The organism is Polynucleobacter meluiroseus (genome assembly GCF_900205755.1).
Lineage (GTDB): Bacteria > Pseudomonadota > Gammaproteobacteria > Burkholderiales > Burkholderiaceae > Polynucleobacter > Polynucleobacter meluiroseus.
This window is the reverse complement of the sequence record NZ_OANS01000002.1, coordinates 115,344-230,686: the sequence shown is the minus strand read 5'-3', so window position 1 is coordinate 230,686 and position 115,343 is coordinate 115,344. Positions and strand designations below refer to the sequence as shown.

The 115,343-nt window shown below is 47.2% G+C and carries 105 protein-coding genes and 1 tRNA gene (2 of these 106 cut by a window edge); 28 read left to right on the top strand and 78 right to left on the bottom strand.

What is annotated here, in order from left to right; translation table 11 throughout:
* From CP950_RS04330 to soxY, 7 genes are all read right to left on the bottom strand, one after another.
* A protein-coding gene (locus CP950_RS04330) for a YeeE/YedE family protein (RefSeq protein WP_096672714.1) crosses the window boundary here: on the bottom strand, positions 1-285 show its beginning. It extends 837 nt beyond the left edge of the window; 285 of the gene's 1,122 nt are visible here — the first part of the coding sequence; it begins with the start codon at positions 283-285; its stop codon lies off the left edge, out of view.
* Between the two features lie 22 nt (positions 286-307).
* On the bottom strand, positions 308-751 hold the full coding sequence (locus tag CP950_RS04325; RefSeq protein ID WP_096672712.1) for a DsrE family protein: 444 nt from the start codon (positions 749-751) through the stop codon (positions 308-310).
* Between the two features lie 27 nt (positions 752-778).
* Entirely contained in the window at positions 779-2,515 is a 1,737-nt protein-coding gene (gene soxB, locus CP950_RS04320; protein WP_096672710.1) for a thiosulfohydrolase SoxB, read from the bottom strand.
* A 6-nt stretch (positions 2,516-2,521) separates the two neighbouring features.
* Entirely contained in the window at positions 2,522-3,145 is a 624-nt protein-coding gene (gene soxX / locus CP950_RS04315) for a sulfur oxidation c-type cytochrome SoxX (protein WP_096672708.1), read from the bottom strand.
* A 2-nt stretch (positions 3,146-3,147) separates the two neighbouring features.
* Positions 3,148-3,876 carry a sulfur oxidation c-type cytochrome SoxA gene (soxA, locus tag CP950_RS04310; protein WP_096673079.1) on the bottom strand — a complete coding sequence of 243 codons (729 nt, stop codon included), beginning with the start codon at positions 3,874-3,876 and terminating at the stop codon, positions 3,148-3,150.
* Positions 3,877-3,978: 102 nt separating this feature from the next.
* Positions 3,979-4,287 carry a thiosulfate oxidation carrier complex protein SoxZ gene (gene soxZ, locus CP950_RS04305; protein WP_096672706.1) on the bottom strand — a complete coding sequence of 103 codons (309 nt, stop codon included), beginning with the start codon at positions 4,285-4,287 and terminating at the stop codon, positions 3,979-3,981.
* A 58-nt stretch (positions 4,288-4,345) separates the two neighbouring features.
* Complete coding sequence (gene soxY / locus CP950_RS04300) at positions 4,346-4,798, bottom strand: thiosulfate oxidation carrier protein SoxY (protein ID WP_096672704.1); 453 nt, start codon at positions 4,796-4,798, stop codon at positions 4,346-4,348.
* A 173-nt stretch (positions 4,799-4,971) separates the two neighbouring features.
* Here soxY and modB point away from each other — a divergent pair, with 173 nt between their 5' ends.
* Together modB and CP950_RS04290 are read left to right on the top strand one after the other, a co-directional pair.
* Positions 4,972-5,625 carry a molybdate ABC transporter permease subunit gene (gene modB, locus CP950_RS04295; protein WP_096672702.1) on the top strand — a complete coding sequence of 218 codons (654 nt, stop codon included), beginning with the start codon at positions 4,972-4,974 and terminating at the stop codon, positions 5,623-5,625.
* Positions 5,626-5,632: 7 nt separating this feature from the next.
* On the top strand, positions 5,633-6,760 hold the full coding sequence (locus CP950_RS04290) for an ABC transporter ATP-binding protein (RefSeq protein WP_096672700.1): 1,128 nt from the start codon (positions 5,633-5,635) through the stop codon (positions 6,758-6,760).
* On the opposite strand, the gene CP950_RS04285 is transcribed toward CP950_RS04290, so the two are convergent.
* The 24 genes from CP950_RS04285 to CP950_RS04170 all read right to left on the bottom strand — a co-directional run bounded on the left by CP950_RS04285 (position 6,757) and on the right by CP950_RS04170 (position 29,248).
* Complete coding sequence (locus tag CP950_RS04285) at positions 6,757-7,377, bottom strand: class I SAM-dependent methyltransferase (RefSeq protein WP_096672698.1); 621 nt, start codon at positions 7,375-7,377, stop codon at positions 6,757-6,759. The genes CP950_RS04290 and CP950_RS04285 overlap by 4 nt on opposite strands.
* A gap of 11 nt (positions 7,378-7,388) precedes the next feature.
* The gene (locus tag CP950_RS04280) at positions 7,389-8,606 is read right to left on the bottom strand and encodes an O-succinylhomoserine sulfhydrylase (RefSeq protein WP_096672696.1); all 1,218 of its coding nucleotides are present in this window, start codon (positions 8,604-8,606) and stop codon (positions 7,389-7,391) included.
* A gap of 41 nt (positions 8,607-8,647) precedes the next feature.
* The gene (gene purF / locus CP950_RS04275) at positions 8,648-10,186 is read right to left on the bottom strand and encodes an amidophosphoribosyltransferase (RefSeq protein ID WP_096672694.1); all 1,539 of its coding nucleotides are present in this window, start codon (positions 10,184-10,186) and stop codon (positions 8,648-8,650) included.
* 4 nt (positions 10,187-10,190) lie between these two features.
* A complete protein-coding gene (locus tag CP950_RS04270) occupies positions 10,191-10,757 on the bottom strand; it encodes a CvpA family protein (protein ID WP_096672692.1) in 567 nt (188 codons plus the stop codon).
* Complete coding sequence (locus CP950_RS04265; protein WP_096672690.1) at positions 10,757-11,557, bottom strand: SPOR domain-containing protein; 801 nt, start codon at positions 11,555-11,557, stop codon at positions 10,757-10,759. Before CP950_RS04265 ends, CP950_RS04270 begins: the two co-directional genes overlap by 1 nt.
* 3 nt (positions 11,558-11,560) lie before the next feature.
* A complete protein-coding gene (gene folC, locus CP950_RS04260; protein WP_096672688.1) occupies positions 11,561-12,886 on the bottom strand; it encodes a bifunctional tetrahydrofolate synthase/dihydrofolate synthase in 1,326 nt (441 codons plus the stop codon).
* Between the two features lie 5 nt (positions 12,887-12,891).
* Positions 12,892-13,779: an acetyl-CoA carboxylase, carboxyltransferase subunit beta gene (accD, locus tag CP950_RS04255; RefSeq protein WP_096672685.1), complete on the bottom strand. Its 888-nt coding sequence runs from the start codon at positions 13,777-13,779 to the stop codon at positions 12,892-12,894.
* A 22-nt stretch (positions 13,780-13,801) separates the two neighbouring features.
* A complete protein-coding gene (gene trpA / locus CP950_RS04250) occupies positions 13,802-14,599 on the bottom strand; it encodes a tryptophan synthase subunit alpha (protein ID WP_096672683.1) in 798 nt (265 codons plus the stop codon).
* 14 nt (positions 14,600-14,613) lie between these two features.
* On the bottom strand, positions 14,614-15,807 hold the full coding sequence (gene trpB, locus CP950_RS04245; RefSeq protein WP_096672681.1) for a tryptophan synthase subunit beta: 1,194 nt from the start codon (positions 15,805-15,807) through the stop codon (positions 14,614-14,616).
* Positions 15,808-15,836: 29 nt separating this feature from the next.
* Positions 15,837-16,511, bottom strand: a complete 675-nt coding sequence (locus tag CP950_RS04240) for a phosphoribosylanthranilate isomerase (protein ID WP_096672679.1) — start codon at positions 16,509-16,511, stop codon at positions 15,837-15,839.
* A gap of 37 nt (positions 16,512-16,548) precedes the next feature.
* Positions 16,549-17,382 (bottom strand): tRNA pseudouridine(38-40) synthase TruA, encoded by an 834-nt coding sequence (gene truA, locus CP950_RS04235; RefSeq protein WP_096672677.1) that lies wholly within the window; start codon positions 17,380-17,382, stop codon positions 16,549-16,551.
* 9 nt (positions 17,383-17,391) lie between these two features.
* Positions 17,392-18,786 carry a FimV/HubP family polar landmark protein gene (locus CP950_RS04230; protein ID WP_096672675.1) on the bottom strand — a complete coding sequence of 465 codons (1,395 nt, stop codon included), beginning with the start codon at positions 18,784-18,786 and terminating at the stop codon, positions 17,392-17,394.
* On the bottom strand, positions 18,786-19,943 hold the full coding sequence (gene asd, locus CP950_RS04225) for an aspartate-semialdehyde dehydrogenase (RefSeq protein WP_096672673.1): 1,158 nt from the start codon (positions 19,941-19,943) through the stop codon (positions 18,786-18,788). The genes CP950_RS04230 and asd overlap by 1 nt, the downstream gene beginning before the upstream one ends.
* A gap of 39 nt (positions 19,944-19,982) precedes the next feature.
* A complete protein-coding gene (leuB, locus tag CP950_RS04220; RefSeq protein ID WP_096672671.1) occupies positions 19,983-21,053 on the bottom strand; it encodes a 3-isopropylmalate dehydrogenase in 1,071 nt (356 codons plus the stop codon).
* Positions 21,054-21,077: 24 nt separating this feature from the next.
* Entirely contained in the window at positions 21,078-21,725 is a 648-nt protein-coding gene (leuD, locus tag CP950_RS04215) for a 3-isopropylmalate dehydratase small subunit (RefSeq protein WP_096672669.1), read from the bottom strand.
* 31 nt (positions 21,726-21,756) lie between these two features.
* Positions 21,757-21,978 (bottom strand): hypothetical protein, encoded by a 222-nt coding sequence (locus tag CP950_RS04210; protein WP_243391915.1) that lies wholly within the window; start codon positions 21,976-21,978, stop codon positions 21,757-21,759.
* Positions 21,979-21,986: 8 nt separating this feature from the next.
* A complete protein-coding gene (gene leuC, locus CP950_RS04205) occupies positions 21,987-23,396 on the bottom strand; it encodes a 3-isopropylmalate dehydratase large subunit (RefSeq protein WP_096672665.1) in 1,410 nt (469 codons plus the stop codon).
* A 15-nt stretch (positions 23,397-23,411) separates the two neighbouring features.
* On the bottom strand, positions 23,412-24,725 hold the full coding sequence (gltA, locus tag CP950_RS04200; RefSeq protein WP_096672663.1) for a citrate synthase: 1,314 nt from the start codon (positions 24,723-24,725) through the stop codon (positions 23,412-23,414).
* A gap of 79 nt (positions 24,726-24,804) precedes the next feature.
* Positions 24,805-25,074: an FAD assembly factor SdhE gene (locus CP950_RS04195; protein ID WP_096672661.1), complete on the bottom strand. Its 270-nt coding sequence runs from the start codon at positions 25,072-25,074 to the stop codon at positions 24,805-24,807.
* Positions 25,071-25,775: a succinate dehydrogenase iron-sulfur subunit gene (locus CP950_RS04190; RefSeq protein WP_096672659.1), complete on the bottom strand. Its 705-nt coding sequence runs from the start codon at positions 25,773-25,775 to the stop codon at positions 25,071-25,073. Before CP950_RS04190 ends, CP950_RS04195 begins: the two co-directional genes overlap by 4 nt.
* Positions 25,776-25,798: 23 nt before the next feature.
* Positions 25,799-27,577 carry a succinate dehydrogenase flavoprotein subunit gene (gene sdhA, locus CP950_RS04185; protein WP_096672657.1) on the bottom strand — a complete coding sequence of 593 codons (1,779 nt, stop codon included), beginning with the start codon at positions 27,575-27,577 and terminating at the stop codon, positions 25,799-25,801.
* A gap of 4 nt (positions 27,578-27,581) precedes the next feature.
* Positions 27,582-27,947, bottom strand: coding sequence for a succinate dehydrogenase, hydrophobic membrane anchor protein (gene sdhD / locus CP950_RS04180; protein WP_096672655.1), 366 nt, complete (start codon positions 27,945-27,947; stop codon positions 27,582-27,584).
* Positions 27,948-27,970: 23 nt separating this feature from the next.
* Positions 27,971-28,390 carry a succinate dehydrogenase, cytochrome b556 subunit gene (gene sdhC / locus CP950_RS04175; RefSeq protein WP_096672653.1) on the bottom strand — a complete coding sequence of 140 codons (420 nt, stop codon included), beginning with the start codon at positions 28,388-28,390 and terminating at the stop codon, positions 27,971-27,973.
* A gap of 120 nt (positions 28,391-28,510) precedes the next feature.
* Complete coding sequence (locus CP950_RS04170; RefSeq protein WP_096672651.1) at positions 28,511-29,248, bottom strand: GntR family transcriptional regulator; 738 nt, start codon at positions 29,246-29,248, stop codon at positions 28,511-28,513.
* A 149-nt stretch (positions 29,249-29,397) separates the two neighbouring features.
* Here CP950_RS04170 and CP950_RS04165 point away from each other — a divergent pair, with 149 nt between their 5' ends.
* Together CP950_RS04165 and CP950_RS04160 are read left to right on the top strand one after the other, a co-directional pair.
* Positions 29,398-30,387, top strand: coding sequence for a malate dehydrogenase (locus CP950_RS04165; RefSeq protein WP_096672649.1), 990 nt, complete (start codon positions 29,398-29,400; stop codon positions 30,385-30,387).
* 7 nt (positions 30,388-30,394) lie between these two features.
* Positions 30,395-30,775 carry a hypothetical protein gene (locus CP950_RS04160; RefSeq protein WP_207760205.1) on the top strand — a complete coding sequence of 127 codons (381 nt, stop codon included), beginning with the start codon at positions 30,395-30,397 and terminating at the stop codon, positions 30,773-30,775.
* A 68-nt stretch (positions 30,776-30,843) separates the two neighbouring features.
* Here CP950_RS04160 and CP950_RS04155 read toward each other — a convergent pair whose 3' ends face one another.
* Both CP950_RS04155 and yaaA read right to left on the bottom strand, forming a co-directional pair.
* Complete coding sequence (locus CP950_RS04155; RefSeq protein WP_096672647.1) at positions 30,844-32,055, bottom strand: DUF2863 family protein; 1,212 nt, start codon at positions 32,053-32,055, stop codon at positions 30,844-30,846.
* Position 32,056: 1 nt separating this feature from the next.
* Entirely contained in the window at positions 32,057-32,833 is a 777-nt protein-coding gene (gene yaaA / locus CP950_RS04150; protein WP_096672645.1) for a peroxide stress protein YaaA, read from the bottom strand.
* Between the two features lie 149 nt (positions 32,834-32,982).
* Here yaaA and CP950_RS04145 point away from each other — a divergent pair, with 149 nt between their 5' ends.
* The 9 genes from CP950_RS04145 to CP950_RS04105 all read left to right on the top strand — a co-directional run bounded on the left by CP950_RS04145 (position 32,983) and on the right by CP950_RS04105 (position 42,139).
* Positions 32,983-33,462 carry a DUF3429 domain-containing protein gene (locus CP950_RS04145; RefSeq protein ID WP_096672643.1) on the top strand — a complete coding sequence of 160 codons (480 nt, stop codon included), beginning with the start codon at positions 32,983-32,985 and terminating at the stop codon, positions 33,460-33,462.
* A gap of 12 nt (positions 33,463-33,474) precedes the next feature.
* Positions 33,475-34,788 carry a replication-associated recombination protein A gene (locus CP950_RS04140; protein WP_096672641.1) on the top strand — a complete coding sequence of 438 codons (1,314 nt, stop codon included), beginning with the start codon at positions 33,475-33,477 and terminating at the stop codon, positions 34,786-34,788.
* Between the two features lie 121 nt (positions 34,789-34,909).
* The gene (locus tag CP950_RS04135; protein ID WP_096672639.1) at positions 34,910-35,485 is read left to right on the top strand and encodes a peptidylprolyl isomerase; all 576 of its coding nucleotides are present in this window, start codon (positions 34,910-34,912) and stop codon (positions 35,483-35,485) included.
* A 32-nt stretch (positions 35,486-35,517) separates the two neighbouring features.
* Positions 35,518-37,338: a bifunctional chorismate-binding protein/class IV aminotransferase gene (locus CP950_RS04130; protein ID WP_096672637.1), complete on the top strand. Its 1,821-nt coding sequence runs from the start codon at positions 35,518-35,520 to the stop codon at positions 37,336-37,338.
* A gap of 9 nt (positions 37,339-37,347) precedes the next feature.
* Entirely contained in the window at positions 37,348-37,908 is a 561-nt protein-coding gene (locus tag CP950_RS04125) for an NUDIX hydrolase (RefSeq protein WP_096672635.1), read from the top strand.
* Positions 37,909-37,926: 18 nt separating this feature from the next.
* Entirely contained in the window at positions 37,927-38,664 is a 738-nt protein-coding gene (gene aat / locus CP950_RS04120) for a leucyl/phenylalanyl-tRNA--protein transferase (protein ID WP_096672633.1), read from the top strand.
* Complete coding sequence (locus CP950_RS04115; RefSeq protein WP_096672631.1) at positions 38,661-39,407, top strand: arginyltransferase; 747 nt, start codon at positions 38,661-38,663, stop codon at positions 39,405-39,407. The genes aat and CP950_RS04115 overlap by 4 nt, the downstream gene beginning before the upstream one ends.
* Before the next feature lie 9 nt (positions 39,408-39,416).
* Positions 39,417-40,448 carry a quinone-dependent dihydroorotate dehydrogenase gene (locus CP950_RS04110; protein ID WP_096672629.1) on the top strand — a complete coding sequence of 344 codons (1,032 nt, stop codon included), beginning with the start codon at positions 39,417-39,419 and terminating at the stop codon, positions 40,446-40,448.
* Between the two features lie 92 nt (positions 40,449-40,540).
* Positions 40,541-42,139, top strand: coding sequence for a gamma-glutamyltransferase family protein (locus CP950_RS04105; RefSeq protein WP_096672627.1), 1,599 nt, complete (start codon positions 40,541-40,543; stop codon positions 42,137-42,139).
* An 82-nt stretch (positions 42,140-42,221) separates the two neighbouring features.
* Here the strand turns inward: CP950_RS04105 and oxlT are convergent, their stop codons facing one another.
* On the bottom strand, positions 42,222-43,490 hold the full coding sequence (gene oxlT, locus CP950_RS04100) for an oxalate/formate MFS antiporter (protein WP_096672625.1): 1,269 nt from the start codon (positions 43,488-43,490) through the stop codon (positions 42,222-42,224).
* A 256-nt stretch (positions 43,491-43,746) separates the two neighbouring features.
* Between oxlT and CP950_RS04095 the strand changes: the two genes are divergently transcribed.
* Positions 43,747-44,568, top strand: a complete 822-nt coding sequence (locus tag CP950_RS04095; RefSeq protein WP_096672623.1) for an IclR family transcriptional regulator — start codon at positions 43,747-43,749, stop codon at positions 44,566-44,568.
* Positions 44,569-44,577: 9 nt separating this feature from the next.
* Here the strand turns inward: CP950_RS04095 and CP950_RS04090 are convergent, their stop codons facing one another.
* From CP950_RS04090 to aceE, 5 genes are all read right to left on the bottom strand, one after another.
* On the bottom strand, positions 44,578-45,669 hold the full coding sequence (locus CP950_RS04090) for a serine hydrolase family protein (RefSeq protein WP_243391914.1): 1,092 nt from the start codon (positions 45,667-45,669) through the stop codon (positions 44,578-44,580).
* Positions 45,670-45,780: 111 nt separating this feature from the next.
* Entirely contained in the window at positions 45,781-46,668 is an 888-nt protein-coding gene (locus tag CP950_RS04085; protein WP_096672621.1) for a DMT family transporter, read from the bottom strand.
* Between the two features lie 124 nt (positions 46,669-46,792).
* On the bottom strand, positions 46,793-48,592 hold the full coding sequence (gene lpdA / locus CP950_RS04080) for a dihydrolipoyl dehydrogenase (RefSeq protein ID WP_096672619.1): 1,800 nt from the start codon (positions 48,590-48,592) through the stop codon (positions 46,793-46,795).
* Between the two features lie 9 nt (positions 48,593-48,601).
* A complete protein-coding gene (aceF, locus tag CP950_RS04075; RefSeq protein WP_096672617.1) occupies positions 48,602-49,903 on the bottom strand; it encodes a dihydrolipoyllysine-residue acetyltransferase in 1,302 nt (433 codons plus the stop codon).
* A 16-nt stretch (positions 49,904-49,919) separates the two neighbouring features.
* Entirely contained in the window at positions 49,920-52,616 is a 2,697-nt protein-coding gene (gene aceE / locus CP950_RS04070) for a pyruvate dehydrogenase (acetyl-transferring), homodimeric type (protein ID WP_096672615.1), read from the bottom strand.
* 198 nt (positions 52,617-52,814) lie between these two features.
* Between aceE and CP950_RS04065 the strand changes: the two genes are divergently transcribed.
* Genes CP950_RS04065 through CP950_RS04050 form a run of 4 tightly spaced genes read left to right on the top strand, consistent with a single transcriptional unit; the run spans position 52,815 to position 59,064 of the window.
* Positions 52,815-55,346: a PAS domain-containing sensor histidine kinase gene (locus CP950_RS04065; RefSeq protein WP_096672613.1), complete on the top strand. Its 2,532-nt coding sequence runs from the start codon at positions 52,815-52,817 to the stop codon at positions 55,344-55,346.
* A 28-nt stretch (positions 55,347-55,374) separates the two neighbouring features.
* The gene (locus tag CP950_RS04060) at positions 55,375-56,022 is read left to right on the top strand and encodes a response regulator transcription factor (RefSeq protein ID WP_096672611.1); all 648 of its coding nucleotides are present in this window, start codon (positions 55,375-55,377) and stop codon (positions 56,020-56,022) included.
* Between the two features lie 7 nt (positions 56,023-56,029).
* A complete protein-coding gene (gene folD / locus CP950_RS04055) occupies positions 56,030-56,884 on the top strand; it encodes a bifunctional methylenetetrahydrofolate dehydrogenase/methenyltetrahydrofolate cyclohydrolase FolD (RefSeq protein WP_096672609.1) in 855 nt (284 codons plus the stop codon).
* Positions 56,885-56,916: 32 nt separating this feature from the next.
* Positions 56,917-59,064 (top strand): M3 family metallopeptidase, encoded by a 2,148-nt coding sequence (locus CP950_RS04050; RefSeq protein WP_096672607.1) that lies wholly within the window; start codon positions 56,917-56,919, stop codon positions 59,062-59,064.
* Here CP950_RS04050 and xth read toward each other — a convergent pair.
* The 10 genes from xth to hrpA all read right to left on the bottom strand — a co-directional run bounded on the left by xth (position 59,061) and on the right by hrpA (position 72,740).
* The gene (xth, locus tag CP950_RS04045) at positions 59,061-59,906 is read right to left on the bottom strand and encodes an exodeoxyribonuclease III (RefSeq protein WP_207760204.1); all 846 of its coding nucleotides are present in this window, start codon (positions 59,904-59,906) and stop codon (positions 59,061-59,063) included. The two genes, CP950_RS04050 and xth, sit on opposite strands and share 4 nt — an antisense overlap.
* On the bottom strand, positions 59,899-61,350 hold the full coding sequence (gene ntrC / locus CP950_RS04040) for a nitrogen regulation protein NR(I) (RefSeq protein WP_096672605.1): 1,452 nt from the start codon (positions 61,348-61,350) through the stop codon (positions 59,899-59,901). The genes xth and ntrC overlap by 8 nt, the downstream gene beginning before the upstream one ends.
* A 2-nt stretch (positions 61,351-61,352) precedes the next feature.
* Positions 61,353-62,465: a nitrogen regulation protein NR(II) gene (gene glnL / locus CP950_RS04035; protein ID WP_419185576.1), complete on the bottom strand. Its 1,113-nt coding sequence runs from the start codon at positions 62,463-62,465 to the stop codon at positions 61,353-61,355.
* A 29-nt stretch (positions 62,466-62,494) separates the two neighbouring features.
* The gene (gene glnA / locus CP950_RS04030) at positions 62,495-63,910 is read right to left on the bottom strand and encodes a type I glutamate--ammonia ligase (protein WP_096672603.1); all 1,416 of its coding nucleotides are present in this window, start codon (positions 63,908-63,910) and stop codon (positions 62,495-62,497) included.
* Between the two features lie 166 nt (positions 63,911-64,076).
* Positions 64,077-64,937: a competence/damage-inducible protein A gene (locus CP950_RS04025; protein WP_096672601.1), complete on the bottom strand. Its 861-nt coding sequence runs from the start codon at positions 64,935-64,937 to the stop codon at positions 64,077-64,079.
* 16 nt (positions 64,938-64,953) lie between these two features.
* Positions 64,954-65,802, bottom strand: a complete 849-nt coding sequence (locus CP950_RS04020; RefSeq protein WP_096673069.1) for an EI24 domain-containing protein — start codon at positions 65,800-65,802, stop codon at positions 64,954-64,956.
* A gap of 13 nt (positions 65,803-65,815) precedes the next feature.
* Positions 65,816-66,787, bottom strand: coding sequence for a sterol desaturase family protein (locus CP950_RS04015; protein ID WP_096672599.1), 972 nt, complete (start codon positions 66,785-66,787; stop codon positions 65,816-65,818).
* 13 nt (positions 66,788-66,800) lie between these two features.
* Positions 66,801-67,571 carry a polysaccharide deacetylase family protein gene (locus CP950_RS04010; protein ID WP_096672597.1) on the bottom strand — a complete coding sequence of 257 codons (771 nt, stop codon included), beginning with the start codon at positions 67,569-67,571 and terminating at the stop codon, positions 66,801-66,803.
* 9 nt (positions 67,572-67,580) lie between these two features.
* Positions 67,581-68,615, bottom strand: coding sequence for a YVTN family beta-propeller repeat protein (locus CP950_RS04005; RefSeq protein ID WP_096672595.1), 1,035 nt, complete (start codon positions 68,613-68,615; stop codon positions 67,581-67,583).
* 63 nt (positions 68,616-68,678) lie between these two features.
* Positions 68,679-72,740 (bottom strand): ATP-dependent RNA helicase HrpA, encoded by a 4,062-nt coding sequence (gene hrpA / locus CP950_RS04000; RefSeq protein WP_096672593.1) that lies wholly within the window; start codon positions 72,738-72,740, stop codon positions 68,679-68,681.
* 17 nt (positions 72,741-72,757) lie between these two features.
* On the opposite strand from hrpA, the gene argA reads away from it, so the two are divergent.
* Together argA and CP950_RS03990 are read left to right on the top strand one after the other, a co-directional pair.
* The gene (argA, locus tag CP950_RS03995) at positions 72,758-74,122 is read left to right on the top strand and encodes an amino-acid N-acetyltransferase (RefSeq protein WP_096672591.1); all 1,365 of its coding nucleotides are present in this window, start codon (positions 72,758-72,760) and stop codon (positions 74,120-74,122) included.
* 45 nt (positions 74,123-74,167) lie between these two features.
* On the top strand, positions 74,168-74,440 hold the full coding sequence (locus CP950_RS03990) for an oxidative damage protection protein (protein WP_096672589.1): 273 nt from the start codon (positions 74,168-74,170) through the stop codon (positions 74,438-74,440).
* Positions 74,441-74,690: 250 nt separating this feature from the next.
* Here the strand turns inward: CP950_RS03990 and rpiA are convergent, their stop codons facing one another.
* The gene (rpiA, locus tag CP950_RS03985; RefSeq protein WP_096672587.1) at positions 74,691-75,401 is read right to left on the bottom strand and encodes a ribose-5-phosphate isomerase RpiA; all 711 of its coding nucleotides are present in this window, start codon (positions 75,399-75,401) and stop codon (positions 74,691-74,693) included.
* A 99-nt stretch (positions 75,402-75,500) separates the two neighbouring features.
* Between rpiA and tal the strand changes: the two genes are divergently transcribed.
* Together tal and trxC are read left to right on the top strand one after the other, a co-directional pair.
* Positions 75,501-76,469 carry a transaldolase gene (tal, locus tag CP950_RS03980; RefSeq protein WP_096672585.1) on the top strand — a complete coding sequence of 323 codons (969 nt, stop codon included), beginning with the start codon at positions 75,501-75,503 and terminating at the stop codon, positions 76,467-76,469.
* 17 nt (positions 76,470-76,486) lie between these two features.
* Positions 76,487-76,912, top strand: coding sequence for a thioredoxin TrxC (trxC, locus tag CP950_RS03975; RefSeq protein ID WP_096672584.1), 426 nt, complete (start codon positions 76,487-76,489; stop codon positions 76,910-76,912).
* A 16-nt stretch (positions 76,913-76,928) separates the two neighbouring features.
* Here the strand turns inward: trxC and rlmB are convergent, their stop codons facing one another.
* Together rlmB and rnr are read right to left on the bottom strand one after the other, a co-directional pair.
* Positions 76,929-77,699 carry a 23S rRNA (guanosine(2251)-2'-O)-methyltransferase RlmB gene (gene rlmB, locus CP950_RS03970; protein WP_096672583.1) on the bottom strand — a complete coding sequence of 257 codons (771 nt, stop codon included), beginning with the start codon at positions 77,697-77,699 and terminating at the stop codon, positions 76,929-76,931.
* Between the two features lie 20 nt (positions 77,700-77,719).
* Complete coding sequence (rnr, locus tag CP950_RS03965) at positions 77,720-80,113, bottom strand: ribonuclease R (RefSeq protein WP_096672582.1); 2,394 nt, start codon at positions 80,111-80,113, stop codon at positions 77,720-77,722.
* A gap of 152 nt (positions 80,114-80,265) precedes the next feature.
* Here rnr and CP950_RS03960 point away from each other — a divergent pair.
* Positions 80,266-80,352, top strand: a tRNA-Leu gene (locus CP950_RS03960).
* A 24-nt stretch (positions 80,353-80,376) separates the two neighbouring features.
* Here the strand turns inward: CP950_RS03960 and folP are convergent.
* The 3 genes from folP to CP950_RS03945 form a co-directional block, all read right to left on the bottom strand.
* Complete coding sequence (folP, locus tag CP950_RS03955) at positions 80,377-81,252, bottom strand: dihydropteroate synthase (protein ID WP_096672581.1); 876 nt, start codon at positions 81,250-81,252, stop codon at positions 80,377-80,379.
* 22 nt (positions 81,253-81,274) lie between these two features.
* Complete coding sequence (ftsH, locus tag CP950_RS03950; RefSeq protein ID WP_096672580.1) at positions 81,275-83,152, bottom strand: ATP-dependent zinc metalloprotease FtsH; 1,878 nt, start codon at positions 83,150-83,152, stop codon at positions 81,275-81,277.
* A gap of 126 nt (positions 83,153-83,278) precedes the next feature.
* A complete protein-coding gene (locus CP950_RS03945; protein WP_096672579.1) occupies positions 83,279-83,953 on the bottom strand; it encodes an RlmE family RNA methyltransferase in 675 nt (224 codons plus the stop codon).
* 148 nt (positions 83,954-84,101) lie between these two features.
* Between CP950_RS03945 and CP950_RS03940 the strand changes: the two genes are divergently transcribed.
* Positions 84,102-84,728 (top strand): YhbY family RNA-binding protein, encoded by a 627-nt coding sequence (locus CP950_RS03940; protein ID WP_096672578.1) that lies wholly within the window; start codon positions 84,102-84,104, stop codon positions 84,726-84,728.
* A 5-nt stretch (positions 84,729-84,733) separates the two neighbouring features.
* Here the strand turns inward: CP950_RS03940 and CP950_RS03935 are convergent, their stop codons facing one another.
* The 7 genes from CP950_RS03935 to gloB form a co-directional block, all read right to left on the bottom strand.
* The gene (locus tag CP950_RS03935; protein ID WP_096672577.1) at positions 84,734-85,198 is read right to left on the bottom strand and encodes a DUF4149 domain-containing protein; all 465 of its coding nucleotides are present in this window, start codon (positions 85,196-85,198) and stop codon (positions 84,734-84,736) included.
* Complete coding sequence (greA, locus tag CP950_RS03930; protein ID WP_096672576.1) at positions 85,198-85,674, bottom strand: transcription elongation factor GreA; 477 nt, start codon at positions 85,672-85,674, stop codon at positions 85,198-85,200. The genes CP950_RS03935 and greA overlap by 1 nt, the downstream gene beginning before the upstream one ends.
* A 65-nt stretch (positions 85,675-85,739) precedes the next feature.
* Positions 85,740-89,003, bottom strand: coding sequence for a carbamoyl-phosphate synthase large subunit (carB, locus tag CP950_RS03925; protein ID WP_096672575.1), 3,264 nt, complete (start codon positions 89,001-89,003; stop codon positions 85,740-85,742).
* Entirely contained in the window at positions 89,003-90,187 is a 1,185-nt protein-coding gene (carA, locus tag CP950_RS03920; protein ID WP_096673067.1) for a glutamine-hydrolyzing carbamoyl-phosphate synthase small subunit, read from the bottom strand. Before carA ends, carB begins: the two co-directional genes overlap by 1 nt.
* Positions 90,188-90,410: 223 nt before the next feature.
* The gene (locus CP950_RS03915) at positions 90,411-92,294 is read right to left on the bottom strand and encodes a propionate--CoA ligase (protein WP_096672574.1); all 1,884 of its coding nucleotides are present in this window, start codon (positions 92,292-92,294) and stop codon (positions 90,411-90,413) included.
* 27 nt (positions 92,295-92,321) lie between these two features.
* Positions 92,322-93,731 (bottom strand): transglycosylase SLT domain-containing protein, encoded by a 1,410-nt coding sequence (locus CP950_RS03910; protein WP_096672573.1) that lies wholly within the window; start codon positions 93,729-93,731, stop codon positions 92,322-92,324.
* On the bottom strand, positions 93,731-94,540 hold the full coding sequence (gene gloB / locus CP950_RS03905) for a hydroxyacylglutathione hydrolase (protein ID WP_096672572.1): 810 nt from the start codon (positions 94,538-94,540) through the stop codon (positions 93,731-93,733). Before gloB ends, CP950_RS03910 begins: the two co-directional genes overlap by 1 nt.
* 6 nt (positions 94,541-94,546) lie before the next feature.
* Between gloB and CP950_RS03900 the strand changes: the two genes are divergently transcribed.
* The 3 genes from CP950_RS03900 (at position 94,547) to dnaQ (ending at position 96,638) form a co-directional block, all read left to right on the top strand.
* The gene (locus tag CP950_RS03900) at positions 94,547-95,356 is read left to right on the top strand and encodes a class I SAM-dependent methyltransferase (RefSeq protein WP_096672571.1); all 810 of its coding nucleotides are present in this window, start codon (positions 94,547-94,549) and stop codon (positions 95,354-95,356) included.
* 8 nt (positions 95,357-95,364) lie between these two features.
* Positions 95,365-95,820 carry a ribonuclease HI gene (rnhA, locus tag CP950_RS03895; protein WP_419185572.1) on the top strand — a complete coding sequence of 152 codons (456 nt, stop codon included), beginning with the start codon at positions 95,365-95,367 and terminating at the stop codon, positions 95,818-95,820.
* Between the two features lie 107 nt (positions 95,821-95,927).
* On the top strand, positions 95,928-96,638 hold the full coding sequence (dnaQ, locus tag CP950_RS03890; protein WP_096672570.1) for a DNA polymerase III subunit epsilon: 711 nt from the start codon (positions 95,928-95,930) through the stop codon (positions 96,636-96,638).
* A gap of 15 nt (positions 96,639-96,653) precedes the next feature.
* Here dnaQ and CP950_RS03885 read toward each other — a convergent pair whose 3' ends face one another.
* From CP950_RS03885 to CP950_RS03875, 3 genes are read right to left on the bottom strand one after another with little or no spacing between them, the layout of a single operon-like run.
* Positions 96,654-97,739 (bottom strand): tartrate dehydrogenase, encoded by a 1,086-nt coding sequence (locus CP950_RS03885; protein ID WP_096672569.1) that lies wholly within the window; start codon positions 97,737-97,739, stop codon positions 96,654-96,656.
* 39 nt (positions 97,740-97,778) lie between these two features.
* The gene (locus tag CP950_RS03880; RefSeq protein WP_096672568.1) at positions 97,779-98,438 is read right to left on the bottom strand and encodes a SprT family zinc-dependent metalloprotease; all 660 of its coding nucleotides are present in this window, start codon (positions 98,436-98,438) and stop codon (positions 97,779-97,781) included.
* A gap of 19 nt (positions 98,439-98,457) precedes the next feature.
* Complete coding sequence (locus CP950_RS03875; protein ID WP_096672567.1) at positions 98,458-99,579, bottom strand: NADH:flavin oxidoreductase/NADH oxidase; 1,122 nt, start codon at positions 99,577-99,579, stop codon at positions 98,458-98,460.
* Between the two features lie 173 nt (positions 99,580-99,752).
* Between CP950_RS03875 and CP950_RS03870 the strand changes: the two genes are divergently transcribed.
* Positions 99,753-101,273 (top strand): CoA-acylating methylmalonate-semialdehyde dehydrogenase, encoded by a 1,521-nt coding sequence (locus CP950_RS03870; RefSeq protein WP_096672566.1) that lies wholly within the window; start codon positions 99,753-99,755, stop codon positions 101,271-101,273.
* Between the two features lie 84 nt (positions 101,274-101,357).
* Here CP950_RS03870 and CP950_RS03865 read toward each other — a convergent pair whose 3' ends face one another.
* The 13 genes from CP950_RS03865 to CP950_RS03805 all read right to left on the bottom strand — a co-directional run.
* Positions 101,358-101,891, bottom strand: coding sequence for a DUF1178 family protein (locus CP950_RS03865; RefSeq protein WP_096672565.1), 534 nt, complete (start codon positions 101,889-101,891; stop codon positions 101,358-101,360).
* Positions 101,892-101,955: 64 nt separating this feature from the next.
* A complete protein-coding gene (locus tag CP950_RS03860) occupies positions 101,956-102,555 on the bottom strand; it encodes an NUDIX domain-containing protein (protein ID WP_096672564.1) in 600 nt (199 codons plus the stop codon).
* A gap of 41 nt (positions 102,556-102,596) precedes the next feature.
* Positions 102,597-104,102: an NADH-quinone oxidoreductase subunit NuoN gene (gene nuoN / locus CP950_RS03855; protein ID WP_096672563.1), complete on the bottom strand. Its 1,506-nt coding sequence runs from the start codon at positions 104,100-104,102 to the stop codon at positions 102,597-102,599.
* 10 nt (positions 104,103-104,112) lie between these two features.
* Positions 104,113-105,579 carry an NADH-quinone oxidoreductase subunit M gene (locus tag CP950_RS03850; RefSeq protein ID WP_096672562.1) on the bottom strand — a complete coding sequence of 489 codons (1,467 nt, stop codon included), beginning with the start codon at positions 105,577-105,579 and terminating at the stop codon, positions 104,113-104,115.
* Positions 105,580-105,603: 24 nt separating this feature from the next.
* A complete protein-coding gene (gene nuoL, locus CP950_RS03845; RefSeq protein WP_096672561.1) occupies positions 105,604-107,661 on the bottom strand; it encodes an NADH-quinone oxidoreductase subunit L in 2,058 nt (685 codons plus the stop codon).
* Between the two features lie 2 nt (positions 107,662-107,663).
* Positions 107,664-107,972, bottom strand: coding sequence for an NADH-quinone oxidoreductase subunit NuoK (nuoK, locus tag CP950_RS03840; protein ID WP_096672560.1), 309 nt, complete (start codon positions 107,970-107,972; stop codon positions 107,664-107,666).
* Positions 107,969-108,616, bottom strand: a complete 648-nt coding sequence (locus CP950_RS03835; RefSeq protein WP_096672559.1) for an NADH-quinone oxidoreductase subunit J — start codon at positions 108,614-108,616, stop codon at positions 107,969-107,971. The genes nuoK and CP950_RS03835 overlap by 4 nt, the downstream gene beginning before the upstream one ends.
* 22 nt (positions 108,617-108,638) lie before the next feature.
* On the bottom strand, positions 108,639-109,130 hold the full coding sequence (gene nuoI / locus CP950_RS03830; RefSeq protein ID WP_096672558.1) for an NADH-quinone oxidoreductase subunit NuoI: 492 nt from the start codon (positions 109,128-109,130) through the stop codon (positions 108,639-108,641).
* An 11-nt stretch (positions 109,131-109,141) separates the two neighbouring features.
* A complete protein-coding gene (nuoH, locus tag CP950_RS03825) occupies positions 109,142-110,215 on the bottom strand; it encodes an NADH-quinone oxidoreductase subunit NuoH (protein ID WP_096672557.1) in 1,074 nt (357 codons plus the stop codon).
* A gap of 9 nt (positions 110,216-110,224) precedes the next feature.
* Positions 110,225-112,543, bottom strand: a complete 2,319-nt coding sequence (nuoG, locus tag CP950_RS03820; protein ID WP_096672556.1) for an NADH-quinone oxidoreductase subunit NuoG — start codon at positions 112,541-112,543, stop codon at positions 110,225-110,227.
* A gap of 33 nt (positions 112,544-112,576) precedes the next feature.
* Positions 112,577-113,875: an NADH-quinone oxidoreductase subunit NuoF gene (gene nuoF / locus CP950_RS03815; RefSeq protein ID WP_096672555.1), complete on the bottom strand. Its 1,299-nt coding sequence runs from the start codon at positions 113,873-113,875 to the stop codon at positions 112,577-112,579.
* A complete protein-coding gene (gene nuoE, locus CP950_RS03810) occupies positions 113,872-114,378 on the bottom strand; it encodes an NADH-quinone oxidoreductase subunit NuoE (RefSeq protein ID WP_096672554.1) in 507 nt (168 codons plus the stop codon). The genes nuoF and nuoE overlap by 4 nt, the downstream gene beginning before the upstream one ends.
* A gap of 23 nt (positions 114,379-114,401) precedes the next feature.
* Positions 114,402-115,343: the 3' portion of an NADH-quinone oxidoreductase subunit D gene (locus tag CP950_RS03805; protein ID WP_096672553.1), read on the bottom strand. 312 nt of this gene lie beyond the right edge of the window; 942 of the gene's 1,254 nt are visible here — the last part of the coding sequence; the start codon falls outside the window, past its right edge — the gene reads right to left on this strand; it ends in the stop codon at positions 114,402-114,404.

Below are 115,343 nucleotides of genomic sequence, written 5' to 3'. Positions count from 1 at the left end.
ACTTCCAACAAGGATGGAGACATACATTAGTTTGCTATTGGTATAAATCGTTTTGGATGTATCAATAAATCCAAGGCTAGAAAGCAACATGACGCCAATCATGGCTATGCCAATAGCAAGGGCCCATTGACGAATTCTAGACAGATCCGAAATCAGCAACCAGTCGGTAATTGCGCCCATCGTACAAAAACTGGTTCTCTTCATAATGGCACCCAAAATAAAGGTAACAAAAAAAGTGAGCCACAAGGCTTGATGGCTAATGGAAATAAGGTCTACTGAATTCATATAAAAAACGGGCTATTCTTTTTTAAGGCTTGATATAAGCGAAATGATTAATGAACTGCAAATCCGCGATTTTCACAACGCCAGATGGAGTGAAATCGGCGTCCAAAATAAATTGGCCTTTGGATAAATTGCGATTTTTGAGAGTGATCTCACAAACTTCGAAAGAAACTCCGCGTGATTTTAGTGCGGCGATTAACGGCGCATATTCAATATTATTCTTTTCATCTTTAGAACCCTCCATCAACAAGTCCACGCCCAAAGAATGCGTCACAACAATAATATTCGTTTGAGGAGAGGTGTCCAAATGATTGCGAATATTTCTCAAGGCTTTTAAACCTTGAAGTTGGGCATCATCAACGTGATACACCACCTTTGTTTGGGCAAGCGCTTGATTGGCGTAGGATGCAGAGCAGAGCACTAGCAATGCACAGCATATAAATTTGAGTATCGGGTTAAGTGAAGTCATGACGTTTTTTCTGTGTTTAAAAATAGATTAGCTATGCTTAATTGCAAGGCCTTGATTCATTGAAACGCCTTCAATGATGGGTTCATTGAGCTTCTTGGGTTTAATAATTTTCTGGTCTTTTAAATGGCGCGTCATGAGATCCCAAATAGGCTCACCATTAAGTTCACGGGCATCTTCACTAACAGGAGCCCAACCAGCAACGCGGTACCGCTTGCCAGCCTCAATGGGCTTACCACCAAGATGCATTTTTGAAATGCGTTTACCCATCAATAAATTGGGGCTGATGGTGTAATTAAGGCCACCAACCCGCACCATATCCCCTCCTTGCTGGTAGTAAGGATCGGGGTTAAATAGATTGTCTGCCACATCCTCCAAGATCGTTTTGATGTTTTCTCCGGTTATCAACGAGACCGTGGTGTAGGGATAAGTGATCGCAGTTTGATCCATTAGCTTTTCTGTTGTAATGGTTTCACCTGGCAATAAGGAAGTTCCCCAGCGAAACCCTGGAGAAAAGGCAATTTCAGCATTCTTTTGCGCCATGAGCCCATCCAAAATGACTTGATCGAAACTGCCATTAAAATTGCCACGGCGATAGAGTAAATCCTCGGTAATGGCTAAGGGGGTATTTAAGCGCGCCTCATAAGGCGCCCTCACCTTAGTGATCAGTTGCTGCATTGCAGAATCTGCAGGTATTAAGTCTGAAAAAACTGGTAGCAGCTTATAGCGGAAATCAATTACTTGACTCCCCTTCACCTGAAAATCAAGTACCCCTAGAAATTTTCCATTTGAACCTGCATTGGTGACCAAAGTAACGCCACCGGCATTGCGAACTTTTACGGGTACTGGTACTCCATCATGCGTGTGTCCGCCCAAGATCGCATCTAGACCGCGAACACGTGAGGCAAGTTTGAGATCAACATCCATCCCGTTATGAGACAACAAGACAACCACCACCGCCCCTTGCGCACGAACTTGTTCAATCGTTTTTTGTAAGCTCGCCTCTTGAATTCCGAAAGTCCAATTTGGCGTGAAATACCTTGGATTGGCTACGGGAGTATATGGAAAAGCCTGTCCAATAATAGCAACGGACACCCCATTCATTGATCGCAACGTGTATGGCGGAAAAACATCATCGCCAAAGTCGGCTGTCTTAATGTTTTGAGCTAGAAAGTCTATTTTTCCCTGAAAATCATTTTGAATGATTTCTAAAACACGTTGCTCACCGAGTGTCATTTCCCAATGGGCAGTCATGACATCAACTCCCATTAACAAAGCGGCATCCACCATGTCTTGACCTCGGGTCCACAGCGCCGTAGCGGAACCCTGCCAAGTGTCTCCACCATCTAACAATAAAGACCCCGGTCTAGAATTCTTTAATTGCTTTATTAAAGTAGTGAGGTGTGCAAACCCACCCATCTTCCCGTATGTTTGAGCTGCCGCAGGAAAGTCTAGATAAGTAAATGCATGAGCATCTTTTGTGTTGGGAGCAATGCCATTGGCTCTTAAAAAGTATTCTCCAACTAAGTGTGGCGTTTTATTGGCCTGTGACCCTACGCCAATATTAACGCTCGGCTCTCGAAAATAGACTGGATTAAGCTGGGCGTGACAGTCGGTGAAGTGTAAAAAATTCACATTGCCGAAACTGGGTAACTCGTAAAAAGAGCTCGCGCTTTTTTGGGCTTTTGCCAATTCAGATTGCAGCGCCATGCCACCAGCAGAAGCAATGGCTAATGCCTGCAAAAAGTGGCGGCGATTAAGCGACATTCCAGACTATTGGTTTACTGGTGACAGGGGGTCGAGCAATAACGCCATCACATCTTGCATCTGTTGCTGGGTCAGTATTTTAAAATGCCCAAAGCGCGGCATATTGCTGCAGGCGTTGTACGCCTTGGAGTTATTAATGCGATTCCATGTATAGCGTATGACTTCATCTGAATAGCCGCGTAATTTACCGTAATTCCACAAACTGGGGCCAATGTTTCCATAAGAAATTTCTTTGCGATTGATTTCGTGGCAGTTGTAGCAGCCGCCGCCATTCACCGCATTGGCAGAATCACTCCAAGTTAAACCGCGACCACTTTGAGCAACTAGCTCCCCTTGCTGCCAGTTGCCCAAATACTGGCCATCTGTCGGTTGAGTGATGCTGGCCATATTGCGCTTCTCGATTTCCGCAGCCTGAGCAAGGGCGGCCTTGCTATTGCTCAACTGCGGCTTAGAGCAAAATTGTTGGGTTGGATCTTGTTTAATTCTATCCATGCCAGCAATACCTTGAGCCCTAAATCCAGTAGACAATATTTTCTCAAATTGAGCATCTAAATTAGCTTGGGAATGGGCAAATGAGCTCATTGTCAAAAACAAACATAAGGCAAGGCACTTATTGAAATGAGTTTTCATAATCATCGCTTTAAGCCTGGGGTTTGAATCGTGCCGCCATTTGCATTCACCGCCATGTACATCGAAATAGCCGTCAGCAAATCCGATCCGTAAATTGGAAAAGGAAAGCGCTGTTGCCGATAGCAATCATTTAAACGCGCGCCCATAGTCCAAAACTCTCCACTAGAGACGCGATACGCCGGCCAAGAGCCCCATGCTTCGGCGGCGCCTGCTTGCGTTGAAATATTGGGAAGGTCTTGCAGTCGAATCCGCTTACCAGTGGAGCCATGGCATGAAGCGCAAGAAAAATCCATTGGACCGCCTTGATAGTAAAAAGCTTTTTTGCCTAATGCGTAGGCTATTTTCTCTTGAGGATGTTTTGTGCTTACCGCTACTTTAAGCCCCTTCGATTGCGTAACTACATACGCAACGATGGCTTCCATTTCCTTCTTTAGGCCCTGACGAAATGGGGCATCAATGATTTCTTGTGAAGATATTCCTTGCAAGGAACTCATGCAAGTTATTAGGCGCGATTCTAAGTCTTGCACTTTCTTAGTATCAGCGAAGTACTTGGGAAGTTGAGCGGAGGCACCCTTCACTACTCCAGCACCCAAGCCAAGATCGCATTTCTCTAAAGTGGCATTTTTTGGGCCCGCGGGTTTTTTCCACAGCTCTTCACCAGCAGCTTCATAGAGCTCAGAGGGATTGCCATCGGCAATCATCTCGCGATACTGCGCAATTCCTTCGGCCATAGATTGAGCCTGCGCTAGAGCTGCGGCACTGAGCAGTACAACTGCGAGGAGCGATTTAATAATGATCCGAGGCACTTGAAGGGGCTCTTAAATAGTTAGTTCTTAGGCTGCAGTAGTTTCATCTGTGCGCTTATCGCCCCGGGTATCTACCCAGCTCACCACAATCTTGTCGCCTTTAGCACCCTTGTATTTAAAATTTAAGAAAGGGTCTTTAGAAACCGCTGATCCAAGATCGGCTGTAAAAACATCCTTCCCTTGCGCCTTCACATTCACCGTGGTGATAAACCAAGCTGGGATGATTTTTCCAGCCGCGTCTTTGCGTTGACCAGATTCCATATCGTGCTTCATTAAAATCTTGACATCGACAACGCCGTTATTCTCGGCTGCTCTAATGCGCATTGGATCACTCATAGCTACTCCTTAATATCTTGATCGATTCTTATGTTTTGGGCAAAGGTACTTAAGGGCTTTAACCGCCGCATCCACCCAAGGTCACTTTGATTTCTTTAACAGCCATAGACCACTTTCCTTCCGCTTTTACAAGCGCATAGACATTAGAGGTTTGCGCCATTTTGATGCGGGTAGTTACAAACGAATCTGTGCCAGCTGGAATTGAAAATTGTGCCGCCAAAGTATTTGGATTTTTATCTACCAAAATAGCAATCTGTTGGGCCTTCAGGCTTGTAGAGATACTAACCGGGACAACTGCGCCATTTTCAGCAATGTCGGGTGCTGTTAGCGTGACCAAGCTGGATTTTTCTGGAACACCGCTACCGAGGGCTTTGTAAACCTCATCAAGTGATTTTCCTTCAAAAGCGGCTTTATTCCACTCTTCCGCTTGTGCGGTAGAAATTAAACCTACCGAGGCCATTAAGCCAAATAGCGCTGTATATTGCATTAATTCGCGACGCTGCCGATACATACTAGTCCTTATTTAACCCAATAGACGGGCCATTAAAATGAATGTAAGCTCCATTTTACAAGGGAATATGCATTTACTTCTGAGCTTACCTCGCCTTTACAGCCTGCCATCGAGCTTATCAAGCAAAATAACAGCCATTACCCTTAAAACTCACTCATTCTTTCCGACCCATTTTGTTTGATATCGAAGCACTCCTTCTCTCTTTTAAATTAGCACTTTGGACCTTGGTTGTCCTCTTGCCCATTGGCACCTGGGTCGCTTATTCCCTCACGGCAACCGGTAAATGGAAGTCTTGGCTAGAGGCTGTACTTGCGCTTCCCTTGGTTTTACCTCCCACGGTTTTGGGTTATTACTTGCTTTTAGGCTTAGGCGGCATGAGTTTCTTGGGGTTTCCTCTAGCATTTTCTTTTATCGGCATTGTGATCGCATCATGCATTGTCAATATTCCCTTCATCATTCAGCCGATTCAACGTGCGTTTGAGTCAATTGATCCTGAAATCAAAGAAGCAGCCCAAATCAGCGGCCTTAGTCAATGGCAGTCCTTTCGCTTGATAGAACTACCTTTGGCATGGCGTGGCATCACCAGCGCGGCAGTGCTCACCTTTGCCCATACTTTAGGGGAATTCGGAGTAATCCTGATGGTGGGAGGAGCTATCCCCGGAGAAACCAAAACAGCATCGATCGCTATTTACGACAAAGTTCAAGGATTTGATCATTCAGGTGCGAGTGTTCTATCACTCCTATTGCTGAGTATTTCACTAGCGGCAATCGCACTGTCTTATGGTGTTTTTGGTAGAGGTCGTACCCAATTTGCGAGAGCGAATTAAGAAAGTTATGCTCAAAGTCAAAATAGCGCAAGATAGCCCCACCCCAATTCAGATTGACTTAGAGTGCGCGCCTGGGGAAATGCATGCTCTTGTTGGCCCGTCGGGTAGTGGCAAAACAACGGTATTACGCACCATTGCTGGTTTGAGCAACCCTCATAGCGGAAGAATAGAATGCGATGGTGAAACTTGGTTTTCAGCTTCAGAGAAAACTGGACCCGCCCAAGTATTAAAAGCTTCCCGGCGCTCATGCGGCTTTCTATTTCAGCAATACGCCCTATTTCCCCATCTGACTGCTTTGCAAAATATCTGCATTCCATTGCACAATTTAGTGCTCAATGTCGATGCACGAAAACAACTTGGGCAAGAGTGGCTCGAGAGAATGGGTATCGGTGCATTAGCTAAGCGCTTCCCGCATCAACTATCCGGTGGCCAGCAACAAAGAGTCGCTTTAGCGAGGGCACTTGCCCGCAAGCCAAAAGCCTTGCTATTAGATGAGCCCTTCTCCGCAATTGACATACCAACGCGCCAGGGTTTGTATAAAACGCTAGCTGAACTTCGCTCCGATTTAAATATCCCCATCCTACTAGTGACTCATGACTTGCGTGAGGCGGATTTATTGGCCGATAGAATCACTGTGATTGATGACGGCATTAGCTTGCAAACCGCTACGCCCCAAACACTCTTTCATAAACCCAGAAACTCACGGGTAGCAGCCTTGGTGGGAATTACCAACTTATTTCATGGAAACTTCAACGCAGGAAAGCTTGCCTGGCAAGGCTGCGATCATATTTTTCAAGTAATAGACAAAGGAAAAATTCCCCCTAACACGGCGGTAGCCTGGGTAATACCGCAAAGCGGTCTTAGCGTTCACAAGACCGCGAATGACGCCACCTTCCCCGCAATTGTTGAACAAATTTCTAGCCTGGGTCAAATAGCGGCAATTCAATTGATGGTGCCCAACAGTGAACTACGGGTTAATTGGGAAGCCTCAGTTGCTGAACTCAGTCGCCTAGAAATGGCGATAGGTCACCAAATGCATATCCAATTTGATCATGGCAAAATCCACATCATGCCATTGAGGCCCATCAATGATCCGAGACTATTTCAGCACACTTTTAAGCGCAGTCTGCTTTAAACCTTACGCGCCACAAGTCCCAATAGAGCGGACATGCCACTATGTCGAGATCCTTCAGACAGTTCCTTTTCGTAAGAACATAAATCAAGGATATTGAAGTTTTGAAAAGCCGCTTGCATGGCATTCTCTGTATATAAATGGGCAATATCAGCAGGGCCGCCCGTTTTATATTCAAGTTGCTTGGGTGTATAACCTTGCAAAATCAGCCAGCCTCCTGGTTTTAACGCCCGCTCGATCGATTGAAAAATCCGTCCACGCATGGCTGGGTCAGCAAACTGAATAAAAATGGCGATGATTGCATCGTAAGTGTTCTCAGGCCACGCAAAGCTATCCACGTCAGAAAGCACACATTCAATCGTCACCTGATTTTCTTGAGCCAACTGCTTAGCCTTACTAATAGCAATATCTGAAACATCGAAGCTAGTAACCCGCATACCCTGCCTTGCCAACCAGACACCATTACGACCTTCGCCATCGGCAATACATAGAACCTTGCTCTCGGGCTGTAAATACTGAGAGGCTTGCTCGACCAAGTACTCATTCGGCGCCTTGCCAAAGATAAACTCTTCTTTGGCATAACGTTCATTCCAAAACTGGGTGGCGTCGTTACAGGACACAGTAGAACAATCTATTTCGAGGGCTTTTTGAAGCCACTGATGAGATCATTTTTTAAATCCAGCACATTTTCGAGGCCAACAGCAATCCGCACAAGACCATCAGTAATGCCAGCCGCCTTGCGTGCCTCAGACGCTACTCTGCAGTGCGTCGTCGTCGCGGGATGCGTAATAGTAGTTCTGGTATCGCCTAGATTGGCGGTGATAGAACAGAGCTGAGTTTGATTGATGAGTTTAAATGCCGCTTGCTTGCCACCTTTGAGGGTAAAAGACAGGATAGCCCCGCCCGCCCGTTGCTGGCGTTTTGCTAATGCATATTGGGAATGCGATTTAAGCCCAGGATAAAAAACCCGCTCTACTCCAGGCTGCTTCTCAAGCCATTGGGCTAAAGCTAAAGCATTGGCACTTTGTTGCAGCATTCTGAGCTCAAGCGTTTCCAGCCCTTTAAGAAAGACCCAGGCATTGAAGGCGGATAAAGTGGGCCCAGCAGTGCGCACAAAAGGAAACACTTTACCCATAATGAATTCTTTACTACCAACGATAGCGCCACCAACAACTCTTCCTTGGCCGTCTAAATATTTAGTTGCAGAATGGATAATGACATCCGCACCTAAAGCCAAAGGTTTTTGCAAAGCCGGCGTGCAAAAACAATTATCGACTGCAAATATGGCGTTCGCTTTTTTTGCCACTTTCGATATCGCCTTGATATCGGCTATTTCCGTTAAAGGATTGGAGGGGGTCTCTAAGTAAAATAATTTAGTATTTTCTTGAACGGCCGCTTTCCACGACGCAATATCTGATAAATCGACGTAGGTAGTCGTTATTCCAAAACGCAGCAAGATACTTGAAAATAACTGAATCGTTGCACCAAATACAGAGCGAGAGCAAATCACATGATCACCCGCCTGTAACTGCACCATTGCCAAGGTCATGATGGCGGCCATTCCTGAAGAAGTGGCGATACAAGCCTCGCCACCTTCTAAGGCCGCTAAGCGATCTTGAAACATGCTCACTGTGGGATTGGTAAAGCGAGAGTAAATAAAGCCTTGGTCAGCATGCGCAAATCCATCGGCAGCTAATTCTGCGCTATCAAAGCAAAAACTTGAGGTCAAAAACATGGCCTCAGAGTGTTCTTGATACTCTGCTGTACGGCGTGTACCGGCTCGAACTGCCAATGTTTCTTGTGCCAGTTTAGAAAAATCAGGTTTTTGTCTGGTAGGTTTGCTCTTCATCGTGCTATTTTGACACTGATTTAATCAATGGCTGTCGCTTTTTAGTCTTCGGTCGCCAAATGCAAATGGAGCTGTGAGCGGGCGAAATCACTTGAATCACGCTGTCGATCCGCCATTGCTTCAGAAGTATTGCGGGCCGCTTCTAGCGCATCCAAGTAAGACTCATTAATATCGCCAGTAACGTAACAGCCGTCGAAACAAGAAGCTTCAAAATGCTCAATCTCAGGATTAATGTCCCGAACAGCTTGCTTCATATCCTCGACGCTTTGATAAATTAATTGGTCTGCCCCAATCATCTTATTAATTTCTTCATCGGTACGGCCATAAGCTACTAATTCGCTACGCGTGGGCATATCGATACCGTATACATTCGGAAATCGCACGGGAGGAGCGGCCGAGGCAAAAATCACTTTCTTAGCGCCAGACTCACGGGCCATTTGCACGATTTCAAATGAGGTTGTACCGCGCACAATCGAGTCGTCCACAATCAGAACCGTTTTATCTTTGAATTCAATCCGCATGGCATTGAGTTTTTGACGAACTGATTTTTTACGAACCGCTTGACCTGGCATGATGAAGGTTCGGCCGATATAACGATTTTTAAAAAAACCTTCTCGATAATCGATACCCAAGCGCTTAGCAACCTGCATCGCCGCAGGTCGACTCGAGTCAGGGATCGGCATCACCACATCAATCTCAGAGACGTTGGTTTCTTTGCGAATCTTTTCGGCAAGGTAGTCACCCATGCGCATACGAACGTTATATACAGTCACGCCATCAATGGTTGAATCAGGACGAGCCATGTAAACATATTCAAAAATGCAAGGTGTAAGGACGGCATCAGCAACGCATTGGCGAGTATAAAAATTACTATCTAGATCAATGTAAATGGCTTCGCCAGGATTAACATCGCGTACAAATGTGAATCCCAAGCCCTCTAAAGCAACTGACTCAGAAGCAATCATCCACTCAGGTCCCTTAGGCGTATCGATACGGCCAATACACAAGGGACGAATACCGAATGGATCACGGAAGGCCAATAAGCCATAGCCTGCAATCAACGAAACCACTGCATACGAACCTTTGACGCGCTTGCTAATTGCGGTAACCGCGTTAAACATGGCATCTTCATCGAGCGCCACGCTGTTCGTTTCTTTTTGCAATTCATCGGCCAAGACATTGAGCAATACTTCTGTATCTGAACTCGTATTAATATGACGACGATCTCGATAAGCCATTTCAACTCTTAAGCTTGGCGCATTAGTGAGATTGCCGTTATGGGCAAGAATGATTCCGTAAGGAGCGCTGACGTAGAACGGCTGCGCCTCTTCTTCACTACTGGCAGATCCAGCAGTAGGATAGCGCACCTGGCCAATGCCAGCATTGCCAACTAAGCTGCGCATATTACGCGTTCTAAATACGTCACGCACTAGACCGTTTGCCTTGTGCATCGTAAATGAATTGCCGTTCATCGTCGCAATACCAGCCGCATCTTGACCGCGATGCTGAAGCAGTAATAATGAGTCGTAAAGTAATTGATTTACTGGGGAGTGAGAAACTGTTCCAACGACGCCGCACATAAGCCTATATCCCTATTGTTATTGAAGGTGTAACAGTGGGTGTAATTTTAGGTAAGACATCGCCTAACTGCTTTGCCCAGTCGGCAGGTAGCCAACCTTTAATTAATCCCGCTGCCATATCTATGGCGGGCCGCGTAACGGCATTTTGCCAAGCTTGACTTTGGGGTATTGGTGTTAGGGCTGCCAAGGTTGCCAAAATAACAATAATTAAACCACCTCGTAATAAGCCAAAGATCAGACCCAATAAACGGTCCGTCATGCTTAGCCCCACCGATAAGATAATTTTCTGGATGACATTACCAATTAAACCGCATACCACCAAAGTTAATATAAAGAGGATGAGAAAGCTTACCCCTAAACTTAACAGTTCATCAAGGTGAAAAGTGGAAAGCCACTCTGTGGAAAGATAGCTGGTGTAGTGATACGCCACCCAACTAGCAACAACCCAAGAAACCAGCGCTAAGACTTCTTTAAATAATCCTCGAGAAAGTCCCACGAGTCCAGACACAAGCAAAACCACTAGGGTGAAATAATCCACCGTAGTGAGCTTGAGGGTAGACAGTAAATCCATTAAGGCGTACCCATCTCAACAAGACGGGGTGATAGTCCAAGGGCTTTAATCTTCTTTTCAGCTGACTCTGCAACTTCTTTATCGGTAAATGGTCCGGCACGCAAAACAAATAGCTTTGCTCCATCTTCGCCTGTTTTATTTGTGACTACATAAGGAATTTTTTGATCTTTTAACTTGGCAATCCAACCTTTGGCTCGCTCTTCAGACGCGAATGCGCCAATTTGAACCACGTACTTCCCTGTTGAAGCTGGTTTTTTTGGTGCGTCATCTGGGCGTGGTTTTGCAGGCGCTGCAATCACTTCTTCACCCGCAGCCAAGCCTAGACCATTATTCTTAGAGCTGGTAGGTGGAGTTGGGGCTGATTTAGATCCCTGTTTAGATTCTTCTTTTACTTCTGAATTGGCTGTGGATTGCGAGCTATTTGCCTCAATATTGACTGGGGCTTCTTTTGCTGCGGGGACGTTTGTTTTTACTTTTTCAGTAACCGGCAGTGTCTCAACTGGGGCTGGCTGGCTGGTAATAATATTTACCGCAATATCGTTACTACTTGCTTTGGGCTTGTTATCCAAAATGCGGGGCAGTCCAATTACAGCAATCAAGACCAAAACTGTTGCGCCGATGAGGCGATGCCTAGCCCGCTGACGCTCTGGATCTTCCGTTAACGCTAGATCATCATGTTCTTGAGCGCGCTGAAAGGTGCGGGCGGGAATTTTGGTGGTGGCGCGGCGAGCACCTACTGGGCCTCTTCGGAGGTCATCACCCTTAGGGTCACGTTTAAAAAACGTTGGTAAACGAATCATGGATCAATGTGCCTGGTTGTTTCGATGAGCCATTACTCCTGCGACGGTATAAAACGATCCGAAGACCACTATTCTATCACCGTCTCCCGCTTTAGATAGTGCATTCTGGTACGCATTTGCAGGGTCAGGAAAGCATTCAATTCCACCGTCATCACCCTTTTTAACTGCTACCCCGAGATCTTCTAGCGTTTGGGATAAAACCTGAGCACTAGCAGCCCTAGGGGTTGGTAAATCGGTACAAAACCAGAAATCGATTGTCCCCAAAAGGGGTTTGATAACCCCCGCTATATCTTTATCTGCCATTGCCCCAAAAATGGCATATGTATAGGGGTGATAACCCATTTTATCTAGCCCTTGTGCCAACGTGGCGGCAGCGTGGGGATTGTGGGCAACATCCAAAACGATGGTAGGTTGACCAGGAAGTACCTGAAAGCGGCCAGGTAATTCGACTAAGGCAAAACCATTACGAATATCTTGAGCACCCACTGGTAATCGGTGATGGAGCGCCATTAATGCTGCAATTACCGCTGATGCATTGAGAATTTGATTTGCGCCACGGAGGGCTGGATAGCCTAAACCGCTAAACCGCTTTTGCCGCCCTGCCCAACCCCATTGCTGTTTATCACCCTGAAAGTTGAAATCCCTTCCCTGTAACCAAAGATCACAATCAAGCTCTTGAGCATAGTCAATCAAAGATTGTGGGGGCACTGGATCACCACATACGGCAATAGAACCCTGGCGAAAGATACCAGCTTTCTCTCGACCAATTGCTTCTCTAGTACTTCCTAAGAAATCTGCGTGGTCAATATCAATGCTTGTCACAATGGCGCAATCAGCGTCAACAATATTCACGGCATCTAAACGTCCGCCCATACCCACCTCTAAGATCACGGCATCTAAATTCGCTGTAGCAAAGAGGTGCATGATTGCTAAAGTAGTGAACTCAAAATAGGTTAGCGTAGGTGCATTGTTAAGGCTACCGCGCGCTTTTTCTACTGAGGTGAAATGCGCCATCAACAGTTCATCCGTAACCTCTGCGCCATTAACACGGGCACGTTCATTGAATTTCAACAGATGGGGCGACATGTGGCAACCCACGCGATAACCCGATGCCAATAAGATGCTCTCTAGGTACGCACATGTGGAGCCCTTGCCATTTGTGCCGGCAACAGTGATAACGGGGCAGCTAAATTCAAGCCCGAGCGCTTCTTTCACCCGCGCGATCCGCTCCAAGCCCATGTCAATACCTACGGGATGAGCGGTTTCGAGGTGACTAAGCCAAGCCGCTAGGCTGGTAAAAAGAGTGGGGGTTTGTGAAAGAGAGATCAAGCGCGTTACGCAGCTGCGCTCCCCGCTGACGCAGGTTCGGGAAGCTGTTGAAGTAATGCCAGTAATTGGGCGATTTCATGCCGCATGTGACGACGATCCACAATCATGTCTATGCCACCATTTTGCAGAAGAAATTCTGAACGCTGAAATCCTTCGGGCAATTTTTCACGCACGGTTTGTTCGATCACACGAGGACCAGCAAAACCAATTAAGGCTTTGGGCTCAGCCATTACTACATCGCCCATAAAAGCAAAGCTTGCTGAGATGCCACCCATCGTTGGGTCAGTGAGCACGCTAATAAAGGGCAATCTTTTTTTGGACAGGCGCGTCAACATAGAGTTGGTCTTAGCCATCTGGAATAAAGAAAGCAAACTCTCTTGCATCCGGGCGCCGCCGGTAGCTGTAACACAAATAAAGGCGCACTTCTTATCAAGGGCTTCTTGTACTCCGCGCACAAAACGCTCACCGACTACTGAGCCCATTGAACCCCCCATGAACTGGAATTCGAAACAGGCAACTACAGCAGAAAAATTCTCGATTGCGCCGCTCATAACAATTAAGGCCTCAGATTCACTCGAGGCATCTGAGGCTTCTTTTAGTCGATCAGAATATTTTTTAGAATCCTTAAATTTCAAAGGATCTGTCGGAAAAATATCAGCCCCAATTTCCTGCCGCCCCTTGGAATCCAAAAGACTATCTAGGCGTTGTCGCGCGCCGATGCGCATGTGGTGACTGCATTTTGGGCAAACAGAGAGATTGGCTTCAATGTCACTGCTATAAAGAACCGTTTCACAACTGGGGCACTTCAACCACAAACCTTCAGGAACTGATTTGCGATTCGCAGGGTCAGTATGCTGAATTTGTGGGGGTAATAATTTATCTATCCAACTCATGGGCGTTTTGCTATGTACGAGCTCAGCTATCTAAAGCCACTCGAATTTCTCTAATGAATGCCTCAAGTGATTGTACTGCCTCGTGTGGAGGCGCCTCTTCTAGCAGACGAATAATACGACTACCAATGACAACGGCATCTGCTGAAGTAGAAACTGCCCTAGCGCTAGCAGCGTCATGAATACCGAAACCAACCGCAATAGGTATCGCTGTCTCTTCACGAATTTTCGGAATAATGCTGGCTACATCATGGGTATTTAGGTTTGAAGCTCCTGTGACTCCACGCATTGAAACGTAATAAATATATCCTGAGGCAATTTTTGCAGCAGCTTTGATGCGATCTACAGATGAGGTGGGTGCTAATAAAAAGATAGGATCAATATCAGCGGCACGCATCTTGGCGGCAAAATCAACACACTCTTCTGGCGGATAGTCGACAACTAACACACCGTCTACGCCAGCATCTTTAGCTTCTTGCGCAAAGCGCTCTGCTCCCATTTGCTCCACCGGATTGGCATAGCCCATCAATACCACTGGCGTTTTAGCATCCGTCTTACGGAATGTTTTCACCATCTCCATACAACGATGTAGTGTCACGCCCTGCGTCAATGCCCTTTCAGAAGAACGCTGAATGACGGGCCCATCTGCCATCGGGTCAGAAAAAGGCACCCCTAACTCAATCAGGTTTGCGCCACCCCTGACTAAGGCGTGCATTAATTCCACGGTCAACTGAGGGTCTGGGTCACCAGCGGTGATAAAGGGTATTAAACCCTTTTTTCCTGAGGCCTTTAATTCCGTAAAGAGTGTATTAATTTTTGACATAAATAATGAAGTAGTTAACCTGCAGATCCAGTAGCTTGTGCAACAGTATGCATATCCTTGTCACCGCGACCTGAAAGATTGACTAAGATCGTTTTATCCTTCGATAAAGTAGGGGCAAGCTTGCATGCATAAGCTAGCGCATGCGCTGGTTCTAGCGCAGGAATAATGCCTTCAATCTGACAGCAATCATGAAAAGCTTTCAACGCCTCTTCATCAGTAATGGCGACATATTGGGCGCGATCTGAATCTTTTAACCAAGCGTGCTCTGGGCCCACTCCGGGATAGTCCATACCAGCAGAAACTGAATGCGTCTCTGCGATTTGTCCGTGCTCATCTTGTAAAAGATAGGTGCGATTGCCATGAAGTACCCCTGGCTTACCTACGCACAAAGCAGCGGAGTGCAAACCACTCTCCAGGCCATGACCAGCGGCTTCAACCCCAATGAGTTTTACAGAGGGGTAATCAATGTAGGGATAAAAAATGCCCATGGCATTAGAGCCACCACCGACACAAGCTAAAACATAATCAGGTTGGCCGCCAATGAGTTCAGGCATTTGCACTTTACATTCTTCACCAATCACGCTCTGAAAGTCCCGCACCATCATTGGATAAGGGTGTGGTCCAGCAACGGTGCCGATAATATAAAAGGTATCTTCTACATTAGTTACCCAATCGCGCATGGCTTCATTTAGCGCATCTTTCAGGGTCTTGGTACCAGACTCCACAGGAACCACTTTAGCGCCAAGCAATTTCATACGGTACACATTCTGAGCTTGACGAGCAACGTCAACAGAACCTTGATACACGGTGCAATCCAAACCAAATCGTGCGCAAATCGTAGCAGTAGCAACGCCATGTTGACCTGCACCAGTTTCCGCAATAATGCGTGGCTTGCCCATGCGTTTGGCCAACATCGCTTGGCCGATCACGTTATTAATTTTGTGCGCGCCAGTGTGATTCAAATCTTCACGCTTGAGATAAATTTGAGCGCCGCCTAACATTTCACTCCAGCGCTTGGCATGGTAGATGGGTGATGGGCGACCTACAAAATGCTTGAGCTCATAGTGAAATTCTTTAATAAACTCGGGATCAATTTGATATTTTGCGTAAGCTTGCTTTAGCTCCTCCAAAGCAAACATCAGTGTTTCAGAAACAAATACGCCACCATAAGGACCGAAGTGCCCTCTTGCGTCTGGCTTATCGTACATAAATACCTCTTTTGATTAATTGCGGCACATTAAATTGACTGCTTTGAATCCGCATCGCGGACAGACTGAATAAACTGCTTCATCAAAGCGTGGTCCTTAATACCCTTGCTGATTTCAACGCCACTTGAAACGTCTACTGCACAAGGATGAAGGCGAGCAATCGCCTCACCCACGTTGTGTGAGTTCAATCCACCACTCAAAACGACCCGAGGCGCGTTTGCGCTTATCCATGCTTGAGGAATCCCCTGCCAATCAAAAGGAACGCCTCCTCCACCGTAGCCCTCAACTAGAGCATCGAGCAAAAAAGCGTTTGCCAACCCGTATTGTAGGGAAAATTCTTCAAATGCGAACTGGGCCCCTACTCTGGCTGCTTTCATCCAAGGCTGCCCATCTGCCAGGGTCTCGCAGCGCTCTGGCGTTTCATCGCCATGAAACTGCCACAGCGTAATGGGGGCGGCAGCCCGAATCGCTGCGAATTCAGCATCTGAGGGGTTCACAACCAGCCCAACCGCATCAACACCTACTGGTAAACGGTTGATTAGTGAGGCTGCAATGTTCGGAGTTACGGCTCTGGAGCTAGGTGGATAAAAAACAAAACCGAGAGCGTCAACCCCTGCCATAACCGCAGCATCTACGTCTTGAGGCAGTTTTAAGCCACAAATTTTGACTCTGGTGTGTCTTGGGGCGTAAGAAAGTAAGCTCATAGACTAATGATAAAGCCTTACAGTAGATTAAAAAGGCTTAATGCGGACCCAACAGGCTGTAAGGTAGCCACGAGTTTTGCAATGCGGGCTCGGGAATAGCAAATTCAGCAGGATAGGCAATTTTCGTCAAATACAGTCCATCTGGTGAAAAAGTGGGTGCTGCAATGCTGCGGTCTCGAGCATCAAGTACTACTTTCATCCATTCCGAGGTTTGCTTGCCAGTGCCTACCGCCAAAAAGCAGCCTATTAAATTACGCACCATGTGATGCAAAAAAGCATTGCCACGAATTTTGAAATAGAGCCACGGGGCTTGGGAAACAATTTCACAGGCATAAAGTGTTTTCACTGGTGATTTACTTTGGCACTCCGCCGACCGAAAGGAGGTGAAATCATGCTCACCAATCAGGCATTCTGCCGCCAATTGCATCGCCTCAATATCAAACCAACGCGCCTCAGGGAGCATCACATAACCTGCTCGCAAGGCAGACATGGGCGACCGGCATGGTCCAGCGTGTAGCGCGTAAATATAGGTACGCTCAAAAGCTGAAAAACGGGCACTAAATTCCCCTGAAACCGGTTTCGCCCAATTAATCACAATGGAGTCTGGCAAGAAGGCGTTAACGCCCCTTACCCAAGAAAAAGATTCCCGTTCTACAGGTGCGTCGAAATGGACTACCTGCCCCAGTGCATGCACTCCAGTGTCAGTTCTGCCAGCAGTTACAACACGAATAGGCAATGCCAATAGATCTTTGCTGCCAATAAAATCGGTAATTGCCTTCTCTAAGACATCTTGCACCGTATTTTTGGAAAGTTGCGATTGCCAGCCTGAATAGGGGCTCCCGTCATACTGCAAACCCAGGGCAATTCGCATCGCCGAGCTTTAATTCAGACGGCTTGATAGCTCGGAAAGCAATTCCTGAGTCTCAAGTGTTATTACTGGATCTACTGAACCCATTAGCGCAACTTCTTCAAGTGTTTTTTTGGCGGCAGAAAAATCCTCAATCGTCATGTACGCACGAGCCAAATTCAACTTTACCCTCAAAGTATCTATCACCGCGTCATTGGAAAGGGTAGACGTTGAAAGGGCGGACCGAGGATCTATTTTTTTGGGTGAAAGATTGAGATCGATGCCGGCAAACAAGGCCTTAGCTCTTGCGGGCATCGCGCTTACTGCCGTGCCATAGTCTATTTTTTGAGCGGTGGGTACAACACTCTGGTTGAAGCTCACCATTTCAGAGCGGCGGGCGTTCCTAGCCAAAAACCATAACAGTAATCCTGTGAAAATAATGAACGTCAATGCAACAGCTGCTGGGGCAAAAGTGCCGCCACCAAAATAATCACTCTGCCAGTTGGATGGTGTTGACTTGGTCTTGGCTTTTTCAATGAGAAGTTGCAGGTCTGCGATATTTTTTTCTAATTCAGCCACGCGCTCTTTAGTTTGCTCGAGAACCTTCTCTTGCGCCACGAGTTCTTCGGTATAGCGTAACTCCTGCGCATTCCCATCGGTGCTAGAGCCAATTTTTAGGCGATCAGAGTTTGCCAAGGCAGCATCTTTAATGGCACCACCGTCCTTTTTCCCAAAAGACTGCGCGTCTTTTTCGGCCTGCCATTCCGCATTAGACTCGGCAACAAACTGACGTGCCTCAGCAGGACTAATAGAGCGCAGTAGTGCTTGATTTGGTTTGGCTAACTCAGCACCTGCTTGCAGGCGATTGATATTGCCGCTTGCGAACGCATCGGGGTTTGCCTTGAACAGGGCTAACATGGCCTGGTCTAGGCTGGCGCCATCAAGTTGAGGTGCCATTTGCGCTGCAACTTCAGAGAGTGTTTGGCCGGACTTGACAATAATTTTTTGGCTATCGCCCAAGAGCAAGGTGAATGCCTTGGTAATCTCGCCAGATGACCACTTTAAGTTGATCAACAAGTCGGTAAAGGGGTCATCGCTGATTGGGATAGGCTTGACCGTTTCAACCAATACCATTAGCTTTTCTTGGGCATTTCGATACACCATTGATTGGATATTGAAATCAAGCACCTTTGCAGAGATGCCCAGACGCTCATAGACAACTTTGGAGGGTATAGTGGCTTCGAGGGTACTTAATAAATCAGACTCTTGAGTATCTAAGCGAATCGGAATTTCAACACGCAATGGCTCTCCCGGCTGCGAGAGAAGCAGCGGAGAACCTAAAGAAACGGCAGTTGCGGCATAAGACAAGCAGAGCAAAATACTTAGAACGGCAAGTCTAAGTATTTTGGGAGTGCTAAAAAATGACATCAACTCTCTAGCAAAATACGCAACATACGACGCAAGGGCTCAGCTGCGCCCCATAGCAATTGATCACCCACTGTAAAGGCGCCAAGGTACTCAGGCCCCATAGCCAACTTATGCAAACGACCAATCGGCACGGTTAAAGTGCCGCTCACCGCTGCTGGGGATAACTCGCGCTCTGTAGTCTCACGATCATTCGGAATGACTTTGACCCACTGGTTGTCATTGGCCAATATAGATTCAATCTCTTGCAATGGGATATCTTTTTTTAACTTCACAGTTAAGCCTTGCGAGTGGCAACGCATTGCGCCTACGCGTACGCAAAGACCATCGACTGGAATACTTCCGGCAGTACGGAAAGCAGGCAAGCCTAAAATCTTATTGAATTCAGCCCCGCCCTTCCACTCTTCCTTTGTTTGGCCGTGATCAACGGGCACATCTATCCAAGGAATGAGACTTCCGGCCAGAGGCGTATTGCGAAAGTGCTGCTTGGGAAATTGCTCTGAACGCAAGGTTGCCGTTACTTTGCGGTCGATATCTAATATCCAAGATGATGGATCAGCTAACTCTGTGGCTACACAGTCACGTAAAGCGCCCATTTGCAGTAAAAGTTCACGCATATTTTGAGCGCCAGCACCAGAGGCGGCTTGATAGGTCATTGCGCTAATCCACTCCACCATATTGGCTTTTACCAAACCACCCATGGCCATCATCATCAAACTCACGGTGCAATTACTACCAATCCAATTTTTTCCACCAGCTGCTAAAGCCTTATCAATCACTGGGCGATTGACGGGATCCAAGATCAATACCGCATCTTCTTTCATGCGGAGCGCGCTAGCGGCATCTATCCAATGCCCAGTCCAACCCGCTGCGCGTAGTTTAGGAAATACGTCGTTTGTAAAATCGCCACCTTGACACGTCAAAATTATGTCGCAACGCGCTAAGGCTTTTAAGTCGTTAGCATCTAGCAAAGAATTTTCAGACTTCGTTACTTTTTGACCATTAAATAAAGGTACAGCACCACCAGCCTGGCTAGTGCTAAAAAATACTGGCTCGATCAGATCGAAATCTTTTTCTGCCAGCATTCTCTCCATGAGCACGCTACCGACCATACCTCGCCAGCCGATGAGGCCAACTACAGGAGCATTTAAATTTGTCATTATCTTAATCGGCTAAAAAATTGTTTGAACGGGTTTGCTTTAAGAGAGTGCGGCCACTACTGCGTCACCCATCTCTTGTGTGCTTACTTTTTGAGTACCTGCGGTATAAATATCCGCCGTTCTCAAGCCTTGAGTGAGGACAGATTGCACTGCCGCTTCGATTCTGTCAGCCTCAAGCGGCATCGCCAAGGAATACCTGAGCATCATTGCTGCAGATAAGATAGTTGCTAGCGGATTAGCAATTCCTTTTCCGGCAATATCGGGAGCGGATCCATGGCTTGGTTCGTATAGTCCCTTATTGTTTTTATCCAATGATGCGGAAGGCAACATGCCGATGGAACCTGTCAACATCGCCGCTTCATCTGACAGAATATCTCCAAACAAGTTTCCAGTAACAACCACATCAAATGCTTTTGGCGCTCTCACTAATTGCATGGCCGCATTATCAACATACATATGCGATAACTCTACGTCCGGATAGTCTTTAGACAATTCAATCATGACATCACGCCACAGTTGGGAAGTTTCCAATACATTTGCCTTATCCACGCTGCAGACTTTTTTACTACGCTTGCGCGCTGCTTCAAAAGCCACCCGACCTATTCTGATGACTTCAGGTTCGCTGTAATGCATTGTGTCGTAACCTTCGCGAGCGCCTTTAAACAATGGCAACTCTGAAGATCGAATCCCGCGCGGCTGTCCGAAGTAAATATCACCATTGAGTTCGCGGATGATCAAGATATCGAGACCGCCAACAATTTCCGCCTTGAGACTAGAGGCTGCCGTCAGTTCGTCATAACAAATTGCTGGTCTAAAGTTAGCAAACAGCTCTAAGTGCTTGCGCAATCCCAGAATCGCTTGCTCTGGACGCAGCTCACGTGCCAGCGTATCGTATCTCCAATCACCAACAGCGCCAAACAAAATCGCATCTGCTTCTTTGGCTAACTTCAAAGTAGCTGGCGGCAAGGGATGACCAGAGATATCGTAGGCTGCACCACCAACGGGCGCTGTTTCTAGGTCAAATTTTGGGCTAAGCGCGTTAAGCACTCTGACGGCTTGAGCTACGATTTCCGGGCCGATACCATCGCCCGGTAGAACTGCTATTTTCATATGAGGCCTTTAAACTCGATAAAACTATGGCAATTTTGTTGCAAGCCAAGGCATTTTAAGGATGCGCTCAGCTTCATATGCCTTGATTTTATCTGCATGTTGCAGAGTTAAGCCAATATCGTCCAAACCATTGATTAGGCAGTGCTTTCTGAACGGAGCTACATCAAAGCTATAGCTCGTATTGTCTGGGGTAATAACAACTTGCTTCTCTAAATCAATCGTGAGTTGGTAACCTACGAAAGCGAGAGTTTCGTTAAATAAGTGATCCACCTGTAGTTCGCTCAAAACAATTGGTAGCAGACCGTTTTTAAAACAGTTATTGTAAAAAATGTCGGCAAAGCTAGGGGCAATAATTGCCCTAAAACCATATTGCCCCAATGCCCACGGAGCATGTTCACGCGAACTACCGCAACCAAAATTCTTACGAGCCACCAAAATACCTGCGCCAAGATAACGAGGCTGATTTAAAACAAAATCAGGATTTATTGGCCGTGCGCTACAGTCTTGTCCAGGCTCACCGTGATCAAGATAGCGCCATTCATCAAATAAATTTTGACCGAAGCCCGTTTTTTTGATCGATTTTAGAAACTGCTTTGGAATAATGGCATCGGTATCCACGTTCTCGCGATTAAGCGGAGCAACCAAGCCTTTGTATATCGTAAATTTTTCCATGATGGTGAGCTTTGCTTCTTTTCAGTGCGTCTTAGTTCACAGGGGTAACAACGACATCCTTACCCTTGGTCTGTGATTGATTATTTTGATTTTGTGTTTTGGAAGATGCGCCCGACCCGCCCATAGAGTTACCCATGTTTTGCAAATCCTTACCCATCCCCTCCATGGTGCTGCTACAGGCTGAGATAACTAAACCTGCGCATGCCACAAGCGTTAATTTTTTAATCATGGTTAACTTGAATAGTGTAGACACGTTTTTCCTTAAGAAATCTTACGGATATCAACGAAGTGGCCTTCGATTGCAGCGGCAGCAGCCATTGCTGGGCTTACTAAGTGAGTCCTACCGCCATTGCCCTGACGCCCTTCAAAATTACGATTTGAAGTCGAGGCGCAACGCTCGCCTGGCTCGAGTCGATCTGCATTCATTGCCAAGCACATCGAGCAACCTGGCTCACGCCACTCAAAACCAGCCGCCTTAAATACCCTATCCAGACCTTCACGCTCAGCTTGCGCTTTAACTAAGCCCGAACCTGGCACTACCATCGCCAGCTTGACATTAGCGGCTACTTTTTTACCCAAACGATCGACCACCTTAGCGGCCGCGCGTAGATCCTCGATACGACTATTGGTACAAGAGCCAATGAAAACTTTATCGACATTGATATGACTCAACGGTGTATTGGGAACCAAGTTCATGTACTCTAACGCCCGCTCCATTGCAGAACGTTTATTGGAGTCGAGCTCTTTTTCTGGATCAGGGACTCTGTCAGCGATGGATAGCACCATCTCAGGTGAGGTGCCCCAAGTGAGCTGCGGTGCGATTTCTTCTGCACGCATTTCAATAACAACATCAAACTTTGCATCGACATCCGAATGCAGTGTGCGCCAATATTGCAAGGCATGGCGCATGCTTTCACCTTTAGGGGAATAAGGGCGGCCTTGAATATATTCAATCGTGGTTTCGTCAACGGCGATGAGACCCGCCCGTGCGCCCGCTTCAATTGCCATATTACAGATGGTCATACGACCTTCCATCGACAATGCGCGAATTGCCTCGCCAGCGAACTCAATGGTGTAACCAGTACCGCCTGCAGTTCCAATCTTGCCGATAATCGCCAAAATAATATCTTTAGCCGTTGAGCCTGGTTGCAAACGACCGTCAACTCGTACCAACATATTCTTGCTTTTTTTCATCAGCAAAGTTTGTGTTGCTAAGACATGCTCTACTTCAGATGTGCCGATGCCAAAGGCTAAGGCACCAAATGCACCATGCGTGCTGGTATGAGAATCACCGCAGACCACAGTCATGCCTGGCAAAGTAGCGCCCTGCTCTGGCCCGATGACATGAACGATTCCTTGTCTTGCATCGCTCATTTTGTATTGAGTGATGCCAAATCGATCGCAATTGTTATCTAAGGTATCAACTTGTAATTTGGAGATCGGATCGGCGATGCCTTCAGAGCGATCAGTTGTGGGTACGTTATGGTCTGAAACGGCCAAGTTGGCTGATACACGCCAAATAGGACGGTCAGCCAAAAGCAGCCCCTCGAATGCTTGGGGACTGGTTACTTCATGAAGTAACTGGCGATCAATGTAAATCGTTGCAGTGCCATCTGACTCTGAATAGACCACATGGTCATCCCATAATTTGTCGTAAAGCGTACGTGACATGGAAACCTTTAGCTCTTATGAACGAGTAGCAATATTAGAAACTTTACGAACCGTTTCTCCGACATACAGCTGTCTAGGACGGCCAATTTTAAACTCAGGGTCGGTGATCATTTCTTCCCACTGAGCGATCCAGCCAACTGTTCTTGCAAGCGCAAAAATACAGGTAAACATTTCAGTTGGTACGCCCAATGCTCTTTGGACAATTCCAGAGTAGAAGTCGACGTTCGGATACAGCTTACGACTTACAAAATACTCATCTTCCAAGGCAATCTTCTCGAGTGTCATGGCAAGCTTAAACAAGGGATCATTCTCTAGTCCGAGCTCATTTAACACTTCATAGCAAGTTTCACGCATGAGTTTGGCGCGAGGATCAAAGTTTTTGTAAACACGATGACCAAAGCCCATTAAACGCACATTCGAGTTTTTATCTTTTACTTGTGCAATAAATTCGCCAATGCGTTCAACGCCACCATTGGCCTGGATTTCATTGAGCATTTCAAGGCAGGCCTCGTTGGCGCCACCGTGAGCTGGACCCCAAAGGCAAGCAATACCAGCAGAGATAGCGGCAAACGGATTGGTGCCTGAAGATCCGCACAAACGTACAGTCGAAGTAGAGGCATTCTGCTCGTGATCTGCATGCAGAATAAAGATGCGATCTAAGGCCTTTACCAAGACTGGATTAATTTGATATTCCTCGCAAGGGTTAGCAAACATCATGCGCATGAAATTGGCTGTGTACGACAGAGAATTATCTGGATACACGAATGGCTGACCAATCGAATATTTGTACGCCATCGCAACCAAAGTAGGCATTTTGGCAATCAAGCGAATTTGCGCAACCTCACGTGCCAAAGGCTGGGTGTAGTCTATCGAATTATGATAAAAAGCTGCCATCCCCCCAACAAGACCGGTCAATACCGCCATTGGATGGGCATCACGGCGGAAACCGCGCAAGAAAAATTGCATTTGCTCATGCACCATTGTGTGATGCATCACCATAGTTTCAAAATCCTTTAACTGCGCCGCATTGGGCAGTTCACCGTTGATGAGCAAATAGCACACTTCAAGGAAGTCACAGTTATGCGCTAAATCTTCTATAGGGTAGCCGCGATAGAGCAACTCCCCTTTGTCGCCATCAATATAGGTAATCTTGCTATTACAAGACGCCGTAGAAAGAAAGCCTGAGTCGTAGGTAAATTTTCCAGTTTGGCCGTAGAGCTTACGAATATCAATGACGTCTGGACCAATCGTGCCTTTGTAAATAGGCAGATCGATATCTGGGGTGCCATCTGAGAACGAGAGTTTTGCTTTGATATCCGATTCAATCATTTGTAATCCTTAATCCCTCAAATTGACCATAAGAAAAATATGATCGCATGTTTAAATTATCAATACACCAGCTACTAAATTATTTTGCTCTCAGCTTTTGCAAAATGGCTTTAAAGAGTTCAGTTTTCGACTCAATTTCCATGGATGGTACAGAGTCTTTGCGACCGATTAACAAATCCATCAAATCATTGTCCTCTAGAGCCAATAAACCACTCAGCACTTCACCATCTGCAACGCTTAATTGAGCGCCGTAACGCTCAAAAAAACGGTGCAGAATAATATCGTTCTCTAGCAAGCCCCTGCGGGCATCACTTTTAAGGCGATACAACTCCGCATTGCCAAGAATCATACAGCCCTGCGAACCATCAACTCTTTGATCTTGCCAATTGCTTTAGTTGGATTCAAATGCTTAGGACACACATCCACGCAGTTCATGATGGTATGGCAACGGAACAAGCGATAGGGATCTTCGAGATTATCCAAGCGCTGAGCAGTTTCCTCATCGCGACTATCTGCAATAAAGCGATAGGCTTGCAATAAACCAGCTGGTCCCACGAATTTATCCGGGTTCCACCAAAATGAGGGGCAAGCGGTGGAACATGAAGCGCACAGAATGCACTCGTACAAACCATTCAACTCCTCGCGCTCTTCCGGACTTTGGAGGCGCTCTTTTTCTGGGGGAGGAGTATCGTTCACCAAATAAGGCTTGATGGATAAATACTGCTTGAAGAACAACGTCATATCAACGATCAAATCGCGCACCACTGGCAAGCCTGGTAAGGGACGCAAAGTAATGACTTTAGGCAAGGTCAACATATTAGTTAAACAAGCCAAGCCATTTTTACCGTTAATGTTCATCGCATCGGAACCGCAAACACCTTCGCGGCAAGAGCGGCGATACGAAATGGATTCATCTTGCTTCTTCAGGGAGATCAAGGCGTCTAACAACATGCGCTCGCCTGTGAGCTCCAACTCATAACGTTCCATGCGAGGCGCCGCGTCGACGTCTGGGTTGTAACGGTAAATTTCAAATACTCGAATATCGCTCATATCTATTCTCTCTTATCTATAGCTTAGAAAGTACGTTCTTTAGGAGGAATTGACTCCACGGTCAATGGCTGTAGCTGCACAGGCTTGTAGTCAAGTCGATTACCTTCGCTGTACCAAAGCGTATGCTTCATCCAGTGCTCGTCATCACGATGCTGATGATCATCATGTGAGTGGGCTCCACGACTTTCCTTGCGAGCTGCAGCAGAAATCATTGTGGCATTCGCTGTCTCAACCAAGTTGGCAACCTCAAGCGCCTCAATACGAGCAGTATTGAAAATCTCTGACTTATCTTTAACCCACAAGTGCTTAGCGCGCTCAGTTAACTTGGCCATCTGACGAACACCTTCATCCATCAATTCTTGGTTACGGAAAACACCAGCGTATTTCTGCATGGTTTTACGAATGTCATTCGCCACGTCTTGAGCATATTCACCAGAAGTGGAATTATCTAAATGAGCGATTCGCTCTAAAGTTAACTCACCCGCATTGGCTGGCAATGGTTTGAATTCCCTACTCTTCAGACCCATGTCCACAATGTGATTACCCGCAGCGCGGCCAAAGACCAATAAGTCCAATAATGAATTGGTGCCCAAACGATTCGCACCATGCACAGAAACACATGAGCACTCACCAATTGCGTAAAGGCCGTTGACTACTTCGTTATGTTTACCATTTCCTGGAACAACCACTTGACCGTGGATGTTGGTTGGAATGCCGCCCATTTGATAGTGGATAGTAGGCACGACCGGAATGGGCTCTTTTGTCACGTCTACGTTAGCAAAGTTCATGCCGATTTCATAAACTGATGGCAAACGCTTCATGATGGTTTCAGCACCGATGTGCGTTAAATCGAGGACCACATAATCGCCGTTGGGACCACAGCCACGACCTTCTTTAATTTCTTGATCCATGCAACGTGAGACAAAGTCACGTGGCGCCAAGTCTTTATAAGTTGGCGCATAACGCTCCATAAAGCGCTCACCATCCTTGTTACGCAGAATGGCGCCCTCACCTCGGCAACCTTCAGTAAGCAATACACCTGCACCAGCAACACCAGTCGGGTGAAATTGCCAAAACTCCATATCTTCAAGAGGAATGCCAGCACGTGCAGCGATGCCCATGCCATCACCAGTATTGATATAGGCATTCGTAGACGCATCCCAAATACGACCAGCACCACCAGTGGCCATTAATACAACTTTAGCTTCGAGAATATAGACTTGCCCTGTTTCCATTTCAAGGGCAGTGATCCCAACAACATCTCCTGCGTCGTCTCTAATCAGATCAAGCGCTAGCCACTCAACAAAGAAATTGGTTTTGGCGCGCACATTACGCTGATATAAGGTATGGAGCATGGCATGACCAGTTCTATCGGCGGCTGCACAGGCGCGTTGCACAGCCTTCTCACCGTAGTTCGCTGTATGACCGCCAAAGGGACGCTGATAAATAGTTCCGTCTGGATTTCGGTCAAATGGCATACCAAAATGCTCTAACTCGTAAACCGCTTTAGGTGCTTCGCGGCACATAAACTCAATCACATCCTGATCACCCAACCAATCAGATCCTTTGATCGTGTCATAAAAGTGATAGTGCCAATTGTCCTCACTCATATTACCTAGGGCGGCGCCAATACCACCCTGCGCAGCAACGGTATGAGAGCGCGTTGGGAATACTTTGGTGACTACCGCTACATTGAGTCCGGCTTCCGCCAATTGCAATGAAGCCCGCATTCCTGATCCACCGGCACCAATGATTACCGCATCGAAACGGCGTGTTGGTAAGGCCTTTTTAATCGCTGTCATCGAATTACACTTTCCACAAAATTTGTACAGCGTAGGCTGCACAGGCAAGGAGATAAAGAACTGTTAATACTTGTAAAGTTAAGCGCACGCTGAGGGGTTTGATGTAGTCCATCCAAATGTCGCGAATTCCAATCCACGCATGGTAAAACAGGCTAATAAACGCAAGTAGCGTTAGCAACTTCATCAATTGATTGCTAAATAAAGCGGACCACCCTTCATAAGTACCGCTACCAGTAATGGCGAAGTCCACTAACAAAACGATAGTGAAAACCACCATTACTACCGCAGTCACGCGTTGAATAATCCACTCCGTTAAACCGTAGTGCGCTCCTACAACTAGGCGTTTTGGGCCGATTTGATAATTTGGCATGAGATTTCCTTATCGAAGAGGGCTTAGTACAAGCCAAATAATTTCAGACCTACGACCGCGGTCAACGCTAAGCCCAAGGCAAATACAAAAATAGCGGAACGGTTCGCTTCATTTTTTTCAACGCCAATCTCGAGATCCAATAAAAGATAACGAATCCCTGCGCAAAAATGATGCAAGAAAGCCCAAATTAAGCCCAAAAGAATGAGCTTGACAAAAATATTGCCCGTAATTGCCTGAAACTTTTGGTAGCTCAACTCCGAGGCGAGGCTTTGATCCAATAAATAGAGCAAAAAAGGCAGCATCAAAAATAAGGCGGCGCCGCTAATTCGATGCAGGATTGACACTTTGCCAGCCCAAGGAAGCCGATAGTGAATCAGCTGCGCTAGGCCGATATTACGAAAAACTGGCCTGTCTTTTTTTACTTCGTTCTGTGCATCAACCATGGGCAATCTCTTTGTTTAGGTGGAGGTTCAGTGGGACTTTGTTGTGTTGCAACATATTCTATTGGAAAACCACAAAGTTATCGGGGATTTTTAATGTTTTAAGGGGTTTATTAAGGTTATTTAGTTCAGTTTATTCTCGTAATGGTGTTCTGTTGTGTCATATAGCGCACGGCGCACTTCTACAGGTTGATCCCCATAAGTAAAAGCGACACGCTCTACAGAAAGCACTGAAGAGCCAATAGCAAGATCAAGATGGCAAGCTATCGAGGCCTCCAAAGAAGTTGCCTTAATTTGCTCTTCTGCGCGAACCATATGCGTTGCATACTTACTCTCGTAAAACGCATAGGTTAATCCTGGCCAAGATTTCAAGGCATCTAAGGTAAGACCCTCAAAACGCGTCACGGGTAGCCAGATTTCTTCAAAAACGATGGGCTTGCCTGAAAAGCTTTGCACCCGCTCTATTCGAAATAAGCCCTCTTCTGCGCTTAATTGGAGCAATTGGCTAATCCGGGGATTGGGCTTGGCAATTTCACAGAGTAAAAAGTGGTTCTTAAGCAGCAGTTGCTGCCCGACATCCGGTGCTAAACGCAGAAAGCGATAGTGCCAATCTTCCCGTTGATGGGTAGCAACAAAAGTACCCTTACCCTGTTTGCGCACCAACAAGCTCTCCGACGCCAACTCATCAATCGCCTTGCGAACCGTGCCTTGACTGACTAAATACCGCGCCGCCAGTTCCATTTCACTCGGTATCGCCTCTCCGGGCAACCATTCCGAAGCCTGCAGACGAGCCAAAATAAGGGCTTTAATCTGTGCGTACAGAGGGCTAAAAGAGGCTACAGGGTTTATGACTGCAGGCAAGCTGACTCCAAAACCGTAATGTTGGTGGGGTGAACAAAATTCAAATAAGTCTTATATAAGACATATTAACAGAGTAATGAAACCTACACACGTTTGAATGGATAATAAGGAGGTTTTCATTAGTCAACCCTAACTGGAGTTATTAGTAAATGGCAAAAGCCCCAATGCGTGTCGCCGTCACAGGCGCAGCCGGACAAATCGGATATTCCCTTCTATTTCGCATCGCCAACGGCGATTTATTGGGCAAAGATCAGCCCGTAATTCTGCAGCTGCTTGAAATTCCCGATGAAAAGGCACAAAAAGCCTTGACTGGTGTGATGATGGAGCTCGAAGATTGCGCGTTTCCTTTGCTCGCAGGAATGACGGCTCACTCTGATCCGATGACCGCATTTAAGGATATTGATATCGCATTGTTAGTTGGCGCACGTCCGCGCGGTCCTGGTATGGAGCGCAAAGATCTGCTATCAGCAAACGCACAAATTTTTACGGCTCAAGGAAAAGCATTAAATGCAGTCGCTAAGCGAACTGTCAAAGTGTTGGTTGTTGGAAATCCAGCCAATACCAATGCGTATATCGCCATGAAGTCAGCGCCAGATATTCCTGCGAAGAACTTCACCGCCATGCTCCGCCTTGATCACAACCGCGCTCTTTCGCAATTGGCAAGTAAGTTAAATAAGCCTGTCAGCGAAATCGAAAAACTGATTGTTTGGGGTAACCACAGCCCAACGATGTATCCCGATTATCGTTTTGCTGATGTTGCAGGTCAATCCGTTAAAGACGCAATCAATGATCCTGCCTGGAATAAAGACGCCTTTATTCCTACCGTGGGCAAACGGGGTGCAGCAATCATCGAAGCGCGTGGTCTTTCTTCCGCTGCTTCAGCCGCTAATGCAGCGATTGATCACATGCATGATTGGGTTCTCGGCACTAATGGCAAATGGGTCACCATGGGTATACCATCTAATGGAGAGTACGGCATTCCTGCTGAAGTCATTTATGGTTTCCCAGTCACATGTGAAAACGGGGAATACAAGATGGTTGAAGGCCTAGAGATCGATGAATTTTCACGCGAACGCATGAACCACACTCTCAATGAATTGCTTGAAGAGCAAGCCGGTGTTAAACATTTACTTTCCTAAGGATACTATGAACTTCAAGAAAATAGCCATAGCCATTAGCTTGGGATTTTCAGTCAGCTGCATGGTTGATGCATCGGCTGCATCTGACGAAGTATTTACCTGGACCTGTGGTGAAGGTAAGGTATTTAAAACTTCCGGAACTACTGAAAATGTTCGCCTAGTTTGGGAATCTAAGACCTACGAATTAGAGCGACAAAATTCCCTTCCAGGAAGCCTGCGTTACAAAAATACTTCCTCAGGTCATGACCTGGTCGTATTGGGAAACAAGGCGATGCTCTTCAATATTAGGACAAGCACTCGACTGGCTGATTTTTGCCAAACTGCCGATATGAAGAGTGGCAAGCCACCACACTTATTTGCCGGTGTGGAGCCATTTGTTCAAAATTAAGTTATCTTTATTGCGTTAATAAAAAAGCCGAGAATATCTCGGCTTTTTTGTGCCCACGATTTATTTGTTTAGTGAAAGAGGGGTTGCTGCATAGGTGCGTCATCAGGCATTTCTGCATGGACCGCTTCTCCAGATCGATCAGGGAACAACGGTGCCCCACAGTCATCGCAGAGTTCTGGCTCAAATAACATGGCATGACGAAAAACATCTTCAACACCTGCGTCGCGCAAAGCATCGCAAATTTTCTTGATCGGACTTTCATCATCAGAGAGATCATTTAAGGCGTCGCTCGCTACACTTTCGCGGTCATACAAGGGCCAAATCACACCGTACATGACGTCTGATGAACCTCTAGGACTAAAGGAAATTCGGTATTCATCAGCCTGATCTTCGCCAAATGCGGCAACCACGCATGACAATCCCGCCGGCAAGATGCCAACGGTACTCTCCATGAAATTCACTGCCGCGCGGATGCTCATAGGCCTTACTTGTTTATCTGCCAGACGGCAGTTAGTAAAGTAAGCTTCGGGCAGCAACAGCTCGAATTCACAACCAGGCAACAAAGAAGAAACTGGTTCTTGCATCGCACTTTGCCAGCCAATTAAACTCATCCCACGCTCAACACGCGCAGGAGCTTCTGCTTGCCAACGAAATAGTGGCTTGCCCGTAGGTGTGGTCACCGCTGCAATGATAAAACGGGGATCAGCTAAAACCGCAATGGTTTCCGACATATCGCGCAACTCGATTTTAATTTCACTGCCTGTAATTGCTGCGTTTGCCAAGGACTCCGTTAGTAATCGAGTTTGACTATGCGAATGGGGCATTTGATCAATGCTATACAACCAAGGAACAATCGCTAAACGGGTTTCTGGAGCAGCAATAAACTCATGCAAAGCAGATGCCGTTGCATGAATTCCATGTACCGATAATGGACCAGAGGGAATTTGATAGCGAGTATGCGCAACGATAGGTAGCGCCAATAAGAGCACATCCCATTGCTGTCCTTCATGCTCCATGACCAAAGACTCTGCCAAGGTTTCGGCACTATCAGCCAGCACTTCAAATGCCAAAGTATTAATACGAAAAGTTTGATCTAAGGCGGCGTCAATGACGTTTTGATTTTGACTCTTTAATAGACGCATGAGTCGAGTATTTAGATGCTCCTCCCAATAGAGGTCTTCAATTTTGCTGCCAGAGGCGGCAAGTGAAATGGCGTCAGCTACTAAACGCTCAACATCTGGCGAAGCGCGCTGCGATGATTTACTTCGATGAACGGCCATATTATTTTTTCTCCGGACGGCGAAATACTGGCTTATCGGGTTTTGATTCAGATGGGATAAATTGATATCCGTCGACGTTAAATGCTTTGAGATCCTCGGGATCTTGGATGCGGTTCTCAACCACGAAGCGCGCCATTAAGCCGCGCGCTCGTTTCGCATAAAAGGAGATGATTTTGAAGGCCCCATCTTTGCCATCCTGAAATACCGGAGAAATCACTGGGCAAGCCAAAGCCTTAGCCTGAACCACCTTAAAGTACTCTGTAGAAGCTAAGTTCAGTAATGCAGGCTTCTTACTCTTGTCTAAAATCGCTTTTAAGGAGGCTGTTACTTTGGTGTCCCAAAAAGCATATAAGTCTTTACCTCGCGCGTTTTTGAATGAGGTGCCCATTTCTAGGCGGTATGGCTGCATTAAATCTAAGGGCCTTAAAACACCGTATAAACCAGACAGAATGCGTAGATGATCCTGTGCAAATGCCATGGCTTTGCTATCGAGCGTTTTCGCATCAAAGCCTTCATAAACATCCCCATTGAAAGCGTAAATGGCAGCTTTACTGTTCTCTTCGGTGAATTTTTTTGACCAAGCCTGATAGCGCCCCAGGTTCAGAGCAGCCAACGGATCAGAAAGACTCATCAAGCTTGCAAGCTCTGCGGGGGCTAGCTTCTTGAGGCCAGTAATCAATTGGGCAGATTCGGGGATAAATTCAGGCAAGGTAGGAGACTTGACCGTGACCGGAGTTTGATAATCCAATGATTTAGCAGGTGAGAGAACGATCAGCATGGCACAATTTAATAATGTATTTTGTTCATTCTACTGTTCATACCAACGCCCAGCTCAAATCTGGACTCCCTGAGCGCTTAGATCCCCATCAGGCCGCTTTATAGCGCAAACTAGGCTACCTTTTTAATTTTTACTCAGCGAATTTATTTGTGAACCCCCTTACACCTCTTGTACGAATCCTCTCTTATGCAGGCTTAATTCCATTTATCGGCCTAGCCTTGATGGTTCAACTCGCACCCCTCCCCCTAAATTACCTTAGCGCAGAATCCCTTGCGAGCTACGGCGCAGTAATTACGGCATTTACCGGAGCAATGCATTGGGGCGCCAATTTACATACCCTTGGCCAATCTCCTGCGCAAGATCATTGGGAAAGACGTAATGCCTGGATCTGGGGTATTACCCCCTCACTAGTGGCATGGCTGGCACTGCATATTTACATACCAGTAGGTCTAGTGATCCTAGCGTCCATTGTGCTAATCCAACGCAGCATTGATCAAAATACCTATCACTATTATTTTTCAAATGAGGCAAGCAGGAAAGCATTCCTCACAATGCGCAATCATTTGAGCTACGTTGCAGCAGCCTGCTTAGTTTGGGCGGCAATCGTCATACTCGTGTTGCAAAATTAATTCATCGAGAACATGGGTAACCTTTTTGACAGCCCTCCTACTCCGCCTCTAGCTGAGGAACTCCGCCCACAAAGAATAGAAGAGGTGATTGGGCAAGAGCATCTCTTAGGTGAAGGCAAACCCCTTAGTCTGGTTTTTGCCTCCGGCAAACCCCACTCGATGATCTTATGGGGGCCGCCTGGAGTCGGAAAAACTACGCTTGCCCGCTTAACTGCACACGCTTTCGATCGAGAATTTATTGCGCTTTCCGCAGTACTCGCTGGCGTGAAAGAAATTCGTGAGGCCATTGAACGAGCCCAGCAAAATCTAGAACAGTACGGCAGACAGACCATCTTATTTGTTGATGAAATTCATCGCTTTAATAAAAGCCAGCAAGACGCCTTGTTGCCCCATGTAGAGTCTGGCCTCTTGACCTTTATCGGTGCCACTACAGAGAACCCCTCTTTCGAGGTGAACTCCGCCCTTCTATCGCGTGCACAGGTCTACGTCTTAAAGTCACTCGAGGCGGAAGATCTGAAGAAGCTATTTCAACGAGCGCACGCGTTTGCCCTGCCGACCATTGAGTTTGAAGAAACAGCTATTGATTATGTAATTACCCAGGCAGATGGCGATGCACGTCGCTTGCTAAATCTAATAGAGCAAGTAGCGAATGCCGCCACAGGCTCTAAGGCCCCACTCGACAAAATTCAACTGGATTTTGTTCAAAATGCTCTATCGGTCACTGCGCGTCGTTTTGATAAGGGCGGTGATCAGTTCTACGATCAAATTTCTGCATTACACAAATCCGTCAGGGGCTCAAATCCCGATGCGGCACTCTATTGGTTTTGTCGCATGCTTGATGGGGGCGCTGACCCACGGTATTTGGCAAGGCGCATTATTCGTATGGCGTGGGAAGATATCGGCTTAGCTGACCCTAGAGCAATGCAAATAGCCAATGATGCCGCCCAAACCTTTGAACGCTTGGGATCACCCGAGGGTGAGTTAGCATTAGGTCAAGCGGTTATCTACTTGGCTATTGCGGCAAAAAGCAATGCCAGTTACAAAGCCTTTAACGCCGCACGAGCCTATGTTTCTCAGGATCAAAGCAAATCAGTACCCAACCATCTTCGTAATGCGCCCACGAAGTTAATGAAAGAATTAGGTCATGGCAAAGAGTATCGCTATGCACATGATGAACCCCATGCATACGCTGCCGGTGAAGGCTATTTACCCGAGGGCATGCAAGAACCCGCTTGGTATAAACCCGTCGATCGCGGGTTAGAGTCGCAAATTGCAGAAAAAATGGCCTTCTTAAAAAAGCTGGATGAAGAGGCAGGAAAAAAATAAATCCAGTTAAAACTGACTAATGACATTCTGGTTTATCGCAACTGATGAGTAATACAATTAAATCAATGAAGTCCGCCCTTGGAGCTCACCCCCTTCCCCATCTAATTTATAAGGAAATATAATGCGCAATCTTTTTGCCAGCTTGTTATTGGTTCTTACCTGCCTCTCAAGCTCTGCCGCTATGGCAGGTCCTAAAGTGGAGTTTAAAACCACAATGGGCAACTTTGTAGTGGAGCTAGATGATGTTAAGGCGCCGAAGACCACCGCTAACTTTTTAAGTTATGTCAAAAGTGGTTTTTATAACGGCACCATTTTTCATCGTGTGATTGATGGCTTCATGATTCAGGGCGGTGGTTTTACTGCTGACATGAATCAAAAGCCGACCAATGCGCCAGTAGTTTCTGAGGCGCAAAATGGTCTCAAGAATCAAACTTACACCATTGCAATGGCTCGTACTTCCGATCCCGATTCAGCTACTGCTCAATTTTTTATTAATGTAAATAACAATGAAGCGCTGAATTACCCAAACGCGATGGGCAACGGTTACACCGTATTCGGAAAAGTGATTTCAGGAACGGAAACGATTGATGCGATTCGCAAGATCTCTACGATGGTTGCCTCCTCACCAAAAATGGGGCGTATGTCTGATGTCCCTAGCAAAACAGTGACCATTGAATCGGCTGGCGTCCTTAAGTAATTCGCGAAACAACTAAGCTCGAAGCACATGTAATGATATTGCTTGATGACGCTCAAAGTACTGATGCAAGACCCTCGAGCCGTCTTTATCAAGAACCTATTGCCTACTGGAGGATTGAGCCCAGTGGGCAGTCCGCGGAAGATGTTCTGCAAACTGCAGAATGTTTGCGGGATCTAGAGCAGGCTCTCGCCAAGGGCGAATATGTTGTTGCAGCATTTGCCTATGAATTAGGCCAGCAATTTCACGATCTTCCTGCACGCCCTAGCTCACACCCACTCATTGAAGCTTGGTCATTTTCTAGCTACCAAACACTCTCCAAGTTAGAAGTGGATGCGTGGTTAGCAACGCAGTTAGCACTGCTGCAAGAGGAGCAGCGACTGTGTGGAATCAGTGATGTTCAACTGTCTTTGCATGAGAGCGACTTTGCCAAAGATATTTGCACTATTCAAGAGTACATTCGCAATGGTGATGTTTACCAAATAAACCATACCTTCCGCATTACCGGCAAAGTGTATGGCTCTCCGCTTGCTTTGTACGCACGCTTGCGGGCGCGCCAGCCAGGTCGATTCGGGGCTTATATTGATTCTGGTACTCACTTTATTCTTTCGCAATCACCCGAGCTCTTTCTGCAGCGAGAGAGTGATACGTTAAAAGCCATGCCTATGAAAGGCACTGCTAATGCCCTTCAATCGACGGCCGAGCACTTATCCTCTGATCCTAAAAATCAGGCTGAAAATGTGATGATCGTTGATCTACTGCGTAATGACCTCAGTCGCATCGCGGAACTAGGTAGCGTGCATGTCCCCGCCCTTTTTAGCGTTGCACAACATGGTGATGTTTTGCAGATGACCTCAACGATTGAGGCTCAGGCTAAATCCCATCTCACTCTCTTAGAAATACTCAATGCGGTCTTTCCCTGCGGTTCCGTTACGGGGGCACCAAAGAAAAGGAGCATGGAAATCATTCAAGAGTTGGAGCCGACCGACAGAGGCTACTACTGCGGTGCCCTAGGTTGGTTTGATCCGCAAGGAGATTTTGCCTTGAGCGTGCCGATTCGGACAGTTGAAATTGAGCGTGTAGAGGCATCTCAAGCAAGCACCTTTGTCTTGGGGGTTGGTGCCGGAATTACCCATGACTCTCGCGCTCAAGAAGAATGGGAAGAATGTAGTGTTAAATCCGCTTTTCTGACTCAGCTACCTAGCCAGGTAGGACTCTTTGAAACCATCTTGGTTAAGCACGGCACGGCTCAAATGCTGGCGGCGCATTTGCAGCGTATGCAAACCTCTGCCATGGACTTAATGATTCCATTTAATCTTAGCGAGGCTGAGAGACAGATTCATCAGGCAGTCCTTCTCGTGGATAAGGACTACTCCTATCGCCTCAGATTGGATTTATCTCCTTTTGGAGAGATCGCTATTAAAACCTCTGTATTCGAACCCCTCCCAAAGATAGTCAAAGTTTTTTGGGCTAGAGACCTATTGCCTGAAAGTAAGCAAGGCATGATGTATTCAGGTAATCCGCTGTTAAGGCATAAAACGCACTCTCGAGAGGTCTATGATCAAGCTTGGCAAATAGCTGAATCTCAGGGTGGATTTGATGCTCTATTTATCAATGAATATGGTTTGGTAACAGAAGGTGGAAGAACCAGTGTTTTTATTAAGCTAAAAGGGGTGTCTGGGTGGTTTACACCCCCTGTTTCTGCGGGCGTTCTTCCGGGCGTGATGCGCGCCAAAATTCTTAATGACCCACATTGGAATGCCCGTGAAGCTAACCTGACTATTGAGGATGTTTTAATGGCAGATGAACTGATGCTTACCAATGCCCTGCGCGGCACTATCACCGCCTCTTTTTAGAAAGTCTGCATGAAGTTTTGTTCAAACTGCGCCCTTCCTATTTCCGTCAAGATTCCAGCAGATGACTCGCGTGAGCGCTTTGTCTGTGAAGCTTGCGGGATAGTTCATTATCAAAATCCCCGGAATGTTGTGGGCAGTATCCCCGTGTTTGGCAAACAGGTATTGTTATGTCGGCGCGCTATTGAGCCTAGGCTTGGATACTGGACGCTACCAGCGGGTTTTTTAGAATTAGGTGAAAGTACCAGCGCAGGGGCCGCCAGAGAAACACTCGAGGAAGCTGGTGTTGAAGTCCAAATTGGTCAACTGTATTCGGTATTAAACGTACCCCAAGCACAGCAAGTCCATTTTTTCTATTTGGCTAGAATGACAACGCCTGACTTTTCTGCCGGTGAAGAAAGTCTCGAAGTGGCTTTATTCAATGAAAATGAAATTCCTTGGGATGACATTGCATTCCCTACTGTGCAATACACGCTGGAATGGTTCTTTGCTGATCGCGCATCAGGCGCATTCAATACAGGCCTTGACGCTCAGGTGCATTGCCGCGACCTCCTTCCAAAAAAGCAGGTTTAAAAAACTCGCTTAGAAACTATGGGCACCATTCACTGGCTAGGCGCTAACGATCCCTTCCCCAATCCACTGTATCAAGAAGATCCAGATCCCACCGTCCCTGGCTTAATTGCGGTGAGTGAGCGAATCTATCCAGGGCAGCTAGCAGCCGCCTATCAATCCGGTATTTTTCCTTGGTACTCCGATAATCAACCCGTACTATGGTGGTCACCAAATCCACGCATGGTCTTAAAGCCAGCGGATTTTGAATGTCATCACTCGTTTAAAAAAACGATACGTCAATTTCTGCTGGATCCTCACAGCAATATTATTGTGGACGGTGATTTCGGGGCTATTGTGCGTGCCTGTGCAACAAGTACACGCAAAGATCAAGATGGCACCTGGATCACTCATGAAATCATGGATTCTTATACGGCACTTTTTGAACAAGGGCGAGCACATTGCATCGCAATTACGCAGGGTCAACAAATCATTGGGGGTTTGTATTGCGTTTCTTTTGGCACAATGGTTTTTGGTGAATCGATGTTTAGCCGCCAACCTGATGCCTCAAAGCTGGCCCTAGCGGCACTCTGCGCTTTTTGCCTGCAACAAGGGATTGGCATGATTGACTGCCAGCAAGAAACAAGTCATTTGAGCTCCTTAGGCGCGAAACCCATTGCTAGGGTAGATTTCCTTGAGGCTCTGCAGGTCGCTCAAAATCAATCTACTATAGAGATTCTATGGAAATTTGATAAAGCAATTTTGCGGCATTGGTTATGACAAAGTTAAATGAGCTTCCCTTAACAACGTTGCAGTTTTACGCAACAGCAACTTATCCATGCAGTTATTTTCCCACCCGGATTGCACGGTCCCAGGTTGCAACACCTGCCCACCTTATCAACACAGATTTATATGGTGAGCTCGTTGATGCAGGATTTCGGCGGAGTGGTCTTTACACCTATCGACCTTATTGCGATGCCTGCAGAGCTTGTATAGCCTCGAGGGTATTGGTCAATCAATTCAAACCCAATCGAAGCCAACGGCGCGCAAGCAAGCGTCACCAAGACTTAGAAGTGCATGTTTTGGATTTAGGCTATCAAGAAGAACACTTTGCACTTTATCAAAAATACCAAAAAGAGCGTCACACTGGTAGTGCTATGGATGGGGATGATCAAGATCAATATACTCAATTTCTACTGCAAAGTCGCGTAAACTCGCGCATCGTTGAATTCAGAGATGGCGCTTTAGGAGTGACTCCTGGTCGTTTACGAATGGTGAGCATGATTGATATTCTTGAGCAGGGAATTTCATCGGTATATACCTTTTACGATGCGAGTGATAACGGATCTAGTTACGGAACCTACAGCATCCTCTGGCAAATTGAGCAAGCCCGTGAACTCAATCTGCCCTATCTTTATTTGGGCTACTACATAAAAAATAGTGAAAAAATGGCTTACAAGGTCCTCTTTCAACCCCTTGAAGGTTTGCTCGAGAATCGCTGGCAGCCCATCATTGGGCCATAATATCTAACCATGATTGATAGTTACGCATATTTACGCCCCTTACTCTTTAAATTAGACCCCGAACAATCCCATAATTTAGCGCTTAGCAATTTGGATCGTGCGGAGCGCTGGGGTTTACTCAAGCTTCTCATCGAACAACCAGTTTCCGACCCCAAAATTGTTTGTGGCATTGCCTTTCCTAATCCAGTGGGACTTGCCGCTGGACTCGATAAGGATGGCAAACACATTGATGCACTCGCCGCACTTGGATTTGGTTTTCTTGAGATAGGTACCGTCACTCCTCTGCCACAAGCAGGCAACCCAAAACCGCGCATGTTTAGACTCTCTCAAGCCCAAGGGATTATTAATCGCATGGGCTTTAATAATGATGGTGTTGAGACTTGTGTGGAACGAGTTAAGCAATCTAACTTTTGGCAAAACGGGGGGGTACTTGGTTTAAATATCGGCAAAAATGCAGCCACCCCAATTGAAAGCGCCGCAAGCGACTACATCAAGGCGATGGAATCTGTTTATGAAATTTCTAGCTACATTACCGTCAATATCTCTTCGCCCAATACGCAGAATCTACGTGCCCTCCAAGGTGAAGATTTGTTGCGCTCATTACTCAGGGACTTGAGCGAAGCCCGCCAGCGACTTAACGATAGTTACAGCGTGCGCAAGCCCCTCTTCTTAAAAATAGCACCAGATTTACATCATCAGGATGTCAATCTGATTGCTGATCTTCTGCAGGAATTTGGCATTGACGCCGTAATTGCCACCAACACCACTATCGCTCGGGAGTCAGTAAGTAAATTAAAGCATGGACATGAAGCAGGCGGCTTATCAGGAGCACCGCTTAAGGCAGCCTCAACGGACGTCATTAAAACGCTGCATGCGCGTCTGCAAGGCGCTATACCGATCATCGGAGTGGGTGGCATTCTGTCTGGTGCTGATGCCCAAGAAAAAGTAGCGGCTGGCGCTAGCTTAATCCAGCTTTATAGCGGACTGATTTTCAAAGGGCCTGCACTGGTTTACGAATGTGCGACTGCCTTAAAGCAATAGAGCCTAATGAATCTTTGCGCTGTGTTGCTGATTCGGTTTTGAGTCACACAATAATAAATATCTATTTAATCCGTTTCTAGGGGGAGTTTTCAATGCAACAAAAATGGGGAATTAGAGGAATGGCGGTTGCGCCGCATTCCCTCGCATCAGGTTCGGCCTTAGCTGTTCTTAGGGAGGGAGGCAATGCCTTAGAAGCAATGGTTGCTGCCGCCGCAACGATTGCGGTGGTCTATCCCCATATGAACTCCATAGGTGGCGACTCATTCTGGGTAATTCACTCCCCTGGCAAGGCAATGGGTGGCATTGATGCTTGTGGTGCAGCAGCAGGTTTGGCTACAAAGCAATGGTATGCCGATCGGGGGATAACCCAATCGATTCCCTTTCGCGGTGCTTTAGCAGCCAATACCGTTGCCGGAACGATTTCTGGCTGGGGTGCAGCGCAGCGTCTTTCAAAGCAAGGTCTTGGAGGAAAACTACCGCTCTCCCGTTTGTTAGCAGACGCAATTTATTATGCCGAACACGGTGTACCAGTCACTTATAGCCAATCAAGCTTGACTGCGAAAAAACAGGAAGAGCTCAGCCCTATTCCTGGTTTTGCCAAAACCTTTTTAGTTAAAGGTGAGGCTCCTGAAGTTGGCAGCATTTTTAAACAAGAACGTCTTGCTAGGACTTTAGACCAGATTGCTCGTAAAGGGACTGACGATTACTATCGCGGTGATTTAGCAAACTCGCTTGCGCAAGAATTAACCGATCTAGGCAGCCCCCTCCGACTTGACGATCTGCGTCGGCATCGCGCGCAACTGATTGATCCCTTGCAGTTAAAGCACAGCATGGGCAAGGTCTACAACATGACTCCGCCTACTCAAGGTGTTGTGTCACTCATGATCATTGGCATCTTAGATCAGCTGAATTTAAAGCGCTTCAAAGTCGATAGCGCGGAATATGTCCATCTGTGCGTCGAGGCCACAAAACAAGCTTTTAAAGTGCGTGATGAGTTTGTGACGGATCCTGCTTATATGAAAAGAGATCCACAATCCCTCTTGTCTCCCGCTTTCCTTAAAAAATTAGCAAGCAATATTAATTTAGAAAAGGCATTGCCATGGGGTCAAGGTAAAGGTCCGGCGGATACGATTTGGATGGGAGTAGTCGATGGGCAAGGAAACAGCGTTTCCTTTATTCAAAGTATTTATCATGAGTTTGGTGCTGGGATCGTGCTCCCTAGTACAGGCGTTAATTGGCAAAATCGGGGTTGTAGTTTTTCTTTAGATCCAGCAACTCTCAATCATTTAGAACCATATCGCAAACCCTTTCATACGCTCAATCCAGCGCTCGCCTTATTCAAGGATGGACGCACGATGGTCTATGGCACGATGGGCGGCGATGGACAACCCCAAACCCAATGCGCGGTTTTTACACGCACTGCAGTTTATGGGCTAGATCCACAAGATGCTATTAGCCGTCCACGTTGGTTGCTGGGACGCACTTGGGGTCAGACTAGCGATAGCCTCAAACTCGAATCCCGTTTTAATCCTTCGGTCACCAAAGAGCTGCATAACTTAGGGCACGACATTGAAATGCTGGATTCGTTCGATGAGAGCGTTGGTCATGCTGGTTGCATTATTCGCGATCCCTCTGGCACGCTGCATGGTGGCTGGGATCCAAGGAGTGATGGCGCAGTTAGCGCATTCTAGAGTCTTCATACCCCTTGAGGCAATAAAAAAGGGCCAGTCACTTCAAAGTGATTGGCCCTCATGCATTAGTAGTACTCAATCTTTAGCTTGCTTGCGTTTTTAAGTATTTAGCACGCATAGGACGAAGCACAAAGAAGGCTAGGATTGCCGCACTGGCATCCAAAATAATCATGATTGTGAAGACAGGCATCCAACTATCTGTTACTCCATGAATATACGCTGCAACAGGCGCTCCGATAATGGATCCCACACCCTGAGCCATATACAAAAAGCCATAATTTGTGGTGGCGTGTTTTTGGCCAAACGTGTCTGTCAAGGTGGATGGGAATAAAGAGAAAATCTCGCCCCAACCAAAAAATACAATACCTGACATCAACACAAACATGACCGGATCTGAGCGAGTCATGACCCAGACAAACATCGCTACCGCCTCAAGACCAAAAGCAATAGTCATCGTGTACTCACGGCCAATGCGATCAGAGATCCAACCAAATAAGGGGCGAGTAAGGCCATTGCAAACACGGTCAATAGTCAATGCCAGCGGCAATGCAGCCATACCAAAAACCATTGCCGATGTAATACCAAAATCTTTTGCAAAAGCACCCATTTGCGATATCACCATCAGACCTGAGGTAGACATCATCGACATCATTAAAAACATTAACCAGAAAACGGGGGTTTTCAGCATTACTTTAGGAGAGACTCCTGAAGCAGCTGCTTCAATTTGGCTGGCGGTTTGCGTACGATCGGCATGCGGTACACGAATACCCTGAGCAGCCAATAAACCAACGGCACCAATAATGTAGCCAAAGACTGTTAAGGTTCCTTGCAGGCCTGACTCAGCCAAACTGGTTGCAATTGGGAAAGTGGTTAATAAAGCGCCGATGCCATAGCCGGCTGCAACCATGCCCACGGCAAAACCACGATTGCTTGGAAACCAGCGCACCATCAAACCAACAACACCGATATAAACAATGCCGGTACCCAGTCCCCCCAACACACCATAAGTAATATAGAGATTAGATACCGTAGTTACATTAGCCGATAAAACCCAACTTGCTCCGGTCAACACCGTACCGATAGAAAGCAATAAGCGAGGGCCAAATTTGTCGACTAAATAGCCTTGAAATGGCGAGAAAAAGGTTTGCAGCACAATCAAGATGGAAAATGTAATCTGTAGCTCGGTCAAAGTAACGCCTAGCTGACCCATGATTGGCTTGGTAAAGAGCGCCCAAACATACTGAGGGCTGGAGATAGCCATCATACAAATAACACCCAAAGCCAGTTGGATCCATTTCGATTTCAATGGGTTACTGCTTGTACTTTGCAAACCCATGGTTGATGAACTCATTGCAATATCCTTAAAGTGTGAGTGAGGCTGAATAATTAGAACAGTACTAATTGTGAACTAGACCCATCCATCCAAGCCGTAAAAATCCCGCTTATGGTGCGTAATGCATTCTTTCAATGCACTATATATTTAAATGCACTGTTTTCCAACTCCTCTTATTCGCAAATCGACCTCTTTTTTAAAAACTCCTAAAAAGACTTCATGAGATTACATTTCATAATATGCAATTTTGGGGAAAATCGATACAATATTCAGCATGAGTGAAACTAAATCCCTCGCCGCCAAGAAGATTCCTGGGGAAGTTGGTAAAACCGCCATCCAGGTGGTGGAGCGCATGATGAACTTATTGGATGCCTTAACAATCCATGAGGAATCCAGCAGCTTAAAAGATCTAGCTGCCCTCACTTCCTTGCACCCCTCTACCGCTCATCGCATATTGAATGACTTGGTAGCCTGCAGGATGGTCGAGCGTGGTGATGGTGGTACCTACCGCTTGGGCTTGCGCTTGCTAGAACTCGGTAATTTAGTAAAAGCTCGTCTCTCTGTGCGAGAAGCCGCTCAAATACCAATGCGTGCTTTGCATAAATCTACTGGGGAAACCATCAATCTTTCGGTGCGCCAAGGAGACGAGATTGTTTATGTTGATCGCGCCTACAGCGAGCGCTCTGGAATGCAGGTGGTAAGAGCAATAGGTGGTCGTGCCCCGCTGCACCTCACCTCGGTTGGTAAATTATTCTTAGCAAGTGATGATGCCAATCAAGTTCGCGCTTATGCTGCTCGCACTGGTTTAAATGGGCATACTAAAAATAGTATTACCGATTTAGTACGACTAGATAGAGAGCTTGAAGAAGTTCGTCAACTCAGTACCGCCAAAGATAATGAAGAGCTTGAACTCGGCGTAAGCTGCTATGCAGCATCAATTCTGGACGACTCGGGTAAGTTGGTCGCTGGTCTCTCACTCAGCGCGCCAACGGATCGTATTCAGGCTGATTGGTCGCGCTCGCTGCAAGAAACTGCCCTGAAAATTTCAAAGGGCATGGGGTATAAGCCTAAGTTTACAGACCCGACCGCTGATTAAAAAGCCTCTTTACATTAAACGCCGAATTGGCTGAAGTTCCCCAGAACGTTCATACCAGTCTTTTACGCGTACAGCATCCGCAAAGCGTGACTGTGTCCCAACAGAGTCCAAAAATACCAAGAGTAAAGGGGTGTTATTCACGCGAGCCTGCATCACTAAGCACCGTCCGGCAGCATTAATGAAGCCAGTTTTTTGTAAGCCGATATTCATATCGCCGGCTCGTACGAGGCGGTTCGTATTTAGAAAAATTTGGGGACGCTGGTTGATAACCATGGTGAGCGTTGGCCAGGTAGAAAATTCACGAATCATTTTGTATTGATAAGCGGCATTAAGCATGCGTGTCAAATCTTCAGCTGAGGCTACATTTTCACTAAGCAATCCAGTCGGATCAGCAAAGTGCGAATGATTCATGCCAATTTCCTTCGCTTTGCGATTCATGGCCTCAACGAATGCGGGAATGCCGCCAGGATAATTTCGACCCAAAGTATAGGCAGCTCGATTCTCTGAGGACATGAGAGCAAGGAGGAGTGCTTCTTCCCGAGTCAGGACGGTTCCCCTAGCCAAACGTGAGGTGTGATAAATGTGCACATCATCGGCATTAATTTCAACCGCTTCATCCATTGGCAATTTGGAATCCAGCACTACCATGGCGGTCATTAACTTCGTAATCGATGCAATCGGCAAACTTACCGCTGAATTCTTCTCGTAATAGACTTCTTTAGTATCCTGATTCACGACCATGACTACGCTAGATTTGAGGCTCAACTGATCATTCTGGCCACGCAATCCAAGGGCGGTTGCCAGTGAGGGCGCTGTTGCAACGGCAACTTGGGTCGAGCGCGTCACACTGGTGCGGACGGATTTCTGTGACTTCTTAGAAGTTTTAACAATCTTAAGGGATGTTTTAGCTGATGCAGTTGCAGGTTTAGCAGCGCTTGCCACATTATCTTTCGACGCCCTGACAGACTTGGCAGACTTGGCAGACTTGCTTGAATTGGTTGCTTGGGTAGACTGATCGGTCGAGGCTACTGCTACAGTCCAAGTTACGCCCACCATCCATAGGGAAACGCCAGCCGCGGACAAAAATCGATTCAAACGCATCCCAAAAATACCTTCATAAACTTTCAACATACCGAATGATAAATAACTTTCTCTCAACGCAGAGATTTATCTAAACAAAGCAAGCTTGAAAGCTGTGCCATCAAAACGAATTTATTCTGCAATCGTAGCCACAGAATTTGATTTGCGAGCATTCACCAAAACCACACCAGTCATCGTTAGTGCTAGACCAACCGCCATCATGGCAGTAAAGGGTTCATTAAAAAGGAGCCAAGCCATAGCTGCGGTGAATGGTGGGGTCAAATATAGCAAACTAGTAACTTTAGTCGCAGCGCCCTTACGAATCATCATATAGAGCAAGCTAATAGAGCCGATTGAGAGCGGGAAGATCGCCCACAACATTGCCACGATAACGGGAGTATTCCAAACGATTACGCCTGACTCCAGGAAATACATACAAGGAAAACACAGAACTGCTGAGACGCTAAATTGAATTAAGGAACCAGCGCGAAGATCAAATACTGGGCAATACTTTTTTTGATACAAGGTGCCAAATGTAATTGATAACAAGGCCACAAACGCCAAAATATAACTGAGCAAAGGAATGTGATTAAAACCGATTTTTTCAACTACGACTAAAGCCACTCCAGCAAAACCAAATGCTAGACCTGACCACTGTCTTGATGAAACTTTTTCAGAAATCCAAGCAGCAAACCAGGCCGTTAAAATCGGCTGTAAGCCAACAATGATGGCAACTAAACCCGCTGTCATTCCCAAACGAACAGCGAACCACACTCCCAGCAAGTAACCAAATTGAAGTAATAAGCCAGCTACGGCAATATGCCGAACCTGAGGTAAGCTAGGCCATTGCATACGCCAGACCAGACTGAGTGCGGACATCGCAATCAACACGCCAATAAAACGCCAAAACAAAAAGGTAGCTGGCTCAACATAAGGCATCGCAAGACGGGCAATGACAAAGCCAGTACTCCAAATCAAGACAAAAAACGGAGCAATCAACCAATCAAGTTTTACATTCATATCTTGCTAACGGTAGCCTTGGAAATTGTATGGACTGATTTTAGGCTTATTTCTTTGGGCCCATGAAAAAAGCCCTAATAAATCAGGGCTCCTTTTAAACCGCAGAACTCATTACAAAAGCGATTTAGTGCGCCTTCTTTTTTACCGGCGGCAAATCGGTGCAATGCCCAAGTGCCGCTTCAGCAGCCAGTCCAACGGATTCACCTAAGGTTGGATGGGGATGAATCGTTTTGCCTATATCTACAGCATCCGCACCCATTTCAATCGCTAAACAGACTTCCCCAATTAAGTCTCCGGCGTGCGTGCCGACAATACCACCACCAATAATCCGCTTAGACGTGGCATCAAAAATCAATTTTGTGAAGCCCTCATCTCGACCGTTAGCAATGGCTCTGCCACTAGCAGCCCATGGAAACAAACCTTTTTCGTAGGCGATGCCTTGCGCTTTACATTGCTCCTCTGTCATACCAGCCCATGCAACTTCAGGATCGGTATAAGCTACCGACGGAATTTGCTTCGCATCGAAATAGGACTTATGCCCGGCTGCTGCTTCAGCGGCTACATGGCCCTCATGGACTGCTTTATGGGCCAACATGGGTTGACCGATTAAGTCACCGATCGCAAAAATATTAGGGACATTGGTGCGCATCTGTCGATCGACAGAAATAAAACCTCGCTCGTCAACATCAATTCCTGCGGCGGCAGCACTGATCTTCTTACCATTAGGCGAGCGCCCCACTGCTACCAAGACCAAATCATAGGTTTGCGGTTCGGCTGGGGCATTTTCACCTTCAAAAGTGACTTCAATCCCTTTATCTGTAACTTGTGCTTTGGTAGCACGAGTTTTAAGCATGACTCTTTCAAAGCGGCCTGAGTTGAACTTCTCCCATACTTTTTCCAAATCGCGATCAGCGCCCGCCATGAGACCGTCCAACATCTCCGCAATATCAATGCGTGCACCAAGCGTGCTGTATACCGTCGCCATTTCTAGCCCGATAATGCCACCACCAATCACTAGCATCCGCTTGGGAATACTCTTTAAAAGTAGCGCTCCCGTGCTATCTACAATGCGGGGATCAACTGGCAGGAATGGGAGCTTCACAGGTTGACTGCCTACGGCAATGATCGCCTTCTGAAAGCGGATCACTTCTTTTTGACCAGTCGGCTCTTGACCTTCACCATTCGTCATCTCTACTTCAACGTGATTCGCGTCAAGAAAGCGCCCTAAGCCACGCACAACTTTGACTTTACGGGCCTTGGCCATGCCAGCTAAACCACCGGTTAATTTAGCGATGACTCCATCTTTATAGGCACGCAATTGATTCATATCAATCACAGGCTCGCCATAAGTAATCCCGTGATGGGACATGGTTTTCACTTCATCCATTACTGCGGTGGTGTGAAGTAATGCCTTTGAAGGAATACAACCTACGTTCAAGCACACCCCACCCAAGGTAGCGAAACGCTCGACTAATATGGTATTCATCCCCAAATCGGCACTCCGAAATGCAGCACTGTAACCGCCAGGACCAGCACCTAATACCAGCACCTCACACTCATGATCCACCTTACCGCTGTATTGATTTAATGCTGTGACAGGCGGGGTTGATGGTATTGCTACTGCGGGTGAAACTTGCGCTGCTGGCTGGGGGGCGGGCTGAGAGACTCCTATTGGTGCCGCAGAGTCTGCCACTTCGATTTCTGCAATCACACTCCCCTTGCTCACCTTATCGCCAAGCTTAATCACTAGACTGGTAATCGTACCCGCGACATCCGCAGGAACTTCCATGGTGGCTTTATCTGACTCGAGCACTAAAAGCGCTTGTTCTTTCTCAATACGCTCACCCACTTTTACCAACACCTCGATTACGGGAATATCAGCGTATTCGCCAATATCAGGCACAAGAATCATTTGCTTAGCCATCAGACTTCCTTATAAAGTTGCGCGACGGAAGTCGGACAAGAGCTGGGCAATATAAACTGCAAAGCGGGTTGCTAATGCACCATCAATCACTCGATGGTCAGCGGATAAAGAGAGCGGGCAAATCAGACGAGGAACAAATTGCTTGCCGTCCCAGATTGGCTTCATTGCAGCCTTACTGACGCCCAAAAGCGCGACCTCAGGGGCGTTGACGATTGGGGAAAAATACGTACCGCCAATACCACCTAAAGAAGAAATTGTGAAACTAGCCCCTTGCATTTGATCGGGCTTTAATTTGCCCTCTCGAGCCAAAGCAGCAAGTTCGGAAGTTTCACGCGCTAAGGCAAAGATTCCCTTTTGATCTGCATTGCGAATCACTGGCACTACTAAGCCATTCGGTGTATCGGCTGCAAAGCCAATGTTGAAATACTTCTTGAGCACCAAGTCCTCGCCGTCAAGTGAGCTATTGAACTCAGGGTATTTTTTGAGGGCCGCAACCGCAGCCTTCATCAAGAAAGCCAACATTGTAATTTTGACGCCCTGCTTTTCATTTTCTTTATTAGTCAAAATACGGAATGCTTCTAAGTCAGTAATGTCAGCATCTTCGTGATAAGTAACTGCCGGAATCATGACCCAATTACGCGCTAAATTAGCAGCACTCAATTTCTTAATACGACTGAGTGGTTGGCGCTCAACCTCACCAAACTTGGTGAAATCGATTGCAGGCCAAGGAAGTAAACTTAAACCACCCAAGCTGCCATTAGATCCTGTTGATGCGACTCCGACACCACCACTCATCGCAGCCTTAACAAAGGCTTGCACGTCCTCCTGAGTAATACGTCCCTTTGGACCTGAGCCATTGACCTGATCAATTGTCACGCCTAGTTCGCGGGCAAATTTACGCACTGATGGGCTTGCATGGCTACCGCCAAGCTCAACTGTTGCCGGCTGAGCGCTCAATGGGGGTGGCGCTGGTGCACGCGCAATGGGAGGCTCTACTGGCGGCGTTGCTTTTGGAGTCCCGGGAGCTGGTGCCGGGCTCGGTGCTGGAGCAGCAATGGAAGCGACTTGACCATCCTCCTCCAATAGCACCACGATCGATCCCTCAGAAAGAGAGTCGCCCACCTTTACTTTGACTTCTTTCACCAAACCAGAGTGAGAAGAAGGTACATCCATCGTCGCTTTATCAGACTCTAGTACAACGATAGATTGCTCTTTTTCAATCACATCGCCGACTTTGACTAACACTTCAATGACGGGTACATCTTTGTAATCCCCAATGTCGGGAACTTTAATTTCAAGTATTTGGCTCATGGTCTTTATCTTTTAATTAAACCGTCATTGGATTAGGCTTGTTAGTGTCAATGCCATATTTCTGAATAGCTTGAGCTAATTTCTGACGATCAAATTGGCCGGCATCTGCTAGAGCGCGCAAGGCTGTTAGCACTATCCAGCGCCGATCTACCTCAAAGAAATCACGTAATTTCTCTCGCGTGTCCGAGCGACCAAAACCATCAGTCCCTAACACCTCATAACGACGTCCAAGATGTTGAATTGCAGGGCGGATTTGCTCTGCAAATAAACGCATGTAATCTGTTGCCGCAATCACGGGACCGGCTGTATCTTTAAGGCGCTGCTCAACGTGAGAGAGAATTGGCTCTGCAGTGGGATTCAGTAAATTGGTGCGATGTACATCAGCCCAATTACGCCCTAATAAGTTAAAGCTAGGACAGCCCCACAGATCAGAAGAAACACCCCAATCTTGATGAAGCAAATGTGCCGCCTCGATCACTTCACGGAAGATCGTTCCTGAACCTAATAACTGAACCCGAAGTGACGCTTTTGCATCGCCAACCGAATTTAATTTATACATACCCTTAATGATGTCTTGCTCCGCTCCCTTTGGCATTGCGGGGTGGGTATAGTTTTCATTCATCAAAGTGATGTAGTAGTACACATCCTCTTGCTCTGCGAGCATGCGACGCATACCATCTTGAATGATTACCGCAACCTCAAATGAGAATGTAGGGTCATAACTCATACAGTTAGGTACCGCTGCGCTCCATACTTGACTATGGCCATCTTCGTGCTGCAAGCCTTCGCCATTTAAGGTGGTTCTGCCTGCGGTACCACCTAAAAGGAAACCACGACTGCGCATATCTCCAGCGGCCCAAGCTAAATCACCAATACGTTGAAAGCCGAACATCGAATAAAAAATGTAGAAAGGCAACATCGGCACGCCATGGGTAGAGTAAGCAGTCGCAGCAGCAATCCAATCACACATGCCACCCGCTTCATTAATACCCTCTTGCAAGATTTGGCCGTGCTTATCTTCTTTGTAAAACATCAATTGGTCATGGTCTTCTGGCGTGTAGAGCTGACCTAACTGATTCCAAATACCGAGTTGACGGAACATTCCCTCCATACCAAAAGTACGGGACTCATCTGGCACGATGGGCACTACCCGTTTGCCCAATACTTTGTCACGCACAATCGTATTGAGGATTCGGACGAAGGCCATCGTTGTGGAAATCTCACGACCTTCAGAAGTGGCCTCAAGCATTGGTGCAAATACTTCAAGCGAAGGCACTGGCAAGCTTTCCGCCTTCATGCGGCGCTGAGGCAAGTAACCACCCAATTCTTGACGACGCGCCTTCATGTATTCCAGCTCAGGACTACCTTCGACGAATTTCACCAAAGGCATCTCATCCAACTCTTCGTCTTTAACGGGGATTTCAAAGCGATCACGGAAACGACGGACATCATCGTCATTCATCTTCTTCGCTTGGTGCGCAATGTTCATTGCCTCACCAGAAGCACCCATGCCGTAACCTTTAATGGTGTGCGCCAAAATAACCGTAGGTTGCTCAGCATGATTTACCGCAGCATGAAAAGCAGCATAGACTTTGTGCGGATCATGGCCACCACGGTTCAGCTGCCAAATCTCATCATCACTCCAGTCATTGACCAAGGCTTGTAGTTCAGGCGTATTGAAAACTACCTTGCGTACATAGGCGCCATTCTTAGCCTTCATTGTCTGGTATTCGCCATCAACGATTTCACCGAGGCGCTGCATCAAGATGCCTTTTTTATCGCGCGAAAATAAGGCATCCCATTGACCGCCCCAAACGACCTTAATCACATTCCAGCCAGAGCCTCGGAACTCGCTCTCGAGCTCTTGGATAATCTTTCCATTACCCCGTACAGGTCCATCTAAACGCTGTAGATTGCAGTTGACTACAAAAATGAGGTTGTCGAGCTTTTCGCGGCCAGCCATACCGATAGCACCCAACGATTCAGGCTCATCCGTTTCACCATCGCCTAAAAATGCCCAAACTTTGCGGCCCTCTGGCTTGATAAAGCCGCGATCTTCCATGTAGCGCATAAAGCGCGCTTGGTAAATTGCCATGATGGGTCCTAGACCCATGGATACAGTTGGAAATTGCCAAAAATCGGGCATTAACCAAGGGTGCGGGTAACTTGAAACTCCCTTGCCACCAACTTCTTGACGGAAATTATGAATTTGCTCTTCTGCCAATCTACCCAACATATACGCTCGAGCATAAACACCTGGTGCTGAGTGTCCTTGAACAAAAATCAGATCGCCACCGTGTTCTGGTGATGGGGCATGCCAAAAATGATTGAAGCCCACATCATATAGAGTGGCAGCAGACTGAAAGGAAGAAATATGGCCGCCCACATTGGTATCCTTATTCGCTCTGAGAACCATTGCCATCGCATTCCAGCGGGTATAAGACCGAATCCGGTGCTCTACATTTTGATCCCCTGGTAAGCGTGCCTGAGCCTCAACGGGAATGGTATTAATGTAGGGGGTTTCAGCGTGAAATGGCTGGTTGACGCCATTCGTGCGCGCATGAGAAATTTGCTGATCTATTAAGTAGGCGGCTCTTTCAGGGCCTTCGTTTTTAATTACGCCATCTAGGGCTTGTAACCATTCTTGGGTTTCGCCTGGATCGACATCCTGCGCATTTTTGGTCCCTAAAATCTGCTCTGGAACTGCTGCCATGAACTGCCTCCATTAGATGTAGCTTGGTAATAAAACTTAATAGGATTATTCTAAAAAGGTATTTAGGGCTAAACAAGCAGTTTTTCACATAATGGGAGTATTTCTCATAATGCGATATTTTATTGCACTGCAAAGAAATAGCTCAGCCAACACATTTAGATGCCTAGATGAACAGATCAGGCAAAATAAGTTCATTCCATGAATAAACTTGTCTCATCTATCGCACAACAGAACCCCATTAAGTGGTTTCGTAAAATTCGGGGCTTTAGGCTCGTTTACACCCCACTTTTAGCAATTGTTATTTTTACCGCCGTGATGGGCGTGATCTTGGGTACATTGCAACTTCAAGAGAAACACCAGCAAGAAGCCGCTATATTTAGAGAGCTCTCATTTGCAAAACAGCGCATTCAATTAAGAATGATAAACAATAGCGAGACCCTATCGGCGATCAGTAGAGATTACGTAAGTGGCTATGATCAGGTCAAAATAAAAGAGAGCGCGGTTGATCAAGCGATTCACATGGTGGCAAGTAATCATGAAATCGCCAAGGTAATCTGGCTTAGCCCTAGTCGCCAGATCCAATGGCAAGTGCCAGCAGTAAATACCAAAAAAGAAGCATTGGATCGGTACCAGAGTACGCCAGATGTGGAGAAGGCGCTCCAAAGAACCGTTAATCTCAGTTTAGAAACGAATCGCCCTGCATTCAGTCAATTCATCCCCCTGGAATCAAATAGTGAAAATACTGGGAGCAAGGATGTTCGCAATGTTTTTTGGGAGGTCATCCCCAATCCTGGGGCCGATAATTCCAACGGTATTTTCGCTGTTTTATATACGACTCAAGGTCTACTGGGCATGATTCCCAGTGAACTTAAAGCCATGTATCGCTTCACCTTAATCGCAGATGAAGAAAAAGTGATTGCGATATCCTCAGATAAAAATACGCCCCGACGCGCCTTAAGTAACCAGACTACTTTAGACATGGGCGCATTTAGCCCCAACCTCACCTTACGGATTGATTCCTACCCTCCTCCGACCAACGTGACTTTTAGGATGTTGATTGCGGTCACTCTTGGATTAAGCGCCTTCGTAATCTGGAGCTTATGGTCTGTTTTAAAGCAGATGCAAGTTCGTCAAGAAGCCGAGGCTAATCTCAGAAAAGAAACCAGTTTTCGTAATGCGATGGAGAATTCGACTCCAGTAGGCATTCGCGCGCATGATATGGAAAAGCGGATCACCTATGTGAACAGAGCTTTCTGCGAGATGACTGGTTGGTCTAGTGAAGAGTTAATGGGTCTGGCACCGCCATTTGAATTTTGGCCAGATAGCAGAAAAGATGAGCTCTCGGAAAAAATGAATGAGGCCTTTCTATCCTCCTTTTCCTCAGAAAATAAAATTGGTATTGAGGGAATGATTGTGCGACGTGATGGCGCGCAAATTCATACGCGTACTTTTATTTCCCCCCTCATTAATGAAAAGGGAATCCAAACAGGTTGGGTTGCGTCTTTAATTGACATCTCGGAACCCAAGAAAATTCGTGAAGAGCTCGTTGCATCGCAAGACCGCTTTGTTACTGTGATGGAAGGGCTTGATGCAGCAGTGTCAGTAGTCTCGATCGATAAGGGAGAGCTACTTTTTGCGAATCGTTTTTACCGAGAACATTTTGGTGAAGGTGCAACTGGCCACTTCCAGCTGGCAGGAGGCGAGCCCGAGCAAAATTCAATGCGGGAACTAGGTGAGGAATTAAATGACTTTGACCAGACCATTCCGCCCTCTTATTTACTGCAAGAAGCCGAATCCGAAGAAATCGAGCTACCCGGCGTTACCAACACTTGGTATGAAGTGCGTCGACGCTTCATTCCATGGGTTGATGGTCACTTGGCACAAATCCTGATTGCGACAGATATTACTGAGCGCAAACACGCGGATGATATATCGCGCCAGCAAGATGAGCGCATGCAATTTACCAGTCGCTTAACCACGATGGGTGAAATGGCCTCGTCACTTGCTCATGAACTGAATCAACCGCTTTCTGCAATTTCAAACTACTGCATGGGGGTTGTCAAACGCTTGCAAGGATATTCAGATCCTGCGATTGAGAAAGACATCCTGCCCGCGCTTGAAAAAGCCTCCGAACAAGCTCATCGGGCAGCCACCATCATTCAACGTATTCGTGGCTTTGTAAAGCGCAGTGAGCCGCAGCGTCAATCGACTGATATCGCTTTAATTATTAATGATGCAGTTGGCTTAGTGGAGATTGAGGCGCATCGTCAACGCTTAAGCATTACCTCAAACGTCGCCACAGACTTACCCATGGTTGAGCTAGACCCAGTTCTGATCTTGCAAGTATTGGTAAACCTGCTCAAGAATGCGTTAGACAGCGTGCGCGACGTGTACCCCCTCTCATCTCGCTGGTCAGCACCCCCGGTGACGATCTCCGCTGATTTAGATACCGGCTCTTTTCCGGCTACTTTGCGCATTCAGGTAACAGATGCCGGTTCAGGCATCCCCGAAAATATCATTGAACGAATGTATGAGCCATTTTTTAGTACCAAAAATGACGGTATGGGTATGGGGCTCAACATCTGCCGCTCCATCGTAGAATCGCACCATGGTCGGCTTTGGGCCAAAAATCACATGGATGCAGAACATACCAAAATGATTGGCTGCACCTTTACAATACTATTGCCGATTGATTCTCCCGATTCTGAGAGAGCAATAGCCAACGCTTAATCCGTGTTTCACCTTTTTGAGAGTCCACATGAACACCATTGTCAGAGCTAAACCGAATCAAGCTGAAGTTGTTTATGTTGTCGACGATGACGAAGCGGTGCGCGATTCCCTCACTTGGTTGCTAGAAAGCAATGGCTATGTTGTACGCTGTCATACGAGCGCGGAACGCTTCTTGCAGTCACTGCAGAGTACGGATAAATCCACTATCTCCTGCGCAATCCTCGACGTCAGAATGCCCGGCATGTCTGGGTTGGAGTTGCAAGAACGCTTGCTTGCTGAAAATCTGCCTATTCCCGTTGCTTTCATTACAGGGCATGGTGATGTCTCCATGGCAGTGTCAACCATGAAACGTGGCGCGGTAGATTTTATTGAAAAGCCATTTAAAGAAAATGAACTGTGCAGTCTCGTTGATCGCATGCTGGTCAAGGCTCGGGTAGATTATTCACAAGCTAGCCAACGTAAGGTGACTCAAAGTTTGCTGAGTAAACTCACCGGCCGCGAGCGGCAAGTACTTGAGCGGATTGTTGCAGGTCGCCTAAATAAGCAAATTGCAGACGATCTGAGTATCTCTATAAAGACTGTAGAAGCCCATCGCGCCAATATTATGGAAAAGCTCAACGTCAATACGGTTGCCGACCTACTTCGCTTAGCCTTATCAGACCCCCAACCTAATTAACTTGCCCATGCCAGCCCAGCTACTAGACGGAAATCTTCTCTCAAAAAAACTGCGCGCAGAAATCGCCGCACGCGGCGCGATTCTGACTGCTAAAGGAACGCGACCCGGTTTAGCCGTCATTGTGCTGGGCGACAACCCAGCCAGCCAAGTGTATGTTCGTAACAAAGTAAAGGCATGTGAAGATGTTGGCTTTCATTCAGTATTAGAGCGTTACTCCGCTGATCTAGATGAGGAGGCTCTGTTGGCGCGCATTGCAACACTGAATGCCGATCCAGCGATTCATGGCATCTTAGTCCAGCTCCCGCTACCTGAACATATTGCTGCTGAGCGCGTACTTGAAGCAATCGCTCCACATAAAGATGTGGATGGCTTCCATGTCGCCAATGCTGGCGCTCTCATGGTTGGAAATCCTGAATTTAAACCGTGCACACCGTACGGCTGCATGAAGATATTAGAAAGTATTGACTACCCTATTCGAGGCGCAAGAGCTGTGATTGTCGGCGCCTCCAATATCGTTGGCAAACCAATGGCGATGCTCTTGCTGCAAGCTGGCGCTACTGTAACTATTTGCAATAGCAAAACACGTGACTTGGCTCACCATACAAAAGATGCGGATATCCTGGTCGTTGCCACTGGCAAAGCCAGAATGGTTACAGGCGATATGATTAAAACAGGTGCAGTAGTCATTGATGTGGGAATTAATCGCTTGCCTGATGGCAAACTCTGTGGAGATGTCGATTTTGATACCGCCAAATACATCGCTGGCTGGATTACCCCAGTTCCAGGTGGAGTTGGTCCGATGACAATCACTATGCTATTGATGAACACCTTAGAGGCCGCAGAAAAATCTGCCAAGCATTAGCTAAATCATCGCCAGTCCGTTAAGCTAGAGGGATGACTACTAATAATCAGCTCACCCTCCCCGATTCATTAAAAAATAACCCTTTACTGTCTTTTGGTCGCGACATTGCTAGTTACGCAAGTATCAAACCCGAGCATATCGCACCGGCAATCGACTACTTGCTTGAACAAGCCGAGCAGGCCGTGGTGATTGCAACTACAGCCGATACTCCTGCGTCATGGTCCAGTCTAGCTGAGCCGCTTGAAGATGCAACGGAGTCTTTAGGAAGATCTTGGGGCGTGATAGCTCACCTCAATAGCGTGGCCGATACATCTGAGTTGCGCTCAGCCTATGGGGCGATGCTTCCCAAAGTTACGGCTTTTTTCTCTAGTTTGGGACAAAACTTGGCTTTGTATGACAAATTTAAAAGCTTGAGTCAAAGCCCAGAATTCAATCAACTGAGTGTTGCTCAAAAAAAAGTTGTCAATAATTCATTAAGAGATTTTCGCTTAGGCGGCGCTGAATTGGCGCAGGCAGATAAGCCCCGTTTTGCAGAAATTCAAGATGAGCAGGCGCATCTCGCCAAGGCTTTTTCAGATCACGTTTTAGATGCAACTGATGCATTTATTCATACCGTTTCAGATGAAGCTGATTTACTTGGACTGCCAGAGGATGCTATTGCTGCCGCTGCCGAACTGGCTGAGCAAAAGAAAGTTCAAGGATGGGCTTTTTCTTTGCACTTTCCCTCTTACTATCCAGTGATGCAGTACGCGGAACATCGCTCCTTACGCCGCACGATGTATGAGGCGTATGTCACTCGATGCTCTGAATTAGCCCCTCAGTTTGGCAATGGTGAAGACGCTTGGAATAATTCAGAAAATATGTTGGCGCAGCTACGCCTTCGCAATGAAGAAGCGCATTTACTGGGCTACGCAAATTATGCGGACTTGAGTTTAGCTGCAAAAATGGCTAAGGACGTGGCTGAGGTAGATTTGTTTTTAAATGACATTGCCCAAAAAGCTAAGCCATTTGCCAAGCTCGATTGGCAAGAGCTAAGCCAGTTCGCCAAGTCGCAACTTCATCTTGAGGGCGAACTGCAGCCTTGGGATATCGCATTTGCTGCAGAGCGCTTAAAACATGAGCGCTACTCTTTTTCAGAAAATGAACTCAAACAATATTTTCCACTTCCAAAAGTTTTAGAAGGTCTATTTGGAGTGATTCAAAGTTTATTTGACGTACAGATTGAAGGCGCTGACTTACCCACTTGGCATGCAGATGTGAAATCCTTCTCCATCAGCAATCAGGCTGGTGAAAAAATTGCCTATTTTTATTTAGACCCTTACGCTCGGCCTGGTAAACGGGGCGGCGCTTGGATGGACGATGCCCGTGGGCGACGTCAATTAGCGAATGGGGAGATTCAAGTGCCGGTAGCTTACTTGGTGTGCAACTTCGCACCTCCAGTGAAGTTGAATGGCAAATTGCGTCAACCTACCATTACACATGACGACGTCATAACGCTGTTTCATGAAAGTGGTCACGGTTTGCACCACTTGTTAACCCAAGTGGGAGCACTTGGGGTTTCAGGTATCAATGGTGTCGAGTGGGACGCGGTAGAGTTACCCAGTCAATTTATGGAAAACTTCTGCTGGGAATGGGAGGTACTCGAAAAGATGACAGCCCATGCGGAAACTGGCAAGCCCTTACCCCGAGACTTATATGAAAAGATGTTGGCTGCTAAAAACTTCCAAAGTGGTTTAACTACGCTACGCCAAGTCATTTTTTCCTTGGTGGACTGGCGCCTGCACTCGACGTTTGATCCTAAAACCACTGAAGAGCAAGCTGTTTTAGACTTTTCCCGAAAAATTGCCGACACTTACAACGTCATTCCACAACCTACGATCTCTCGCTGGCTTAATACCTTTAGCCATATTTTCTCAGGTGGTTATGCAGCAGGTTACTACAGCTATAAGTGGGCGGAGGTGCTCTCTGCAGATGCTTATTCAGCATTTGAAGAGGCCGCAAAATTAACTGGTTCAGTGTTGAATGCGGATACTGGAGCGCGCTACCGTACTGAAATTTTAGAAGTGGGCGGCAGCCGTTCGGCAGCCGAATCCTTTAAAGCGTTTCGTGGGCGCGATCCTAAGATTGATGCCCTACTACGCCATGGTGGTCTTAGCAAAGAGGCTTCATTAGAGGGTTAAGCTTTAATTTCTGCGATGACGGGTGCGTGATCAGAAGGTTGCTCCCATGTTCGCGGTACCTTGTCTATGATGCTCGAGAGGCAGTTAGCCTTGAGAGCATCACTTAACAAAATATGGTCAATCCGCATCCCAGCATTACGCCTAAAACCCATCATGCGGTAATCCCACCAGCTGTAGGTTTTTGGGGCCTGTTCAAACAGCCTAAATGAATCATAAAGCCCAAGGTCGAGTAAGCCTTGAAACGCCTCACGCTCAGGTGGGGAAACGAGATTCTGACCCTCCCATGCCTTTGGGTCATGCACATCAGCATCGGTTGGTGCAATATTGAAGTCACCGAGTAAAGCGAACCGTGCGCTGTCTTTTAACTCAGTTTCTAACCAAGAATGCAGGGCTGTGAGCCAGCCTAATTTATAAATAAACTTCTCGCTATCAGGCGATTGGCCATTTGGAAAGTAAGCCGAAACAAGGCGAATTGGTTGCATGCCCTTAAAACAGATCGTGGCAGCCAAGATTCGCTGCTGCTCATCTGCATAGCCAGGAATATTTCTTAGGGGCTTTAGAAAGGTGGTTTCCAAATCGGTTGCTATTGGTGCCAAGGCCGCACGACGCACCAAGATAGCTACGCCGTTATAGGTTTTTTGCCCTGCTGCCAAACTTATATAGCCCGCAGCCTCAAGTTCTTGATGAGGAAACTTATCATCAGTCATTTTCAGCTCTTGCAAGCACAAGGCATCGATCGGCTTTTTAGCGGCCTCTTGCTCCTCTAACCAACGCTTTACATGAGGAAGGCGGACCTTTAAAGAATTAACATTCCAAGCGGCTATGCGAATTGATTCAGTCATCTAGCTTTAACTCTTGCAATTTTCTGGTGATAGTATTTCGACCGATTCCGAGGCGCTGGGCTGCCTCCACTCTTCTGCCGCGAGTCACTTCAAGAGCCGCCTTGAGAACAGTCTTTTCGAACTGGGCACTTAGAGCGCTGAAGACGTCTTTCTCACCGTCTTGTAGCATTTTGACCGCTAAGCGACCAAGACCGCTTTCCCAGTCGGCTGTATTTAGGCGGCTGGGCAACATCGCATTGATAGTAGGCTCTCCTTGCAGATGCAAGGGCTGCTGAGGTGTTTCCGCTAAAACGTCAGCCGGTAAGTCACTTATGCCCACAATATTGGCGGGCGTCATGACCGTTAACCAGTGACAAAGATTTTCTAATTGACGCACATTGCCTGCAAAAGGCATATTGCTCATTTGCTGTAAAACTTCATCAGAAAGTTTTTTTGCTACTACGCCAAGGGACTTTGCGCATGCATCCATAAAATGCTTTGCTAAAACAGGAATATCTTCAGAGCGCTCGCGCAATGGCGGCATCCGCAAGCGAATCACATTGAGGCGATGCAATAAATCCTCTCGAAATGATCCTGAAGCAACTTTAGATTCTAAGTTGTAATGGGTCGAAGCAATAATGCGTACATTGGCTTTAATAGGATCTTGACCACCAAGGCGGTAAAAGTGACCATCAGTCAAAGCACGTAATAAACGGGTTTGCAATTCGAAAGGGATATCGCCTACCTCATCAATTAATAAGGTTCCACCATCAGCCTGTTCAAAGCGTCCACGTCGCATAGTCAAGGCACCAGAAAATGCGCCCCGCTCATGACCAAATAACTCAGACTCTAATAATTCTTTCGGAACCGCTGAGGTGCTAAAAGTAATAAAAGGCCCCTTAGCGCGAGGACTGTGTTTATGCAACGCTTGAGCAACTAATTGCTTACCGGTACCTGACTCACCGGTAATGAGCGTGGTGGAATGGGACTGGGCTAGGCGTCCAATAGCGCGAAACACCTCCTGCATCGCTGGCGCCTGACCAATGATCTCAGTAGAATCTTGCCGCCAAGCTCCGATCTCTTTATTGGCGGGTTGATTGCGTTCGCCATGCACTATTGCTCGACGGATCAATTCAATCGCTTTATCAATATCAAATGGTTTAGTCAGATATTCAAAGGCGCCCCCTTGCAGCGAAGAGACCGCAGAATCCAAATCAGAATACGCCGTCATGATGATTACGGGTAATTGTGGGTGGGTTTCCTTAATATTTTGTAATAAATCTAAACCATTCCCACGCGGCATCCTAATGTCAGAGATGAGCACTTGGGGGATGTCTTTTTCTAAGGCATCCATCACATCATTTGGGTTTGAAAAACTCCGGTGCGCAATGTTTTCTCTTGAAAAAGCCTTTTCAAGGACCCAACGTATTGATTGGTCATCATCCACAATCCAAACGGGTTTCATGATTATTTCTCCTGAGTGCGATATGGAATTTGAATATGAAAGTCAGTATGACCGGGCCGGCTCTCACAAGCGACGAACCCTTGGTGCTGCTGAATGAAGGTTTGTGCCAAGGTAAGGCCCAAACCACTGCCGCCATTTCGACCAGACACCAAAGGAAAAAAGATACGTTCGCGAATATCTTCCGGTATACCAGGTCCGTTATCGATGACATGCAAATTCAAAGCTAGTTTGTAGCGTTTTTTTGAAATCGTTACTGAGCGGGCCACACGGGTTTTTAATTCAATCTGTGCGGTGCCCTGCTCTATCTCTTCACCTAAAGCTTGAGCTGCGTTGTGTGCGATATTTAGTGTAGCTTGAATAAGCTGTTCACGATCTCCCAATATATCGGGCAGGCTTGTATCGTAATTGCGAATAATTCTTAAGCCTTTGGGAAATTCAGCCAACACCAAACTGCGCACCCGCTCAAGCGCTTCATGTACGTTAAATAACTCCATCGCATGGGCTTTGCGATGTGGCGCCAGCAGTCTATCTACTAAAGCTTGTAAACGGTCGGACTCTTTAATGATGACTTGGGTGTATTCATGCAAACCTTTATGCGGCAACTCATACTCCAATAACTGCGCCGCCCCCCGAATACCTCCGAGAGGATTTTTGATCTCATGCGCTAAATTACGCATGAGCTGTTTATTGGCTTCAACTTGTTGGGTGACCCTCTCATCACGCTCGCTGCGCAACTGTTGATCAATTGGAAACCACTCCATAATCACTAAGCTGGGGTCGTCTAACAGTGCAACTACTACATGTGCTGGAGTTGAATCTTGATGAATACTTCCAGGCAAGGCATGCAACACCAGCTCTTGACGTTGGGTAGAAAAATGACCTGCACAGACCTCGGAAATCATGTTGTTGAGTGGTGGATTGTCACCAAACAAGTCAGGTATAGATTGACCCTCAAGCGATTTACGGGAGGCATCAAGCGCTAATTCTGCGGCAGGATTCGCATAGGCTAGCTTGAGGTTTTCAGCATCGAAAACCACGATAGCATTGGGCATTTGATCGAGCAATGTCGGAAAAAAAGGAGCAGCCGAAGCTGCCCCTTTGAACGAATTGCGCAATAGACCTGCGCTCAATTTCTTTCCTTCGATTACAAAGAGTAATACATATCGAATTCGATAGGATGAGTAGTCATACGGAAACGTGTGACATCTTCCATCTTCAGTGCGATATAAGCATCAATCATGGAATCAGTAAAGACTCCACCGCGCGTCAAGAACTCGCGGTCTTTGTCCAAAGCCGCTAACGCCTCTTCCAAGCTTGCGCAAACGGTTGGGATCTTTGCATCTTCTTCTGGTGGCAAGTCATATAGGTTTTTGTCTGCAGCTTCACCTGGATGAATTTTGTTTTGCACGCCATCTAAACCAGCCATTAACAAGGCAGAGAATGCCAAGTATGGGTTAGCTAATGGATCAGGGAAGCGTGTTTCAATCCTGCGTCCCTTAGGGCTTGAGACGTGAGGAATACGAATAGACGCAGAGCGATTACGCGCAGAGTAAGCCAACTTCACTGGCGCTTCAAAACCAGGCACCAAGCGTTTGTATGAATTCGTACCTGGATTGGTAATCGCATTCAATGCTCTAGCGTGCTTGATGATGCCGCCGATATAAAAGAGGGCAAATTCAGATAAACCAGCGTAACCATTGCCAGCAAATAAGTTCTCGCCATTTTTCCATACAGACTGGTGCACATGCATACCAGAACCGTTATCACCTACAACAGGCTTTGGCATAAAGGTAGCGGTCTTGCCATAAGCATGGGCCACGTTTTGCACAACATACTTCTGCCAAATAGTCCAGTCAGCGCGCTCGACTAAAGTGCTGAACTTGGTACCTAGCTCATTTTGGCCTTGGCCAGCAACTTCGTGATGGTGAACTTCGACTGGAATGCCCAAGGACTCAAGAATGAGACACATTTCCGAACGCATGTCGTGGAAAGTATCCACTGGTGCAACTGGGAAATACCCGCCTTTTTTACCTGGACGATGACCTGGATTGCCGCCTTCCATTTCGAGGCCAGATGACCAAGGGGCTTCCTCAGAATCAATCTTCACAAAACAGCCTTGCATGTCAGCGCCCCAACGCACGCCGTCAAAAATAAAGAACTCTGGCTCTGGGCCAAAGTAAGCGGCATCGCCTAAACCTGTACTTTTTAAGTAGGATTCAGCGCGCTTAGCAATAGAACGGGGATCACGATCGTAGCCCTTACCATCGGACGGCTCAATCACGTCACAAGTAATAACTAAAGTAGGCTCTTCATAGAATGGATCGATGTAGCAAGCAGTTGGGTCTGGCATCAATAGCATGTCAGACGCCTCAATCCCTTTCCAACCAGCGATGGATGAGCCATCAAAAGCGTGGCCACTCTCGAACTTATCTTCATCAAATGCAGAAATAGGAACCGTGGTGTGTTGCTCTTTACCCTTTGTATCTACAAAGCGGAAATCAACAAAAGTACATTCTTTTTCTTTAACTAACTTCATTACATCAGCGACGGTCTTCGTCATGCAAATCTCCTCTATGAACTTTGTTTGTTTCAAGCAGCCAAGTTGCTTTTAATGAACTCTAATTTACTCAAGCAACCCCGCTAGAACATTGATTATTGCACTAATGAAGTGCTGAAATAGGGTTGCTTAGGCAGAAAATGGCCCAAAACGCACTAAAATAGTGCAATTAGGCGGGGGTGATGTCGTGAATTTCATAACCCAGCGCCAGTGTGCCCGTTCGTAATGCAATCCAAGCATCTTTTAACAAGGCCGCGCTCCCTTTAATGCCGAGCTCAATATGACGCTGGGCGTAAACACCCCCTTTTGTCGCGTCACCAACTGAAGGCAAACTAAATACCTTTACCCCTGGAAAGTTCGCCTCAATACGCTCCATTAAGGGGGTCAAATTCGACTCAATACCTTTGGGGACAATAAAGCTCTGCTCCTGCTGATCCGTTTGATGAAATAAGTCGGAATAATAAGTATCCATGCACCATGCCATCATCGGCCCTGCCATCACAGGAAAGCCTGGTAAAAAATGATGCTCTTTAATACTGAAGCCAGGAATTTGGTTATAAGGATTGGGAATGATGTCGCTACCTAAGGGAAATTCACCCATTTTGAAACGATGTTGATTTTCTGGAGTACTCAGATCCGCCAAAACAGGATCCCCTTCCGCCATAGACTGAATACGCCCTGCAATCAGCTCTTGCGCGCTTGGATGGAGTTCCGTTTTAGTACCTAAAGCTAAAGCTGCGCATTCCCGCGTGTGATCATCGGGAGTGGCGCCAATACCGCCAGTACTAAATACGACATCGCCACTAGCAAAACTTTCTTTTAAGGTTGCAGTGATTTGCTCGATATCGTCAGCGACATACTTGGCCCAAGCAAGACTTAAGCCCCGCTCCTTGAGCAACTCAATACACTTACTAAGATGCTTATCTTGTCTGCGACCCGATAAAATTTCATCGCCAATCACAATCAATCCAAAACGCCTAGCCAGAGTTTTGGGTGCCTCGATTGTTACTATTTTTTTTAAATCAACCATGACAAGACAGCTCCACTTATACGATCGGTGTGTTTACAGGCAGTGGCAAATGCAACTCAGCTTGGCGCAACTCCTTTAGGGCGCTCAACAGGAAATGAGTAAACCATAAAGCAGCAAAAACAAAAATGAGGGAATAGATCCAAAGAGCAAAAAAACTCACCACTGGAAAGAACACTAAAGCCAACACTGAGCTTGCCCAAAAAAAGGTGGGCACAGCCCCTACCATTCCAGTAATAATACCCATGCTCAAGAGGGGCCAACGATACCGATCGATGAGTTTTTTTCGCTCATCACTGCTAGCGTGCTGTGCCAAAACATCAAAAGACATTAAGCGCATCGTCAGCCAACCCCACAGTAAGGGTGGAAGTACGGCGACAAGCGGCGGTATCCACCAGACAGGCAACGTCAATATGGCGATGACTAGACAAAGTAAAGCAGACCAAAGTGTGTAAGCAATGCTTCCAAATACGCCACTCGTTTTCTTGCGCTCAATATCCACATAGGATTTATGCAGAGCGACATTGCGCACAATCTGTGGGACTGTAGCAAAGGCAATAAATACCAGCAGACTGATGGTGATCAAGGGAATAATCAGGGTGACGAAAAAAAGGGGTGCAATCCATGCTCTGGCATTTTCTAGGCCGGCCCAAATCAAGCCACTTTGAATCCAGCTTGTGAAAAGCGAGGTAGTTAAAAATTGGTTCAGGATCTCTAATGCTGGCGTCCAAATAGCCCAGATTAAACCACCCCAAAAAAGCGAGACAATACAGAATGGACGCAAGCTAAACCACAGCATTTTTGGATGCATCATGCCAATCAGAGCTACTCCAAATGACTTTAAAGCCAGCTGTAGCCCAGACGTCATGGGGTAGCCAGCCTCATTTGCCACGCAACTCGTTAATCGCGTGACGCAGAGTTTGCCATTGCTGACTCAAAATATCATTCGACAGCTCTAAATTACGGACGCCAGTTGGGTACACGGTTTTGGTAAAAATGGCCGTACCAAATACCATATCCCACCAAGGAAATAAGACGCCAAAGTTACAACCTCCAAGCACACCCGGTTTTCCAGGAGCCTCATACCCATAACCAACAGCGTGATGCAGCCGGTGATAGAGCGGAGAGACAATAAGGTACCTTAAGAGACCCAAGTCCACCTTGATGTTGGCGTGTTGCCAACTTTGAATAAATTCACTAATGACGACAATCAGAATAAATTGACTTGGAGAAACACCAAATAGTAATGCGAAGAATGCAAAGGTCAATGCTCGTAGAACGTCATCTAAAAAGTGATTGCGATTATCAGACCAAGCGGTCATTACCGTTTGACTGTGATGTAAGGCATGTAGTTGCCACCACCAATTAAAAGCGTGACTTGCACGATGGTAAACATAGTCAACAAAATCAAGCATGATGAAATAAATGAGGAAGCTGACAACGGGAATTGCCGTAATGGGCGGCCACCAAGACTCCACGTTAAGTCTGTCAAATCGAAAATCATGCAAAACAGAATCAAACTCAAAGAAAAATCCCGAGAGGCCAATAAAAATGATGCCTTGAAATATTCCTAAGCGATGAATTAAGGTGTAGATGAAATCTGCTTTACTTGCTTTAGCGAAACGCTCTTGCACCTCGGCATAGTGGAATCGCTCCCACGTTCTCAGGACCAAGGCAATCAGGAGGATTTGAATGCAACCCAACAGAAACCAGTCGAGGCCATCGTAGATATCTTCGGTCCAAGCGGTGAGGTTTAGTTGATACAACAACGGACTCACAACATTGGCGAAAAGATAATCTTCGGCCCAACTGTAACCGTCAGATAAATAAGAGAATAAAATGCCGCTTTCCATTCCCTATTATGACTTAATTGCTCATTTTCGGTAGCGTAGCAAAGCAGAATCCGCGGCCCTTAAGCTTCGCAATTAATGCCTCTAAAACAGCCGGCGCCCAAGGATCTTTTCTGGACCAAATGCCTAAATGGGCCATGGCAATGTCTCCATCCTGCAACTGAACGCTCGCCTTCTCCAGCAATACAGCGTTCGGATGGGACTTGGAATTAAGCTCATCACCCAGAAAACCGGCAGCATTCCAACCAATATGGTCATATCCGCAAGCATCACCCATTTGAATTAAACGAGGGGATGTTTTGCCCCCAGGGGCGCGCCAGATCTTTTGAATAGGTGCGTAGGTTAATTCTAAAAAGCGGTCATTTACTCGACGAATTTCACGACACATCATCGCTTCTTTGTACAAAATAGTCATGCCCGCCTTGGGACCAAACTGCGGTTTCTCGTAGACTTCGCCCAAAGGCCCATCTTTTACAAAGTAGACATGATCATACGTATGGCTACCAAAGTGATGTCCCTCAGCGAGGAGGCGTTGCCAATAACTTTTCCAAGAATCATCCAAAGCAAAATCGCCACGACTCGTTTTCTCATTTGCCAAGAAAAAGGTCGCCTTAACGTTTTGTCGATGCAGAATATCGGCTACGGTCTGAGCAACTGACATATTGCCAGTATCAAAGGTTAAATAAACTGTTTTTTTACAGGCAGCGGCTTGTGCAAACACCGAAGTTGCGCAACCAAACATGAGTAGCGCTGCAATAGCTAAGAAAAAGCGGCGCTGAAGCTTCATGTGCTCTCTTTATTCCCAAGCCGCCCGTGGATAGAAAAATACGCCGTGAGGAGACTTTCCAACGGGAATCACATCAAGCAATTTCATGCTGGGAATGTCAATCACCCCAACCTTTTTGGAAAACCGAAAAGTCACCCATAAGGTTTTGCCATCCGGCGTGATTTCCATATCGTCAGGTCCCGATGGCAGACCAGTGATGTCACCCACTTTTTCCAATGTTTGCATATTGAGCAGGCTGATGGTCGAGGAAATACGGTTACTTACAAATACATGCTTTTTATCGCCGAGGGGTCGAAAGTTGTGCGCGCCTTTGCCAGTAGTGATGCGCTTAATTTCCTTACGATTCTTCCAATCGATCACTTGCACGTAGTCTTCTCCAGTAATACCAATAAGAAGATATTGATCGCCCGGGGTCATCCATAACCCCGCTGGAACTTTACCCGTGGGTATAGTCCATATTACGTTTTGCGAGTCTAGATCAATGGCAGCCAGCTGATCAGAATCTTGCAGGGTAACAAAAGCCAATTTGCTATCGGCGGTAAAGGCAATATGACTAGGCGTTCTACCCAACTTAATTGATTTGACTAACTTTAACGCGGTGCCTTGGGCAGAATAAATATCCACCCGATCTAAGCGGTTGCCGTTAGCAACAAACCATTTATGGTTTGGTGAGAAGCCAATTTGGTAAGGATCAATCACATCCGGAATTCGACCAGTCAATTCGCCATTGAGGGGATTCATTAAAACAACATCATTTCCCGCTGCATTCGCAATTAATAAGCTCTTCTGATCAGGAGACATCATTAAGTGGTGGGGTTGCTTACCGACCGGTATCGTCTTTATGACTTTGTGTGTAGCCATATCAATCAAGCTGACTGAAGCACCTGCCGAGTTCAGCACGATCGCCACTTTGGGCTGAGCCTTGGAATCGACTACCTCGGGGGCTGGCGTTTGAGCTTGTAAGGCAATGCTAAATAGGCCGAAAGCCGCAACGGCTAGCTTCGGAAGGCTACTGGAAAGACTGTTTCTGAGGTATTTGGACATATCTCCCATTGTAAACATGCGTAGGAAAATGGTAGAACCCAACAGATTCAACAGCTTTAAGGCTTAGCGCAAACTTGCCAACACTTTCTCAAGTCGTTTGAGAGACATCGGGCTGGGCGTTTTTAGCTCTTGAGCATACAGAGCAACTCGCAACTCCTCTAGTTGCCAGCGAAAATCGAGTAAAGCTTGATCTTCGTTGACTGCGTGGCCTGAACTGCCCTTGTGCCCCTGCATGCGCTTTTGCCAAGGACGCTCTACAGACTCCCAATCATTTTGACACTGCGCGTCTCTAGCTGGATTGGTTCGGAGTTTTTCAATGCGCAATGCAATTGCCTTGAGATACCTGGGCAAATGAACGAGTTGTGCATAAGGGATATTAGCGACCAACCTTGGGGTAATTAAGCCCTGAAGTTGTGACTGAATATCGCTATGAGCCTTAGGGGAGATAGCCTTAGCTTGCGGCAATTTTTTAAGTAAATCAGCATAAGCCTGCAAAGCGGCCAAAGTGTGTTTTGCAATTTCTTGTGCAATCAAAGCCAATCTGGGCTTGCCGGCCTGTAAACATTCCTCAAACTGCTGGGCATTGACTGGTAGGGCTTCGTGCATAAACGCACGTTCAAGCGCTCGTTGCAATATTTGCTCAACCAGATCGTCTGCTGAACCAATATTCATAAACAATAAACCCAACTCCCGAATGCCTGGTAACTGCTTTTGCAGTGACTTCAAGGTATCTTTATTTGCTAAAGCAAAGAGGCGACGCAGTCCTTGCCAGTGAGCTCTTCTAGCGACTGTTAAATCATCAAAGACTTCTAAGTCGCATGATTGAACCCGATCTACGAGGGCCGGGTAACCATACAAAGTTTGGTTGCCTTTCTGAAGTTCTAGAGTCTCAGCAAGCTCTCCGAAGTCCCAGGCGCGATAGCCGCCCTGCTCTACTAATCTCTGGGGTGGAGTAGTTGTTGTCAACTCTGGGCGTGACTCAGGCGCTGAAGATTTAATCCCCAAATCTGTTTGAGCTACCTCATGCGCAATCGCCTGAAAAGCATTGCGTGCAGTTTCACCATACTCCGATCGAAGGCGCGATAGATTCCGCTCCAAATTGAGTTGACGGCCATGCTCATCAATTAAACGGAAATTCATAAACAAATGTGCGGGCAGGGACTCCATCCTAAAGTCTGTGGCTTTTATTTCTAAGCCCCGCTCTTTACGAATATCTTTGATTAGCGTTTCTAAAAAATCCCCAACACCAAATAGACCCCCCTCTAGCGCGCGCTCTAAGAATGACTTTGCATATTCCGGCAAGGGGACGCAATGGCGACGTAATTTTGGGGGAAGCGATTTGAGAAGCAAAAGCGCTTTTTCTTCGCACATTCCCGGCACCAACCAATCACAACGACGACTATCAATTTGATTTAACAAAGTTAACGGGACAACTAAGGTAACGCCATCCTTGGGGCTGCCAGGTTCAAAGTGATAGGTCAAACTGAGCTCGGAACCACCAACCACCATTTTTTTCGGGTACCTATCCACTGTGATGCCAGCCGCCTCATGCCGCATCAAATCATTTTTTGATAAACGAAGTTGGGCATCTGCCTCTAAACCACCTTCATCCAACTTTCCATTGAGCCACGCTCGCATACCCTCTCTACTCATCACCTGTGAAGGAATACGTGCTTCGTAGAAGGCGCACAACAAGTCATCATCAACTAAAACGTCCGGACGTCTAGAGCGGTGCTCAAGTGCCTCAATTTCTTTGATGAGGCGGCGGTTGTGCCAAAAGAATCCAAAACAATTGGGATATTTTTTTCTAGCGTCAGCTTCGGTCTCACGCATTAAGGCTGGCGTATCCATCCGCCCAAACATTTCCTCCTGCACCAACGCTTGGCGAATAAATAGTTCACGAGTCAGTTCGGGATCGTACGGCGCATAACGCACTTTTCGGCCGTGATAAATCGGCAAACCGTACAAGGTGCCTCGCTCAAACGCCATGACCTCACCTTGACGACTATCCCAAAGAGGATCACTCAAGGATTTAATCAATCGATGTCCTGCAACCTGCTCTACCCATTGAGGCTCTATCTTGGCAATCGTGCGGGCAAACATACGATGGGTTTCTTGCAACTCCCCTGCCAAAATCCAGGCCCCTGCTTTTTTACCAATCGTGGATCCAGGCCAAATAAAAGGGCGAATCCCTCTGGCGCCAACATAGCCCCCAGTTTTGCTCGCTCGCTCTTGGGATTTTTCATCCTCTTCTTTTTTGGCAACATAACCAAGCAAACCCGTAAGAAGTGCGAGATGAACTTGCTCATAGGTAGCAGGTAAGGCATTTTCTTTCCAGGCTTTTTCCCCGAGCATCGTATGAAGCTGCCCGTGCACATCACGCCATTCACGCAACCTTCTAGGCGATAAAAACTTACTGCGGCAGAGCCCTTCAAGCTGGCGGTTACTATGTTTATGTTTCAGAGCGTCTTGATACCAATCCCACAGTTTTACAAAACTCAAAAACTCAGAGCGCTCATCTGCGAACTGTAAATGGGCTTGATCAGCAGCAGCGGCTTGATCCATTGGGCGCTCGCGTGGATCTTGCGTAGCAAGCGCGGAAGCAATGATCGTGACCTCACGCAAGGCATTTTGTTCTTTTGCGGCTAGCAACATACGCCCTATACGAGGGTCCAAAGGCAGATCGGCTAATTGTTTTCCAGTGGGCGTCAGTTTAAATAAGCGATTGGAGTCTTGCTGACTTACCCCTGCCTGCTCAATATAAGCAATAGCGCCTAATTCATCGAGCAGTTGCACTCCGTCAGCAATTGCCCTACCCAATGGCTTGTCAATAAAAGGAAAATCTTGAATTTTGGGTAGGCGCAAATAGGTCATGCGCAGCAGCACTGCAGCAAGTGAGCTGCGTAAGATTTCAGGGTCGGTAAATGGTGGGCGACCCTGATAATCCTGTTCGCTATAAAGACGAATACAAATACCATCCGAAACTCGACCACAACGTCCCGCCCGTTGATTGGCAGCGGCTTGCGAGATCGGCTCAATTTGCAACTGCTCTACTTTATTGCGGTAGGAATAACGCTTGACGCGAGCTAGGCCACTATCAATCACATAACGAATATTAGGTACGGTGAGGGAAGTTTCAGCGACGTTCGTTGTCAAAATGATGCGCCGACCATTGCCTGGATTAAACACACGCTCCTGCTCAGCTACCGACTGACGCGCAAATAGACTGAGAATCTCCGGATGAAAGCGCTGCTGCAAAATCGGATCTTTACGCAATGCCTCTGCACAATCCCGAATTTCTCGCTCCCCAGGCAGAAAGACCAACACATCGCCAGCACCGCCAGATCCTTCGCGCCAAACATTTCCAATTGCCTCGGTGACTGCCTCAGGGATCTCTTTAGCCTCTTTTGAGGCTTTCTTGCCTTCGGGCCGAGCATCCGGCTCGAGAGGCGCATAGCGCTGCTCAACCGGAAACAGTCTGCCACTCACCTCGATTACGGGTGCTAGCGTGCCATTTAGGGTAAAGTGCTCAGCAAAACGCCGCGCATCGATTGTTGCAGAGGTAATGATTAACTTGAGATCCGGACGTTGTGGCAACAATTGCCGTAAGTAGCCGAGCAGAAAATCGATATTCAAGCTACGTTCGTGCGCTTCATCAATAATGAGCGTGTCATAGGCCTTCAACTGGGGGTCCCGCTGAGTCTCCGCCAGCAAAATGCCATCCGTCATCAACTTAATTGAAGTGCCTTGGCTAGTTTTATCGGCAAAGCGCACTTGATAACCCACGTCTTGACCTAAAGGAGTGCCTAGCTCTTGAGCTATGCGCTTGGCTGTGGCTGTCGCCGCAATACGACGGGGCTGAGTATGGCCGATAAGCTTGCCGCCGTTTAGGGTGCCTCTACCGAGGTCTAGGCAGATTTTGGGCAACTGGGTGGTTTTGCCCGAGCCAGTTTCGCCACAAACTATCACCACTTGGTGAGATTGCAGGGCATCTTTGATAATCTGGCGCTGACCCGAGACCGGTAATTCTTCGGGAAATCGGATTTCAAGCTTCCGGCGACTATTGGAAGTGGATGCCGTTATGAGGCTCTCATCGGGTTTTTGTTGGTTTATAGGCTCTTGCACCCTATAATTTTCTCACTATGCCGACAAATGCACCGAATTCCGTTTCCAACTCTGAAGAAACAAGTCCTAATTTTCCATTCGTGGGGTGGTTGCGCGACGTAGCGCCCTATATCCACAGCTTCCGCGAAAAGACCTTTGTCATCGCTTTTGCAGGAGAGCTGGCCCAAGAGATCGGCCTTGAGAACTTGATTGAGGATATCGCCATGCTCCATGCGATGGGCATGCGCATCATCTTGGTTCACGGCATTCGCCCACAAATCGAAGAGCAACTCACACTGCGCAATATCCAAAGTCAATTTGGTAAGAGCGCTATGCACAACTACCGCATCACCGACGCCGCCGCTTTAGAGTGTGTGAAAGAAGCGGCCGGCGAATTAAGATTAGACATTGAGGCCGCCTTTAGTCGTGGGCTGCCAAACACCCCAATGGCAGGTTCACGTATTTCGGTGATTTCAGGTAACTTTATTACAGCGATGCCAGTGGGCGTAGTTGAAGGTGTGGATTACATTCACACTGGCTTAGTGCGTAAGGTCGATTCGACCTCCATCAAAATCTCTTTAGATAGCAACAAAATTGTGTTGCTGTCCCCACTCGGATTCTCCCCCACTGGGCAAGCATTTAACTTAGCCTTCGAGGATGTTGCCGCGTCAACCGCGGCCGCTGTCAAGGCGGATAAATTGATTTTCCTCAGCCCTTACCCAGGCTTAAAAGATAGTGACGGTGATTTCATCACCGAAATGTCAATGCCGCAATTAAACGAGTACATTACACAGCATCCCGATTTAGACCTGGGTATGAAAAACCTACTCAACATCTCCGGAAGAGCGATTCGTGCAGGCGTTAGCCGAGTACATTTCTTGCCCGCAAATCAGGATGGCGCTCTGCTTGAGGAACTCTTCACGCATGATGGTATTGGCATGATGTTAGCTTCATCCGATATTGAGAATTTGCGTGAAGCAAATCAAGATGACGTTGGTGGTATTTTGCAGCTCACCAGTCCTTTGGAAGAAGAAGGTATCTTGGCTGCACGCGGCCAAGATGTCATCGAGCGGGATATCCACCGGTTCTCCGTGATTGAGCACGACCGCGTCTTGTTTGGTTGCGCCGCCCTCTTTCCCTTTCCCAATGGTATTGGTGAATTGGCTTGCCTCGCAGTCGATCCAGATGTTCAAGGTTCAGGTGATGGAGAGCGCCTACTCAAGCGGGTTGAAATGCGTGCAAAGCAAGAAGGTATTAAGAAATTATTTGTACTAACAACTAGAACAGAACATTGGTTTTTAAAGCGTGGCTTTAAACGCGCCTCTGTGGATGACTTGCCGCAAGAAAGAAAGCAAATTTACAACTGGGACCGTAAGTCAATGGTCTTAACCAAAGACCTATAAGCATTACTTGGCATTAAACAAAACGCATTTAGAAAGGCATTAGCAATGGCACGGATGGTTCAATGTATCAAACTCAATAAAGAAGCCGAGGGCATGGACTTTGCTCCCTTACCCGGGGATCTCGGCAAGAAAATTTGGAATCAAGTTTCGAAAGAGGCCTGGGCTGGATGGTTAAAGCATCAAACCATGTTGATTAATGAGAATCGCTTAAATATGGCCGATCCTAGAGCGCGTCAGTATCTTTTAAAACAAGTGGAGAAGTACTTCTTCGAGGGCGGTGCCGATATGGCGCAGGGTTATGTGCCCGAGGCAGAGTAAGCTTTTTAAATACTGCACTGCATTACTTAAATTAAATGAATATGTTGTGCAAATGCTTGACGGTGGATTTGAAGAAGCATAGGATGAAGTTGTGGTTGGGTAGCATTAGTGCCCAATCACATTGGCGCAAGCCACTTAAGCTAAGCATATCTATATGCTTATTGGGCACTCGGAACATCATTCTTCCATTTGCCTCGCCATGGAAACCATGGCAAACGAACCCGATGGGATACCCCGTCGGGTTTTTTATTTAGAAAGTGATTCGACTCACGCCCGAAGTACCACTAACCAACAAAATGCTTGCTTTTTCTTGGGCGAACAAGCCCACTGAAATCACCCCAGCAATTTGATTGATTTGCGATTCCAGCAATAATGGATCGGTAATAACAAGACCGGCAATATCTAAAATCCACCCCCCGTTGTCCGTCACAAATGGTTGGCTGGGAGTTTGCTCAAGATCCAAACGGGTATTTTTAGCCAAACGAAGAGTAACTACCCCGCCTAGCTTTTCCAATTTACGGGCCACCACGCCTTGAGCCAAAGGAATAATTTCTACTGGTAAGGCAAACTTTCCGAGGGTGGGCACTTGTTTGGAGGTATCGCAGATGCAAATAAACTGCTTTGCCATAGAGGCAATAATTTTTTCACGGGTTAAAGCGCCGCCCCCGCCCTTAATCATATTGCCATCAGCATCGATTTCATCTGCGCCATCGACATAAGCGGGTAGTGAAGAAACACTATTAGGATCAAGCACACTAAATCCATGCTTAAGCAGGCGCTCTGTAGTCGCATTAGAGCTAGAGACAGTGCCAGCGAAATGATCTACGTGAGGTGCCAGCGCATCAATGAAGTAATTGACCGTCGAGCCAGTACCTACGCCAATGATTTGCCCTGCAGCCAGCTTGAGCACCTCATCACGAGCCGCCTCCCCCACCAATTGTTTTAGTTGATCCTGATTCATCTACTTTGAGGCCCTCATCTAGACTCTTTTGGAGTAATTAATATATCTATCATATGATATTGAACATGATTGCTTAAATATAAAACACTTCATTGTCCAATGACTACTACTACTACTGCGTTAGATCAACTTAAAAAGATGACAATTGTCGTCGCTGATACAGGCGACTTTGAGCGCATGAAAGCCTATCTACCGCGTGACGCCACGACAAATCCCTCATTAATTTTAAAGGCTGCACAACAGCCAAACTACACGCATATATTGCAAGGGTTAAAGGTATCGCACCCCCACCTAAGGCCCGCTGAATTGGTTGACGAGGTGTTGGTGGCTTTCGGCTTAGAAATCCTCAAAATTATTCCAGGGCGCGTCTCAACAGAAGTGGACGCTAGACTTTCTTTTGATACTGCAGCGACTATCGCTAAAGCCAAACGCTTAATTGAGCTGTATGAATCACATGGAATTGATCGCCAGCGTATTCTTATTAAGATAGCCGCTACTTGGGAAGGCATTCAAGCCGTTAAAGCTTTAGAGGCTGAAGGCATTTGCTGCAACGTCACTTTAGTTTTCTCGCTCATTCAAGCGGCCGCTTGCGGCGCAGTGAATGCGCAATTAATCTCCCCCTTTGTTGGGCGCATCACGGATTGGCATAAAGCCAAATTAGGCAATGCATGGAATGATCTTAGCAATGGCGGCCCTCATGATCCCGGCGTGACTTCGGTCAGGCGTATTTTTCATTACTTCAAGCATTACGGCATCTCAACCGAAATCATGGGCGCAAGCTTTCGAAATATTCAGCAAATACTCGAACTAGCTGGGTGTGATCTATTGACAATCAGCCCTGAGCTTTTAAATGAGCTTCAAACAAATGATTCTCCAGTAATTAGGAGATTAAATGCACTGGACTCTGCGACTGCAATCAGCGCGGAACAAATTGGGCAATTGCAATTAGATGAATCGCAGTTCAGATTAGCGTTAAATAATGATCCAATGGCTACGGAGAAGTTAGCTGAAGGCATACGCAATTTTTGCATCGATACTGACAAACTCGAAATTCTTTTGGGTCAGTAATTCGTCAGGGGTTTTACATGATCATTCAGTGTCCGCATTGCGCAAAGGGGAACCGCATTCCCAATGAAAAATTGCTACAAGGGCCAATTTGTGGCGCCTGCAAGCAAGATTTACTCTCTTTACCTATCAACGCCAACACTGGTCAATTTACTGACATCATTACGCAAACAAGCCTAGCTGTGATCGTGGATTTTTGGGCGCCTTGGTGTGGCCCCTGCAAATCATTTGCGCCCACGTTTCAGGCGAGCGCCATCAAACATGCCCAGAAAATTATTTACGTCAAAGTAAACACGGAAGCAGAGCCTGCCCTAGGCTCACAGTTTAATATTCGCTCTATTCCGACCCTGGCTGCATTTAAGTATGGCAAAGAACTCCAGCGCATTAGTGGCGCTTTACCACCCGCCCAGTTAGAGCAATTCGTCAACCAATTGATCGCAGCCTAGAGGAAAGCAATCGTCACTAATCCGTCTTGGATTGTTTTGGCAGCTTGGCAATCCGCTGTCGTAACGCCTCATATAAGCAAACGCCACTGGCAACAGAAACATTCAAGCTTTCCACAATACCTTGCATGGGGATCCGCACTAATTCATCACAGGTTTCACGGGTCAAACGGCGCATCCCCTCACCTTCCGCACCCATCACGATACCGATAGATCCAGTCAAGTCGAGATCGTAGATTGATTTTTCGGCTTCATCGTCGGTGCCGATCAACCACACGCCGGCTTCTTGCATTTCGCGCATACTGCGCACGAGATTTGTGACCGTAATCACCGGAATCACTTCAGATGCGCCACTAGAGACTTTACTTACTGTGGCGTTAATCGAGGCTGAACGATCTTTAGGGATTACAACTGCGTTCACCCCTGCGCCATCAGCTACCCGCAAACAGGCGCCAAAGTTATGTGGGTCAGTAACACCATCTAGAACTAAGAAGAGTGCCTTGCCTTGATTGCTCTGTGCATCTTCAATGACTTCGGTAATGGTTCTAGCAACAGTAATCTTTTCTGCTAAAGCCACTACGCCTTGGTGCCGATCATGGCCAGCCAACTGATGTAAGCGCTCCGAGTCTGCTGCGTGCAAACGCTCGCCCAAGATTTCTTCTGCCTGTTTCAAAAAATCACCCATACGGCGGTCGCGGCGACCTGGGTCAAAATACACTGACTTAAGACTTGCGGCATCTACTCGTAAACGGGCTTGTACTGCATGAAATCCAACTAATATTTGTTTCATTAATCTTCTGTTTAAATGTCTTACTTACGTCTTGCATTGGTACTGCGAACAGGCGGCTTGCTACCTGCTGGTTTGCCAGCAGCCCTGCCAGGCTTGGTTGGCTTACCGCTATTCGCTGTACTACGGGTGGACTTACTTTTCGACTGACTTGCACCCAAGTTACCTGCGGTTTTAGCGGCATTCGCATTCACTCCGCCATGTTTTTGTGGAGCTTTATTGCCAGGTCGAGTCTTTTTAGGCGCCGCTTTCTTATTGGGATTATCAGATTCGCTAGCCAAAATAACCTGACGGCGACTAGAAGAAGCTCCTGGCTCTAAGCCAATCGATTTTACTAAACTGAATTCGATTTTACGCGCATCCAAATCGACGCGACTGACTAAGACATGAACTCTGTCACCAAGACGATACCGAATGCCAGTTCTTTCGCCGCGCAACTCTTGCCGCGCTTCATCATACTGAAAGTAATCGCCGCCTAGTTCAGTAACATGGACCATGCCTTCAACAAATAGATTCTCTAGTTGAATAAACAGGCCAAAGCTGGCGACGGAGGTAACAGCTCCCGCATACTCTTGCCCAAGATGGTCGCGCATGTAATAGCACTTTAACCAAGCCTCTACATCACGTGAAGCTTCATCCGCGCGGCGCTCATTGGAAGAACAATGTACCCCTAGCTGACCCCAAATTGGTAATGCTGCATTCGCCCCCTTAGGTAAGCGCGTGCCTTTCGCTGTTGCTTCTTTTGCGTCGCTTTGAGATTTTTTAGCATTGACCGCATTCTCCCGAGCTTTACCTTTACGGGGCAAAGTTAGATTCAGGGGAACTTTGGGTGGCAATACTGGGGTGTAAGGTTTTTTTGCCAAAATCGATTTAATGACCCGATGAGTCAATAAATCTGGATAGCGCCGAATAGGGCTAGTGAAATGAGAATACGCTGGATACGCTAAGCCAAAGTGGCCATCATTGTCCGGCTGGTACATCGCCTGTTGCATCGCTCTGAGCACAACGGACTGCAACATATTAGCGTCAGGTCGATCTTTCACTTCACGCATCAATTTGGCAAAGTCTCTAGGCTTGGGCTTGTCTCCGCCATCAAGTGACAAGCCTGAGGTGCGCAAAACTTGTCGCAATGTCACTAGCTTTTCCTCGGAGGGTTCGCCGTGAACGCGATACAAACTTAAATGCTTATTCTTCTCAATGAAGTCTGCTGCGCAGACGTTGGCTGTCAGCATGCACTCTTCAATCAAGCGGTGCGCATCATTGCGTAGGCGTGGCTCGATTCGCAAGATCTTACCTAGCTCATTGCTAATAATCTGCGTTTCGGTTGTCTCGAATTCAATAGCGCCGCGTTTATGGCGTGCTTCAAGCAAAATTTTATATAGCGCGTACAAATTGGTTAAGAGCGGCCTATATTCTGCATAGCGGGTCGCCTCTGGACCTTTACTATTGGAAAGAATTTCCCAAACTGTATCGTAAGTAAATCGTTGCACTGAATGCATTACGGCAGGGTAAAACTGGTAGGCTAAAACAATGCCGTTGTTATCCACCACGGCATCACACACCATGCATAAACGGTCTACATCAGGATTGAGAGAACACAGCCCGTTGGAGATCTTCTCTGGCAACATCGGGATGACTCTTCTTGGAAAGTACACCGAGGTTGCTCTTAATAAGCCTTCATCATCCAAAGGATGGCCAGGCTTCACATAATGTGACACATCAGCAATACCAACAATCAAACGCCAGGCCTTGGTTTTGCCATGCATCACTGGCTCGCAGTAAACCGCATCATCAAAATCGCGGGCATCGGCACCGTCAATGGTCACCAGCGGAACATCGCGCAAATCCACTCGCCCCTCTAAGTCTGCTTGCAAAACACTATCAGGCAGCGCATCCGCTTCTTTTTTGGCTGCCACAGAAAATTCATGGGGCACACCGTACTTACGCACGGCAATTTCAATTTCCATACCGGGATCATCGATCTCACCCAATACTTCAACTACCCGCCCTACTGCCTGACGATAGCTATCTGGATAGTCAATGATCTCGACACTTACTACTTGACCTAGTTTTGCATCGCCCTGCCCTTTAGGTGGAATTAAAATGTCATGGCCAATACGCTTATCTTCTGGTGCAACAATCAACACGCCGTTTTCATTTAAGAGTCGGCCAATCACTACCTTATTTGCATGCAGGACCACTTCAACAATTTGCCCCTCGGGCCGTCCGCGTCGGTCCGTTCCTAAAACACGTACATTTACTCGATCACCGTGCATCACGCGTGACATTTCTTTTTCTGACAGAAAGATATCCTCGCCACCGTCGTCGGGGATCACGAACCCAAAACCGTCTCGGTGTCCTTGGACCGTACCTAAACGATCAGCTTCGCGAGGCACCACTTCTTTTGCTTTACGCATTCAATTCCTTTGGCAATAAAGCCTTAATTTGTTATTTTTATTATCAACTAGCTTACTTTATCAAACAGTCAAGTCAGTGGTGAAAAAGCCAGTACCCGTTGAAAAGATCAAATATCAATGAAAACTCGGTTCCACCCTTATAATACCCACATGCCCAGATGGCGAAATTGGTAGACGCACCAGCTTCAGGTGCTGGCGATCGAAAGGTTGTGGAGGTTCGAGTCCTCTTCTGGGCACCAAATTGAGTTCACGCCAACAGGAAATTAGCTCTCCTGAACGGCTTTCCAAAGCAACAAAGCATCCATTGTTTCAGGCACATCATGCACGCGCATAATGGCTGCCTGGCGATCGGCGGCCATGACGACTGCCGCAAGACTGGCAGCAAGCCGTTCATGAGAGTCTCTTCCCGTAATTTTGCCCAGCATCGACTTTCTAGAGATACCCGCCAGCACTGGATAGCCCAATTCCGTAAATTCCTTCAAGTTGGCTAGCATCTGCAAATTATGCTCAAGGCTTTTACCAAATCCAAATCCTGGATCCAGCGCAACCCGATCCTGCGCCACTCCATTCTCCCGCAGTAACGCTGCTCTTTCTTGAAGAAACAAACCGACCTCAGCAACCACATCGCTGTATTCAGGATTAAATTGCATCGTCAAAGGGTCACGCTGCATATGCATCAAGATGATGCCGCATTCATTACCAGCTATTGCGGTGACATGATCAAGGACCGCCTCTAGCGCGCCATCTTGACGTAAGGCCCAAATATCATTCACGCAATCAACACCAGCAAGCAAGGCTTCGCGCATAGTCTCGGCTTTATAGGTGTCAATAGAAAGAGCAACTCCACAATCCTTCAGCGCTTCAATCACAGGCAGGACGCGATCCAGCTCTTCTTGTAATAAAACCGGTACCGCCCCTGGACGAGTCGATTCACCGCCGATATCAATGATGTCAACACCATTTTGAATCATGAGCTCTGCGTGTTGCATGACATCACTAAGCGACTTTAGTTTTCCGCCATCGGAGAAAGAATCTGGCGTGACATTCAGGATGCCCATCACCAAGGGTCGCCCTATTTTGGCGAAGTCAAAAAGAAAACGCCCGCAACGCCATGTTGCGGGCAAGTTTTTACTGATCATGGAAAGCGCTCAGTAATACGATCTAAGCGGTTGCGGGTGCACTGCCAGCAGTAGGCTCGGGTGCGCCAACAGAGTTTCCAAACACAGTAGGAGGCGGTGGTTTAGGCGCCTTCGGTGGACGTCCAGCCATGATGTCGGTGATCTGCTCAGCATCAATGGTTTCCCACTCAAGCAAAGCCGCTACCATTGCCTCAACCTTATCGCGGTTCTCTTCAAGAATAGAACGCGCTAAAGCATATTGGCTATCAATCAAAGCGCGGATTTCTGCATCTACTTTTTGCTGAGTCAATTCAGATACCGTCTTGGTACTATTTCTACCGAAGATGCTTTCTGATTCGGTATCAACATAAACCATCGTGCCTAAACTATCACTCATGCCGTAACGTGTCACCATGTCGCGCGCCATCTTGGTAGCGCGCTCAAAATCATTAGAGGCGCCAGTGCTCATGGAGTGCAAAAATACTTCCTCGGCTGCGCGACCACCAAACAAAATGGCCAGCTCTTCCAACATGCGATCTTTGTACAGATTAACGCGATCAAACTCAGGCAGCTGCCAAGTGACACCCAAGGCCATGCCGCGCGGCATGATCGTGACTTTATGCACTGGGTCCGCCTTTGGCAATACTTTGGCGACAACTGCATGGCCGGACTCATGGTAAGCAGTGTTACGGCGCTCTTCTTCACGCATCACCGCAGACTTACGTTCAGGACCCATGTAGATCTTATCTTTAGCATCCTCAAAATCTTTCATGTCCACAGAGCGCTTATTACGACGCGCCGCGAATAGAGCAGATTCATTCACTAGATTAGCTAGGTCCGCACCGGAGAAACCTGGTGTGCCGCGCGCCAAAACTGCTGCATCAACATCGGGATCAATGGGAACCTTACGCATGTGTACTTGCAAAATTTGCTCGCGACCACGAATATCAGGCAAGCCAACATGAACCTGACGATCAAAGCGACCTGGACGCAATAAGGCTTTATCTAATACATCTGAACGGTTGGTAGCAGCCACGACGATCACACCACTATTGCTTTCAAAACCATCCATCTCAACCAACATCTGATTCAGGGTTTGTTCGCGCTCGTCGTTGCCACCGCCCATACCAGCACCACGATGACGCCCTACGGCATCAATCTCATCAATAAAGATGATGCAAGGAGAATTTTTCTTGGCATTGTCAAACATATCGCGTACGCGCGACGCACCAACACCAACAAACATTTCCACAAAATCAGAACCGGAAATAGAGAAGAATGGCACCTTCGCTTCACCAGCGATAGCGCGGGCAAGCAAAGTTTTACCGGTGCCTGGAGGGCCAACTAGCAAGACACCATGCGGAATGCGTCCACCGAGTTTTTGAAACTTCTGCGGATCCTTCAGGAAGTCTACGAGCTCAAAAACCTCTTCTTTAGCTTCATCACAACCAGCAACGTCAGCAAAGGTTACGGTATTGCTGTTCTCATCAATTAAACGGGCCTTGGATTTACCGAAGGAGAACGCACCGCCTTTACCGCCACCCTGCATTTGGCGCATCATGAAGAACCAAAAACCAATGATCAATAAAGTAGGTCCGAGGTAATAGAGCGCTGATACAAACATATTAGGCTCGTCGTCCGCTTTACCAGTGACTTGAACGCCGTATTTCATGAGGTCGCCGACCATCCAAATATCCCCGGGGGAAATAATGGAATACTTTGTGCCATCGTTAGGAGTGACTTGCAAGGTGCGACCTTGCACATCAACGCGCTTGACCTTGCCTGCTTTGGCATCGTCCATAAATTGTGAATACGTCACCTGAGTTTGTTCTTTAGGCTTATCAAACTGCTTAAACACAGTGAATAGCACTAGACCCACAATGAGCCACACGCCGATTTTTTGCAACATATTGCTGTTCAAAAAGAGACCTTTGCCGGATTAATCCGGGAGTTAAAACGGATTGCAATAATAGTATTTGATTCTACTACCAGCCTTTTTCAAGGGCTTGGAGTGGATTTATTTAAATAAACCCTTGTGCTTAGTGGGTTATTTAGGTGATTTGAAGTTTCTACCTAGCAAAAAGATCTCTGAAGATTTAGCCCTGGAGGCCTTAGGTTTTCTAGAAACTACGGTTTTAAATGACTTTTTAAAAGTTTCTACAATTTGGCTATAGCCACTGCCATTGAAACACTTGATCAAGAGTGCGCCCTCAGGTTTGAGATGCTTCAGGGAAAAATCTAAGGCAATTTCAGCTAAGAAGGCCATGCGAGCAGCATCCGCAACCCCCACTCCAGAAAGATTAGGCGCCATATCTGAGAGCACTAAGTCCACTTGATGACCGCCTTTATCGGCCAAAATGGCCTCTAAGGCCTGCAGGCCCTCGTCCTCGCGGAAGTCGCCCTGAATGAAGTGAACGTCCGCAATATCTTCCATGGGCAAGATATCGATCGCAATAATGACGCCATCAGGCTTGCCAGATTCAACCAAAGGATTATTTTTGCCTAACTCGGTAAGTCGGTTACGTGCGTATTGAGACCAGCTACCCGGAGTACTTCCCAGATCGACAATGGTCATGCCCGCTTTGATTAAATGATCTTGCTCGTCAATTTCGCTCAATTTGTAGACAGCGCGTGCACGATAGCCCTCTTTTTGAGCCATCTTGACATAAGGATCATTTAAATGATCTTGTAACCAACTTTTATTAAATTTATTCTTCGCCACAACATACCCACTTTCGACTGCTATTTTCGCTGTTTCCCACGTGTAAGGCAAAAGGTATTACGGCAATTTTCCGATTTACCCCACTTAATCAGCATAAAGAGTGCTCTTATGCCGAATTTGAGCAACTCAATGCTCTATCATTGAGCCCATGACTGCACTAACAATTACACCAGCCCAACGCAAATCCCTCAAAGCGGATGCCCACGACCTCAGCCCGGTCGTCATGATTGGCGGTGATGGCCTAACCCCTGCGGTGATGAAGGAGGCTAAATCAGCGCTTTCCCATCATGGCTTGATTAAAATACGCGTATTCGGCGACGACCGTGAGGCTCGCATCGCTATTTACGAAGAGCTATGCGCTACCTTAGGCGCAGCTCCTGTTCAGCATATTGGCAAACTGCTCGTAATTTGGAAGCCCAAGGATGTGGTTGATGCTGCACTCCTGAATCTCGCAAGATCTGGCAAACAAACTAAGAAATCATTACAAGCGCCACGCACCAAGCGCCAACCCAATCGTGTAGTTGCAAAAACAGGGGTTCGTACTAGTACCTCGGATCGCTCAGATAGACGATTGTCCGCTAGCAAGTCACCGTTTGAGCGCGCAGCTGCGGTAAAGAGTGCGGTACCCAAAAAACGGGTGTTACGCGCAGATGCTGCTGAATCTAAGATTGGCTGGTCTTCGCCAGGTTATCGCAAAGCTACCGCTGCGCCGGCCCCAATTAAGAAACGCAAAGTGCGTATGAGCAGCACGAAGAAAAAGTCACTCGGATCTTAAGCAAGTTAACGCTTGGTAGAGTACCAAACTAGAGATAAGCCAAGTAGACTTTGCAGGAAATACACCAAGCTCGACACTTGATGTAAGCGAGCAAACAAAACGGCTTGCGAGGTTTCTGTTACTGAAACCCCATTTAGCGTTGCCTGATCTTTTAAAGAACTCATCCACGGCAAGAAAATAAAGGCGGCTGCCAAGGAGCATGCCAACATCGCTATGAGAATCCAGCGAATTCGGCGTGACATGCTTCCTTGGGCTTGGTCTAAGCGGAAACCCAAAATGAGCAGCATTAAGTTGAGGGCGATGCTCACGTAGGTTTCAGTATGAATGAGCCTACCAGCTACCATGCCCGCTACCTGTCGATCATCAAGGGCGGAGAAAAGCATTGGGACCACTAAAAATCCGACAGTGATGAAGCCCCCGACCCAGATCCCAGCTATCAAGTCAAAAACACGCTGGCTAGCAAAGCGCATTAGAGGTAGCGCACCGCCAAGATTTCCACATCTCGATTGCCAGCTGGCGCCTGAACTGCTACAACATCACCCTCTTCCTTGCCGATCAGTGCACGAGCAATAGGCGAGCTAATGGAAATCTTGCTAACCGCAATATCAGCCTCGTCGTCACCGACAATTTGATAGGTGAGCTTTGTACCATCTTCTAAATCCTCAAGATCTACAGTGGCACCAAAGACAATGCGACCGGCGACATCCAAGGTAGAGGGATCGATAATTTGAGCTGCAGAAAGCTTGCCCTCAAGCTCCTGAATGCGCCCTTCAATAAAGCCCTGCTTCTCTTTAGCTGCGTCATACTCCGCATTCTCAGAAAGATCGCCTTGCGCCCGCGCTTCAGAGATAGCGTTGATCACAGATGGACGTTCAACATGCTTCAAGCGATGCAACTCCTCTTTTAAGAGTTCTGCACCATGTTTTGTAATTGGAATTGTGCTCATGCTTCTAACCTAAGGAAAAGGACTCACCCCAGCTCTTCATTGAGCTAGGGGAGTTTGATTTTAAATTACTTGAGGGACCGATGTAAGTTTTGCAAAGAATAAACCTCAAGAGACTCTTTATTGCCATTTTGGGAGGCCAACAAGCCATCCATTACAGCGCGCGCTGCACTGATGGTTGTGTAGTAGGTCACATTATTTGCCTGCGCGCTAGTCCGAATGGAACGTGAATCCGCAATCGCAGTGCGCGTTTCATCTACTGTGGTGAACACCAATGAAATCTCGCCGTTCTTAATAAAGTCCACGATATGTGGACGTCCATCTTTGACTTTATTCACCACTTTCACAGGCAAACCAGCAGCTTCAATGGCGGCGGCGGTTCCCTTGGTGGCGACCATCGGAAAGCCCAGCTGATGCAATAGCTTAGCCACCTCAACTGCCTTGGGTTTATCAGCATCTTTAACAGTCAACAATACCGTGCCACCTTTGGGCAACTGAACGCCAGCGCCTAACTGTGACTTAAAGAGTGCTTCGCCAAAGGTCTTACCTACTCCCATGACTTCGCCAGTTGAACGCATTTCTGGCCCAAGAATTGGGTCAATCCCAGGGAACTTATTGAATGGAAATACCGCTTCTTTCACGGAGAAATAAGTAGGAATCACTTCTTGATGAATGCCCTGCTGATCCAAAGTTTGTCCAACCATGCAACGTGCCGCGATCTTGGCCAGTTGCAAACCAGTTGCTTTAGAAACGAAGGGAACTGTGCGTGAAGCACGGGGATTGACTTCTAGAACATAAATCACATCCTCGCCATCCACATTTTGAATGGCAAACTGGACATTCATTAAGCCGACCACATTGAGGCCTTTCGCCATGGCCGCTGTTTGACGTTTAATCTCAGCAACAGTAGATTCAGAAAGCGTATAGGGTGGCAACGAACATGCGGAGTCACCTGAGTGGACACCCGCTTGCTCGATATGCTCCATCACGCCGCCAATGAATACCCTCTCACCGTCACTAATGCAGTCCACATCACATTCAATCGCATCGTTCAAGAAGCGATCTAGTAAGACTGGTGAATCATGAGAAACCTTAACTGCTTCACGCATATAGCGCTCGAGATCACGGCCATCGTGCACGATCTCCATTGCGCGGCCACCTAAAACATAGGAGGGACGCACAACCAATGGATAGCCGATTTCTTCAGCAAGCTTAAGAGCTTCATCTTCAGCACGCGCCGTACGATTCGGTGGTTGTCGCAGATTCAGTTCATGCAACAACTTCTGAAAACGCTCACGATCTTCGGCAGCATCAATCATGTCAGGTGAAGTGCCGATAATCGGCACGCCGTTTGCCTCAAGATCTAAAGCTAACTTCAATGGAGTTTGACCGCCGTATTGAACAATCACGCCTTTAGGTTTTTCCTTGGCAACGATTTCAAGAACATCTTCTAAAGTTAAAGGCTCAAAATAAAGGCGATCGGAAGTATCGTAATCTGTTGATACTGTCTCGGGGTTGCAGTTCACCATAATGGTCTCGTAACCATCTTCACGCATTGCTAAGGCAGCGTGCACGCAGCAATAATCAAATTCAATGCCTTGACCAATTCGGTTTGGGCCGCCACCCAAAACCATGATCTTATCTTTAGCACTTGGCAATGACTCGCACTCACCATGCTCAGCCTCATAGGTTGAGTAGAGATAAGCAGTATTGGTTGAGAACTCCGCCGCACAGGTATCTACTCGCTTGTAGACCGGCACAACGTTAAGGCGATGACGGGCAGCACGAACGGATGCCGCATCTGCACCTAGCAATTTTCCAAGGCGGCGATCTGAAAAACCTTTTTGCTTAATAAAACGAAATTCAGGAGCGGAAAGGCTATCAATCTTGCGCTGCTTGAGTTCGGCTTCCATCGTCACCAGTTCTTCGATTTGCTCTAAGAACCAGGGATCAACAGACGTCTCCTTATAAATCTCATCTAGACCCATACCCATTCTGAAGGCATCTGCTAGATACCAAATACGATCTGGTCCAGGCTCACCAATCTCTTGAATGATGTCATCTAGATCGGTGGAAATTTCATCCAAACCATCGACCCCAACCTCTAAGCCGCGTAAAGCTTTTTGGAAAGACTCTTGGAAAGTACGGCCAATTGCCATCACCTCGCCAACCGACTTCATCTGTGTCGTTAAGCGGGAGTCCGCTTGAGGAAATTTCTCGAATGCAAAGCGCGGAATTTTAGTGACAACGTAATCGATCGAAGGCTCAAAGGAAGCGGGTGTTGCGCCGCCAGTAATGTCATTCTTGAGCTCATCTAAGGTATAGCCCACTGCCAGCTTAGCGGCAATTTTCGCAATCGGAAATCCCGTCGCTTTCGAAGCTAGAGCAGATGAACGCGAAACCCGTGGGTTCATCTCGATGACGACCATGCGTCCGTCAACAGGGTTAATCGAGAACTGTACATTGGAGCCGCCAGTGTCCACACCGATTTCGCGCAACACCGCAATCGATGCATTACGCATGATTTGATATTCTTTATCAGTTAAAGTTTGCGCCGGCGCAACAGTAATCGAATCGCCAGTATGTACACCCATTGGATCTAAATTCTCAATAGAGCAAACAATGATGCAGTTGTCGGCACGATCTCGTACCACTTCCATCTCAAACTCTTTCCAGCCCAACAAAGATTCTTCAATCAACAGTTCACGTGTAGGCGAAAGATCAAGGCCGCGCTTGCAAATCTCTTCAAACTCTTCGCGGTTATACGCAATGCCGCCACCAGATCCACCCATCGTGAATGAAGGTCGAATGACCACCGGAAAACCAGCGCTACCAGTTAACTTCTGAATACTCAACTGAACTTCCAGCGCCTCTTCCATCGAATGGGCAATACCTGATTTGGCGGAACCCAAACCAATCTTGGTCATGGCCTCTTTAAATTTTTGGCGATCTTCCGCTTTATCAATGGCTTCAGGTGAGGCGCCGATGAGCTCACATCCGTATTTTTCGAGTACGCCATGACGATGTAAATCCAATGCACAATTCAAGGCCGTTTGGCCGCCCATCGTTGGCAAGATCGCATCGGGTTTTTCAATCGCAATAATGCGCTCGACTACTTCCCAGGTAATGGGCTCAATGTATGTGACATCCGCCATTTCCGGGTCTGTCATGATGGTGGCTGGGTTACTGTTAACCAAGATGACTTTAAAGCCCTCATCACGCAAAGCCTTACAGGCTTGCGCGCCTGAATAATCGAACTCACATGCTTGGCCAATCACAATCGGACCAGCGCCAATAATTAAAATACTCTGGATGTCGCTACGCTTAGGCATTATTTGCCCTCCTTCTTGGCAGCATTCATCAGCTCCATAAAACGATCAAATAAATAGGCTACATCGTGAGGACCAGGTGATCCTTCAGGATGACCCTGAAAACAAAACGCCGGCTTATCTTTCCAAGCTAAGCCTTGTAACGATCCATCAAAGAGGGATACATGGGTGATGCGGATGTGGTTTGGCAAGCTAGCGGCATCTACTGCAAAACCATGATTTTGCGAAGTGATAGCTACTCGTCCAGTATCAAGATCTTTTACGGGATGGTTAGAGCCGTGATGGCCAAATTTCATCTTGATTGTTTTGGCACCGGCAGCCAAGCCCATAATTTGGTGCCCAAGACAAATACCAAATGTCGGAATCCCCTGCTCAATAAACTCTTTAACAGCAGCAATCGCATAATCACAAGGTTGGGGATCGCCAGGACCATTCGAGAGAAAAATGCCGTCGGGATTCATGGCTAGAACTTCCGCTGCACTGGTTTGTGCTGGCACCACAGTAATTTGGCAACCACGCCCTGTCAGCATACGTAAAATGTTTCGCTTCACGCCAAAGTCATACGCAACGACTTTTTTAACCGGCTTACTTTGATCTAATGTTTTGAAGGCTGGAGTGCCATCGGGACCATGCAATTCCCATTCGGCTTCGCGCCATTCATAAGGGGCTTTTGTACTGACTACTTTAGCCAAATCTAAACCAGACATACCGGGAAAGGTTTGCGCTAATTGAAGCGCTTTTTGAGTAAGGGATTCGATGTCATCTCCCAACTTGCCCGCCACAATTGCGCTGGCTTGAGCGCCGCCGTCTCGCAGAATACGAGTGAGTTTGCGGGTATCAATTCCAGAAATACCCACAACACCAGCTTTGACTAAGTAAGCATCAAGGCTTTCTTCAGAGCGAAAGTTGGACACCCGCTTAGACAGATCTTTGATGACTAAGCCAGCTGCGTGAATTTGCGCGGATTCCGTATCTTGATGATTGACCCCAACATTCCCAATATGGGGATAGGTCAAAGTCACAATTTGGGACGAATAACTTGGGTCAGTCAGAATTTCTTGATAACCGGTCAGTGCTGTATTAAATACCAGTTCACCGGAAGTTTCACCAGCGGCGCCAATACTGAGGCCACTAAAGATTGTGCCGTCGGCGAGAGCCAGTACGGCAGGAGGAAAAGAAGGAAGCAAGGGTGACAAACCATCTCCAGTCCCTGCTCCATCCGACGCTCAACACCCCAAAAAGACCAACCCAGGACTGTTTGTGCGGGAGGTGAGTGTCTTTAAGCGCTAGGGTAATTAATTAAGTTTCGAATGGGAGAATAATACCATTTTTGCGTGCTTAACCCCTGAAACCTCGACTGCACCTGCCTTCAAGGGCGCCACCAATGTCAATCTTAAACCCCTTTGCTCATTAAGATACTAAATTCTGCTCCATAACAGTCTTGATTTGAGTCAAGACAGTTTGGTCCTCCATCGTACTAATATCGCCTGGATCGCGCCCCTCAGCCACCGCTTGCAAGGAGCGTCGCACAATCTTGCCCGAACGCGTCTTTGGCAAGGCGGTAATCACATAGACACGACTAGGCCGCGCAATTGCGCCCAATTGATTGTCGACGGTCTTCATGCACTCTGCCTCTAACTGGGCGACATTAGTTGCATCTCGAGGAATCACAAAAGCAATCGCAGACTGTCCCTTAAGCTTATCTTCGATACCCACGACCGCAACTTCCGATACATTCGGATGACTAGAAATACTTTCTTCAATTTCACGAGTTCCTAAGCGATGTCCGGCAACGTTAATGACGTCATCCGTCCTCCCTAGAATAAAGAAGTAGCCATCTTGATCTTTAATACCCCAGTCAAAGGTGGAGTAAATCATCCTGCCAGGAATGGTCTCCCAATAAGTACTGATAAAGCGCTTGTCATCACCCCAGATGGTTTGCATGCAACCCGGTGGTAATGGGCCCTCAATTGCAATAACCCCTTTTTGATTTGGGCCCAACTCTGCCCCACTGGCGTCATCCAATAACTTCATGTTGTAACCAAATGACGGCACACCGGGAGAGCCAAATTTAGAGGGGAGTGCCTCAACCCCTCGTTGAATCGCCAATATAGGCCAGCCGGTTTCGGTCTGCCAGTAGTTATCCACAATGGGCTTGTTGATCGCACCATGAATCCATGAGGCGGTTGGCTCATCTAGCGGCTCCCCTGCTAGGAAGAAAGTATGCAGACTCGATAAGTCATATTGCGTTAAGAAACGGGGGTCATGCTTTTTAAGCACACGAATAGCGGTCGGTGCCGAAAACATCACAGAGATCTTGTACTTCTCAACCAAGCTCCACCATATGCCTGCATCTGGCCGCAAGGGCGTTCCCTCGTAGAGGACTGTTGCCATGCCATGCAGCAACGGTGCATAAATAATGTAGCTATGACCGACAACCCACCCAATATCAGATGTGCAAAACATTGTCTCACCGGGTTTGCAACAAAAAATATGGTTCATGGTGGATGCAAGCGCAACCGCATAGCCGCCAGTATCCCGTTGCACACCTTTAGGTTTACCTGTAGTTCCCGAGGTATACAAAATATAGGAAGGATGAGTAGCATCGACCCACTCAATGGGAACGAGATCGTGCAGGTGCTGCGCTCGCTCAAGGGCGTAATCCAAATCGCGCCCAACGACAGGTGTAAATGCTGCTAAACCGCGATTCACGATTAAGACTTTTGCTGGCTTGTACTGCGAAAGTGAAATAGCCTCGTCAAGCAAGGGCTTATAAGGAATCGCTTTGCCCCCACGTGAACCCGCTTCCGCAGTCACAATCATCTTAGGTTTAGCATCATCAATCCGCGAGGCTAAGCTATGGGAAGCAAAGCCCCCAAAAACCACAGTGTGAATTGCGCCAATGCGGGCGCAAGCGAGCATAGCAAAACAAGCCTGAGCAATCATAGGCATGTAAATTAGAACTCGATCGCCTTTTTGAATGCCATGCGCTTTAAGGATAGCCGCCATGCAATTGACTTCATCGTAGAGCTCTTGATAGGAATACACTTTTTCTTGATTAGTTTCCGTAGAGACTGCAATCAAGGCAGCTTGCTCAGCGCGATCAAGCAAATGGCGATCCACCGCGTTGTAACAAATGTTGGTGAGGCCGCCCTCGAACCAAGTTGCAAAAGGAGGGTTGGAGTAGTTCAGGACACGGGTGAAAGGCTTTTCCCAGTGGATCAGCTTGGCTTGCTCTCCCCAAAAATCGTCTGGGTTTTTTATAGAGCGTTCGTGTTCTGATTTATAAGACATGTTCAACCTCAAAATGGAATAAACAAACTACTGATTCTTACTAGTTCCCTTGCTGCTTAGAAGCTGTGTTGAGCCACTAGGCGACTTTGCAACTTCCTTTTTCGCAGATTTTGTACTTGCTGTCGATGCGGATTTACGCTGAGATGAGGAATTCCTCGCAGAAGAAGTGTCTTTAGCTGAATGCTTTGCAGTCTTTGGGCTGCTACATTTAGCCCCCTTTGCGCATTTTTTGGGCGCTGGAGGAGCGGGCTTTTCAAGGCTGAGACTGGCGTTTTCTGCCATTGCAACGGAGATATCCCCAGAGCTCTTAGCTGTTTTCGGGATTAAAACAGTCGATCCTGCCTTAATAAGCATCCCCTTTGGAATGCCATTCACATCTCTCAGAGTGTTGGGATCTACCCCAAGGTTTTTCGCCACCTGATCCACGTTCTCCGTTTTGACTACCTGCACTGCTGACCAGGAAGAAAGTGGCTTGTTGTATTTTTTCAGATTTTCTTGAAAGACTTCAGCGTGACCGAATGGCAACAGAATCTGCTGATTGGCATTACTCAGAATCACGGGTTTATTAAAGGAGGGGTTGAGATTATGAAACTCCTCCGCAGGTAGCTCGGCAAATTTAATGGCCAAGGGGAGATCAATATCATTACCCACATCGATAGCTACAAAGTAGGGGTGATTTTCTAGATCGGGCAGAGTAATGCCATAGGCACTGGGATCAAGCACAATTTGGCGATAAGCCATCAGCTTGGGTACGTAATTGCGAGTTTCATTGGGTAACTTGAGGCTGAGATAGTCTGTAGGCAAGCCCGCAGCCTCATTGCGCTTCTGCGCTTTAGATACGTTCCCTGAGCCCCAGTTATAGGCGGCTAAAGCCAATTCCCAACTGCCAAACTGATTGTGAAGTCGTTGCAAATAATCCAAGGCAGCATCGGTAGATTGCAATAAATCCCGGCGCTCATCACGAAAGACATTTTGCGTCAGACGAAAGTCTTTACCGGTTGCAGGCATGAACTGCCAAAGACCCATCGCCTTCGCGCCCGACTTGGCCTGAGGGTTAAACGCACTCTCTACAAAAGGAAGTAGCGCTATCTCGGTAGGCATATTGCGCGCATTGACCTCTTGTACGATATAAAACAAATAACGCGAGGAACGTGTCATGGAGCGGTTCACATAATCTGGACGGGCACTTAACCAACGCACTTGGTCTAGTTCGAGCGGAGTATTCATGGGCTCTATTGCATAACCATCCCGAATGCGAATCCAAAGATTACTGGAAGGCGCATACAGATCGCTTACCGATTGAGTCTGCAAGTTGACTCGCTTGGCTTTGGCTACCTTGGAGTTTACAGCCGCTGGAGTATCAGAAGACCAGTCATTCATCCCCGCGCAACCCGTTAAACCAGCAATCAGTACGATTGCCACACAACGCCAAAACATCAGAACCGGTCCTTCCATGCACGGATGATGGCTAAAACATGGGCCGGGCTAGGTAAAGACTTCTCGCCCGAAATCTGCAAGGCAGATTCAATCACCTCTTTTTGATCGCAGCGCATAAATGGATTGACTTGGAGCTCCTGACCAATGGTCGTTGGCAAGGTGGGTAAATTTTTTGCTCGCAGGGCCTGAGCTTTCTCGGCCCAAGTAATGAGATTGAGATTATTTGGCTCCACTGCCAAAGCAAAACGAATGTTTGATAAGGTGTACTCATGAGTGCAGTAAACCAAGGTGTTCTTTGGTAGAGCAATGAACTTGGCGAGTGATTGACTCATTTGTGTTGGAGTACCTTCGAAGAGTCGACCGCAACCAGAGGCGAATAAGGTATCACCGCAAAATAGCATCGGCTCCTGAATGTTTTCTTGCATATTGGCAAAGTAGGCAATATGACTCAGCGTATGGCCAGGAACCTCTGAAACTTCGAACTTGATGCGCGGACTAGCTATCTCTAACTTATCACCCTGCATTAGCACTTGGGTGCGGCCAGGAATATTGTTACCAACTGGGCCATATACCGGAATGGACTCTCCCAAGGCCTCTAGGAGCTTCAAAATGCCACCCGTATGGTCAGCATGATGATGGGTAATTAAGATTCCCTTGAGAGTCAGCTTTTCTTGCTGCAAATAGGCAATTACGGGATCGGCATCACCTGGATCAACGATGAGCGCAGAATCGCCGTCGTGGATACACCATAAGTAGTTGTCATCAAAGGCCGGTATAGGCCAAACTTGCAATAAAGTATTCTTCAACATATAGCCATGATACCAATCCCACCTACCCCTTCACAGATCCCCGCCCCACCATGGAGTTCATGGGAAAAGTGGCTGCAATCTCCTCCCGGTCGCTATGTACTGAACTGGGAGCAAACATGCGTCAACCAGATCGTGGATGATGTGTTTGGTTTCTATGCGGTTCAGGTGGGTTTGCCTCAAATCAACACCCTCGCTGAGAATCGCATGCCCGTGCAGGCCCTCCTAATGCACGCGAATGACAGGGAAAACCACGCAAATTCTACTCATTGGCACCGAATTGAAGGGAACGCTACCGAACTCCCCTTTGCCAATGAAACTATTGACTTACTGGTGTTACCCCACGTCCTTGAATTTGCCGCCGATCCCCACCAAGTTTTAAGGGAGGCCGAGCGCGTGTTGCGGCCAGAAGGTCGGCTGATTATTTCTGGGTTCAACCCCGCAAGTCTTTGGGGAGCCCGCCAATATCTCAGTCGGCTGATTGGCAACCCCTATCTACCCCGGGACGGTCAATTTATCGGCCTATTGCGAGTTAAAGATTGGCTACAGTTACTCAATTTCTCCCTAGATCGGGGTCATTTTGGTTGTTATAAACTGCCCCTGCAGGGTGAGACGAGTATGGGGCGAATGGACTTTTTAGAGTCAATGGGTAATCGTTGGTGGCCCATCTTTGGGGCAGTCTTTCTGATTTCCGCCGTCAAGCGTCAACAAGGTATTCGCTTAGTAGGCCGCATGCCACCGTTGCGCGTACCGAGTATCCCGCAACTCAGCCCTGCGGCCGAGAGTCGTAAACATCATCAAACCCACCAAGAAAAGTAAAGAAGTTCATGCCGGACAATTCAAATTTGCCTCACATCATTATTTATACCGACGGTGCCTGCAAAGGCAATCCTGGACCTGGCGGCTGGGGCGCCGTTTTGCGCTCTGGCGAACATGAAAAACATATTCATGGCGGAGCAAAACATACTACCAATAATCGCATGGAAATTAGTGCCGTAATCCATGCTTTGCGAGCCCTCAAGCAAAGGAGTTCGGTTGAGCTTTGGACGGACTCCCAATATGTGCAAAAAGGGGTAACCGAGTGGTTGGAAGGTTGGAAGAAACGGGGCTGGAAAACCGCTAGTAAAGACCCAGTTAAAAATGCTGATTTATGGCAAGAGCTTGATGCTCTGCTGCCGGATCATCAGATTTCTTGGCACTGGGTACGAGGACACAACGGCCATCCCGGAAACGAACTTGCGGACTTGTTAGCCAACCGTGGCGTTGAAGAATTTCTTCCATAAATTATTCGGTCTGCTGAGCCACCCTGATTAACCTTATGAGAAAATTCATTTATAACTTGGCTCCGCTTTGAGTCAAACTACATTAAGCGCTTAGGAATCCAATACAGATGCGTCAAATCATTCTCGATACTGAAACAACCGGTCTTAACCCTGCTACTGGGGATCGCATCATTGAGATTGGTTGTGTAGAAATGGTTGACAGACGCCAAACGGATCGTACCTTTCACTATTACATTAATCCAGAGCGCGATATTGATGCAGGTGCTTATGCGGTACACGGCTTATCCCGCGAGTTTCTATCCGATAAGCCGGTGTTTGCCAATATTGTTGAGGAACTCATTGAGTTTGTCGATGGTGCTGAAATCATTATTCACAACGCCGCCTTTGACTTGGGCTTCTTGGATAATGAATTCACTTTACTCAAGCGCCCTAGCTTTAGATCGCTCGCGGCAAAGGTAACGGATACCTTGCTAGACGCGCGCCAAATGTTTCCAGGCAAGCGCAACTCACTTGATGCCCTGTGTGAACGCTTCTCAATCGGCAATCAACACCGCACATTGCACGGCGCGCTCTTAGACGCCCAGCTCCTTGCAGAAGTCTATGTTGCGATGACCCGTGGCCAAGAAGATCTTTCGATTGATCTAATTGACTATACGGTAGGTACAGACGCTACAGGTCAGATGAAGCCGCTACCCACCAAGCTTAAGTTGATGCTTGCTGGTGCAGATGACTTAGCGCTCCATGAAACAATTCTGGTCGAGATTGCCAAAGCCAGTAAAAAGGACTCCGTTTGGAGTCCTGCTGATACCTTGAACTAATTAGTACATCTGACTTTAGATTGCTGCAGCGATAGCCTTTCCTAGGTCATCGGTTTTGGCAGTGCCGCCTAAGTCGGGTGTGAGGGCCGTTTTACCTGCAGCCAATACTTTTTCAATTGCAGTAAATACCGCCAAACCCGCTTCTGGATAACCCAAGTGATCCAGCATCATTGAACCGCTCCAGATTTGCCCAATCGGATTGGCAATCATCTTGCCGTAGATATCGGGTGCCGAGCCGTGCACTGGTTCAAACAGGGAAGGAAACTTTCCTTCGGGATTAATACTGCCTGAGGGAGCAACGGCAATCGTGCCAGTACAAGCAGGACCCAAGTCAGACAAAATATCGCCGAATAAATTACTCGCCACAACCACATCAAAACGATCAGGGTTCATCACAAACTGAGCTGTCAAAATATCAATGTGGTACTTATCTGATTTGACGTCCCCGTATTGCTTGGCCATTGCCTCAACTCGCTCATCCCAGTAAGGCATGGTGATAGCAATCCCGTTAGATTTTGTCGCTGAGGTTAAATGCTTTTTAGGACGGCTTTGCGCCAAGTCATAGGCGTACTTCAAAATACGATCAACGCCATGACGGGTGAAAACGGATTCTTGAATCACAAATTCTCGGTCGGTATCCGGGAACATTTTTCCGCCAACGCTCGAGTACTCGCCTTCGGTATTTTCACGCACAACGAAGAAATCAATATCCCCTGGTTTGCGATTGGCCAACGGGCAAGGTACCCCAGGCAATAAACGTACTGGACGTAAATTGACGTACTGGTCAAAACCACGGCGGAACTGAATCAAGCTGCCCCAAAGTGAAATATGATCTGGAAGAATTTCAGGCATCCCCACCGCGCCGAAGAAAATAGCGTCGTATTGCATCAGCGTTTCGAACCAATTGTCCGGCATCATCTTGCCGTGCTTTAAATAATAATCACAGCTGGCAAAGTCAAAATGATCAAATTGCATGCCAATATTGAATTTTTTATTCGCCGCCTCAAGCGCGCGTATACCTTCAGGCATTACCTCTTTGCCAATACCATCGCCTGCAATCACGGCAATTTTAGGATTCAGAACTTTTTTCTTGGCATTCATCTTCAATAGACTTTCAATGGATATGGAATAAGCGATAGCTTAACTGATAGCGCGACGGATTTCATCGGCTTTGGATTTAATGGTCTTCACGGATTCACTATCGTGCTCGGATGCGTTTTCAATGGTTTCGGGCTCAGCTTCTTGCATCCGGATATTGTCTTTAGGACAAATCGGTGCGCCGTAGGTGGCCCAACGTTTTAATAAAGTCACTTCATAGCCACACTGGCCACACTTAGCCTTGTTGCGGCTAGCATTGCTCGGACGGGGCGGCGGAAAGACAATGGCTTGATGGGGGTAAGGTCCTAATTCTTGGCTAATCATCATCAACTTCACCACCAAGGCCTCGGTTGCATGGGCCATTCTGGCGGGACCTTCTAATCCAACAGTTTGTGCGATGCCCTTGAAGTCTGCGCCATGTCCACTAAAGCAGTCATCTACGGCATGACAGAGTTCGTGAACTAGAGTGTCTAAAAGCTGGACTGGGTCATCTAATTTCGGGGAAATAAAGATCTCATTAAAACCCCCGCCCGAACGCTCACGCGGCCAGCATTGACCCAATGTGGTTCGTGGGCTGCTTGATGCCGGAAATCCGCAAGACACTCGGACTGGTGGAATGGCGTAACCTGCTTTGGAAAACACGGGTTCCAGATGTTTTACAGCATCTTCCAACCAGGCTTCTCTAATAGAATGCTGCTTCATTGCTTAATATACCCAGTCATTAGCGCTGACCAATCTTCACGTTACCAAAGATGGCTTGCGCTTCACGGGGTAAACAGCGCCAATAGCGCTCGTTGGAAGACACAATACCCCCGAGAGCGGTTGCTGCCTCCCATCCCCAGCGTGGTTTGTATAAAAAAGCGCGGGCCAATGCAATCAGGTCAGCGTCACCACTGTCTAATATGGCTTCTGCTTGGAGTGGATCAGTAATCAAGCCAACAGTCATTGTTGGTAAGCCTGATTTTTCTTTAACTAGCTTTGCAAACGGCACCTGATAATTTGGTCCTACAGCAATCTTTTGCAAAGGCGAAACACCCCCTGAGGAAATATGCACGTAGTCACAGCCTAAGGGCTTTAATTGCGCCGCAAACTCAGCTGTTTCTTCTGGTGTCCAGCCCCCTTCTACCCAGTCACTAGCCGAGATTCGGTAGCCCAAGACGCCTTTGTAAGCTGCGCGCACCGCCTTGAACAACTCCAGCGGAAAGCGGATGCGGTTCTCAAAGGATCCGCCGTACTCATCGCTACGTTGGTTGGCAATTGGGGAAAGGAATTCGTGCAACAGATAGCCATGGGCACCATGCAGTTCAATACCGTCGACGCCAATTCGGTCGGCCCGCTGGGCGGAGGATACAAATGCCGCAATCACACTGTCCAGTTCCGCTTTGGAGAGCTCATGGGGTAAACGCTCTCCTTCAATCTGCGGAATTGCGGAAGGAGCCTCTGTTTCCCAGCCGCCCTGCTCCAAAGAAAGTAGCTGACCACCACCCCAAGGGGTTGCGCTTGAGCCCTTACGGCCTGCATGCGAGAGCTGAATAAATACGGGAGTAGCTGGCGCCAGTTTGCGTGCGCGGGTTAATTTATCCGCCAACGCAGCCTCAGTGCGGTCATCCCATAAACCCAGACAAGCTGGCGTAATGCGGCCCTCTGGGGATACGCCGGTGGCCTCGATAATGAATAAAGCAGCACCGCTATTGAGTAGGTTAGCCCAATGCATCAGGTGCCAATCCTGCGCCTCCCCTTCAATTGCTGAGTATTGGCACATAGGGGCCACCACAATGCGGTTAGCCAGCGTTAATGGGCCGCGAGATGAATTCAGGGTAAAACCAGAAAATAGCATGCTCATACAAATACCTTTAAAAACTGAACCAATGGGTGAAAAAGTTTAGAATTGCGCAAGACGATAGAATAACCAAATTCAGAATACATAAAACAAAGCCCCGGTGACGCTTACCCGCTGCACTGCCGCATTGCCTAACAACCCTAGTACAAACCTGCAACTTAATTAAGTTAATTACTATGAATCCTACTCAAGCCTTTGAATCCACAGAAGATATTGGTCACTTTGTTGGCGGCAAGCTCGTCAACCCCACAGCCGGTCGCTTTGGTGATGTATTTAATCCCACTAAAGGAACTGTTGCCCGTCGCGTAGCCTTAGCTAGTCGCAAGGAAGTTGATGACGTAGTTGCTGTAGCCCAAGCGGCTTTTCAGACCTGGGGGCTCACATCGCCACTGCGTCGCGCACGCATTATGTTTAAGTATTTAGAGCTACTCAATGCCCATCGCGATGAACTGGCGGCCATCATCACTGCCGAACATGGCAAGGTATTTACTGATGCTCAAGGCGAAGTCACCCGCGGTATTGAGATTGTGGAATTTGCTACCGGTATTCCTGAATTACTTAAGGGCGATTACACCGAGCAAGTTTCTACTGGCATTGACAACTGGGTCATGCGTCAGCCCTTAGGCGTGGTTGCAGGCATTACGCCTTTTAACTTCCCAGTGATGGTGCCAATGTGGATGTTCCCAGTGGCGATTGCCTGCGGTAACACCTTCATTCTCAAGCCTAGCCCAACTGATCCCTCAGCCTCTTTATTGATGGCTAAGCTATTAAAAGAAGCAGGTTTACCAGATGGCGTATTTAACGTTGTTCAGGGTGACAAAGAAGCTGTTGACGCTTTGATTGAAAACCCCGATGTAAAGGCCGTGAGTTTTGTGGGCTCTACTCCAATCGCTAACTATCTCTATGAGCGTTGCGCCCACTTTGGTAAGCGCTCCCAAGCTTTAGGTGGTGCCAAGAACCACATGGTCATCATGCCTGATGCGGATATCGATAAAGCGATCGACGCCCTAATCGGTGCTGCTTACGGCTCTGCTGGCGAGCGTTGCATGGCAATCTCTGTAGCGGTGTTGGTAGGCAACGTAGCAGAGAAAATTATGCCTAAACTGATTGAGCGCACTAAGACCCTCAAGGTCAAAAACGGTATGGAACTTGATGCAGAAATGGGTCCTATCGTGACCAAGGTCGCGTTAGATCGCATTACTGGCTATATCGAAAGCGGCGTTGCCTCTGGAGCGAAGCTCTTAGTAGACGGTCGTGGCTTAAAAGTAGACGGCTATGAAGATGGCTTCTTTATTGGTGGCACCTTGTTTGACAATGTGACTCCTGAGATGAAGATCTACTTGGAAGAAATTTTTGGGCCAGTTCTTGCCTGCGTACGTGTCGCGAACTTCACCGATGCATTGAATTTAGTGAACTCCTGCGAATTCGGTAACGGCGTAGCCTGCTTCACTAGTGATGGCAACATCGCCCGTGAATTTGCCCGTCGCGTTGAGGTGGGCATGGTCGGCATCAACGTGCCAATTCCTGTGCCAATGGCTTGGCATGGTTTCGGTGGCTGGAAAAAATCCATCTTCGGCGATATGCATGCTTATGGCAAAGAAGGCGTTCGCTTCTACACCAAGCAAAAGAGTGTCATGCAGCGCTGGCCTGAGAGTATTGCTAAGGGTGCAGAGTTTGTAATGCCAACTTCGAAGTAAATGCCTGATTAATCAGTTGTAGATCAAAGAAAAATAGCGGCCCTAGGGTCGCTATTTTTTTACTTACTCAGCTCAATAAGATAGTTACTGCAGAGTATTTTTTAACGCTGGAATCATCGGCACGGCCATGATCTCAATACCCTCTTCACGCAAGGCTTCGGCCTCGTCTAAAGTAGTCTGCCCCCGAATACTTCTCTCAGGGGACTCGTTATAGTGAATCTTCCGCGCCTCATCTGCAAAGTCGCTACCAACATCCTCGGAGCGCACCATCAGTTCGCGCATTCCCTTTAAAAAAGCTGCTTGTACCTGAGCTTCTAATTGCGAATGGTCGGCGCCTGTCAGGGCCACTACTTCGCCCGATAGTTGCTGATCGGCAGAGGGTGCCTTATCTGGCTGCGCAACGGTGAGTGCAGATGAATGCACAGACGACGCTGCAGGCTCTTTGTGGGTGCTGGATTTAGCAATATGAGGTGCCGAGGGCATCCGCGTAATATCAGTGCTCTCGCATAAAGGGCAAGCCAGAATCCCTTGCGCTTGCTGGGCAAGGCAGTCTTCTTCAGAAGCAAACCACCCTTCAAAGTGATGGTCTAGCGGGCACGCAAGGTTATAAACTTTCATAAGACCTATATTGGGGCAGAAATAACATAATCAATGCCCTATTTTAGTAGCTTCAGACTAAAAGCTAGGTGATCGGATGCGCTTTGACTAAGCCACGGCGGTAGCGGTCCAGCCAGTAGGTGGCGATGGTGGTTTTGACATCGGTGATTTCGCCCTCTTCAACCCAGGCGATAAGTTGTTCTAGGGGCGCAGCAAATACATCCAAAAACTCTTCTTCATCTAATTTGCTATTACCAGGCACTAGGCCCTCAGCTAAATAGATATCAATAAATTCCGTGGAATAAGAAATCACTGGATGAATACGGCGAATAAAATGCCAAGTCTTGGCCGTATAACCAGTCTCTTCCAGTAGCTCACGTTGGGCGCAGACTAACTCATCTTCACCAAGGTCTAACTTACCAGCTGGGATTTCAATACAGACCTTGGCAATTGGATAGCGAAACTGGCGCTCTAGAAGCACCCTACCGTCATCCAAAATGGCCACGATGGCTACGGCGCCCGGGTGGGTAAGGTATTCACGGACGGCTTCATTGCCATCGGGCAGGCTAACTTGGTCGCGCTTCATCTTGAGGAAGATACCGCCGTAGATATCTTCGCCCGATAAACGCTCTTCTCGCAGATGCACATCTCCCAGCGGGAGATCTTTGTAGAATTTAGCGCTCATCTATTTACCCTCAGTTGATCACGCTGCAATTCTAGCGAGAACTAATTACCCAATAAAGTGCGGCGCATGGCATCTAAACACAGACTCATCAAGCCGGATGGCAAGACGCCCAGAGCCAACACTAATATGGCATTGAGGCCGAGTAGGCTTTTTGCAAATCCCGAGCCGCTAATTTGTGGAGGATGCTTGGCATTGGGCTCATCAAAATACATGACTTTCACAACCCGCAGGTAATAAAAGGCGCCAATCAATGAGGCGATCACCGCAATCACAGCAATAAACGTATGTCCAGCATCTACCAAAGCTTCTAACACTCCCAGCTTGCCAGCAAAGCCGACCGTTGGCGGAATTCCTGCCAAGGAGAACATCATCACTAAACCAATAAAGGCAAACCAAGGATGAGTTTTATTTAAACCTTTGATGTCATCTAAAGTTTCGCAGTCATGGCCTTTGCGAGATAACAAGAGTAATAAACCAAAGCTTCCTAAAGTCGTGAGGACATAAGTCACCATATAGAACATCGAAGCGCTAAAGGCGTGATCATCAAATACCGACAACATACCTAATAATACGAAGCCCATTTGTGCAATCGCTGAGTAGGCCAACATCCGCTTCAAATTGGTTTGGGCAATCGCGGTGATGTTACCGACAAGTAAAGACAGAATCGCCAGCAAGACCAACATGGGTTGCCAGTCGCCTAAAAGTGGCAACAAGGTATTTACCAATAGACGGAACATCAATGCAAAGGCCGCCAACTTAGGGGCTGCAGCAATGATCAAGGTCACTGCAGTCGGCGCACCTTGATACACATCAGGTACCCACATATGAAACGGTGCCACACCCAACTTGAAGGACAGGCCAGCAACAATAAATACCAATCCAAAGGCCATCACCAAATGATTGACGCGGGGGTCGGCTACCGTCTTAAAGATCTCAACTAAATCAAGAGATCCAGTTACGCCATAAAGCATCGACATGCCGTAGAGCAGGAAGCCAGAAGCCAATGCACCCAACACAAAATATTTAATTGCTGCTTCGACGCTGCGCTCATTGCTGTGACGCAGTGCAACTAAGGCGTAGGTAGGCAAAGCCATAAGTTCTAGACCTAAATACAAGGTCAGTAAATTAGCGCCAGACATCAATACCAGTTGACCCAATAGAGCTAACAATACGAGCACGATAAAGTCTGGACGGAACATCGAGCGATCCATCAGATATTGCTTGGAGTACACCAAGCTCACTAGCACAGCACCACAAGAGCAGGCCTTGAGTAAATTGGAGAAGGGATCGGATTGGAATAAGCCGTTGAGCGCCAACACAGAGACATCTCCGATGCGGCCCACAAAAGCAAAGACTAAGTAGGCCAACAAAATAATGGAGAAGAAGTAGACAAAGCCCACGCCTCGTGGCGTATGGAAAATATCTTGCTCTACACCAGGGGTGGCTGGCTGACGCTCAGGCACATAAACACTAGCCACCAGTAAAAAACAGGTGACTACCAATAGAACCAGCTCAGGCAGGATGGCGTATAGATCAAATGCTTGCATTAGCGTTTACTCAGAGTTTGCTGACAGCAACGTGCTGCAGCAGATTAATGACGGCTGGGTGAATGATGTCGGTAAAAGGCTTGGGATAAACGCCCATTCCCAATACGCAGATGGTCAATACGGCCATCATGCAATATTCACGGGCGTTCAAATCTTTCAAGGCTTCTACATGCTCATTATTAATGGTGCCAAAGAAAACCCGCTTGACCATCCATAAAGAATACGCAGCACCCAAGATCAAAGCAGTAGCAGCCAGTAGACCAATGACAAAGTCATAGTCCACTGCAGCCAAAATCACCATGAACTCTCCCACGAAACCAGAGGTTGCTGGCAGACCACAGTTGGCCATAGCCATGAGTACTGCGAAGGCAGTAAAGGCCGGCATGCGATTCACTACCCCACCGTAGTCTGCAATCTGGCGAGTATGCATACGGTCATAGAGCACCCCGATAGACAAGAACATCGCACCAGCCACGAAACCGTGTGAAATCATTTGCACAATACCGCCTTCAATCCCCAAAGGGCTGAAGAGGAAAAAGCCGAGAGTCACAAAGCCCATGTGCGCTACCGAAGAGTAGGCAACGAGCTTTTTCATATCCTTTTGCACCAAGGCAACTGCGCCTACATAAATCACGGCGACTAAAGAAAGAAAGATGACAAACGGGGCAAGAAATTGACTTGCGTCGGGAGCAATCGGCAAAGAAAAACGTAAGAAACCATAAGCGCCAAGCTTCAACATAATGGCAGCCAGTACAACGGATCCGCCAGTAGGCGCCTCAACGTGGACATCAGGCAACCAGGTGTGCAATGGCCACATTGGGATCTTCACCGCGAAGGCCATAAAGAAGGCGAAAAATACTAAGATCTGCTCAACGATATCGAGAGGCGCTTTTTGCCAAGCCAAGATATCAAAGGTATTGGTCACGTTATACAAGTACAGCATGGCCACTAGCGTCAACAAAGAGCCAAGTAAGGTATACAAGAAGAACTTAAAGGCTGCGTAAATACGATTATGTCCGCCCCACACACCAATGATGATGTACATCGGAATCAACGTCGCTTCGAAGAAGACATAGAATAACAATGCATCTAAGGCAGCAAATACACCAATCATGAGACCCGTCAGAATCATGAATGAAGCCATGTACTGCGATACCTTAGTGGTAATGGATTCCCAAGAAGCAACTACTACGAAAATGTTGATGAAGGCCGTCAAGACGATGAACCATACTGAAATACCATCTACGCCAAGGTGGTAATTAATATCGTATCTTGGAATCCAGCTAATCTTCTCAACAAATTGCATGCCAGGGTTAGCAACATCAAATTGAATGATCAATGGCAAAGTAGCGATGAACCCCAAAACTGCGCCAACCAGGGCAAGCCAACGCACGCCTGATGTAGAGTGCTCAGACCCATAAAACAAAATAATGAGGCCGAAAAAAATCGGGATCCAGATGGCAAAAGAAAGAATCATAGTGGCTACTTAATTAATAAAGACTTAGCGAACAAAAGGCAGATACGCATACAAAACCCAAGCTAGCAATGCAGCTAAGCCCGCAATCATTGCGAAAGCATAGTGATACAGATAACCCGATTGAAAATGGCGAATAACTCCGGCAAAGCGCCCTACTGCATACGCACTGCCATTCACAAAAAATCCATCAATGATTTTTTGATCACCACGGTGCCATAAGACGCCGCCAATCCAAAGCAGGCCCTTGGCAAAAACGGTTTGATTAAATTCATCTAAATAATATTTGTGATCCAAAACTTTCTTGAGCGGTGCAAAGGCTTGTGCCACTTGCCCTGGAACTTTAGGGGCCCAAAGGTAACCAATTGCTGCTGTCAAAACACCTAAGCACACCAAAAGTAAAACTGGTGAAGTAAAGGCATGCAGGGCCATAGCAATCGGACCATGGAATTCTTCTGCGAGTTCTTTCATGGCGGGATGCTTGCCGATGTCGACAAAAATGGAGTCGCCAAAAAAGGTGCCGAACAATAAAGGGGTGATCGTATAAAAACCAATGATGACTGAGGGGATTGCCAGCAAGATCAAAGGTAATGTCACAACTAAGGGCGATTCATGGGGTTTTTGGCCAGGTGCTAAACCATGGTGCGCGTGGTCATCGCCCTGCTCTGCATGCTCATGGTGATCATGGGCGTGGGCATCAGCATGACCCCAACGCGCCTTGCCATGAAACACGTAGAAGTACAAACGGAATGAATATAAAGCAGTGACAAATACACTAACCATGACAGCAAAGTAAGCAAAGCCAGAACCAAAGATATGACTAGCGGCTACCGCTTCAATAATCGAATCCTTGGAGTAGAAGCCAGAGAAAAACGGCGTACCAATTAAGGCTAAGTTGCCGAGCAGCATCATCAAACACGTAATCGGCATGTACTTCCACAGTCCGCCCATTTTGCGCATATCTTGCTCATGATGCATTCCCAAAATGACGCTACCAGCCGCAAGGAACAACAGCGCCTTAAAGAAAGCATGGGTCATCAAATGGAAGATGGCAACTGGATAAGCAGAAACACCCAAAGCCACGGTCATATAGCCCAACTGCGATAAGGTGGAATACGCAACCACCCGCTTGATATCGTTTTGGACAATACCCAGGAAGCCCATAAACAGTGCCGTGATCGAACCAATAATCAAAATGAAGCTCAGCGCTGTTTCAGAAAGCTCAAACAAAGGCGACATACGTGCGACCATAAAGATACCCGCAGTCACCATCGTCGCGGCGTGGATCAAAGCCGAAATAGGCGTAGGGCCTTCCATTGAATCAGGTAGCCACACGTGCAAGGGGAACTGTGCAGACTTGCCCATTGCGCCAATAAACAAGCAAATACAAGCGACAGTTAATAAACTCCAGCTAGTGCCAGGCAGAGTTTGTGCAGCTAACGCCGTGTTCTGTGAGAAGATCACGTCATAGTTCATAGAGCCTGTGCTGGCCAACAACAAACCGATACCCAAGATAAAGCCAAAGTCACCCACACGATTGACGAGGAAGGCTTTCATATTGGCGAATACGGCGGATTGACGTTCGAAGTAGAAGCCAATCAACAAATAAGACACGACTCCCACCGCTTCCCAACCAAAAAACAGTTGCAACAAATTGTTGCTCATGACCAGCATCAACATCGCAAAAGTAAATAGAGAAATATAGGAGAAGAAACGGTTATAACCCTCTTCGCCTTGCATATAGCCGATTGTGTAGATGTGAACCATCAAAGAAACAAAGGTCACCACACACATCATGGTGGCGGTTAAGGGGTCAATTAAAAAGCCGATGTCGAGATTGAGTTCGCCAAGTTGCATCCAGCGATAGACCGTACCGTTGAAATAAAAGCCATCATTGACTTGAGCCAATACAAAGCAAGACAAGACAAATGCAATCATCACACCGAGAATGGTGACAAATTGACAGGCGCCATGGCCAATACGATCACCGCCTAGTTTGGTGCCAAAGAGACCGGCAATCACAGAGCCAATTAATGGTGCCAACGGAATAGCGCACAGAACAGGAAGAGTTAAGGTCAATTGCATGACTAGCCTTTTAAGTGATCAAGGTCATCAGCATTAACGGTGTCTACCTTACGGAAGAGCACAACTAAAATTGCCAAACCAATTGCGGCTTCAGCAGCAGCCACAGTCAAAATAAAGAAAACGAATACCTGACCCGCCATATCTCCCAAATAATGGGAGAAAGCCACGAAGTTCATATTGACCGAAAGTAGCATCAGCTCAATCGCCATCAACAGCACAATCACGTTGCGGCGATTCAAGAAAATACCTACTACGCTCGTCGCAAACAAGATTGCGCCGAGAACCAAATAATGTGCCAAGGTAATGTTCATTTCTTCTCCGCTCTCACGTCTTGCTTAGCGGCCATATCAGTATCCATCTTCACAATCCGCATTCGATCTGCAGCGACCACATTAACCTGCTCTCCTACGTTCTGCGATTTGGAATCTTTGCGATTGCGTAAAGTAAGCGCTACAGCCGCGATGATCGCCACGAGAAGAATGACGCCAGCAACCTCAAATGCAAAAACATAATCTACGAAGATCAACATACCCAGCGCATGCGTATTGCTACTAGAGAGCTCCTCCAGCATTGGCTGAACAGGGGCACTTGTGCCAATAAAGCTGCGAATTAAGACTATGGACAACTCTAGAACAATCACAGCGCCCATCAAGAAAGCAATCGGAAGGAATTTCTTGTAATCGCGGCGGAGATTTTCAATGTCTAAGTCAATCATCATCACCACAAAAAGGAAGAGCACCATTACTGCGCCGACGTAAACCAAAATCAGCGCCAAGCTGAGGAACTCCGCCTGTAACAACATCCATAGACCAGATGCACAGAAGAAAGCCAGCACCAAGAATAAAGCGGCATTGACTGGATTGCGTGCAGTAATCACACGCAAAGCGGAGATCACAAGCAGGCCGGCAAAGGCATAAAAGAACACAGCAAAAAGAGAGGAAGTATCTATCGTCATAAATTAATTAAGCGTGTCTTGATTAACGGTAAGGCGCATCAGCTGCACGGTTTACTGCAATCTCTTTTTCGTATTTATCGCCTACAGCCAAGAGCATATCTTTTGTGAAATACAAGTCACCGCGCTTATCACCAAAGTACTCAAAAATATTGGTTTCGACAATCGCGTCGACAGGGCAAGCCTCTTCACAAAAGCCACAGAAAATACATTTCGTTAAATCAATATCGTATCGACTGGTACGACGCGTTCCATCATCGCGCTCAGCAGTTTCAATCGTAATTGCGTAGGCTGGGCAAACTGCTTCACAAAGTTTGCAACCAATACAACGCTCTTCGCCGTTTTCATAACGACGTAAAGCGTGCAAACCACGAAAACGAGGAGACTGCGGCGTCTTCTCTTCAGGATATTGAATGGTAATTTTGGGCTTGAAGAGATAGCGCCCGGTAATCGACATACCAGTCAGAATATCCTTCAGCATTAAGCTGTCGAGAAATTGGGAAATTTTCTTATACATAATTGATCAACCTACTTCCAAATATTCCATGGAGATACCACCCATGCACCAACAACGGCCACCCAAAATACGGAAATGGGAATAAAGATTTTCCAGCCTAAGCGCATGATCTGGTCATAACGATAACGGGGCAATGTGGCACGCAGCCAAATGACACAAGATAAGAGGAAGAAGGTTTTCGCAAACAACCAAAAGAAACCAGGAATATCGCGCAGTATTGGAAGATCAACAATCGGTAACCAGCCGCCTAAGAACATCGTCGAAGCCAAAGCAGCAATCATGATCATATTGGCATATTCAGCCAAAAAGAACATCGCAAATGCCATGCCAGAGTATTCCACCATGTGTCCGGCAACAATTTCCGATTCACCCTCAACTACGTCAAAAGGATGGCGATTGGTTTCCGCTACACCTGAGATGAAATAAATAATGAACATCGGCAACAGGGGCAACCAATTCCAAGACAAAAAATTCAAGCCAACGCTTGCGAAGTAACCTTGGTTTTGAGAAGCAACGATAGCGCTTAAATTTAATGAGCCCGATGTCAATAGCACGGTAACCAATGCAAACCCCATCGCGATCTCATAAGAAATCATTTGCGCAGAAGCACGCATTGCTCCGAGGAAAGGATACTTAGAGTTTGAAGACCATCCGGCCAAGATCACGCCATAGACACCAATGGAAGAGATCGCCATCACATACAGAAGACCTGCATTAACGTCTGCCAAGACCATTTTGGCTTGAAAGGGAATTACAGCCCAAGCAGCAAAGGCGGGCATGATCACCATTACTGGAGCAATGAAGTACAGCGTAATGCTCGCTTTAGCGGGAGAGATCAATTCCTTAAGAAGCAGCTTGAGCGCATCGGCAATCGGCTGAAGCAGACCCAAAGGTCCAACACGATTTGGTCCAATTCGAATATGCATCCAACCGATGAGTTTTCTTTCCCATAAGGTCAGATAGGCAACCGCGCCAAACATCGGCAGAACAATAATAATGATCCGTACTAAGGCCCAAACCAGGGGCCAGAGAGCACCGAAGACAGCTTCGCCTTGGGTATTAATGGAGCTTAAGAAATCTTCCATTTCGTTTCCTTAGGCTTTAGTCACAGTAACTGGTCCGAACATCGAACCCAGCTGGGAACTGATGCCTGTGCCAGCAGAAATACGTACCGTGTTTGCCGCTAAATGCGCTTCTAAGGTAGCTGGGGCAATCATTGATTGCGCTCCCTGCGTTACTGAAATCAAATCACCCTCACCCAAACCTAGCTCGGTGAAGAGCGCTTGACCTAGTCCGACTTGATTGCCGCGCTTAGCATCGCGGGTTGATTGCAGCGCAGGAGAGCGACGCACGATTTGATCACCGCCATAAATAGCAACATCTGAGAGACGCTCTAATCCAGTCGTTGAAGGCGCTATTGTTGCGGTTACAGCCTGCACGTTGACCTGATTGCTTAATTGAGCTTGAAAGTTTTCAGCGAGCGCTTCATCCAAGACCTCTTCAGGGGAATTGAATAAGAAGCCATCTTGTCCAAGCAATCCACCGATGACACGCAGCACCTTCCACGCAGGACGTGAATCACCCAAAGGCTTGACTGCAGGTTGAATCGTTTGCGCAGTACCGGCGGCATTAATAAAGGTAGAGACTGTTTCGGTAAATGGAGTAATTGGCAAAATGACATCAGCAACCGCCAAGAGCTCAGGACTCTGATAGGCACTCAAAGCAATCACGGTATGCGCCTGCGCGAGGGCTGAACGTGCCTGCTCAGGATTAGGCAAATCCAAATCGGGTTCGACATTCATGAGGATCACAGCGCGGCGCTCACCTGACAAAATTGATTGAACGCCAGGGCCGTTGGCTTTGACTACGGAAGCGCCAACTGCATTACCGCCAACTGGCAAGAAACCAAACGTAGCACCGGTATGCTCAGCAATGAATTGAGCCAATAAAGCCAACTCAGAACTCTGAGGATGGGCAATTGCAGCCGACCCTAAGAGCACAGCGCTTTTTGTACTCACCAATAACTTGTCTGCCAATGCTTGTGCCGCAGCAGAAATCGTGACATTCGCTACACCTGCGGGAGAGCCCACCGTTTTTGCTTTAGCTACTGCAGAAGCAACTTCGCTCAAGACGCTAACCCAGGCACTAGGCGCAACACTCATCCCGGAAATCGTTGGGATTAACCAATCATCGCCACCAGCATCAATGCGCAGTACTTGTAAATGACGCTTGGCTGCGGTGCGCAGTCGGGCAGCAATCAATGGCTGCTCTTTACGTAAAAAGCTTCCCACCACTAATGCGCAATTGAGTTCAGATAATTGGGCAATCGGCATTCCTAACCAAGGGGCTGATGGAGCGCCACTAACATTAACTTGGCGCAAGCGAGTTTCAACCTGATTAGAGCCTAAGCCACGAATCACTTTTTGTAAGAGGTGTAACTCTTCAACGCCAGAAATAGGGTGAGCTAAAGCAGCTACTGCTTCGGAACCATTTTCAGTAACGATCGTTTTGATTGAACGCGCTACATAGTCAAGCGCAGACTGCCAATCCGTTTCTAACCACTGACCGCCCTGCTTTACCATCGGTGTGGTGATGCGATCGGCACTATTTAGACCTTCATAGGAGAAGCGATCGCGATCACTAATCCAACATTCATTAATGGCTTCATTCTCTGCAGCAACTACGCGCATGACTTTATTGGATTTAGTTTGTACGGTAGTATTTGCGCCCAAACTATCGTGGGGACTTACGGAACGCTTGCGACCTAATTCCCAAGTACGGGCAGCATAGCGAAATGGCTTACTGGTGAGTGCGCCTACTGGGCACAAATCAATCATGTTGCCTGAGAGCTCTGAATCAACAGTTTGACCAACAAAGGTAGTGATCTCAGAATGCTCACCGCGGTTCACCATACCCAATTCCATCACGCCGGCCACTTCAACGCCAAAACGAACGCAACGGGTGCAGTGAATGCAGCGCGCCATTTCTTGCATCGAAATCAAGGGTCCAACATTTTTATGAAATACGACACGTTTTTCTTCTTCGTAGCGTGAGCTCGACTTACCATAACCAACCGCTAAGTCCTGTAACTGGCACTCGCCACCTTGGTCGCAAATTGGGCAATCCAAGGGATGGTTAATCAGGATAAATTCCATCACAGAACGCTGCGCATCAAGTGCTAAAGCGGAATGTGTGAAGACTTTCATGCCTTGGGTAACTGGCGTAGCACAAGCGGGCAGTGGCTTTGGTGCCTTCTCTACTTCCACTAAGCACATGCGGCAGTTAGCGGCAATGGAGAGCTTCTTGTGATAACAGAAATGGGGAATATATGTCCCGAGTTTATTCGCGGCGTGCATCACCATCGAACCCTGAGGAATTTCTACCTTCTTACCATCCAACTCGATTTCAACCATGCTCACTTGAAGATGTCCTGTACTCAATATCTTTTATAAAGGTTGCGCAGTATCTAAACAGCGCTTGTGTTCTATGTGATACGCAAACTCATCCATGTAATGCTTCAACATCCCGCGCACTGGCAATGCGGCTGCATCGCCCAACGCACAAATCGTACGACCCTGAATGTTGGCAGCTACATCGTTGAGTAAATCTAAATCTTCTGGGCGTCCTTGACCGTGTTCAATACGGTTAACAATGCGCCACAGCCAGCCAGTGCCTTCACGACAAGGAGTGCACTGACCACAAGATTCTTCGAAATAGAAATACGATAAACGCAGTAGCGCTCTCACCATGCAACGCGTGTCATTCATAACAATGACAGCACCTGAACCTAGCATCGAACCCGCTTTTGCGATGCTGTCATAGTCCATGGTGAGATCCATCATCTGCGCGCCAGGAATCACTGGAGCCGAAGACCCCCCAGGAATCACTGCCTTGAGAGTAGAGCCATCACGCATGCCACCAGCTAGCTTCAACAATTCTGCAAAGGGTGTGCCCAAGGGAATTTCATAATTACCAGGGTAATTCACATCACCAGAGACAGAAAATATCTTTGTGCCGCCGTTATTGGGTTTGCCGATATCAAGATAGGCTTGACCACCAATGGCCATAATGAATGACACTGCAGCAAACGTTTCGGTATTGTTAATCGTTGTTGGCTTGCCATATAAACCGAAACTTGCTGGGAAAGGTGGCTTATAACGAGGCTGACCTTTTTTACCTTCAAGCGATTCTAATAAAGCAGTTTCTTCGCCGCAGATGTAAGCACCCCAACCTGGAGCTGCGTGGAGCTCAAAATCAAAGTCACTGCCGAGAATTTTGTTGCCAAGATAACCTGCAGCGCGCGCCTCTTCTAGAGCTTCTTCAAAGAGTGTGTAGGTCTCCCAAATTTCACCGTGAATATAGTTGTAACCAACCGATGTACCCATCGTATAGGCAGCAATAATCATGCCCTCGATCAATGCATGAGGGTTGTGACGCATGATGTCGCGGTCTTTAAAAGTCCCCGGCTCACCCTCATCGCTATTACAAACCAAATATTTTTGACCAGGAAGCTGGCGAGGCATAAAGCTCCACTTCAAGCCAGTCGGAAATCCAGCACCCCCACGACCACGCAAGGAAGACAGCTTGAGCTCAGCAATGATGGCATCTGGCGTAATTTTTTCTTCGATGATGCGACGTAGCTGCACATAGCCGCCACGACTTTCATAATCTTTTAAGCGCCAGTTCTCACCGTTTAAGCCAGCCAGAATCAAAGGCTTGATGTGGCGATCGTGCAAACTCATCATGCTGATTTTCCTTCTGCACGTAGATCATTTAAAAGCGCGTCAATTTTTTCATTACTCATGAAGCTGCACATATGTTTGTTGTTGACCAACATGACAGGAGAATCACCGCAAGCACCCATGCACTCACCCTCTTTTAAAGTAAAGGTGCCGCAAGGCGTAGTCTCGTTAAAGCCGATGCCTAAAGTTTCCTTAAGGTGGGTAGCCGCTGTTTCACCGTGAGTTAACTGGCAAGGCAAGTTGGTGCAAATGACCAATTTGTATTTACCAACCAGCTTGGTGTCGTACATGTTGTAAAAGGTGGCTACCTCATCAACCGCAATGGTAGGCATCTCTAAAATGTTCGCAATCGTTTCAATCACCTCAGGAGAGACCCAGCCAATTTCAGTCTGAGCCGCAATCAAAGCGGCCATGACTGCAGATTGTTTTTGCTCAGGAGGATATTTAGCGATATTGCGAGCAATATCCGCTAGTGTTTTTTCAGAGAGTTGAAGTGTCGTTGTCATTAAATAATCCTTGGCACGCCCTATTAGCGGTCAATTTCTCCAAACACAATATCTTGAGTACCGATAATAGTTACCGCATCAGCCAGCATGTGGCCGCGTGACATCTCATCCATTGCGGCGAGATGCACAAATCCTGCCGCACGGATTTTCATACGATAAGGCTTATTGGCGCCATCAGAAATCAAATACACGCCAAACTCCCCTTTGGGATGCTCAACTGCCGAATAAGCTTCGCCATCAGGCACGTGCATTCCTTCGGTGAAGAGTTTGAAGTGATGAATCAACTCTTCCATATTGGTCTTCATGTCCACACGATTCGGTGGAGAAACTTTATGGTTGTTACTCATCACGGGACCGTCATTTGCTTTTAACCAAGCAACGCATTGCTTAATGATGCGGTTGGATTGGCGCATTTCTTCCATGCGCACCAAATAGCGATCATAAGAATCGCCATTCACACCTACCGGAATATCAAAATCAAGGCGGTCATAGACTTCATAAGGCTGCTTTTTGCGCAAGTCCCACTCAATGCCAGAACCACGCAACATTGGACCAGTAAAGCCCAGTTGCAAAGCGCGCTCAGGGGTAACAACCCCGATACCAACTAAACGTTGCTTCCAAATTCGGTTGTCTGTTAACAAATTGCAATACTCATCCACGTTGGCATCGAACTTGCCAGAGAACTCTTCAATGAAGTCGAGCAATGAGCCACTGCGGTTTTCATTTAAACGTTTGATAGCGGCATTACTGCGTACTTTGGTTTGACTAAACTGCGCCATTTTTTCAGGGAGGTCACGATAAACGCCGCCTGGACGATAGTAAGCAGCATGCATACGCGCACCGGATACCGCCTCATACATATCGAAAATATCTTCGCGATCGCGGAAGGCGTATAAGAATACAGCCATCGCACCCACGTCAAGACCATGGCAGCCGATCCACAAGAGATGGTTTAGTAAACGTGT

What these genes read in the sequence shown, in the direction of transcription:
- CP950_RS04135 (WP_096672639.1), top strand. Translation starts at nt 34,910, where the DNA reads ATGCGCAATCTTTTTGCCAGCTTGTTATTGGTTCTTACCTGCCTCTCA.
- soxA (WP_096673079.1), bottom strand. Translation starts at nt 3,876, where the DNA reads ATGGCCGAAGGAATTGCGCAGTATCGCGAGATGATTGCCGATGGCAAT.
- dnaQ (WP_096672570.1), top strand. Translation starts at nt 95,928, where the DNA reads ATGCGTCAAATCATTCTCGATACTGAAACAACCGGTCTTAACCCTGCT.
- ntrC (WP_096672605.1), bottom strand. Translation starts at nt 61,350, where the DNA reads ATGAAACCCGTTTGGATTGTGGATGATGACCAATCAATACGTTGGGTC.
- xth (WP_207760204.1), bottom strand. Translation starts at nt 59,906, where the DNA reads ATGACTGAATCAATTCGCATAGCCGCTTGGAATGTTAATTCTTTAAAG.
- CP950_RS04125 (WP_096672635.1), top strand. Translation starts at nt 37,348, where the DNA reads ATGAAGTTTTGTTCAAACTGCGCCCTTCCTATTTCCGTCAAGATTCCA.
- leuC (WP_096672665.1), bottom strand. Translation starts at nt 23,396, where the DNA reads ATGTCACGTACGCTTTACGACAAATTATGGGATGACCATGTGGTCTAT.
- yaaA (WP_096672645.1), bottom strand. Translation starts at nt 32,833, where the DNA reads ATGCTGATCGTTCTCTCACCTGCTAAATCATTGGATTATCAAACTCCG.
- CP950_RS03935 (WP_096672577.1), bottom strand. Translation starts at nt 85,198, where the DNA reads ATGCGCTTTGCTAGCCAGCGTGTTTTTGACTTGATAGCTGGGATCTGG.
- CP950_RS04290 (WP_096672700.1), top strand. Translation starts at nt 5,633, where the DNA reads ATGCTCAAAGTCAAAATAGCGCAAGATAGCCCCACCCCAATTCAGATT.
- CP950_RS03875 (WP_096672567.1), bottom strand. Translation starts at nt 99,579, where the DNA reads ATGAGCATGCTATTTTCTGGTTTTACCCTGAATTCATCTCGCGGCCCA.
- tal (WP_096672585.1), top strand. Translation starts at nt 75,501, where the DNA reads ATGACTACTACTACTACTGCGTTAGATCAACTTAAAAAGATGACAATT.
- aceF (WP_096672617.1), bottom strand. Translation starts at nt 49,903, where the DNA reads ATGAGCCAAATACTTGAAATTAAAGTTCCCGACATTGGGGATTACAAA.
- CP950_RS04195 (WP_096672661.1), bottom strand. Translation starts at nt 25,074, where the DNA reads ATGATTCTTGGCAATGCGGAGTTGTATCGCCTTAAAAGTGATGCCCGC.
- sdhD (WP_096672655.1), bottom strand. Translation starts at nt 27,947, where the DNA reads ATGCCAAATTATCAAATCGGCCCAAAACGCCTAGTTGTAGGAGCGCAC.
- oxlT (WP_096672625.1), bottom strand. Translation starts at nt 43,490, where the DNA reads ATGAGTTCATCAACCATGGGTTTGCAAAGTACAAGCAGTAACCCATTG.
- gloB (WP_096672572.1), bottom strand. Translation starts at nt 94,540, where the DNA reads ATGTTGAAGAATACTTTATTGCAAGTTTGGCCTATACCGGCCTTTGAT.
- CP950_RS04105 (WP_096672627.1), top strand. Translation starts at nt 40,541, where the DNA reads ATGCAACAAAAATGGGGAATTAGAGGAATGGCGGTTGCGCCGCATTCC.
- rnr (WP_096672582.1), bottom strand. Translation starts at nt 80,113, where the DNA reads ATGCGTAAAGCAAAAGAAGTGGTGCCTCGCGAAGCTGATCGTTTAGGT.
- CP950_RS03910 (WP_096672573.1), bottom strand. Translation starts at nt 93,731, where the DNA reads ATGTTTTGGCGTTGTGTGGCAATCGTACTGATTGCTGGTTTAACGGGT.
- CP950_RS04090 (WP_243391914.1), bottom strand. Translation starts at nt 45,669, where the DNA reads ATGCGTTTGAATCGATTTTTGTCCGCGGCTGGCGTTTCCCTATGGATG.
- trxC (WP_096672584.1), top strand. Translation starts at nt 76,487, where the DNA reads ATGATCATTCAGTGTCCGCATTGCGCAAAGGGGAACCGCATTCCCAAT.
- sdhA (WP_096672657.1), bottom strand. Translation starts at nt 27,577, where the DNA reads ATGACAGCGATTAAAAAGGCCTTACCAACACGCCGTTTCGATGCGGTA.
- nuoE (WP_096672554.1), bottom strand. Translation starts at nt 114,378, where the DNA reads ATGACAACGACACTTCAACTCTCTGAAAAAACACTAGCGGATATTGCT.
- CP950_RS04140 (WP_096672641.1), top strand. Translation starts at nt 33,475, where the DNA reads ATGGGTAACCTTTTTGACAGCCCTCCTACTCCGCCTCTAGCTGAGGAA.
- carB (WP_096672575.1), bottom strand. Translation starts at nt 89,003, where the DNA reads ATGCCTAAGCGTAGCGACATCCAGAGTATTTTAATTATTGGCGCTGGT.
- folD (WP_096672609.1), top strand. Translation starts at nt 56,030, where the DNA reads ATGCCAGCCCAGCTACTAGACGGAAATCTTCTCTCAAAAAAACTGCGC.
- folP (WP_096672581.1), bottom strand. Translation starts at nt 81,252, where the DNA reads ATGATCAGTAAAAACTTGCCCGCAACATGGCGTTGCGGGCGTTTTCTT.
- asd (WP_096672673.1), bottom strand. Translation starts at nt 19,943, where the DNA reads ATGACAAATTTAAATGCTCCTGTAGTTGGCCTCATCGGCTGGCGAGGT.
- rnhA (WP_419185572.1), top strand. Translation starts at nt 95,365, where the DNA reads ATGCCGGACAATTCAAATTTGCCTCACATCATTATTTATACCGACGGT.
- leuB (WP_096672671.1), bottom strand. Translation starts at nt 21,053, where the DNA reads ATGAAAATAGCAGTTCTACCGGGCGATGGTATCGGCCCGGAAATCGTA.
- CP950_RS03860 (WP_096672564.1), bottom strand. Translation starts at nt 102,555, where the DNA reads ATGAGCGCTAAATTCTACAAAGATCTCCCGCTGGGAGATGTGCATCTG.
- CP950_RS04325 (WP_096672712.1), bottom strand. Translation starts at nt 751, where the DNA reads ATGACTTCACTTAACCCGATACTCAAATTTATATGCTGTGCATTGCTA.
- CP950_RS04110 (WP_096672629.1), top strand. Translation starts at nt 39,417, where the DNA reads ATGATTGATAGTTACGCATATTTACGCCCCTTACTCTTTAAATTAGAC.
- trpA (WP_096672683.1), bottom strand. Translation starts at nt 14,599, where the DNA reads ATGTCAAAAATTAATACACTCTTTACGGAATTAAAGGCCTCAGGAAAA.
- CP950_RS04115 (WP_096672631.1), top strand. Translation starts at nt 38,661, where the DNA reads ATGACAAAGTTAAATGAGCTTCCCTTAACAACGTTGCAGTTTTACGCA.
- CP950_RS04060 (WP_096672611.1), top strand. Translation starts at nt 55,375, where the DNA reads ATGAACACCATTGTCAGAGCTAAACCGAATCAAGCTGAAGTTGTTTAT.
- CP950_RS04025 (WP_096672601.1), bottom strand. Translation starts at nt 64,937, where the DNA reads ATGGTTGATTTAAAAAAAATAGTAACAATCGAGGCACCCAAAACTCTG.
- rpiA (WP_096672587.1), bottom strand. Translation starts at nt 75,401, where the DNA reads ATGAATCAGGATCAACTAAAACAATTGGTGGGGGAGGCGGCTCGTGAT.
- purF (WP_096672694.1), bottom strand. Translation starts at nt 10,186, where the DNA reads ATGTGCGGCGTCGTTGGAACAGTTTCTCACTCCCCAGTAAATCAATTA.
- CP950_RS04130 (WP_096672637.1), top strand. Translation starts at nt 35,518, where the DNA reads ATGATATTGCTTGATGACGCTCAAAGTACTGATGCAAGACCCTCGAGC.
- CP950_RS03865 (WP_096672565.1), bottom strand. Translation starts at nt 101,891, where the DNA reads ATGAAAGTTTATAACCTTGCGTGCCCGCTAGACCATCACTTTGAAGGG.
- truA (WP_096672677.1), bottom strand. Translation starts at nt 17,382, where the DNA reads ATGCGAATTGCCCTGGGTTTGCAGTATGACGGGAGCCCCTATTCAGGC.
- leuD (WP_096672669.1), bottom strand. Translation starts at nt 21,725, where the DNA reads ATGGAAAAATTTACGATATACAAAGGCTTGGTTGCTCCGCTTAATCGC.
- CP950_RS03850 (WP_096672562.1), bottom strand. Translation starts at nt 105,579, where the DNA reads ATGATTCTTTCTTTTGCCATCTGGATCCCGATTTTTTTCGGCCTCATT.
- CP950_RS04270 (WP_096672692.1), bottom strand. Translation starts at nt 10,757, where the DNA reads ATGGATTTACTGTCTACCCTCAAGCTCACTACGGTGGATTATTTCACC.
- CP950_RS04230 (WP_096672675.1), bottom strand. Translation starts at nt 18,786, where the DNA reads ATGTCATTTTTTAGCACTCCCAAAATACTTAGACTTGCCGTTCTAAGT.
- CP950_RS04095 (WP_096672623.1), top strand. Translation starts at nt 43,747, where the DNA reads ATGAGTGAAACTAAATCCCTCGCCGCCAAGAAGATTCCTGGGGAAGTT.
- CP950_RS04165 (WP_096672649.1), top strand. Translation starts at nt 29,398, where the DNA reads ATGGCAAAAGCCCCAATGCGTGTCGCCGTCACAGGCGCAGCCGGACAA.
- CP950_RS03870 (WP_096672566.1), top strand. Translation starts at nt 99,753, where the DNA reads ATGAATCCTACTCAAGCCTTTGAATCCACAGAAGATATTGGTCACTTT.
- aat (WP_096672633.1), top strand. Translation starts at nt 37,927, where the DNA reads ATGGGCACCATTCACTGGCTAGGCGCTAACGATCCCTTCCCCAATCCA.
- argA (WP_096672591.1), top strand. Translation starts at nt 72,758, where the DNA reads ATGCCGACAAATGCACCGAATTCCGTTTCCAACTCTGAAGAAACAAGT.
- nuoH (WP_096672557.1), bottom strand. Translation starts at nt 110,215, where the DNA reads ATGGAAGATTTCTTAAGCTCCATTAATACCCAAGGCGAAGCTGTCTTC.
- CP950_RS04160 (WP_207760205.1), top strand. Translation starts at nt 30,395, where the DNA reads ATGAACTTCAAGAAAATAGCCATAGCCATTAGCTTGGGATTTTCAGTC.
- CP950_RS04265 (WP_096672690.1), bottom strand. Translation starts at nt 11,557, where the DNA reads ATGATTCGTTTACCAACGTTTTTTAAACGTGACCCTAAGGGTGATGAC.
- CP950_RS03915 (WP_096672574.1), bottom strand. Translation starts at nt 92,294, where the DNA reads ATGTCTTATAAATCAGAACACGAACGCTCTATAAAAAACCCAGACGAT.
- accD (WP_096672685.1), bottom strand. Translation starts at nt 13,779, where the DNA reads ATGAGTTGGATAGATAAATTATTACCCCCACAAATTCAGCATACTGAC.
- CP950_RS04240 (WP_096672679.1), bottom strand. Translation starts at nt 16,511, where the DNA reads ATGAGCTTACTTTCTTACGCCCCAAGACACACCAGAGTCAAAATTTGT.
- CP950_RS03880 (WP_096672568.1), bottom strand. Translation starts at nt 98,438, where the DNA reads ATGAAGCAGCATTCTATTAGAGAAGCCTGGTTGGAAGATGCTGTAAAA.
- soxY (WP_096672704.1), bottom strand. Translation starts at nt 4,798, where the DNA reads ATGTATCGGCAGCGTCGCGAATTAATGCAATATACAGCGCTATTTGGC.
- nuoK (WP_096672560.1), bottom strand. Translation starts at nt 107,972, where the DNA reads ATGAACATTACCTTGGCACATTATTTGGTTCTCGGCGCAATCTTGTTT.
- CP950_RS04015 (WP_096672599.1), bottom strand. Translation starts at nt 66,787, where the DNA reads ATGGAAAGCGGCATTTTATTCTCTTATTTATCTGACGGTTACAGTTGG.
- CP950_RS04190 (WP_096672659.1), bottom strand. Translation starts at nt 25,775, where the DNA reads ATGAGCGATATTCGAGTATTTGAAATTTACCGTTACAACCCAGACGTC.
- aceE (WP_096672615.1), bottom strand. Translation starts at nt 52,616, where the DNA reads ATGGCAGCAGTTCCAGAGCAGATTTTAGGGACCAAAAATGCGCAGGAT.
- gltA (WP_096672663.1), bottom strand. Translation starts at nt 24,725, where the DNA reads ATGATTGAATCGGATATCAAAGCAAAACTCTCGTTCTCAGATGGCACC.
- sdhC (WP_096672653.1), bottom strand. Translation starts at nt 28,390, where the DNA reads ATGGTTGATGCACAGAACGAAGTAAAAAAAGACAGGCCAGTTTTTCGT.
- nuoL (WP_096672561.1), bottom strand. Translation starts at nt 107,661, where the DNA reads ATGCAATTGACCTTAACTCTTCCTGTTCTGTGCGCTATTCCGTTGGCA.
- CP950_RS04005 (WP_096672595.1), bottom strand. Translation starts at nt 68,615, where the DNA reads ATGTCCAAATACCTCAGAAACAGTCTTTCCAGTAGCCTTCCGAAGCTA.
- nuoI (WP_096672558.1), bottom strand. Translation starts at nt 109,130, where the DNA reads ATGTATAAGAAAATTTCCCAATTTCTCGACAGCTTAATGCTGAAGGAT.
- CP950_RS04280 (WP_096672696.1), bottom strand. Translation starts at nt 8,606, where the DNA reads ATGAAGAGCAAACCTACCAGACAAAAACCTGATTTTTCTAAACTGGCA.
- lpdA (WP_096672619.1), bottom strand. Translation starts at nt 48,592, where the DNA reads ATGGCTAAGCAAATGATTCTTGTGCCTGATATTGGCGAATACGCTGAT.
- soxZ (WP_096672706.1), bottom strand. Translation starts at nt 4,287, where the DNA reads ATGAGTGATCCAATGCGCATTAGAGCAGCCGAGAATAACGGCGTTGTC.
- CP950_RS03835 (WP_096672559.1), bottom strand. Translation starts at nt 108,616, where the DNA reads ATGACGATAGATACTTCCTCTCTTTTTGCTGTGTTCTTTTATGCCTTT.
- nuoG (WP_096672556.1), bottom strand. Translation starts at nt 112,543, where the DNA reads ATGGTTGAAATCGAGTTGGATGGTAAGAAGGTAGAAATTCCTCAGGGT.
- soxX (WP_096672708.1), bottom strand. Translation starts at nt 3,145, where the DNA reads ATGAAAACTCATTTCAATAAGTGCCTTGCCTTATGTTTGTTTTTGACA.
- rlmB (WP_096672583.1), bottom strand. Translation starts at nt 77,699, where the DNA reads ATGAAACAAATATTAGTTGGATTTCATGCAGTACAAGCCCGTTTACGA.
- greA (WP_096672576.1), bottom strand. Translation starts at nt 85,674, where the DNA reads ATGAGCACAATTCCAATTACAAAACATGGTGCAGAACTCTTAAAAGAG.
- glnA (WP_096672603.1), bottom strand. Translation starts at nt 63,910, where the DNA reads ATGACGAAGACCGTCGCTGATGTAATGAAGTTAGTTAAAGAAAAAGAA.
- trpB (WP_096672681.1), bottom strand. Translation starts at nt 15,807, where the DNA reads ATGTACGATAAGCCAGACGCAAGAGGGCACTTCGGTCCTTATGGTGGC.
- nuoN (WP_096672563.1), bottom strand. Translation starts at nt 104,102, where the DNA reads ATGCAAGCATTTGATCTATACGCCATCCTGCCTGAGCTGGTTCTATTG.
- CP950_RS04065 (WP_096672613.1), top strand. Translation starts at nt 52,815, where the DNA reads ATGAATAAACTTGTCTCATCTATCGCACAACAGAACCCCATTAAGTGG.
- CP950_RS04050 (WP_096672607.1), top strand. Translation starts at nt 56,917, where the DNA reads ATGACTACTAATAATCAGCTCACCCTCCCCGATTCATTAAAAAATAAC.
- CP950_RS03990 (WP_096672589.1), top strand. Translation starts at nt 74,168, where the DNA reads ATGGCACGGATGGTTCAATGTATCAAACTCAATAAAGAAGCCGAGGGC.
- CP950_RS04155 (WP_096672647.1), bottom strand. Translation starts at nt 32,055, where the DNA reads ATGGCCGTTCATCGAAGTAAATCATCGCAGCGCGCTTCGCCAGATGTT.
- soxB (WP_096672710.1), bottom strand. Translation starts at nt 2,515, where the DNA reads ATGTCGCTTAATCGCCGCCACTTTTTGCAGGCATTAGCCATTGCTTCT.
- CP950_RS03940 (WP_096672578.1), top strand. Translation starts at nt 84,102, where the DNA reads ATGACTGCACTAACAATTACACCAGCCCAACGCAAATCCCTCAAAGCG.
- CP950_RS03885 (WP_096672569.1), bottom strand. Translation starts at nt 97,739, where the DNA reads ATGAATGCCAAGAAAAAAGTTCTGAATCCTAAAATTGCCGTGATTGCA.
- CP950_RS04020 (WP_096673069.1), bottom strand. Translation starts at nt 65,802, where the DNA reads ATGACGTCTGGGCTACAGCTGGCTTTAAAGTCATTTGGAGTAGCTCTG.
- CP950_RS04085 (WP_096672621.1), bottom strand. Translation starts at nt 46,668, where the DNA reads ATGAATGTAAAACTTGATTGGTTGATTGCTCCGTTTTTTGTCTTGATT.
- CP950_RS04010 (WP_096672597.1), bottom strand. Translation starts at nt 67,571, where the DNA reads ATGAAGCTTCAGCGCCGCTTTTTCTTAGCTATTGCAGCGCTACTCATG.
- CP950_RS03900 (WP_096672571.1), top strand. Translation starts at nt 94,547, where the DNA reads ATGATACCAATCCCACCTACCCCTTCACAGATCCCCGCCCCACCATGG.
- nuoF (WP_096672555.1), bottom strand. Translation starts at nt 113,875, where the DNA reads ATGATGAGTTTGCACGATCGCCACATCAAGCCTTTGATTCTGGCTGGC.